At 67.9% G+C, this 113746-nt stretch carries 108 protein-coding genes, 8 tRNA genes and 2 pseudogenes (1 of these 118 cut by a window edge); 28 read left to right on the plus strand and 90 right to left on the minus strand.

Annotated features, from left to right (window positions below):
- The 4 genes from E3T42_RS12915 to E3T42_RS12930 form a co-directional block, all read left to right on the plus strand.
- On the plus strand, positions 1–368 hold a 368-nt coding region (locus E3T42_RS12915; RefSeq protein WP_241976131.1), incomplete at its 5' end, for a transposase.
- A 19-nt stretch (positions 369–387) separates the two neighbouring features.
- Positions 388–666, plus strand: coding sequence for a hypothetical protein (locus E3T42_RS12920; RefSeq protein WP_134366643.1), 279 nt, complete (start codon positions 388–390; stop codon positions 664–666).
- A 197-nt stretch (positions 667–863) separates the two neighbouring features.
- Positions 864–1427 carry a dihydrofolate reductase family protein gene (locus tag E3T42_RS12925; protein ID WP_134366644.1) on the plus strand — a complete coding sequence of 188 codons (564 nt, stop codon included), beginning with the start codon at positions 864–866 and terminating at the stop codon, positions 1425–1427.
- A gap of 133 nt (positions 1428–1560) precedes the next feature.
- Positions 1561–1797, plus strand: a complete 237-nt coding sequence (locus E3T42_RS12930) for a hypothetical protein (protein WP_134366645.1) — start codon at positions 1561–1563, stop codon at positions 1795–1797.
- Here the strand turns inward: E3T42_RS12930 and E3T42_RS12935 are convergent.
- From E3T42_RS12935 to polA, 4 genes are all read right to left on the minus strand, one after another.
- Positions 1783–2574, minus strand: coding sequence for a DUF222 domain-containing protein (locus E3T42_RS12935; RefSeq protein WP_134403118.1), 792 nt, complete (start codon positions 2572–2574; stop codon positions 1783–1785). The two genes, E3T42_RS12930 and E3T42_RS12935, sit on opposite strands and share 15 nt — an antisense overlap.
- Positions 2575–2765: 191 nt before the next feature.
- Positions 2766–4223, minus strand: a complete 1458-nt coding sequence (rpsA, locus tag E3T42_RS12940; RefSeq protein ID WP_134366647.1) for a 30S ribosomal protein S1 — start codon at positions 4221–4223, stop codon at positions 2766–2768.
- 155 nt (positions 4224–4378) lie between these two features.
- Positions 4379–6088, minus strand: coding sequence for a DUF885 domain-containing protein (locus E3T42_RS12945; protein ID WP_134366648.1), 1710 nt, complete (start codon positions 6086–6088; stop codon positions 4379–4381).
- Positions 6089–6138: 50 nt separating this feature from the next.
- Positions 6139–8829, minus strand: coding sequence for a DNA polymerase I (gene polA, locus E3T42_RS12950; protein ID WP_134403119.1), 2691 nt, complete (start codon positions 8827–8829; stop codon positions 6139–6141).
- A 56-nt stretch (positions 8830–8885) separates the two neighbouring features.
- On the opposite strand from polA, the gene E3T42_RS12955 reads away from it, so the two are divergent.
- Positions 8886–9311 (plus strand): hotdog fold thioesterase, encoded by a 426-nt coding sequence (locus E3T42_RS12955; RefSeq protein ID WP_134366650.1) that lies wholly within the window; start codon positions 8886–8888, stop codon positions 9309–9311.
- 76 nt (positions 9312–9387) lie between these two features.
- Here the strand turns inward: E3T42_RS12955 and E3T42_RS12960 are convergent, their stop codons facing one another.
- The gene (locus tag E3T42_RS12960) at positions 9388–9993 is read right to left on the minus strand and encodes an ANTAR domain-containing response regulator (RefSeq protein WP_134366651.1); all 606 of its coding nucleotides are present in this window, start codon (positions 9991–9993) and stop codon (positions 9388–9390) included.
- A gap of 38 nt (positions 9994–10031) precedes the next feature.
- Between E3T42_RS12960 and E3T42_RS12965 the strand changes: the two genes are divergently transcribed.
- Positions 10032–10117 (plus strand) — tRNA-Leu (locus E3T42_RS12965).
- 54 nt (positions 10118–10171) lie between these two features.
- On the opposite strand, the gene E3T42_RS12970 is transcribed toward E3T42_RS12965, so the two are convergent.
- From E3T42_RS12970 to E3T42_RS12980, 3 genes are read right to left on the minus strand one after another with little or no spacing between them, the layout of a single operon-like run.
- Positions 10172–10651: a hypothetical protein gene (locus E3T42_RS12970; RefSeq protein WP_241976133.1), complete on the minus strand. Its 480-nt coding sequence runs from the start codon at positions 10649–10651 to the stop codon at positions 10172–10174.
- The gene (locus E3T42_RS12975) at positions 10648–11679 is read right to left on the minus strand and encodes a DUF6545 domain-containing protein (protein WP_134403120.1); all 1032 of its coding nucleotides are present in this window, start codon (positions 11677–11679) and stop codon (positions 10648–10650) included. The genes E3T42_RS12970 and E3T42_RS12975 overlap by 4 nt, the downstream gene beginning before the upstream one ends.
- Complete coding sequence (locus E3T42_RS12980; RefSeq protein ID WP_134403121.1) at positions 11679–12191, minus strand: hypothetical protein; 513 nt, start codon at positions 12189–12191, stop codon at positions 11679–11681. The genes E3T42_RS12975 and E3T42_RS12980 overlap by 1 nt, the downstream gene beginning before the upstream one ends.
- Before the next feature lie 393 nt (positions 12192–12584).
- Between E3T42_RS12980 and E3T42_RS12985 the strand changes: the two genes are divergently transcribed.
- A complete protein-coding gene (locus tag E3T42_RS12985; protein WP_134403122.1) occupies positions 12585–13055 on the plus strand; it encodes a phosphohydrolase in 471 nt (156 codons plus the stop codon).
- 68 nt (positions 13056–13123) lie between these two features.
- Here E3T42_RS12985 and pyk read toward each other — a convergent pair whose 3' ends face one another.
- The 29 genes from pyk to pyrR form a co-directional block, all read right to left on the minus strand.
- Positions 13124–14569, minus strand: coding sequence for a pyruvate kinase (gene pyk / locus E3T42_RS12990; RefSeq protein ID WP_134366655.1), 1446 nt, complete (start codon positions 14567–14569; stop codon positions 13124–13126).
- A 110-nt stretch (positions 14570–14679) separates the two neighbouring features.
- Positions 14680–16137 (minus strand): glutamate synthase subunit beta, encoded by a 1458-nt coding sequence (locus E3T42_RS12995; protein WP_134403123.1) that lies wholly within the window; start codon positions 16135–16137, stop codon positions 14680–14682.
- A complete protein-coding gene (gltB, locus tag E3T42_RS13000) occupies positions 16130–20707 on the minus strand; it encodes a glutamate synthase large subunit (RefSeq protein WP_134366657.1) in 4578 nt (1525 codons plus the stop codon). Before gltB ends, E3T42_RS12995 begins: the two co-directional genes overlap by 8 nt.
- A gap of 123 nt (positions 20708–20830) precedes the next feature.
- A complete protein-coding gene (gene lgt, locus E3T42_RS13005; protein WP_370262436.1) occupies positions 20831–21808 on the minus strand; it encodes a prolipoprotein diacylglyceryl transferase in 978 nt (325 codons plus the stop codon).
- 70 nt (positions 21809–21878) lie between these two features.
- Entirely contained in the window at positions 21879–22745 is an 867-nt protein-coding gene (trpA, locus tag E3T42_RS13010) for a tryptophan synthase subunit alpha (RefSeq protein WP_134366659.1), read from the minus strand.
- Positions 22742–23974, minus strand: coding sequence for a tryptophan synthase subunit beta (trpB, locus tag E3T42_RS13015; protein ID WP_134366660.1), 1233 nt, complete (start codon positions 23972–23974; stop codon positions 22742–22744). The genes trpA and trpB overlap by 4 nt, the downstream gene beginning before the upstream one ends.
- Positions 23975–24745, minus strand: a complete 771-nt coding sequence (trpC, locus tag E3T42_RS13020; RefSeq protein ID WP_134366661.1) for an indole-3-glycerol phosphate synthase TrpC — start codon at positions 24743–24745, stop codon at positions 23975–23977.
- A 4-nt stretch (positions 24746–24749) separates the two neighbouring features.
- Complete coding sequence (locus E3T42_RS13025; RefSeq protein ID WP_134366662.1) at positions 24750–24980, minus strand: DUF6704 family protein; 231 nt, start codon at positions 24978–24980, stop codon at positions 24750–24752.
- A gap of 111 nt (positions 24981–25091) precedes the next feature.
- The gene (locus E3T42_RS13030; protein WP_134366663.1) at positions 25092–25727 is read right to left on the minus strand and encodes a Trp biosynthesis-associated membrane protein; all 636 of its coding nucleotides are present in this window, start codon (positions 25725–25727) and stop codon (positions 25092–25094) included.
- On the minus strand, positions 25728–27290 hold the full coding sequence (locus tag E3T42_RS13035) for an anthranilate synthase component I (RefSeq protein ID WP_370262440.1): 1563 nt from the start codon (positions 27288–27290) through the stop codon (positions 25728–25730).
- On the minus strand, positions 27287–27715 hold the full coding sequence (gene hisI, locus E3T42_RS16895; RefSeq protein ID WP_134366665.1) for a phosphoribosyl-AMP cyclohydrolase: 429 nt from the start codon (positions 27713–27715) through the stop codon (positions 27287–27289). Before hisI ends, E3T42_RS13035 begins: the two co-directional genes overlap by 4 nt.
- Positions 27716–27751: 36 nt before the next feature.
- The gene (gene hisF / locus E3T42_RS16900) at positions 27752–28513 is read right to left on the minus strand and encodes an imidazole glycerol phosphate synthase subunit HisF (protein WP_134366666.1); all 762 of its coding nucleotides are present in this window, start codon (positions 28511–28513) and stop codon (positions 27752–27754) included.
- 37 nt (positions 28514–28550) lie between these two features.
- A complete protein-coding gene (gene hisG / locus E3T42_RS13050) occupies positions 28551–29390 on the minus strand; it encodes an ATP phosphoribosyltransferase (RefSeq protein ID WP_134366667.1) in 840 nt (279 codons plus the stop codon).
- A 54-nt stretch (positions 29391–29444) separates the two neighbouring features.
- Positions 29445–29708 carry a phosphoribosyl-ATP diphosphatase gene (locus E3T42_RS13055; RefSeq protein WP_134366668.1) on the minus strand — a complete coding sequence of 88 codons (264 nt, stop codon included), beginning with the start codon at positions 29706–29708 and terminating at the stop codon, positions 29445–29447.
- Between the two features lie 12 nt (positions 29709–29720).
- Positions 29721–30389 (minus strand): ribulose-phosphate 3-epimerase, encoded by a 669-nt coding sequence (gene rpe / locus E3T42_RS13060; RefSeq protein ID WP_134366669.1) that lies wholly within the window; start codon positions 30387–30389, stop codon positions 29721–29723.
- 221 nt (positions 30390–30610) lie between these two features.
- Complete coding sequence (locus E3T42_RS13065; RefSeq protein ID WP_134403124.1) at positions 30611–32056, minus strand: RsmB/NOP family class I SAM-dependent RNA methyltransferase; 1446 nt, start codon at positions 32054–32056, stop codon at positions 30611–30613.
- Positions 32053–32970 (minus strand): methionyl-tRNA formyltransferase, encoded by a 918-nt coding sequence (gene fmt, locus E3T42_RS13070; RefSeq protein ID WP_134366671.1) that lies wholly within the window; start codon positions 32968–32970, stop codon positions 32053–32055. Before fmt ends, E3T42_RS13065 begins: the two co-directional genes overlap by 4 nt.
- On the minus strand, positions 32971–35019 hold the full coding sequence (locus E3T42_RS13075) for a primosomal protein N' (RefSeq protein ID WP_134366672.1): 2049 nt from the start codon (positions 35017–35019) through the stop codon (positions 32971–32973).
- Positions 35020–35101: 82 nt separating this feature from the next.
- A complete protein-coding gene (gene metK / locus E3T42_RS13080) occupies positions 35102–36295 on the minus strand; it encodes a methionine adenosyltransferase (RefSeq protein WP_134366673.1) in 1194 nt (397 codons plus the stop codon).
- Between the two features lie 138 nt (positions 36296–36433).
- Positions 36434–37645 (minus strand): bifunctional phosphopantothenoylcysteine decarboxylase/phosphopantothenate--cysteine ligase CoaBC, encoded by a 1212-nt coding sequence (gene coaBC, locus E3T42_RS13085; RefSeq protein WP_134366674.1) that lies wholly within the window; start codon positions 37643–37645, stop codon positions 36434–36436.
- Positions 37646–37671: 26 nt separating this feature from the next.
- Positions 37672–37929 (minus strand): DNA-directed RNA polymerase subunit omega, encoded by a 258-nt coding sequence (gene rpoZ / locus E3T42_RS13090; protein WP_134366675.1) that lies wholly within the window; start codon positions 37927–37929, stop codon positions 37672–37674.
- A 110-nt stretch (positions 37930–38039) separates the two neighbouring features.
- On the minus strand, positions 38040–38960 hold the full coding sequence (gmk, locus tag E3T42_RS13095; RefSeq protein ID WP_134403125.1) for a guanylate kinase: 921 nt from the start codon (positions 38958–38960) through the stop codon (positions 38040–38042).
- Positions 38953–39837, minus strand: coding sequence for an orotidine-5'-phosphate decarboxylase (gene pyrF / locus E3T42_RS13100; RefSeq protein WP_174235667.1), 885 nt, complete (start codon positions 39835–39837; stop codon positions 38953–38955). The genes gmk and pyrF overlap by 8 nt, the downstream gene beginning before the upstream one ends.
- Positions 39834–43121 (minus strand): carbamoyl-phosphate synthase large subunit, encoded by a 3288-nt coding sequence (gene carB, locus E3T42_RS13105; protein WP_134403126.1) that lies wholly within the window; start codon positions 43119–43121, stop codon positions 39834–39836. Before carB ends, pyrF begins: the two co-directional genes overlap by 4 nt.
- Positions 43121–44314 carry a glutamine-hydrolyzing carbamoyl-phosphate synthase small subunit gene (gene carA, locus E3T42_RS13110; protein WP_134366755.1) on the minus strand — a complete coding sequence of 398 codons (1194 nt, stop codon included), beginning with the start codon at positions 44312–44314 and terminating at the stop codon, positions 43121–43123. Before carA ends, carB begins: the two co-directional genes overlap by 1 nt.
- Entirely contained in the window at positions 44298–44855 is a 558-nt protein-coding gene (locus E3T42_RS13115; RefSeq protein ID WP_134366678.1) for a hypothetical protein, read from the minus strand. Before E3T42_RS13115 ends, carA begins: the two co-directional genes overlap by 17 nt.
- Positions 44848–46197, minus strand: coding sequence for a dihydroorotase (locus tag E3T42_RS13120; protein ID WP_134366679.1), 1350 nt, complete (start codon positions 46195–46197; stop codon positions 44848–44850). Before E3T42_RS13120 ends, E3T42_RS13115 begins: the two co-directional genes overlap by 8 nt.
- The gene (locus tag E3T42_RS13125; protein ID WP_134366680.1) at positions 46198–47148 is read right to left on the minus strand and encodes an aspartate carbamoyltransferase catalytic subunit; all 951 of its coding nucleotides are present in this window, start codon (positions 47146–47148) and stop codon (positions 46198–46200) included. It abuts the gene before it with no gap.
- Complete coding sequence (gene pyrR, locus E3T42_RS13130; RefSeq protein ID WP_134366681.1) at positions 47145–47720, minus strand: bifunctional pyr operon transcriptional regulator/uracil phosphoribosyltransferase PyrR; 576 nt, start codon at positions 47718–47720, stop codon at positions 47145–47147. Before pyrR ends, E3T42_RS13125 begins: the two co-directional genes overlap by 4 nt.
- A 180-nt stretch (positions 47721–47900) precedes the next feature.
- Here pyrR and E3T42_RS13135 point away from each other — a divergent pair, with 180 nt between their 5' ends.
- Positions 47901–48638, plus strand: a complete 738-nt coding sequence (locus E3T42_RS13135) for a hypothetical protein (RefSeq protein WP_134403127.1) — start codon at positions 47901–47903, stop codon at positions 48636–48638.
- The gene (locus E3T42_RS16800; RefSeq protein WP_166787095.1) at positions 48635–48811 is read left to right on the plus strand and encodes a hypothetical protein; all 177 of its coding nucleotides are present in this window, start codon (positions 48635–48637) and stop codon (positions 48809–48811) included. The genes E3T42_RS13135 and E3T42_RS16800 overlap by 4 nt, the downstream gene beginning before the upstream one ends.
- A gap of 19 nt (positions 48812–48830) precedes the next feature.
- Here the strand turns inward: E3T42_RS16800 and E3T42_RS13140 are convergent, their stop codons facing one another.
- The 4 genes from E3T42_RS13140 to E3T42_RS13155 form a co-directional block, all read right to left on the minus strand.
- Positions 48831–49790, minus strand: a complete 960-nt coding sequence (locus E3T42_RS13140) for a thioredoxin domain-containing protein (protein WP_134366683.1) — start codon at positions 49788–49790, stop codon at positions 48831–48833.
- A gap of 24 nt (positions 49791–49814) precedes the next feature.
- Entirely contained in the window at positions 49815–50234 is a 420-nt protein-coding gene (gene nusB, locus E3T42_RS13145) for a transcription antitermination factor NusB (RefSeq protein WP_134366684.1), read from the minus strand.
- Positions 50234–50794, minus strand: coding sequence for an elongation factor P (efp, locus tag E3T42_RS13150; RefSeq protein ID WP_134366685.1), 561 nt, complete (start codon positions 50792–50794; stop codon positions 50234–50236). The genes nusB and efp overlap by 1 nt, the downstream gene beginning before the upstream one ends.
- A gap of 101 nt (positions 50795–50895) precedes the next feature.
- On the minus strand, positions 50896–51384 hold the full coding sequence (locus E3T42_RS13155; protein ID WP_134403128.1) for a type II 3-dehydroquinate dehydratase: 489 nt from the start codon (positions 51382–51384) through the stop codon (positions 50896–50898).
- 153 nt (positions 51385–51537) lie between these two features.
- On the opposite strand from E3T42_RS13155, the gene E3T42_RS17435 reads away from it, so the two are divergent.
- Positions 51538–52155, plus strand: a complete 618-nt coding sequence (locus E3T42_RS17435; RefSeq protein ID WP_255578701.1) for a DUF222 domain-containing protein — start codon at positions 51538–51540, stop codon at positions 52153–52155.
- A complete protein-coding gene (locus E3T42_RS17440) occupies positions 52155–52820 on the plus strand; it encodes an HNH endonuclease signature motif containing protein (protein WP_255574059.1) in 666 nt (221 codons plus the stop codon). The genes E3T42_RS17435 and E3T42_RS17440 overlap by 1 nt, the downstream gene beginning before the upstream one ends.
- A gap of 120 nt (positions 52821–52940) precedes the next feature.
- On the opposite strand, the gene E3T42_RS13165 is transcribed toward E3T42_RS17440, so the two are convergent.
- Entirely contained in the window at positions 52941–53999 is a 1059-nt protein-coding gene (locus E3T42_RS13165; RefSeq protein ID WP_134366688.1) for a nitronate monooxygenase family protein, read from the minus strand.
- 135 nt (positions 54000–54134) lie between these two features.
- On the opposite strand from E3T42_RS13165, the gene E3T42_RS13170 reads away from it, so the two are divergent.
- The gene (locus E3T42_RS13170) at positions 54135–54980 is read left to right on the plus strand and encodes an NAD-dependent epimerase/dehydratase family protein (RefSeq protein WP_134403130.1); all 846 of its coding nucleotides are present in this window, start codon (positions 54135–54137) and stop codon (positions 54978–54980) included.
- 6 nt (positions 54981–54986) lie between these two features.
- Here the strand turns inward: E3T42_RS13170 and E3T42_RS13175 are convergent, their stop codons facing one another.
- Positions 54987–55364: a hypothetical protein gene (locus E3T42_RS13175; protein ID WP_134366690.1), complete on the minus strand. Its 378-nt coding sequence runs from the start codon at positions 55362–55364 to the stop codon at positions 54987–54989.
- 208 nt (positions 55365–55572) lie between these two features.
- Here E3T42_RS13175 and E3T42_RS13180 point away from each other — a divergent pair, with 208 nt between their 5' ends.
- Entirely contained in the window at positions 55573–56256 is a 684-nt protein-coding gene (locus tag E3T42_RS13180; RefSeq protein WP_134403131.1) for a hypothetical protein, read from the plus strand.
- Positions 56257–56445: 189 nt separating this feature from the next.
- On the opposite strand, the gene E3T42_RS13185 is transcribed toward E3T42_RS13180, so the two are convergent.
- From E3T42_RS13185 to E3T42_RS13195, 3 genes are all read right to left on the minus strand, one after another.
- Complete coding sequence (locus tag E3T42_RS13185) at positions 56446–56940, minus strand: DUF6325 family protein (protein WP_134366692.1); 495 nt, start codon at positions 56938–56940, stop codon at positions 56446–56448.
- 146 nt (positions 56941–57086) lie between these two features.
- Positions 57087–57584 carry a histidine phosphatase family protein gene (locus E3T42_RS13190; protein ID WP_134403132.1) on the minus strand — a complete coding sequence of 166 codons (498 nt, stop codon included), beginning with the start codon at positions 57582–57584 and terminating at the stop codon, positions 57087–57089.
- The gene (locus E3T42_RS13195; protein WP_134403133.1) at positions 57577–58263 is read right to left on the minus strand and encodes a hypothetical protein; all 687 of its coding nucleotides are present in this window, start codon (positions 58261–58263) and stop codon (positions 57577–57579) included. Before E3T42_RS13195 ends, E3T42_RS13190 begins: the two co-directional genes overlap by 8 nt.
- A gap of 421 nt (positions 58264–58684) precedes the next feature.
- On the opposite strand from E3T42_RS13195, the gene E3T42_RS13200 reads away from it, so the two are divergent.
- The 3 genes from E3T42_RS13200 to E3T42_RS13205 are packed head-to-tail and all read left to right on the plus strand — an operon-like array spanning position 58685 to position 59698.
- The gene (locus tag E3T42_RS13200; RefSeq protein WP_134403134.1) at positions 58685–59071 is read left to right on the plus strand and encodes a hypothetical protein; all 387 of its coding nucleotides are present in this window, start codon (positions 58685–58687) and stop codon (positions 59069–59071) included.
- Positions 59041–59193, plus strand: coding sequence for a hypothetical protein (locus E3T42_RS16805; RefSeq protein WP_160141011.1), 153 nt, complete (start codon positions 59041–59043; stop codon positions 59191–59193). Before E3T42_RS13200 ends, E3T42_RS16805 begins: the two co-directional genes overlap by 31 nt.
- A 55-nt stretch (positions 59194–59248) precedes the next feature.
- Positions 59249–59698 carry a hypothetical protein gene (locus tag E3T42_RS13205; RefSeq protein WP_134403135.1) on the plus strand — a complete coding sequence of 150 codons (450 nt, stop codon included), beginning with the start codon at positions 59249–59251 and terminating at the stop codon, positions 59696–59698.
- Here the strand turns inward: E3T42_RS13205 and E3T42_RS13210 are convergent.
- The 15 genes and pseudogenes from E3T42_RS13210 to E3T42_RS13280 all read right to left on the minus strand — a co-directional run bounded on the left by E3T42_RS13210 (position 59676) and on the right by E3T42_RS13280 (position 75297).
- A complete protein-coding gene (locus tag E3T42_RS13210; RefSeq protein WP_134366697.1) occupies positions 59676–60143 on the minus strand; it encodes a hypothetical protein in 468 nt (155 codons plus the stop codon). The genes E3T42_RS13205 and E3T42_RS13210 overlap by 23 nt on opposite strands.
- Positions 60144–60248: 105 nt before the next feature.
- Positions 60249–60658, minus strand: a pseudogene (locus E3T42_RS13215) (DUF779 domain-containing protein).
- A 22-nt stretch (positions 60659–60680) separates the two neighbouring features.
- Positions 60681–62165 (minus strand): annotated as a pseudogene (locus E3T42_RS13220) (aldehyde dehydrogenase family protein); the annotation flags it as partial.
- 81 nt (positions 62166–62246) lie between these two features.
- Complete coding sequence (locus tag E3T42_RS13225) at positions 62247–63617, minus strand: transcriptional regulator (protein ID WP_134403136.1); 1371 nt, start codon at positions 63615–63617, stop codon at positions 62247–62249.
- Positions 63618–63693: 76 nt separating this feature from the next.
- Positions 63694–64746, minus strand: a complete 1053-nt coding sequence (aroB, locus tag E3T42_RS13230) for a 3-dehydroquinate synthase (RefSeq protein WP_370262457.1) — start codon at positions 64744–64746, stop codon at positions 63694–63696.
- Positions 64747–64826: 80 nt separating this feature from the next.
- Positions 64827–65411, minus strand: a complete 585-nt coding sequence (locus E3T42_RS13235) for a shikimate kinase (RefSeq protein WP_134366701.1) — start codon at positions 65409–65411, stop codon at positions 64827–64829.
- 2 nt (positions 65412–65413) lie between these two features.
- Positions 65414–66622 (minus strand): chorismate synthase, encoded by a 1209-nt coding sequence (gene aroC / locus E3T42_RS13240; RefSeq protein ID WP_134366702.1) that lies wholly within the window; start codon positions 66620–66622, stop codon positions 65414–65416.
- Positions 66623–66627: 5 nt separating this feature from the next.
- A complete protein-coding gene (locus tag E3T42_RS13245; RefSeq protein ID WP_134366703.1) occupies positions 66628–67509 on the minus strand; it encodes a shikimate dehydrogenase in 882 nt (293 codons plus the stop codon).
- Positions 67502–68797 carry an endolytic transglycosylase MltG gene (mltG, locus tag E3T42_RS13250; RefSeq protein ID WP_241976139.1) on the minus strand — a complete coding sequence of 432 codons (1296 nt, stop codon included), beginning with the start codon at positions 68795–68797 and terminating at the stop codon, positions 67502–67504. The genes E3T42_RS13245 and mltG overlap by 8 nt, the downstream gene beginning before the upstream one ends.
- A 26-nt stretch (positions 68798–68823) precedes the next feature.
- The gene (gene ruvX, locus E3T42_RS13255; protein WP_134366705.1) at positions 68824–69300 is read right to left on the minus strand and encodes a Holliday junction resolvase RuvX; all 477 of its coding nucleotides are present in this window, start codon (positions 69298–69300) and stop codon (positions 68824–68826) included.
- A 5-nt stretch (positions 69301–69305) separates the two neighbouring features.
- Positions 69306–71960: an alanine--tRNA ligase gene (alaS, locus tag E3T42_RS13260; RefSeq protein WP_134366706.1), complete on the minus strand. Its 2655-nt coding sequence runs from the start codon at positions 71958–71960 to the stop codon at positions 69306–69308.
- 39 nt (positions 71961–71999) lie between these two features.
- A complete protein-coding gene (locus tag E3T42_RS13265) occupies positions 72000–72233 on the minus strand; it encodes a hypothetical protein (protein WP_134366707.1) in 234 nt (77 codons plus the stop codon).
- Between the two features lie 83 nt (positions 72234–72316).
- A complete protein-coding gene (locus E3T42_RS13270) occupies positions 72317–72688 on the minus strand; it encodes a DUF948 domain-containing protein (protein WP_134366708.1) in 372 nt (123 codons plus the stop codon).
- A 139-nt stretch (positions 72689–72827) separates the two neighbouring features.
- Positions 72828–73457: a 30S ribosomal protein S4 gene (gene rpsD, locus E3T42_RS13275; protein ID WP_134366709.1), complete on the minus strand. Its 630-nt coding sequence runs from the start codon at positions 73455–73457 to the stop codon at positions 72828–72830.
- A gap of 484 nt (positions 73458–73941) precedes the next feature.
- A complete protein-coding gene (locus tag E3T42_RS13280; RefSeq protein ID WP_134366710.1) occupies positions 73942–75297 on the minus strand; it encodes a replication-associated recombination protein A in 1356 nt (451 codons plus the stop codon).
- Between the two features lie 178 nt (positions 75298–75475).
- On the opposite strand from E3T42_RS13280, the gene E3T42_RS13285 reads away from it, so the two are divergent.
- The 3 genes from E3T42_RS13285 to E3T42_RS13295 all read left to right on the plus strand — a co-directional run bounded on the left by E3T42_RS13285 (position 75476) and on the right by E3T42_RS13295 (position 78346).
- Positions 75476–76270, plus strand: coding sequence for a peptidylprolyl isomerase (locus E3T42_RS13285; protein WP_370262463.1), 795 nt, complete (start codon positions 75476–75478; stop codon positions 76268–76270).
- Positions 76271–76378: 108 nt separating this feature from the next.
- Positions 76379–77611, plus strand: coding sequence for a DUF349 domain-containing protein (locus E3T42_RS13290; RefSeq protein WP_134366712.1), 1233 nt, complete (start codon positions 76379–76381; stop codon positions 77609–77611).
- 108 nt (positions 77612–77719) lie between these two features.
- A complete protein-coding gene (locus tag E3T42_RS13295; RefSeq protein ID WP_134366713.1) occupies positions 77720–78346 on the plus strand; it encodes a hypothetical protein in 627 nt (208 codons plus the stop codon).
- Here the strand turns inward: E3T42_RS13295 and E3T42_RS13300 are convergent.
- From E3T42_RS13300 to E3T42_RS13395, 20 genes are all read right to left on the minus strand, one after another.
- Positions 78343–80616 carry a bifunctional (p)ppGpp synthetase/guanosine-3',5'-bis(diphosphate) 3'-pyrophosphohydrolase gene (locus tag E3T42_RS13300; RefSeq protein ID WP_134366714.1) on the minus strand — a complete coding sequence of 758 codons (2274 nt, stop codon included), beginning with the start codon at positions 80614–80616 and terminating at the stop codon, positions 78343–78345. The genes E3T42_RS13295 and E3T42_RS13300 overlap by 4 nt on opposite strands.
- Positions 80617–80702: 86 nt before the next feature.
- On the minus strand, positions 80703–81722 hold the full coding sequence (gene secF, locus E3T42_RS13305; protein ID WP_134366715.1) for a protein translocase subunit SecF: 1020 nt from the start codon (positions 81720–81722) through the stop codon (positions 80703–80705).
- The gene (gene secD / locus E3T42_RS13310) at positions 81722–83437 is read right to left on the minus strand and encodes a protein translocase subunit SecD (RefSeq protein ID WP_134366716.1); all 1716 of its coding nucleotides are present in this window, start codon (positions 83435–83437) and stop codon (positions 81722–81724) included. The genes secF and secD overlap by 1 nt, the downstream gene beginning before the upstream one ends.
- A gap of 65 nt (positions 83438–83502) precedes the next feature.
- Positions 83503–83874 carry a preprotein translocase subunit YajC gene (gene yajC / locus E3T42_RS13315; protein WP_241976141.1) on the minus strand — a complete coding sequence of 124 codons (372 nt, stop codon included), beginning with the start codon at positions 83872–83874 and terminating at the stop codon, positions 83503–83505.
- A 111-nt stretch (positions 83875–83985) separates the two neighbouring features.
- Entirely contained in the window at positions 83986–85035 is a 1050-nt protein-coding gene (gene ruvB / locus E3T42_RS13320; RefSeq protein ID WP_134366718.1) for a Holliday junction branch migration DNA helicase RuvB, read from the minus strand.
- Positions 85032–85658, minus strand: a complete 627-nt coding sequence (ruvA, locus tag E3T42_RS13325; protein WP_134366719.1) for a Holliday junction branch migration protein RuvA — start codon at positions 85656–85658, stop codon at positions 85032–85034. The genes ruvB and ruvA overlap by 4 nt, the downstream gene beginning before the upstream one ends.
- Entirely contained in the window at positions 85655–86257 is a 603-nt protein-coding gene (ruvC, locus tag E3T42_RS13330; protein ID WP_134366720.1) for a crossover junction endodeoxyribonuclease RuvC, read from the minus strand. Before ruvC ends, ruvA begins: the two co-directional genes overlap by 4 nt.
- Before the next feature lie 5 nt (positions 86258–86262).
- Positions 86263–87027: a YebC/PmpR family DNA-binding transcriptional regulator gene (locus E3T42_RS13335; protein ID WP_134366721.1), complete on the minus strand. Its 765-nt coding sequence runs from the start codon at positions 87025–87027 to the stop codon at positions 86263–86265.
- Between the two features lie 87 nt (positions 87028–87114).
- Entirely contained in the window at positions 87115–87657 is a 543-nt protein-coding gene (locus E3T42_RS13340) for a DUF1697 domain-containing protein (protein ID WP_134366722.1), read from the minus strand.
- Between the two features lie 9 nt (positions 87658–87666).
- Positions 87667–88260 carry a pyridoxal 5'-phosphate synthase glutaminase subunit PdxT gene (gene pdxT / locus E3T42_RS13345; RefSeq protein ID WP_241976143.1) on the minus strand — a complete coding sequence of 198 codons (594 nt, stop codon included), beginning with the start codon at positions 88258–88260 and terminating at the stop codon, positions 87667–87669.
- Positions 88261–88270: 10 nt separating this feature from the next.
- On the minus strand, positions 88271–89173 hold the full coding sequence (gene pdxS / locus E3T42_RS13350; protein WP_134366724.1) for a pyridoxal 5'-phosphate synthase lyase subunit PdxS: 903 nt from the start codon (positions 89171–89173) through the stop codon (positions 88271–88273).
- A gap of 99 nt (positions 89174–89272) precedes the next feature.
- Positions 89273–89836 carry an HIT domain-containing protein gene (locus tag E3T42_RS13355; RefSeq protein WP_134366725.1) on the minus strand — a complete coding sequence of 188 codons (564 nt, stop codon included), beginning with the start codon at positions 89834–89836 and terminating at the stop codon, positions 89273–89275.
- A gap of 1 nt (position 89837) precedes the next feature.
- A complete protein-coding gene (gene thrS / locus E3T42_RS13360) occupies positions 89838–91760 on the minus strand; it encodes a threonine--tRNA ligase (RefSeq protein WP_241976173.1) in 1923 nt (640 codons plus the stop codon).
- A 179-nt stretch (positions 91761–91939) separates the two neighbouring features.
- Complete coding sequence (locus tag E3T42_RS13365; protein WP_134366727.1) at positions 91940–92581, minus strand: hypothetical protein; 642 nt, start codon at positions 92579–92581, stop codon at positions 91940–91942.
- Positions 92582–92728: 147 nt separating this feature from the next.
- Positions 92729–92800, minus strand: a tRNA-Val gene (locus E3T42_RS13370).
- Positions 92801–92823: 23 nt separating this feature from the next.
- Positions 92824–92897: transfer RNA gene (locus tag E3T42_RS13375), tRNA-Cys, on the minus strand.
- 49 nt (positions 92898–92946) lie between these two features.
- Positions 92947–93018 (minus strand) — tRNA-Gly (locus tag E3T42_RS13380).
- Between the two features lie 247 nt (positions 93019–93265).
- Positions 93266–93337: transfer RNA gene (locus E3T42_RS13385), tRNA-Val, on the minus strand.
- Between the two features lie 22 nt (positions 93338–93359).
- Positions 93360–93433 (minus strand) — tRNA-Cys (locus tag E3T42_RS13390).
- Between the two features lie 49 nt (positions 93434–93482).
- Positions 93483–93554: transfer RNA gene (locus tag E3T42_RS13395), tRNA-Gly, on the minus strand.
- Between the two features lie 165 nt (positions 93555–93719).
- Here E3T42_RS13395 and E3T42_RS13400 point away from each other — a divergent pair.
- Positions 93720–93792: transfer RNA gene (locus E3T42_RS13400), tRNA-Val, on the plus strand.
- A gap of 52 nt (positions 93793–93844) precedes the next feature.
- On the opposite strand, the gene E3T42_RS13405 is transcribed toward E3T42_RS13400, so the two are convergent.
- A complete protein-coding gene (locus E3T42_RS13405; protein WP_134366728.1) occupies positions 93845–94354 on the minus strand; it encodes a hypothetical protein in 510 nt (169 codons plus the stop codon).
- Positions 94355–94453: 99 nt separating this feature from the next.
- On the opposite strand from E3T42_RS13405, the gene E3T42_RS13410 reads away from it, so the two are divergent.
- Positions 94454–95164, plus strand: coding sequence for a M50 family metallopeptidase (locus E3T42_RS13410; protein WP_134366729.1), 711 nt, complete (start codon positions 94454–94456; stop codon positions 95162–95164).
- Between the two features lie 58 nt (positions 95165–95222).
- On the opposite strand, the gene E3T42_RS13415 is transcribed toward E3T42_RS13410, so the two are convergent.
- The 5 genes from E3T42_RS13415 to zapE form a co-directional block, all read right to left on the minus strand.
- Positions 95223–96503 carry an HNH endonuclease signature motif containing protein gene (locus E3T42_RS13415; RefSeq protein ID WP_134403140.1) on the minus strand — a complete coding sequence of 427 codons (1281 nt, stop codon included), beginning with the start codon at positions 96501–96503 and terminating at the stop codon, positions 95223–95225.
- Between the two features lie 148 nt (positions 96504–96651).
- Complete coding sequence (locus E3T42_RS13420; protein WP_134366731.1) at positions 96652–97416, minus strand: YqjF family protein; 765 nt, start codon at positions 97414–97416, stop codon at positions 96652–96654.
- 26 nt (positions 97417–97442) lie between these two features.
- Positions 97443–98888, minus strand: a complete 1446-nt coding sequence (locus E3T42_RS13425) for a flotillin family protein (RefSeq protein WP_134366732.1) — start codon at positions 98886–98888, stop codon at positions 97443–97445.
- 330 nt (positions 98889–99218) lie between these two features.
- Positions 99219–100490 carry an ammonium transporter gene (locus tag E3T42_RS13430; protein ID WP_241976145.1) on the minus strand — a complete coding sequence of 424 codons (1272 nt, stop codon included), beginning with the start codon at positions 100488–100490 and terminating at the stop codon, positions 99219–99221.
- Positions 100491–100691: 201 nt separating this feature from the next.
- The gene (gene zapE, locus E3T42_RS13435; RefSeq protein WP_134366733.1) at positions 100692–101741 is read right to left on the minus strand and encodes a cell division protein ZapE; all 1050 of its coding nucleotides are present in this window, start codon (positions 101739–101741) and stop codon (positions 100692–100694) included.
- A gap of 176 nt (positions 101742–101917) precedes the next feature.
- On the opposite strand from zapE, the gene E3T42_RS13440 reads away from it, so the two are divergent.
- The 3 genes from E3T42_RS13440 (at position 101918) to E3T42_RS13450 (ending at position 104349) form a co-directional block, all read left to right on the plus strand.
- Complete coding sequence (locus E3T42_RS13440) at positions 101918–102820, plus strand: sulfurtransferase (RefSeq protein WP_134366734.1); 903 nt, start codon at positions 101918–101920, stop codon at positions 102818–102820.
- A 342-nt stretch (positions 102821–103162) separates the two neighbouring features.
- Positions 103163–103597, plus strand: a complete 435-nt coding sequence (locus E3T42_RS13445) for a SufE family protein (RefSeq protein ID WP_134366735.1) — start codon at positions 103163–103165, stop codon at positions 103595–103597.
- Positions 103594–104349 (plus strand): dihydrofolate reductase family protein, encoded by a 756-nt coding sequence (locus tag E3T42_RS13450; RefSeq protein ID WP_241976147.1) that lies wholly within the window; start codon positions 103594–103596, stop codon positions 104347–104349. The genes E3T42_RS13445 and E3T42_RS13450 overlap by 4 nt, the downstream gene beginning before the upstream one ends.
- On the opposite strand, the gene E3T42_RS13455 is transcribed toward E3T42_RS13450, so the two are convergent.
- The gene (locus E3T42_RS13455; RefSeq protein WP_134366736.1) at positions 104270–105502 is read right to left on the minus strand and encodes an alpha/beta hydrolase; all 1233 of its coding nucleotides are present in this window, start codon (positions 105500–105502) and stop codon (positions 104270–104272) included. The genes E3T42_RS13450 and E3T42_RS13455 overlap by 80 nt on opposite strands.
- Before the next feature lie 63 nt (positions 105503–105565).
- On the opposite strand from E3T42_RS13455, the gene E3T42_RS13460 reads away from it, so the two are divergent.
- The 4 genes from E3T42_RS13460 to E3T42_RS13475 all read left to right on the plus strand — a co-directional run bounded on the left by E3T42_RS13460 (position 105566) and on the right by E3T42_RS13475 (position 110786).
- Entirely contained in the window at positions 105566–106156 is a 591-nt protein-coding gene (locus tag E3T42_RS13460; protein ID WP_134403141.1) for a DUF3000 domain-containing protein, read from the plus strand.
- A complete protein-coding gene (locus E3T42_RS13465) occupies positions 106149–107345 on the plus strand; it encodes an HRDC domain-containing protein (RefSeq protein WP_134366738.1) in 1197 nt (398 codons plus the stop codon). The genes E3T42_RS13460 and E3T42_RS13465 overlap by 8 nt, the downstream gene beginning before the upstream one ends.
- A gap of 76 nt (positions 107346–107421) precedes the next feature.
- Positions 107422–108627, plus strand: a complete 1206-nt coding sequence (locus tag E3T42_RS13470) for a thiolase family protein (protein WP_134403142.1) — start codon at positions 107422–107424, stop codon at positions 108625–108627.
- Positions 108624–110786 (plus strand): 3-hydroxyacyl-CoA dehydrogenase NAD-binding domain-containing protein, encoded by a 2163-nt coding sequence (locus tag E3T42_RS13475; RefSeq protein WP_134403143.1) that lies wholly within the window; start codon positions 108624–108626, stop codon positions 110784–110786. Before E3T42_RS13470 ends, E3T42_RS13475 begins: the two co-directional genes overlap by 4 nt.
- Positions 110787–110911: 125 nt before the next feature.
- On the opposite strand, the gene dxs is transcribed toward E3T42_RS13475, so the two are convergent.
- Both dxs and acnA read right to left on the minus strand, forming a co-directional pair.
- Complete coding sequence (gene dxs, locus E3T42_RS13480) at positions 110912–112867, minus strand: 1-deoxy-D-xylulose-5-phosphate synthase (protein ID WP_134366741.1); 1956 nt, start codon at positions 112865–112867, stop codon at positions 110912–110914.
- A 119-nt stretch (positions 112868–112986) separates the two neighbouring features.
- Positions 112987–113746, minus strand: the end of a protein-coding gene (gene acnA / locus E3T42_RS13485) for an aconitate hydratase AcnA (RefSeq protein ID WP_370262476.1). It continues 2066 nt past the right edge of the window; only the last 760 of its 2826 coding nucleotides appear in the window; its start codon lies off the right edge, out of view; its stop codon occupies positions 112987–112989.

The following is a 113746-nucleotide window of genomic DNA, read 5'->3' on the forward strand; positions in this document are numbered from 1 at the left end:
TCCGCGAGGTGACCACGATGCTGGACCGCTCGCACCCGAAGGTCGCGGCGATGCTCGTCGACGCGCAACCCGACCTCCTCGCCTTCGCCGGCTTCCCAAGGCGGCACTGGCGCCAGATCTGGTCCACGAACCCGCTCGAACGGGTGAACAAGGAGATCAAACGCCGCACCGACGTCGTCGGCGTCTTCCCCAACGCCGCGGCCCTGCTGCGCCTGGCCGGGTCGGTGTTGATCGAGCAGCACGACGAGTGGGAAGCTGGCGAAAGACGCTACTTCTCCGAGGCCTCGATGCTCGAGCTGGCCGTCATGAACAACCCCATCGAGGTCCTCGACGAGGCGGCGATCCTCCCCGAACTCGCCACCGCCTAGACTAAAACCACTGACCTGCATGGTGTTGAGAAATTCCACCACTCAGTGGGACGTGACCTTGGAAGCGGCGCTCGATCTTCATCCCGAGGATGCTCCCAAGATCGCCTTCCAGATCAACGCACCGCTCACCGCATTGCATTTGAAGCCGTTCAACTTTGCCTCCCCCAACGACATTGACCGGTATCTCACCGGGACCGGAGCGGACACAGACCGATCAGGCGCATTTCGTTCAATCCCCAAGACCTCCGACAACGCATTCCTGACACTGGACGCCCTGATGCAAACCATCTCCCGCTGAGGGTTCGGCTTGGGCGTCTTCGACGCAGCTTCGATGGCGGACGAGGCTTGGACCGCCCACGACGTTCAGTCGTTCTCTCGCCTTGGCTTGCCACCGGGGGCAGACTGGCGATCAGAAAAAGGGAGCCGGATGTCATTTTCTTTGGTGAACGTCCTCGCGATCATGGTCCGTCGTTCCGGTGCGAGGAGCGTGACCCCGTGCTGATCTACTCGATGGGCGTCTCTGTGGACGGTTTTATCGCCGACCGTGACGGCGCGTTCGGGTGGTCGGTTCCGAGCGAGGAGCAGTTTCGTTTCCACATTGCGCAGACCCGTGAGCTCGGTGGTTTTTTGTGCGGCCGCAAGCTGTACGAGACCATGTTGCCGTGGGAGACGGATGCGTCTATGCGCGACGACGAGCTCGGTGCCGCGTTCGCCGACGTCTGGAATGCTCTCCCGAAGGTCGTCTTCAGCCGCACGCTGGAAAGCGTTTTTGGCAATGCCCGGCTTGCCGAGGCGTCGGTGGGCGAGGAGGTCGCTGTCGCGGTCGGCGCGACCAGGAAGGACGTCGGGATTGGCGGTGCTGGCCTGGCCGCGGCGGCGGTCGAACTCGATCTCGTCGACGAGCTGTCAATGTTCCGTCATCCGGTCGTCGTCGGTGGCGGCACGCCCTTCCTGCCGCCGATGACCAAGAACATTCGGCTGGACCTGGTCGAGACCAGGACGTTCGGCTCGCGTGTGATCTACGAGCGCTACCGGCGCACTCGCGAGGAGTCGCGCTGAACCGCAGCAGAACGACGCGAGTTTGAATGGAGTTCGGCCTGCGGGTACGCGGGCTGGTTCCTGCTCAATCGCGGTCCGATAATTGGTTCTGCTCATTGGCTCGGGATCCAAAGAAGAGTGTCAGAATAACGCCATGCGCATTCAGGACTGGTGGCCACTACTGGACTGGACAACCCAGCAATGGCTGATCAACAATAACGGTGACGTCGTGCCGCCAGACGTTCTGGATCAGATTACGGCTGTGGCAGGGGAACCCACTGCAGACACCCCCTGGGTTGGGGACGCCGTGCCGGAGGGATTCTCCCTGTCAGAAGAGGCAATCGACTGGATAGACATGACGGCCAACGATGAGGTTTCAGACGACGAATAGCTGAGCCGATTGCGGCTTTGGCGACGGTTTGGGTTGGATGACCGTGCCGAGCCCTGAAGGTGTCAGCCCGTTGAGGATGAGGTCCTTGAACACGTCGGCCCTGAGCCGGCCGAGGGTGCGGTCTTCGTCCGGTCCCAGCAGGCTCAGGCCCAGCACGGTGATGCGGTCGTACGCGGCCTGCACCTTCTCCGCGGAGTCGTACCAGTGCAGCGACGCCATCCCGTCGGCCTCGGGCTCGAAGAACACGTTGCGTTCCGACACGGATGCCTGGTGCCGGGCCCGGATCGTCTCCGGGTGCAGCCGCTCCCGTAGCGTCCGTGCTTTGTGCTTGAGTTTCGACGCGGTCAGGTTCGCCGCGGACTTCAGCAGGCCCTCCTCGAACGCGGCCTTGGTCTCATCCGGCAGGGACCAGGCCTGCCCCATCAGCACCTGCGCGTGCTGGTAGCTGATCTGGCCCGCCCGGAGCGCGGCCATCGTTCGCGGCAGCTCACCGGTGAGGCACGCGCTCTCGGCGAGAAGGGTCTCGGCCGACCGTTGCGGGATCCGGATCGTGCAGGCGAGCTCACTCACGAACTCCCGCTCGGCGACCGTGTCGGCGTCCCACCGGGACCCTGGTACCCGAGGCGCGGCATCCGCAGTCGCCGTCGCATAGCGGTGGGCCTCGTCGATGAGGTCTGCCAGTGCGGCAGCGTCCTGGGCGAGATTGCCGTGGGCCTCGCGGATGGCGTCGAAGTACTCACCGCGTGTCTCCTGCTGTTCGATGAACGAGGGCTTCATGCGAGTCACGTTACGGGCACCCACTGACAGTGCCCGTTGAATCCGCCCGCCAGCGCGTGCCCTGTGCACAACAGGATCAGACCCGCATTGTGGAGGAAGGCCGACGTGCGAGGAGATGAATCAGTAGGCAGGCGTTAACAGCCAACAGGCCGGCCCCCAAAGGGGACCGGCCTGTTGGTCGTGCGGTGTGACTAGTTGGAGCTGGAGAGCTTCTCGCGCAGTGCTGCGAGGGCCTCATCGTCCGCGAGCGTGCCGGCGCCGGCCGTCTCGCTCGAGAAGGAGGAGCCTGCGGCGGACGGGACATCGCCGACGGCGGTGATCTCGTCGTTCGCGGAAGCGACCTGCTTCTTGTGTGCTTCCCAGCGAGCCTGGGCTGCAGCGTAGTCCTGCTCCCACTTCTCGCGCTGGGTTTCGAAGCCCTCGCGCCACTCGTTGGTCTCCGGGTCGAAGCCCTCGGGGTACTTGTAGTTGCCCTGGTCGTCGTACTCGGTGAGCATTCCGTAGAGCGCCGGGTCGAACTCGGTGCCCTCGGGGTCGACACCCTCGTTGGCCTGCTTGAGGCTCAGCGAGATGCGGCGACGCTCGAGGTCGATGTCGATAACCTTGACGAAGACCTCGTCGCCGACCGAAACGACCTGCTCGGCGAGCTCGACGTGCTTGCCGGAGAGCTCGGAGATGTGGACGAGTCCCTCGATGCCCTCGGCAACGCGAACGAACGCGCCGAACGGAACGAGCTTGGTGACCTTACCCGGTGCAACCTGACCGATGGCGTGGGTGCGGGCGAAGACCTGCCACGGGTCTTCCTGCGTGGCCTTGAGGGACAGCGACACGCGCTCGCGCTCGAGGTCGACCTCGAGGATCTCGACGGTGACTTCCTGGCCAACCTCGACGACCTCGCTGGCGTGCTCGATGTGCTTCCAGCTGAGTTCGGAGACGTGAACCAGACCGTCAACGCCACCCAGGTCAACGAACGCACCGAAGTTGACGATTGACGAGACGACGCCCTTGCGGACCTGTCCCTTCTGGAGGTTGTTGAGGAACGTGGTGCGGCTCTCGGACTGCGTCTGCTCGAGCAGGGCACGACGAGACAGCACAACGTTGTTGCGGTTCTTGTCGAGTTCGAGGATCTTGGCCTCGATCTCCTGGCCCAGGTACGGGGTCAGGTCGCGAACGCGGCGCAGCTCGATGAGCGAGGCCGGAAGGAAGCCACGGAGACCGATGTCCACGATGAGGCCACCCTTGACAACCTCGATGACCGAACCGGTGACAACGCCATCGGATTCCTTGATCTTCTCGACGTCGCCCCATGCACGCTCGTACTGAGCGCGCTTCTTCGACAGGATGAGACGGCCTTCTTTGTCTTCCTTCTGAAGAACGAGGGCCTCAACCAGGTCGCCGACCTTGACGACCTCGGAGGGGTCAACGTCGTGCTTGATGGAGAGTTCGCGGGAGGGGATGACACCCTCGGTCTTGTAGCCCACGTCGAGGAGAACCTCGTCGCGGTCGATCTTCACAACGGTGCCCTCGATGAGGTCTCCGTCGTTGAAGAATTTCAGAGTCTTTTCGACCGCGGCAAGAAAGTCTTCAGCAGATCCGATGTCGTTGATGGCGACCTGCTTGGGTGCCCGTTCGGTCGTTGCGTTTGTCATGTAGTAGTTGCTCCAGGATGGACATAAGTCGGGCCATACGCAGAAAGAGTTCGTTGCGGTACTCCGCGCATGGCAGCGGATATTTCGTCACAAACGTGACAGTCAAGCTTAGCGGTTTGCGGGAGCGCCCGGCAACCGCCGAGCCTGCCCTGAATCTACCGCGATCCACCCGGAAGAGTGCCGAGCATGGCGGCCCGGAGGGTGTCCAGTCCGACCCCGCCCAGGTCCAGCGCCTTGCGGTGGAACTCCTTGATCGAGAACGCATCGCCCTCCCGCGCAGCGTAGGTGTCCCGCAACTCCTCCCAGATGCGCTGGCCCACCTTGTACGAGGGCGCCTGCCCGGGCCAGCCCAGGTACCGGTTGACCTCGAATTTGACGAAACCCGCGTTCATGTTGACGTTCTGGCCCAGGAAATCGAAGGCGTAGTCCGCGGTCCAGGGGCCGGAGCCGTCCGGCCGTTGCTTCTCGAGGTGCACGCCGATGTCCAGCACGACCCGGGCGGCGCGCATCCGCTGCCCATCCAGCATGCCGAGCCGGTCCCCCGGGTCGTCCAGGTAGCCCAGCTGTTCCATCAGGCGTTCGGCGTAAAGCGCCCAACCTTCCGCGTGGCCCGAGGTGCCGGCCATCTGGCGGCGCCAGGTGTTCAGCTTCGCCCGGTTGTAGACGGCCTGGCCGATTTGCAGGTGGTGTCCCGGAACGCCCTCATGGTAGACGGTGGTGAGTTCGCGCCAGGTGTCGAACTCGGTGACGCCGACCGGAACGGACCACCACATCCGGCCCGGCCGGGAGAAGTCGTCCGTTGGCCCGGTGTAGTAGATGCCGCCTTCCTGGGTGGGAGCGATCATGCATTCGAGGCGCCTGATCTCGTTCGGGATGTCGAACTGGGTCTCCGAGAGTTCGGCGACGGCGCGGTCGCTGGTCTCCTGCATCCACTTCTGCAGGGCGTCGGTGCCGTGCAGCTTGCGGCTGGGATCCGTGTCGAGCAACGCGATGGCTTCCTGGACGCTCGCCCCGGGAAGCATCTGGTCGGCGACGCTCTCCTGCTCGGCGACCATGCGGGCCAGTTCTTCCACCCCCCACTCGTACGTCTCATCGAGGTCGATCGAAGCACCCAGGAAGCGCCGTGACTGCAGGGCATAGAGCTCCCGGCCGATGGCGTCGCGCTCGGGCGCGGCACCCTCGAGTTCGCGGCCGAGGAAGTCGGCCAGGGTTCCGTAGGCTGCGGCGGCGGTTCGCGCCCGCGTCGCGAGGTCCTTGGCGAGCGACGCCGGCAGGTGGCCCTGGTCGAGGGTGGCCTCCGCTACGAACTGGGCGAAGAAGCCGTCGTTCGCGGCGTGGTGCCGGGCCTGCAGGATGACCTCCCGCACCTGCCGCCGGGCGGGCATGCTGCCCCGCTCGATACCGAGGCGCAGGGTCTCGATGTAACCGTCGATCGCCGCGGGCACGGCGCGAAGGCGCGCGGACACGTTGTCCCAGTCGGCGACGGTGCCGGTGGGCATGAGGTCGAAGACCTCACGGATGCCCTGGGCAGGCGAAGCGATCACGTTCAGATCCCGCAGCGGCAGCCCTGCCTCGGCGCTCTCCACGTCGAGGGCCAGGTCACTGCGCAGGTCCGCGCGCGTGACGAGGTCGACGTCGTCGACCGGGATGGCCGCATCGAGGCGGGCGATGACGGCCCGAGCCTCGGCCTCGCGGCGCTCGAGGCCGGCCGGGGAATAATCGCCGAAACGGCCGTTCGCCTCCGCGCGGCCGATGTAGGTGCCGACCGTCGGGTCGAGTTCGACGACGGTGTCCACCCAGTCCTCGGCGATCGTGTCGATCGCCGTCGGAGTGCGCGCGGAAATGCGCTGGTTGTCGGTTGTCATGAACCGAGCCTAGAACACCGTGCGCCGGGGAATCCCCCGGCCCACGGTCATTAGTGCGCGGCCGCGTCCCAGTTGTCGCCGCGTCCTACCTGCACCTCGAGCGGCACGAGCAGGTCGGCCGCCGTCTCCATTTGGTGCGTCACGACCAGGCGAAGCGCGTCCCATTCGCCGGGCGCCACATCGAAGATCAGTTCGTCGTGCACCTGCAGAAGCATGCGGGATTCCAGACCGCCCTCCAGCAGGTCCTCCTTGATGCCGTTCATCGCGATCTTCATGATGTCGGCGGCAGACCCCTGGATCGGGGCATTGAGGGCGGCGCGTTCCGCGTTCTCGCGCAGTGCCCGGTTGGTGCTGTGCAGCTCGGGGAACGGACGGCGCCGCCCGAAGATGGTCGCGGTATACCCGTCGACCTTGGCCTGCTCCACCACGTTGCGCAGGTAGTCGCGCACGGCGCCGAAGCGGGCGAAGTAGTCCGTGATGAGCTGTTTGGCTTCCTTCGTGTCGATGCGCAACTGCCGGGACAGGCCGAACGCGCTCAGCCCGTAGGCGAGTCCGTAGGACATGGCCTTGACCTTGGAGCGCATCTCGTTCGTGACGTCCTCCGGGGCTACCCCGAACACGCTCGCGCCCACGAACCGGTGCAGGTCCTCGCCCGCGTTGAACGCCTCGATCAACCCCGGGTCCCCGGAGAGGTGCGCCATGATCCGCATTTCGATCTGTGAGTAGTCCGCGGTCAGGAGGCACTCCGCCCCCTCGCCGGCTTGGAAGGCCGCGCGGATGCGACGGCCTTCCTCGGTGCGCACCGGGATATTCTGCAGGTTCGGGTCGGTCGAGGAGATCCGGCCGGTGGTGGTGCCGATCTGCACGTAGGTGGTGTGGATCCGACCGGTGGTGTCGATGGCCTTGTCCAGGCTCTCCACGATCTGGCGCAGCTTCGTGGCGTCCCGATGCTTGAGCAGCATGTCCAGGAACGGATGCGGGTTGCTGGCCTGCAGGTCGGCGAGGGCCCCGGCATCCGTGGAGAACCCGGTCTTGTTCGCCCGGGTCTTCGGCATTCCCAGCTGCTCGAAGAGCACCTCCTGCAGCTGCTTGGGCGATCCGAGGTTCACCTCGCGGCCGATCTCGGCGTACGCGCCGGCTGCGAGCCCAGCCGCGCGTTCCCCGAGCTGGGCGGACAGTGCGGAGAGCTGGTCGTGGGACACGGCCACGCCGGCGAGTTCCATGTCGGCCAGGGCCACCAGGGTGGGCATCTCGATGGCGGTGAGCACGCTGCGCGAACCGTCGTCGAGCAGTGCCTCGATGGCTCCGGCGACCCGGAACGTGTACCAGGCCTCCATCGGCACTCCGCCGTTCTCGGTCTCCTCGGGCACCAGCTGGTTCGGGTCGCTGACCGGGAGCGTTTCGTCGAGGTACCGGCTGACGAGGTGGGCGAGGGTCTTGTCCGGTCCCCCGGGCCGCAGCAGCCAGCCCGCGATCAGGGTGTCGAAGACCAGACCGGTGAAGTCGATGCCGCTGCGGCGCAGGGCCTTGATCTGGAGCTTGGCGTCGTGCATGATCTTGGGCGAATCGCTGGCCAGCCAGGTCTCCAGCGCCAGGTAGTCCGCGCGGCCGGGCTGCCACGGCAGGTTGACGGTCTCGGCCCCGCCGGAGAGGCCGAAGCCGATCGCCAGGCCGTCCTGCACTTCGACGCACAGGCCGAGGCCCTGCGGGGAAGCGGCGGAGGCCCGAGCGATCCAGGCGCTCAGTTCCTCGTCCAGCAGGTCCTGGGCGATCGGGGCCCGGGGGGCCGGGACGAGTTCCTGGGCCGGCGCCGCGGCCGCGACGGCCTCGCCGGCAGCACCGGGACCGCCGGCCCCCTCGAGCTTGATCACGCGCTCGAGCAGGGTCCTGAATTCGAGCCGTCCGAACACGTCACGCACGGCGGGCTCGTCGATGGTGGATCGCGCAAGGTCCGGCAGTTCGACCGGCAGGTCCAGGTCGGTGACGAGGTGGTTCAGGCGCCGGTTGCGGATCGCGTTTTCCTTCTGCTCCCGAAGGTTGTTGCCGACGACGCCCTTGATCTCCTCGGCGTGCTCCAGGATGCCGTCGAGGCTCCCGTAGAGGCCCAGCCATTTCACGGCGGTCTTCTCGCCGACCTTCGAGATGCCGATCAGGTTATCGCTGGTTTCGCCGACGAGGGCGGCGACATCCGGGTACTGGGCCGGTTCGATCCCGTACTTCTCCCGCACCCTGGTCGGGTCGTACCGGGTGAGGGCCGATACGCCCTGGCTGGCCGGGTAGAGCAGGGTCACGTTCTCGTTGACGAGCTGGATGGTGTCCCGGTCGCCGGAGACGACGAGGACGTGGAAGCCCTCGCTGGAGCCGCGGACGGACAGCGTCGCGAGGATGTCGTCGGCTTCGTAGTCTTCCTTGGTCAGGGTCTTGATGTTCATCGCGGCCAGGGCCTCCTGCAGCAGCGGCACCTGCCCGATGAACTCGCTCGGCGTGCTCGCCCGCGTGCCCTTGTACTCCGCATACTCGCGGGTGCGGAAGGAGTATCGCGAGATGTCGAAGGCCACGGCGATGTGAGTGGGGTTCTCGGTGCGCAGCAGGCTGAGCAGCATGGACAGGAAGCCGTGGATGGCGTTCGTGTGCTGCCCGTCGCGGGTCTGGAAACTGTCCACCGGGAGGGCGTGGAACGCCCGGTAGGCCAGGGAATGGCCGTCGATGATCATCAGGGTAGGCTTTTCGGAATCTGACACAGAGACAGCCTACAAGCGTCATCCGGCGTGGGCAGGTGCAGCGACCGAAGGTGAATATGATCCAGAAGACCACGGATGCACTCGAGTGGGTCCAGCAGCGCGGAGCCGGCTCACTGGCCGAGAAGATGGGCATCGAGTTCGTCGAGTTCACGATCGACCGGGCCGTCGCACGGATGCCGGTGGAGGGCAACACCCAGCCGGCCATGCTCCTGCACGGGGGCGCCTACGTGGTCCTGGGCGAATCGCTCGGATCGATGGCCGCCAACCTGCACGCAGGGCCGGACCGTCTGGCGGTGGGGATCGAGATCAACGCCACGCACACCCGGTCGGCGACTTCCGGCTACGTCACGGGAGTGTGTACGCCCGTGCACCTGGGCCGCACGCTCACGACGCACGAGATCGCGGTGACCGACGACCAGGGACGCCGCTGCTCGACCATCCGGATCACGAACCTGATCAAGGACCGGTCCGGAATGAAGTAGGAACGCGAAAGGCCGAGCAGCCCACGAGAGGGGGCTGCTCGGCCGGCCGAGATTCCGTTCGCTTCGGGTACTGGTGCTACTTCTTGGCGCTCAGCTGCTCGATGATCGCCTGGGCGACGTCGTGCATGGTGAGCCGGCGGTCCATGGACGCCTTCTGGATCCAACGGAACGATTCCGGCTCGGTGAGCCCCATCTTCTCGTTGAGGAGCCCCTTGGCGCGGTCGACGAGCTTGCGGGTCTCGAACCGCTCGACCAGGTCCGCGACCTCGGCTTCGAGGGTGATGATCTGGCTGTACCGGGACAGGGCGATCTCGATCGCGGGCAGCAGGTCGTTCGGAGTGAACGGCTTGACGACATAGGCGAGCGCACCGGCCTCCGTCGCACGTTCCACGAGTTCCTTCTGGCTGAACGCGGTCAGCAGAACGACGGGCGCGATGTGGGCCTTCGTGATGCGCTCGGCCGCGGAGATGCCGTCGAGGTGAGGCATCTTGACGTCCATGATGACGAGGTCGGGCCGAAGCTCGGTGGCCAGGGCGACGGCGGTTTCTCCGTCGCCGGCTTCACCGACCACCTCGAATCCGGCGTCACGGAGGATCTCGACGATGTCGAGGCGGATGAGGGACTCATCCTCGGCAACGACAACGCGCCGAGGAGGTACTGGGGTGGAATCTTGGTCGGTCACGGGTGAAAGCCTACGGTATTCTGATCCAGGTGTTGTGAGCCGGTGTGGCGGAATGGCAGACGCGGAGCACTCAAAATGCTTTGTTCGAAAGGACGTGTGGGTTCGAGTCCCACCACCGGTACCAACACCACGTAGTGAAACCCCCGGTCAGTGACGCGTGGCGGGCGCTCGTCGCCTGCTAGTCGCGCACGCCGGGCAGCGTGACGTCGTCCCGGGACATGTCCTCCTCGAGCAGCGCCGTGATCGACCGAAGCGTCTCCGGTGACACATCCCCGAGCACCCGGGCCGCGAAGTTGACGACGCGTTTGGCGCGCAGGCTCTTCACAAAGACCAGTTGGGCGTCGACCCGTTCCGGCAGGTCGCCCGACCCGAGCAGGTACTTGGGCGGGATGCGGAAGAACTCGCCGATCCCGGTGAGCAGGTCGGCGTCGGTGACCAGTGGGCCGTCCCCCGTGATCATGTAGGCCCACCGGGCGCGCGACAGCGAGAGGCCCCGCGCTTCCAGGCCCGCGGCGATCTGCTTGTACGTATGGGGAGTGTTTCCCTCGGCGACGACGACATCAAGCAGCAGGTTCAGTTTGCGGGCCAGTTCGAGCTGCGGGCTGACGGGTTCGCCGGCCGGGTTCAGCGAGCCGTGGGATGTTCCGGGGTTGATCACGATCGCCCGCTCCCTTCGAGAACCTCGGGGTGGTTAACCGGGCGGCGGGTCGCCGTCGCCCGGACGTGGCGTTCGATGTCATCGATCAGCGCCCGCTCGGCCGGGGAGACGGCCTGACCGGGGTTGAGGAGCAGGCTGTCGCGGACTTCGACGTAGCGCCGATACAGGTGGGCACGGGGATCCCTGACGATGAGCAGCATCGGCCAGGTGAGCCGGCGCTCGATGCTCAGCTCCGGCGAGTCCGCCAGGAGACGTTCCCAGAGAGGCGTGATTCGCCACAGCAACTCGCGGTGCCGAACGCTTTTGCGCGCGGATTGGATCGCGTCCGCTGTCGCGGTAAGGCCCAGGCCGACGGCCAGGGATATCGGCGCGGTGAGGAGGGCGAGGTGGTACACCGGGCGCGACCAGACCTGGAAAGCGGTCTCCTTGAGGAGGATCAGTTCCGCTGCATCGAACATGCTGAGCAGCGCGTAGACCAGAACCCACCAGCATCCGAAGGCCACAAACGCAAGCGACACGCGGGTCACCGTGCGCCGTTGGCGTCGAAGGTCCGACAGGCAGGCGTACCCCACCGAGATGGAGAAGAGGGCCATCGCGATCCAGGACGTGGCGGAGTATGCGGCGAAGTCCCACCGCGTCGGGAACGACTTGTGGATCTCCCGGACAAGGTGCCAGTCGCTGCCGAAAAACAGAATGGCCTGGACGGCGATGATCGCCGCGGCCGCCGCGGCGCTGACCTGCTTGCGTCGCTCGGTCAGTCGTTCACCGGATACCGCCTCCCCCACGAGCGCAGCGAGGAGTGTTATCGCCACGATCGCCGTGGCGTGGAAGATGAAGTACGGCACGTTGACGCCGCCGAGTAGGGCGTCCACCGCGTTGTAGATGACGTGCGGCTGAAGGGACATGGTCGTGGCGAACGCGGTCAGAAACCAGAACAACGTCCGCCGCCGACCGCGAATGACCGAGGGCAGGCAGAAGCCGGCGGTGACCCACAGAAGCGCGGAAACGGCGAGGAGGGCGGTCTGCATCACAGCACCCTGCCGAATCCGGTTTGGGGGCCCTTGGCGGCATCCGCCTCGTCCTCCAGCATGATCAGCGCCAGCCGATCCCCGATCGCCTCCGCGAGGGCCTCTTGGTCGTCGGTGAAGCTGCTCCGGGACAGCGCATAGGCGATGGCGTCCAGCGGGATGAGGGGCGCCAGCAGGGCGACCCGTTCGATCGGCAGAAGTTCCTTCTCGTGACGGAGGATCATGTGGCCGAATTCGTGGTTGATGAATTGCTGGCGGTGAACCTCCGAATCCGTCGGTGCGTGATGGATACGTTCGAAATTCTCACCGGCGACCTCGATCCAGAGCCCGCAGACGCCGGACTCGACCAGGCGCGTGCTGGCGGGGCGGATGACGATCGTCTTCCCCCGGAGCCCCTCCATGTGCCGGTGGAGCAGCTCCGCCGTCAAAGGATGCGGCAGGTGGAGGGCGGCTACCAGGTCGCGCGCCCGCTCCGTGCGTTTTTCGTACCTCAGGCTGTGTTCCCCACTCACTGCGCCACGGCAACCCCCTTCGGGGGACGCCGGATCGGCGTTGGACATGTCTAACAGGTGATAACGTGAATCTCGGTTGGACATGTCTACGCTACCGGGTCGGAGGGCCCGCAGTCGCCATGGGGAGCCAACCATTCACGCTCCTTTCGGAGTGTTCACGCGCACAGTCTCACCGGGGCGACACCGAAGGGGAACGGGGTGTCCACCCGGTGAGGCGGTGCGTGCAGAACTCCGGCGGGCGACGACTCAAATCGGCGAGTCGAACTGCGGAATGCTCAGTATCAGATTCGGGTGCCCACGTCTGCCCCCAGTCTGGGCTGCGGCATCCGCAATAGGGTGGAGCGACGAAAAGACCTGTTGAACCGCGTACTCGACCCGAACAGAGGATGCCCCGTGACAACACTTTTGGACGACGCCATCCACTTCGCGCGCGTCGCGTACTCCAGCCACCGCGACGATTTCGGTCGGCTGGCCATCGAGCATCCGCTTCGCGTGATGGATGCCCTCGCGAGCGACGACAACAGGCTCGTCGCCGTGCTGCACGACACCCTCGTCAACTCGGTCGCCACCCTCAGCGACCTCCGCGCATTCCTGCCGAACCGCCTTCTGATGGCCGTCAGCGCCCTCGGCAACATCGACGAGGACACGGACGGGATCTCCCTGCAGCAGATCCTGGCCGACCCGATCGCGCTCACGGTGAAGCTCGCGTGCATCGCGGACCTGTCCGATCCGGCCCGCCTGGCCGACCTCGACCCGTTCACCCGGCGGAGCCGGGAATCGCACGCCGTGTCGGCCGCGCTGGCGCTGGGAACGACCCTCCCCGCCGTGCGCGCCCTGATGGTGCCCGCCGGCGTGCAGCACTGACGCCGGATCCTCAAGAAAGGCCCCGCACCCCGTGTGACACGGGGTGCGGGGCCTTTCCAGGAGAGGTGTCAGCTCTTGGCGTACGCCGGGTGAACTTCATTGTGGGCATCGCCGACGCGGTGCACACGGATGTCGTTCGTGGAACCGGCGATTCCGGGAGGGGATCCGCTGATGACGACGACCTTGTCACCGAGCTGAGCCAGGCCCTGCCCGAGCAGGATGTCGTCCACCTGTCCGAACATGGCGTCCGTGTGCGTGACCCGGTCCACCAGGTAGGTCTGGATTCCCCAGGTCAGCGCGAGGCGACGGCGGATGCCGGGCTCGGGCGTGAAGGCCAGCATCGGGATCTTCGACCGCAGACGCGACATCCGCCTTGCCGAGTCGCCGGACTCCGTGAAGATGCACAGGAACTTCGCTTCGACGAACTCGGCGACCTCGATGGCTGCGAGGGTGATCGCGCCACCCTGGGTGCGGGGTTTGTTCGTCAGCGGGGCGATGCGCTCCAGTCCGTGGTCCTCCGTCGACGCAACAATGCGCGCCATCGTCTGGACCGTCACGACGGGGTATTCGCCGACGCTGGTCTCACCACTGAGCATGACCGCGTCAGCGCCGTCGAGCACGGCGTTCGCGACGTCGGACGTTTCGGCCCGCGTCGGGACCGGGCTGTGGATCATCGATTCCAGCATCTGCGTGGCCACGATGACCGGCTTCGCCATGCGGCGGGCCAGTTCGACGGCATGCTTCTGCACGATCGGGACGGCCTCGAGCGGCAGTTCGACGCCCAGGTCGCCACGGGCGACCATGATGGCGTCGAAGGCGTCGACGATGCCTTCGAGGTTTTCCACGGCCTGCGGTTTCTCGATCTTGGCGATGACGGGGACACGACGGCCCTCTTCTTCCATGATCTCGTGCACGCGAGTGATGTCGGCGGCGTCACGGACGAACGACAGCGCGATCAGGTCCGTTCCGAGGCGGAGGCCCCAGCGCAGGTCCGCCTCGTCCTTTTCGGACAGGGCGGGCACGTTGACGGCGACTCCGGGCAGGTTGATGCCCTTGTTGTTGGAGACGGGGCCGGCGACGATGACCGTGGTGGTGACGACGGTGTCGTTCGTGGCCACGACCTCGACCTTGACCTTGCCGTCGTCGATGAGGAGGAAGTCGCCCGGCCTGACGTCCTGGGGCAGACCCTTGTAGGTCGTGCCGGACAGGTCGCGCGTTCCGACGACATCCTCGGTGGTGATCTTAAAAATGTCTCCGACGGCCAGTTCGTAAGGGCCGCCTTCGAACTTGCCGAGACGGATCTTCGGCCCCTGCAGGTCGACCATGACGGCGACTGCGCGGCCGGAGTCGTTCGCTGCCTTGCGCACGTTGGCGTAAACGCCCTCGTGCACCTGGTAGTCCCCGTGGCTCAGGTTCATCCGGCAGACATCTACACCGGCATCAATAAGGGCTCGAATTTGATCGTAGCTGGATGCTGCCGGCCCGAGCGTGGCGACAATTTTGGCGCGTCTCATTCTGAAAAAACTCCGGTTTCCGCGCTGTTTGGGCGCATGATTTCTGTTGTGGAACGGGAGACCACGGGGTGGTGGATCTCTTGGAATTGACTCACTGGATCAGTGACCAATCAGATTGCGAAGGCATGATCCGTCGGTTTGACCGGAGCAGGCAACTGTGTCTCGCCTTCGAGGAATTTGTCGACCGCTGCCGCAGCAGCCCGGCCTTCAGCGATCGCCCAGACGATGAGTGACTGACCGCGGCCGACATCACCGGCAACGAAAACGCCTTCATGGCTCGTCTGGTAATTGTCGTCACGTTCGACATTACTCCGACCATCGACCGGAATGTGCAGCTGATCGGCGAGGTCGCGGGACTCCGGGCCTGTGAAACCCAGCGCCAGCAGCACGAGATCCGCGGGAATCTCACGTTCGGTTCCGGCCTTCGGCACGCGGCGCCCGTCCAGGAATTCGGTTTCGGCCACGCGGATGGCGCGCACCTCGCCGGCCTCATTGGCCAGGAACTCGACCGTCGACACCAGGAATTCGCGGCTGCCGCCCTCCTCGTGGGCGCTGGACACCTCGAACAGCGTCGGCGACAGGGGCCACGGCTGGTGCTCGGGGCGGTCCGTGCCGGGCTGACGTCCGATGGCGAGATTGGTGACGGATGCCGCGAGCTGGCGGTGTGCCGTGCCGATGCAGTCCGCTCCGGTGTCACCGCCCCCGAGCACAACCACGTGTTTGCCCTCAGCCGTGATCTGCTGGTCGACGGTGTCGCCGGCGCCCACCTTGTTCTGCTGGACCAGGTACTCCATGGCGAAGTGCACCCCGGGGAGGTCACGGCCGGCGACGGGCAGGTCGCGTGGCACCATGGCCCCGGTGGCGATCACGACGGCGTCGTAGCGGGCGCGCAGGTCGGCCCAGGTGAGGTCGACGCCGATGTTCACGCCCGCACGGAAGCGGGTGCCCTCGGCGGTCATCTGAGCCAGGCGGGCCTCGAGGTGCTTCTTCTCCATCTTGAAATCGGGAATGCCGTAGCGCAGCAGCCCGCCGATGCGGTCGTCTCGCTCGAAGACCGCCACGGTGTGACCGGCGCGGGTGAGCTGCTGGGCCGCCGCGAGGCCGGCCGGGCCGGAGCCGACGACGGCAACGGTCTTTCCGGTGAGCCGTCCCGGCGGCTGCGGCTGGACCCAGCCGTTGGCGAACGCCTGGTCGATGATGGACACCTCGACCTGCTTGATGGTGACCGGCGGCTGGCTGATGCCCAGCACGCACGACGACTCGCAGGGCGCGGGGCAAAGCCGCCCGGTGAACTCCGGAAAGTTGTTGGTGGTGTGCAGGCGTTCGATGGCCTGCCGGCCCTCGTCCCGCCAGGTGAGGTCGTTCCACTCGGGGATGATGTTGCCCAGCGGGCAGCCCTGCTGGCAGAACGGCACGCCGCAGTCCATGCACCGTCCGGCCTGGCGTTTCAGCTGCGCGGCATCACCCTGCTCGTAGACCTCTTTCCAGTCCATGAGTCGCACGGACACGGGACGACGCGCGGGAAGCTCACGCTCAGTCGTCTTGAGGAATCCCTTCGGATCAGCCATTGGTTACCTCCAGAATGCGGCTCCAGACAACGTCTCCATCGGGGTCGAGCCCCTCGGTGACGGCGTTCTGCCTGGTGGCCAGGACGGCCGCGTAGTCGCGCGGCAGCACCTTGACGAATGTGGACATGGTGGTTTCGAGGTCGGACAGCAGCCGCGACGCCAGAACCGACTCGGTCTGGTCCCGGTGCTGTTCGAGCAGGTCCTGAACGATCTCACGGTCGGCGCCGCCGAGCGGAAGCAGCGTCAGTTCGCCCGAGTCGAGGGCCTGGCGGTTGACGTTCTCGGTGCGGAGGCCGTACACGTAGGCCGTTCCCCCGGACATGCCGGCCCCGAGGTTGCGCCCGGTCTCACCCAGCACGACGGCCAGTCCGCCGGTCATGTATTCGAGGGCGTGGTCCCCGACCCCCTCGACGACGGCGGTGGCACCGGAGTTGCGCACCAGGAACCGCTCCCCCACGATGCCGCGGATGAACATGCTGCCCTGGGTGGCTCCGTAGCCGATGACATTGCCGGCGATCACGTTCTGTTCGGCCGGGAACAGACTGCCCCGGTCGGGTCGCACGGTGATCTGTCCGCCGGAGAGCCCCTTGCCGACGTAGTCGTTCGAGTCGCCCTCCAGGCGCAGGGTGATGCCACCGGGAAGGAAGGCGCCGAACGACTGTCCCGCACTGCCGGTCAGGGTGACGTCGATCGACCCGGCGGGCAGGCCCTGTGCACCGTGGCGCATGGTGACCCGGTGCCCGAGCATGGTGCCGACGGCCCGTTCGGTGTTGCGGATGGGCAGGGTGATCCTGACCTGGCCGCCGTGTTCGAGCACACTGGCGCTCTGCCGGATGAGTTCGTTGTCGAAGTGGAGCTCGAGTTCGTGTTCCTGTTCGCGGCCGGACTGGCGCGGCTCGTCGGCCGAGAAGTCAGGGCCGACCAGGATCGGAGCCAGGTCGAGCCCCGACGCCTTCCAGTGGGCGAGGGCACCGTTCACGTCCAGGACCTCGCGGTGCCCGATGGCCTCGTCCAGGCTGCGGAATCCGAGTTCGGCGAGGTACTCCCGCACCTCCTGGGCGATGAACTCGAAGAAGTTGACCACGTGCTCCGCCTTGCCCGTGAACCGCTTTCGCAGCTCCGGGTTCTGGGTGGCGACGCCGACGGGACAGGTGTCGAGGTGGCAGACGCGCATCATCACGCACCCTTCCACGATCAAGGGAGCAGTGGCGAAACCGAATTCCTCGGCGCCGAGCAGGGCGCCGATGATGACGTCACGGCCCGTCTTCAACTGGCCGTCCACCTGCAGCACGACCCGGTCGCGCATGCCGTTGAGCATGAGGGTCTGCTGGGTCTCGGCGAGGCCGAGTTCCCACGGGGTGCCCGCGTGTTTGAGTGAGTTCAGCGGGCTCGCCCCGGTTCCGCCGTCATGGCCGGAGATCAGGATCACGTCCGAGAGTGCCTTGGCCACCCCGGCGGCCACCGCTCCGATGCCGGACTGGCTGACCAGCTTGGTGTGGATTCGTGCCTCGGGGTTCGCGCGCTTGAGGTCGAAGATCAGCTGTTTGAGATCCTCGATCGAGTAGATGTCGTGGTGGGGAGGCGGCGAGATCAGGCCGACCCCGGCGGTCGCGTGCCGGGTGCGGGCGATCCACGGGTAGACCTTGGTCGGCGGCAGCTGGCCGCCCTCGCCCGGCTTGGCCCCCTGGGCGAGCTTGATCTGGATGTCGTCGGCGTGGGAGAGGTACATGCTCGTGACGCCGAACCGCCCGGAGGCCACCTGCTTGACCGCGCTGCGGCGCTCGGGGTCAAGCAGGCGGTCGAGGTCTTCGCCGCCCTCGCCCGTGTTTGATTTGCCGCCGAGACGGTTCATCGCGATCGCGAGGGTCTCGTGCGCCTCGGCCGAGATCGAGCCGTAGCTCATGGCCCCGGTCGCGAAACGCTTCACGATCGACGCCACGGATTCCACCTCGTCCAGCGGTACGGCGTGCCGTTTGCCGGTGTTGAAGGTGAACATGCCGCGCAGGGTCATCAGGCTCGACGCCTGGTCGTCGACGAGTTTGGTGTACTCGCGGAAGATGTCGTAGCGGCGCGTGCGGGTGGAGTGCTGCAGCCGGAAGATGGTGTCCGGGTTGAACAGGTGCGGGGATCCTTCCCGGCGCCACTGGTACTCGCCGCCGGTCGCGAGGCGTTCGTGGGCGGTGACGGCCGCGTCCTCCGGGTACGCCGCCGCGTGCCGGGCCTCGTTCTCGGCCGCGATGACCTCGATGCCGATGCCGCCGAGCTTGCTGGTGGTGCCGGTGAAGTACTGGTCGATGAAGTCCTGGCTGAGGCCGACAGCCTCGAAGGTCTGGGCGCCGGCGTAGGACGACACGGTGGAGATGCCCATCTTGGACATGATCTTGAGCACGCCCTTGCCGAGGGCCTTGATCACATTGCGCACGGCCTGCTCCGGCGTGCCGGTGGTGATGAATCCGCTGCGCACGAGGTCCTCGCAGGTTTCCATCGCGAGGTACGGGTTGACCGCGGAGGCGCCGTAGCCGATCAGGAGGGCAACGTGGTGCACCTCGCGCACGTCACCGGCCTCGACCACGATGCCGACCTTCATCCGGTTCTCGGTGCGGATCAGGTGGTGGTGCACGGCGGCGATCATCAGCAGCGACGGAATCGGCGCGAAATCCTTGTTGGAATCTCGGTCCGAGAGCACGAGGAACATCGCGCCCTCGTCGATGGCAGCGTCGGCCTCGGCGCACATCTCCTCGATGCGTGCGGCGAGGGCGTCAGGGCCGTCCTCGAACCGGTAGAGGCCGCGGATGGTCGTGGTGGTGCGGCTGCCGGGGACGGGGTCCATGTGCTGGATCTTGGCCAGCTCGTCGTTGTCGATGACGGGGAAGTCGAGCACGACCTGCCGGGCGTGCTCGGGGCCGACCGACAGCAGGTTGCGCTCCGGGCCGAGACCGAGCCGGAGCGAGGTGACGACCTCCTCGCGGATCGAGTCCAGCGGCGGGTTGGTCACCTGCGCGAACTGCTGCGTGAAGTAGTCGAAGATCAGCCGCGGCCGGTCGCTGAGCACGGCGATGGGAGTGTCGGAGCCCATCGCGCCGAGCGGTTCCCCGCCGGTGCGGGCCATCGGTGCGAGCAGGATCCGCACCTCTTCCTCGGTGTAGCCGAACGTGCGCTGGCGACGCACGACGGATGCCGGCGGGTGCACGATGTGCTCCCGGTCGGGCAGGTCCTTCAGGTTAATCCGTCCGGCATCCAGCCAGGTGCCCCAGGGTTCGCTGGCGGCGAGTTCAGCCTTGATCTCGTCGTCTTCGATCAGCCTTCCGGCGACTGTGTCCACGAGGAACATCTTTCCAGGACGGAGCCGGCCCTTGCGCACCACGCGCGCGGGGTCGATGTCGAGCACCCCGATCTCGCTCGCGAGTACGACCAGGCCGTCATCGGTGATCAGGTACCGGCCGGGGCGCAGCCCGTTGCGGTCCAGGGTCGCGCCGACGAGCGAACCGTCGGTGAAGACGATGGCCGCCGGACCGTCCCACGGCTCCATCAGCATGGAGTGGTACTCGTAGAACGCGCGGCGATCCTCGTCGAGGTCGGTCTGGTTCTCCCAGGCCTCCGGCACCATCATCATCACGGCGTGCGGGAGCGAACGCCCGGAGAGGCTGAGCAGCTCCACGACCTCGTCGAACGAGGCGGAGTCGCTGCCACCGGGGGTGACGATCGGCAGCAGCGGGGCGAGGTCGCCGAGCAGCTCGGATTCGAGCTGGGACTGGCGCGCCTGCATCCAGTTGCGGTTGCCCTGCACCGTGTTGATCTCACCGTTGTGGGCGATCATGCGGAATGGCTGGGCCAGCGGCCAGGACGGGAACGTGTTCGTCGAGTACCGGGAGTGCACGAGCGCGAGCTTCGAGACGAAACGCGGGTCGGACAGGTCAGGGTAGAACGGCTCCAGCTGCAGCGTGGTGACCATGCCCTTGTAGACCATGGTCCGGCACGACAGGGAGGCGAAGTAGATCTCCAATTCGCGTTCGGCACGCTTCCGGAGCCGCACGGCCTGGCGGTCCAGGGCGATGTCGCCCAGCGTCTCTCCGGCCTCCGTCGTCCGGCTGCTCTGCACGAACAGCTGCTGGATCGCGGGCATCGCCGCGCGGGCCAGGTTGCCGACCTCGTCGGGGCGGACCGGCACCTCGCGCCAGCCCAGGATGACCAGGCCCTCTTCCAGGGCGATCCGGGAAATCTGACGCTTGATGCCACTCCTGGCGGTTGGGTTGGTCGGCAGGAACACGTTGCCGACCGCGTAGCGGCCCGCGACCGGCAGGGCGAAGTCGGTGACGGCGCGCAGGAATTCATCGGGGACCTGCGTGATGATGCCCGCCCCGTCACCGGTGCCGGCGTCGGACCCGACGGCGCCGCGGTGCTCGAGGTTGCGGAGCGCATCGAGGGCGAGGGTGATGATGTCATGCCCGGCGGACCCGCGCAGGGTGGCCACCATGGCGAGGCCACAGGCATCGCGTTCGTCGGCAGGGTTGTACAGTCCTTGCGACTCCGGCACACTGCTGAAGCGCGAGAAGAGGGGTGTTTGCGGCATGGGACCGTCCTCAGGAAGATGACTGGCAAGTGGGGACGACGCTGGCCCGCTCAGGTATACATGTGCGCGGCGGCCCGTCATACCGGGACACAAGCCGTGGTCCAGGCTGAAGGCTACCTGGGCCTAGAGGCGCGAGTTGCTGGTGCTTGTGGCTGCAACGTCGTCAGATTCGGCGGGGGTTGCGGCTTCATCACCGTGATCCTCTGAGTCCGAGTCAAACTCATCAGATTCTACCTCAGCGTCGGAGCCCTTCCACTCGCGGCCCGGAACATAGGGGCTGACCTCGACGCCGGTGTGGCGTCGGGTCTGCACCGCGATGAGGATGATTCCGAGCAGGATGGCGGCAAAGGCAGCCCAGATGTTGGTACGGATGCCGAGGAAGATCTCACTCGGATCGACCCGGATCGACTCGAAGAAGCTACGCCCGACGCCGTACCAGATCAGGTAGACGCCGAAGGCCTTGCCCCAGCGCAGGGTGAGCTTGCGTTCGAGCAGCAGGATCACGGCGACGCCGAGGAAGTTCCAGATCATCTCGTAGAGGAACATGGGGTGGAACAGGGTGTCGGCGGGCAGCCCGAGGGGGAAGGCCTGGTTGGTAGATTCGATCTGCAGTCCCCAGGGCAGGGTGGTCGGCAGTCCGAAGAGCTCGTGGTTGAACCAGTTGCCGAGGCGTCCCAGGGCCTGCGCGACGAGCATGCCGGGAGCGAGGGCGTCGGCGAAAGACCAGAAGCGCACCCCGGCCATGCGGCAGCCGATGAACGCGCCGACGGCCCCACCGAGGAGCGCTCCGAAGATGGCGTTGCCGCCGTTCCAGATGGCGAAGACCTCCAGCGGGTCGGCGCCCTCGTAGAAGTAGTCGCCGGGGTGGGTGAGCACGTGGTAGAACCGGGCGCCCACGATTCCGAGCGGTACCGCCCAGAGAATGATGTCCAGGACCACTCCCGGCTCGCCGCCGCGCTGGGTCAGGCGGCGGGAGGTCATCACGGTCGCCGCGATGATCCCGGCGAGGATGCATAGGGCGTAGGCGTGGATGGTGAACGGTCCGAGCGTGAAGGAACTCCACTCGGGGCTCGGGCTCGGAATGCTCAGAGGTATAAACACCTGGGGACTACCTTTCATCGTGGCGTCGGCCACCCGGGGGCGAACGATCGACCGCCGGGGTCAATTTACCCTAGCTGGCGGGCCGGATCTCCCGCGCGCCGGCCGCGAGCTCACGGGCGAGGGCGGCGACTGCCGGCACTCCCCCGTCGGAGAGCGCCTTGACGAGGGCGGATCCGACGATGGCGCCGTCCGCGTAGCCGAGGATCTCGCGAACCTGTTCCGGCGTGGAGATGCCGAGGCCGACGCACGCGCTGGTCGAGCCGGCGGCCCGCAGCCGGTCGATCAGGATGCGGGCGGCGGAGTCGACGTCGCCGCGGGCACCGGTGATCCCCATGGTGGACACGGCGTAGACGAAGCCGCGGCTCGCCTCGACGGCCTGCTTCAGGCGGGCGTCCGAGGAGGACGGAGCGGCCAGGAACACCCGGTCGAGACCGGTGCGTTCGCTCGCGGCGACCCAGTCCGCCGAGTCGTCGGGAATCAGGTCGGGCGTGATCAGGCCGGCGCCGCCCGCGGCGAGCAGGTCATCGGCGAAACGATCGACCCCGTACTGCACGATGGGGTTCCAGTAGGTCATCACCAACACGGGCACGTCGACCTGCGCGGTGATCGCGGCCACGGCTTCGATGCCATGGCGCAGTCGGAAACCGTTCGCCAGGGCCCTCTGGGTGGCGGCCTGGATGACCGGGCCGTCCATCACCGGGTCGGTATACGGCAGGCCGAGCTCGAGGATGTCGACGCCGTTGTCGGCCAGGGCCACGGCCGCGTCGATGCTCTCGGAGAGCGTGGGGAATCCGACCGGCAGATACCCGATCAGGGCGCCGCCGCCCTCGGAGCGGCGCCGCGCGATGGTGGCCTCGACCGTGCTGCCGCCCGCTGCCGGGTGGCGCGCTGCCGGGTTGCCTGTTGCCGGGTTGCCTGTCACTGCCGAGTTGCTCATAGCTGTTCCGCGCCCTTGTCGAGCAGGTCGAAGTACCGACCCGCGGTTTCCATGTCCTTGTCGCCGCGGCCGGACAGGTTGACCAGGATGGTGGCGTCGGGGCCGAGCTTTTTGCCGAGGTCGAGGGTTCCGGCGAGGGCGTGTGCCGACTCGATGGCCGGGATGATGCCCTCGGTTCGACTGAGAAGGCGCAGGGCGCTCATCGCCTCGGCGTCCGTGACCGGCAGGTAGGTGGCACGGCCGATGCTCGCCAGCCACGAATGCTCCGGGCCGACGCCCGGGTAGTCCAGGCCGGCGGAGATCGAGTGCGACTCCACGGTCTGGCCGTCTTCGTCCTGCAGAAGGAAGCTGCGCGCGCCGTGCAGGATGCCGGGACGTCCCTTCGTGATCGTCGCGGCGTGGCGGAGGGTTTCCGCGCCCTCCCCGCCGGCCTCGTAGCCGTACAGGGCGACGTCGGGGTCGTCCAGGAACGCGTGGAAGATGCCCATGGCGTTGGAGCCGCCGCCGACGCAGGCGGTGACAGCATCGGGCAGGCGGCCGGTGAGGTCGAGGACCTGCTGGCGGGCCTCCTCGCCGATGATCTTCTGGAAGTCGCGCACCATGGCCGGGAACGGGTGCGGGCCGGCCACGGTCCCGAAGATGTAGTTGGTGGTCTCGACGTTGGTCACCCAGTCGCGCATGGCCTCGTTGATGGCGTCCTTGAGGGTGCGGGAGCCGGTCGTGACCGACACGACCTCGGCACCGAGCAGGCGCATCCGTGCCACGTTCAGGGCCTGCCGCTCCGTGTCCACCTCGCCCATGTAGACCACGCAGTCGAGGCCGAACAGGGCGGCCGCGGTGGCGGTGGCCACCCCGTGCTGGCCGGCGCCGGTCTCGGCGATCACGCGGGTCTTGCCGATCCGCTTGGTCAGCAGGGCCTGCCCGAGCACGTTGTTGATCTTGTGCGAGCCGGTGTGGTTGAGGTCTTCCCGCTTGAGGATGATGCGGGCGCCGCCGGCGTGCGCGGCGAACCGCGGCACCTCGGTGATGATGGAGGGCCGACCGGTGTAGCTGCGGTGCAGTTCGGTCAGCTCGGCCGCGAATGCGGGGTCCTGACGGGCCAGCGCGTACTCGCTGGTGAGTTCGTCGAGGGCCGCGACGAGGGATTCCGGCACGAACCTCCCGCCGAATTCACCGAAGTAGGGGCCCGCCTGCGCCCGGAGGGATTCTGAGTCGAGTGGGGAGGACATTCAAACCGCCAGGAATTCGGTGAGGGTGCGGATGGGATCGTTGGTGACGAGGGCTTCGCCGACGAGCACGACGTCGGCGCCGGCCGCGCGATAGTGTGCCACGTCCGCGGCCGTCTTGACAGCGGATTCGGCGACCCGGACAACGCCGGAGGGGATCCGGCCGGCCAGCCGGCCGAACAGGTCCTGGTCCAGCTCGAAGGTCGTCAGGTCGCGGGCGTTCACGCCGACCAGGCTCGCGCCGATATCGAGGGCTCGGTCGACCTCGTCGGCGCTGTGGGTTTCGACCAGGGCGGTCATGCCCAGTTCGCGCACGAGGTCGTGCAGGGAGACCAGTGTGGCCTGGTCCAGGGCCGCCACGATCAGCAGCACCATGTCGGCGCCCGCGGCCCGGGCTTCGAAGACCTGGTACGGAAGCCCGATGAAGTCCTTGCGGAGCACCGGAATCTGCACGGCCGAACGCACCTGCTCCAGGTCGGAGAGCGACCCGAGGAACTTGCGGCCCTCGGTGAGGACGCTGATCGCGCTGGCGCCGCCGAACTCGTAGGAGACGGCGAGTGCCGCGGGATCGGAGATCTCGGCCAGGGTTCCCCGGGAGGGGCTGGCCCGCTTGACCTCGGCGATGATCTTGACGCGTGGCGCCGGGGCGAGCACCGACAGGGCATCGATGGCCGGCGCCCGGATGAGGGCCGCCGCCTGGACGACGTCGAAGGAACGGGTGACGCGACGCGCTTCCGCGTCGGCGACCGCCCCGGCTAGAAGATCAGACAGCACTCGACTAGTGACCCTGGTGCGAGGACTCGTGCTCGGCCACGCCGTAGCCGACCTTGGCGAGCACCCAGCCGGTGAGCAGACCGACGACCAGAAGACCGGCGGATGCCCAGACGAGCCATTCCACCGCGAGGAAGAACGCGACGGTCCCGATCGCGATGGCCAGCAGCATGATGGTCACGGCGGTCCAGGCGGCGATCGAATGGCCTTCGCCAGGGTCTACCGATTCGAAGCTCATGGTTCTCCTTTTGTGCGTTGACGGGCAAAACAAGTCTAGCGGCCTCAGGGTTCCCCGGCCTTCTCGTGCAGCTTCGCGCTGCGGCGATTCAGGTCTCGATTGGCACCGGAGTCAGCGCTGTGCCGTGGGGTCTTCTCCGCGGCTCAAGCCGTCCCAGTCGTCGACGGCGTCGTGCCCGGTGTCGACGCCGGCGGCCGCGGCGTCCGTCCCGCCGGTGGAATCGGCCGGGGCGAAGCGCACGGCCTGGTAGCGGGTCGTCGGTCCGGGCCAGCGGCGGGCGGTGACCAGGACGCTGACGCCCACGGCGGCCATCACGACGCCGGCGAGCAGCGCCAGGTACGGCCACGGCGTCGCTACTGCGGAGACCACCCCGTCCAGGACGGACTCCCTGCCCGAGACCCCGGTGGCCTTGGTGATGGCACCCGCGCTGGCCGCGGCCGGACCGGTGACTGCGGTGAGCGCCGCCAGAAAAACGGAGAGCCCGAGCAGCACCTCCAGGAGGCCCAGAACGAACCGGATCACCGGGCCGGCGATCGTGAGGGCGCCGGCGAGGGCGAGCCCGGCCATGGCCAGGGCGGTGAGTGCCGGCGACGCGGTCGCGCCCGTCACCTCGAGGCTCTGCCGGGCGGTGCCGGACTGTGCCACGACGGCGTTCACCCAGGTCTGCGTCCAGGCGAGCAGGGCCAGTCCGCTGGCCAGCAGCACGACCAGGACGTGGGCGAGCTTGAGCCGCCGGGAAGAGGGCATCTAGCGCACCCTCTTCATCGCGTTGGCCACGGCGACGGCCCGGAGCGGGGCGGCGGCCTTGTTCTGCGATTCCTGGTACTCCGAGGCGGGGTCGGAATCGGCGACCAGGCCACCGCCGGCCTGCACCCGGGCGACGCCGTTCATGATCGTGGCGGTGCGGATGGCGATGGCCAGGTCCGCGTCGCCGGCGAAGCCGAAGTAGCCGACCACTCCCCCGTACACGCCGCGCTGGGCCGGTTCGAGGTCGTCGATGATCTCCAGCGCCCTCGGTTTCGGCGCCCCCGAGAGGGTGCCGGCCGGGAAGGTGGCCCGGAACACGTCGATGGCCGACCGGTTCGGCAGCAGGTTGCCTTCCACCGAGGACACCAGGTGCATGATGTGGCTGAACCGTTCGATCCGCATGAACTCGGTGACCTCCACCGAGCCGGCGGCGCACACCTTGAGCAGGTCGTTGCGGGCGAGGTCGACGAGCATCAGGTGCTCGGCGCGTTCCTTCGGGTCGCCGGCCAGCTCTGTCTCGAATGCGGCATCGGCTTCCGGGGTCGCCCCGCGGGGCTTCGAGCCGGCGATGGGGTGAGTGAAGACCCGGTCGTTCTGCACCTTGACGAGTGCCTCCGGGGAGGAACCGACGATCCAGTAGCCGTCCCCGGCCGGTGACTCGAGGCTGAGCAGGTACATGTACGGGGACGGGTTGAGGCTGCGCAGCACCCGGTACACGTCGATCGGGTCGGCCGTGCATTCCTGGTCGAACCTCTGGGAGATGACGACCTGGAACACGTCGCCGGCGACGATGTGGTCCTTGGCGACGTCGACCGAGGCGAGGAAATCCTCCCGCTTCGTGCGGTTGGCGGGGCTGGCGGGCGTGGACAGGTCGACCTCGGCCAGCCAGGCCTCCGAGGGCTCGGCCAGCCGTGTCTGCAGCGCATCCAGACGGTGCTGCGCCGACGCCCACAGGACGTCCGGGGTGTCGAACCCGTCGTTGAGCACGTTGGCGATCAACTGCACGGTGCCGTACTTGTGGTCGATCACGACGAGGTCGGCCACGAAGCTGAAGGCCTGGCCCGGCACCTCGTAGTCGGCGGGCGGGCGATTCGGCAGGTGCTCGATCTGCCGGATCGCCTCCCAGCCGATGAAACCGACCAGACCGCCGGTGAGGGGCGGGTGCCCCGGCATTTTCGGCGTCTCCCACCGGGCGTGGAGCGCGGCCAGCGCCGCCAAGGGTCCGAGGTCGACGACGTCGCCGAGCGCGCGGGCGGCCGACATGCCGTAGTCGAGCCAACGGGCCTCGTCGCCCTGCTGGGTGAGTACACCGAAGGAGGACACTCCCACGAAGGAGAACCGCGACCAGATGCCGCCCTGCTCCGCGGACTCGAGCAGGAAGCTGCCCGGCCGGCCGGCCGCCAGCTTGCGGTAGATGCCGACCGGGGTCTCCCCGTCGGCGAACAGTTCGCGTACCACGGGGATCACGCGGTGCTCGGTCAGGAGGGCGGAGAACCGCTCCGGCGTGGTGGATGCGGCCGCCGTGGAACCGGCGGGGCTGGTGTCATCCGTTGCCATGGTCATTCCTTCGGCTGGTCGGCGTTTTCGATGGACCCGGCGGGCCGGCTCGGGCGAGCGCCGGCCACGACCTCGATGCCCCGGCCCACGAAGCAGGTGCGGGTGCCGGTGTGGCAGGCCGCTCCGACCTGGTCTACCTGCACGAGGAGGGTGTCGGCGTCGCAGTCAAGCGCGGCGGACTTCACGTACTGGCCGTGCCCGGACGTGTCGCCCTTACGCCAGTATTCCTGGCGGCTGCGGGACCAGAAGGTCACGCGCCCTTCGGTCAGGGTGCGGCGCATGGCCTCCCGGTTCATCCAGCCCAGCATCAGCACCTCGCCGGTGTCCCACTGCTGCACCACCGCCGGCAGCAGTCCGTCGGAGTTGAAGACGGCGCGTTGGAGGGCCTCGTCCGGGGCGGAGAGCTGGGGGGTCGACGACTGGTCGGTCATTGCGGGGCCGTTTCGGATCGGGTGGGGCGCGGCATGTCAGCGCACCGGCATTCCGGCGCGCCGCAGTTCCTGCTTGACGTCGCCGATGGTCAACTGGCCGCTGTGGAACACGGACGCCGCGAGCACGGCGTCCGCTCCCGCCGCGATGGCCGGGGGGAAGTCCTCGACCTTCCCCGCCCCGCCCGACGCGATCACCGGCACGGCGCTCAGCTCCCGCATCAGCGTGATCAGTTCGAGGTCGAACCCGGCCTTGGTGCCGTCGGCGTCGATGGAGTTCACGAGCAGTTCGCCCACCCCCAGCTCGATGGCCGTGCGCGCCCAGGCGAGCGCGTCCAGGTCGGTTTCGGTGCGACCGCCGTGAGTGGTGACGAGGAAACCGGATTCCGTTCGCCCGCTGCGTTTGACGTCGAGCGAGAGTACGAGCACCTGGGAGCCGAACCGGTCGGCGATCTCGCCGATCAGGGCCGGGCGCCTGATGGCGGCGCTGTTCACGCCGACCTTGTCGGCCCCGCTGGCCTGCAGACGCGACACGTCCTCGACACTGCGGATGCCGCCGCCGACCGTGAGCGGGATGAAGACCTGTTCCGCGGTGGCCCGAACCACGTCGTAGGTGGTGGCGCGGTTGTCGACGGTCGCGGTCACGTCGAGGAAGGTGAGTTCGTCGGCGCCCTGCTCGTAGTAGCGGCGGGCGAGTTCGACCGGGTCGCCGGCGTCACGGAGGTTCTGGAAGTTCACGCCCTTGACCACGCGGCCGTCGGCCACGTCGAGGCAGGGAATCACCCGCACCGAGAGAGTCACGTTTTTGTTCTCCGTTACCGTTTGCCGACCGACCGCGTCAGAGGCGGGCGTTGTGGATGGCGCTGATCAGGATGGCGCGCGCGCCGAGCTCGTAGAGGGCGTCCATGACGTGGTTCGTGTTCAGGCGCGGGATCATCACCCGAACGGCCACCCAGTCCGGGTCGTGCAGGGACGACACCGTGGGCGACTCGATGCCGGGCGCCAGCAGGCAGGCGTCGTCGAGGAGCGTCAGGGGGATGTCGTAGTCCATCAGCACGTACTGGCGGGCGACGAGCACGCCCTGCAGCCGGCGCAGCAGGGTCGCGATGCCGGGCTTGTCGTTTTCGGAGCTGATCAGCACGGCGGTGGACTGCAGGATGACCGGGCCGAAGATCTCCAGGCCGGCCTTGCGCAGGGTGGTGCCGGTGGAGACCACGTCGGCGACGGCATCCGCCACGCCCAGCTGCACGGCGGACTCGACGGCGCCGTCGAGGGGAACCAGGTGCACCTCGACGTCGTGCCCGGCGAGGAAGGTCTCGACCAGTCCGGGGTAGCTCGTCGCGACGCGCAGTCCGGACAGGTCGGCCAGGGTGGAGAAGCGGCCGGCCGGTCCGGCGAAGCGGAACGTGGAGTCGCCGAAGTCGAGGCTGGCGATCTCCTGGGCGGTGGAGCGCGAGTCGAGCAGCAGGTCGCGGCCGGTGATACCCACGTCGAGGGCGCCGGAGCCGACGTAGGTCGCGATGTCCCGCGGGCGCAGGTAGAAGAACTCGACGTCGTTCAGCGGGTCGGAGACCACGAGGTCGCGCGGGTCACGGCGACCGGTGTAGCCGGCCTCGTGCAGCATCTGGGCGGCGGTTTCGGACAGCGAGCCCTTGTTGGGCACGGCAATTCTCAGCATGGGATCACTCTCTGCGTTTGGAAGAATCTTTGCGGGCTCGGAAACGATCGGCTGCTACAGATGCCGGTAGACGTCGGCGGGGGTGAGCCCCTTCGCCAGCATCATCACCTGCACGTGGTACAGCAGCTGGCTCATTTCGGCCGCCGCCTCGTCGTCGCTCTGGAACTCGGCAGCCATCCAGACTTCGGCGGCTTCCTCCACGATCTTCTTGCCGATGGCATGCACGCCGGCATCGAGCTCGCGCACGGTCCCCGAGCCCTCCGGCCGAGTCCGGGCTTTGTCGCTCAGTTCAGCAAACAGGTCGTCGAAAGTCTTCACCTGTCTAGGGTACTAGTGCGCGTGCGGGTGTTCGTTCGCGGCGGCGCGCAGCAGGGCGATCTGCTTCGCCGGGTCGGGCGAGTTGAACACGCTGGAGCCCGCCACGAAGGTGTTGGCCCCGGCCTCGGCGGCGATCACGATCGTCTCCTCGGTGATTCCGCCGTCGACCTGCAGCCAGATGTCCAGGCCGGTCTTATTCACGGCCTCGGACAGGGTGCGGAGTTTGCGCATGGTGGAGGGCATGAAGCTCTGGCCGCCGAAGCCGGGTTCGACGGTCATGATCAGCACCTGGTCGAACTCGGGCAGCAGCTCGAGGTAGGGCTCGATGGCCGTGCCGGGCTTGAGGGCGATGCCGGCCCGGGCGCCGATCTGGCGGAGCCTCCGGGCCAGGGCGACCGGGTTGGTGGTGGCCTCGGCGTGGAAGGTGACCGAGAACGCCCCGGCCTCCGCGTAACCCGGTGCCCAGAGTTCCGGGTTTTCGATCATCAGGTGCAGGTCGAACGGAAGCGGGGACACCTGCGCCAGCCGGTCGACCACGGGCGGCCCGAACGTCAGGTTGGGCACGAAGTGGTTGTCCATGATGTCGACGTGCACCAGGTCAGCCGAGCGGATGCGGCCGAGGTCACGTTCGAGATTGGCGAAATCGGCGGCGAGAATGCTGGGGTTAATCCTGGTGACCATGTTTTCACCCTACTGCGGTGAGCCACTCTGGAGTGGCGGAGGGTCCCGGCCCTCGCAGCGGCGCAAATCCAGGCGGGCCCGACCCGCCCGACCCGCCCGAACGAATTCGACGGAGATTTTGCCGGAATCGGCCCCAAACACACCTGAAAACACGGTTTTAGACCAGAATCTCCGTCGAATTGGTTCGACACCGGTGCACCGGATCGAGCCGGAGGCACCGGCTATGCGGTGCGCTCGAGCAGCGTGATGAACATGGCGTCGGTGCCGTGGCGGTGCGGCCAGAGTTGCACGCTGTGGCCGTCGTCGGGGAGGTCAAGCTCGGAGCTGCTCAGCCCCTGCAGCACGGCGGCAGTGTCGAGGGTGTGTACCCGGTCGCCCCACTTCTTGAGGGCGGACGCGACGATCCCGCGGGTTTCCGCGATGTGCGGCGAGCAGGTGACGTAGGCGAGGATGCCGCCGGGCTTGAGGGCGCCGAGGGCCGCGTCGATCAGGCCGGACTGCAGGTCGGAGAGCTCGGCGACGTCCTTGGGCTGCTTGCGCCAGCGCGCTTCCGGGCGGCGGCGCAGCGCGCCGAGCCCGGTGCACGGAGCGTCGAGGAGGATCCGGTCGAATTCCTCGGGGTGCGCGTCGGCGAAGGTGGTGCCGTCCTGCTCCCAGACCGCCACATCGGTCGGGACGGCGGCCAGAGCCTTGCGCACGAGTGTGGCCCGGGCCGGGACGAGTTCGTTGGCGACGAGGTGGGCTCCCCCGCCCAGCGCTTCGGCGGCCAGCAGCGCGGCCTTGCCGCCGGGGCCCGCGCAGAGGTCGAGCCAACGCTCTCCCGGTGCGATCGGCCGGGCCCGGCTGAGGCTGAGGGCGGCCAATTGGGAACCCTCGTCCTGCACCCGGACGCGGCCGTCGCTGTCCTGCATTATGTGCAGGGGGTCGCCGCCGGCGAGCACGAAGCCGGCCGGCGAGAACGCGTTGGCGACGCCGAGACCCTCGGTGTCCTCCGTGTTGCTCAGGCCGGGCAGGGCCACCATGTTCACCCGGGGTGCGGCGTTGTCGGCGATCAGGAGGTCTTCCAGCTCGACCTCGCGCCCTTCGAGGCGCAGGGACTGGCGGAACGCCCGCACCACCCAGACCGGGTGCGAGTGCTCCGCGGCGAGCCGGTCGTCCTCGCCGGTGGCCCCGGCGAGGACGCGGTCGCGCCACTCCTCGGGGGTGGAACGGGAGATGGTGCGCAGCACCCCGTTCGTGAACCCGGTGGCCGCGCGGGACCCGACCTGGCGGGCCAGTTCGACGGACTCATTGACGGCCGCGTGGGTCGCCACCCGGGTGGCGAGCAGCTGGTGCGTGCCCAGGCGCAGCACGTCGAGGATGGCCGGGTCGATCGCGGTGACCGGGCGACCGGCCGCCTCGGCGATCACCCGGTCGTAGAACCCCTGCATCCGCAGGGTTCCGTAGGTCAGCTCGGTGGCCAGCGCGGCATCCGCGGTGTTCAGGGCCGCCCGTTTGATGCGGGTGGGCAGCAGCAGGTTGGCGTAGGCGTCGGATTCCCGCACTGCGGCGATCACCTCGTAGGCGACCCGGCGGGCCGGCTGCACGAAGTCGGTGGGGGCCCGCTCCCGCCGACGCTCCTGGCGGCGCGGTTCCTGCCTCCGGTCACGGTTAAGCTCGTCGCTCATGAGGCGACCACCTCCGTCGCCGCTACTCCACGCCACCAGTCGACTGCCTTCATTGGTTTCTTTCCGGCCGGTTGCACGGTGACGAGCTCGAGGGGCTCCGTTCCCGTTCCAATCAGCACTTTCTTGTCGATCTCTCGGATCAGGCCTGCGGGGTGCGGCTCGGCCCCCGTGGCCGGGGCCACGTCGAGAAGTTTGAGGCGGGCGCCGGCGAGCTCCGTGAAGGCGCCGGGCTCCGGGGTGACGCCGCGCACGCGGCTGTACACGGCCTGCGCCGATGCGGACCAGTCGATGCGGGCATCCGCGAGGGTGAGTTTGGGGGCGAGGGTGACCTCGCCGACCTGGGCCACCGGTGAGACGACGCCGGCCTCGAGGTCATCGATCACCTGCAGCAGCAGCCGGGCGCCGCTCTCACTGAGGCCCGCGAGCAGGCTGCCGGAGGTGGCATCCGCGCCGATCGTCTCGGACGACTGGGCGAACACCGGGCCGGCGTCGAGCTCGGGCACCAGCTGGAACACGGCGGCACCGGTGAGTTCGTCCCCGGCGATGACGGCGCACTGCACGGGCGCCGCGCCGCGCCAGCGCGGTAGGAGGGAGAAGTGCAGGTTGATCCAGCCCAGTCTGGGCACCGACAGGAGCGGCTCGCGGACGAGTCCGCCGTAGGCCACGATCACCCCGAGATCGGGTTGCAGGGCGGCGATCTCCTCGGTCGCGGACGCGTCGAGGCGGTTTGCCTTCAGCAGGCGCAGCCCGCGCTCCTCGGCGGCCTGCGCCACTGGCGAGGGGGTGAGCAGGCGTTTACGGCCGAGCGGGGCATCCGCCCGGCTGATGACGGCCGCGATCTCGTGGCGGGAATCGTTCAGCAGCACCAGGCTGGGCACGGCCGCCTGGGGCGTGCCGGCGAAGACGAGTTTCATTTAGAGCAGCTCCGGGTCATCGAATCGTACTTTGAGTGTAGGCGCGGGGCGGAACGCTGCCCCCTTGGGGCGCCGACGCCGGGCCGCATTGCGCACGATGGCGGCTTTGAGGAGCCGGGCCACGTCGTCGCCGGTGCTGCCGTACGCGAAGCGCACGATGGCGCGCACGAGCGGCGCCCCCGTGCTACCCGGCCCCGCACTGCCAGGCTCCGTGCTGACCGGGCCGAGCACGTCCACGCCGTCCATCCCGGCCAGGTCGACCACGGCCACGGCGACGTCCGCGGCGGTGCCGGTGACGGATGCGACGCGCACCGCGGGCGGGAATCGCAGCTGGCGCCGGTCGTACAATTCCGCCGCGGCGAGAGCCTCGGGCTGCCAGTTGTTCAGCGACCGCGCCAGGACCCCGCCGACCCCGACCAGGATCACCGGGGCGCCCGGTCCCGCGAGGGCGGCGGCATTGGACCACCAGCGGAGGCAGTCCTCCCCGACCCGCAGGGACTCGCGGGCGAGCATCCGTTCGCCGTCCAGCAGCAGGATGGCTCGGTAGCCGCCGGTCGGGATGGGCTCCGCCCCGCGGGTGGCGATCACCAGGGCCGGTTCGGCCCCCAGCTGCTGCAGCTGATGGTCGCCGTCGGCCACGATCACCCGTGCGCCGGGGAACGCCCGGCCGAGTTCCTCGGCGGTGCGCCCGGTGCCCAGGGTGACCACCCGCAGGCTCCGGCCGTCGCAGTGCACGCAGGCCCAGTCCGCCGCGAGGGCGCCACACCAGCGGCACGACGGGGTGGCCGAAGCCGAGGCCAGGCCCAGCGGGCCTTGGCACGTGGTGCAGCGGGCGGACTTCTTGCAGCTCTGGCAGGCGAGCATGGGTGCGTAGCCCGGGCTGGCCACCTGCACCAGGACGGGGCCGTGTTTGACGGCCTCCTTGGCGGCCAGCCACGCGGCCGTGGGGATGCGCGCGGCCCGCGCCTGCGGGTCGGGCTCCGACTGGAAGTCGGTGGGGATCACCCGGGGATGCCGGTTCCGGGCCGGGTGCACCTCGGTCAGCCAGCCGATTTCGACCAGGCGCTGCACCTCCACTGTGCGGGAGTGGCCGAGGAACACCAGCGCGCAGTCGGCCTGCCCCTGGCGCACGAGGGAGGCGTCGCGGGCGTGCACATAGGGGCTGAGCGGTTCGCTGTGCAGCGGGTCCCCGTCGTCCCAGAGCGCGATCAGGCCGAGGTCATGGGCGGGCGCGTAGACCGCGGACCGGTTGCCGAGCACGATCCGCGGCGCCGGCTCGAGGCAGGCCAGGAACGCCCGATACCGGTCCGGGTTCGGCTGACGGGCGTCGACCCGGCTGACGGAGCCGGTCGGGGCAAGCTGGTCGAGGGCCGCCTGCACCTGGTCCTGGTCGCGGTAGTCCGGAACGACGAGCACCGCGCTGCGGCCGGCGGCCAGGGTCGCCACGGCCAGCTCAGCCATGGTCCGCGCCCAGAGCCCGATGGTGCGTCCGTCCGGAAGCGGCACGAGGTCGGGCACTGCGGCGACGCAGAGCCGCTGCCGGGCCAGCACGGGCGGGCCGAGTGAGTCCTGGGGGTAGTCGGTGAAGAACGCAACGGTATCCGTTGCGCTCGAAGCGTCGCCCGGCACGGCGTCGGCCCCGGCCGCCGCTCGCGCGGCCAGCCACGCCTTCTCCACCCGCACCTGCCGCGGCGGCACGGCGAGACGGATGATGTCGCTCGCGTTCCCGGCGGCCCGGTCGGCCAGTCGCCGGGCCAGCTGCCAGACCGCCGGGGTCAGCACCTGGGCCGCGGAGACCACGCCGTCGATGGGGCTGAGCGCGCCCTGGAACTCGGCACCGGCCTCGGCCTGCGCCTGTTCCGGCGCGCCCAGGACCTCGATCAGGTAGCCCTCGGCGACCCGGCTGGCCGAGCGCAGCGGCACCTTGACCCGCACGCCGGGAAGGGCGAGGTCCGCGAGCTCCGGAGGAATGCTGTAGTCGAACAGGTGGTCGAGCTGGGGAAGGGGCGAATCGATCAGCACGCGTGCCACGAGGCCGGCGCGGGTCACCGTCAGCGTCCCTGTCGTCGGCGCCGCTCCGGCCTGGTCACAACACGGCTGGTCACAACACGGCTGGTCACAACATGGCAGGTCACAGCCGGGCTGCGCTTCGCAGGTCGTCGACCCGGTCGAGTCGCTCCCAGGTGAAGTCGGGCAGTTCCCGGCCGAAGTGGCCGTAGGCGGCCGTCTGCAGGTAGATCGGGCGGAGCAGGTCGAGGGACGCGATGATCGCGGCCGGGCGGAGGTCGAAGACCTCGCGGATCGCGGCGGTGATGTCACGGTCCGGGAGGGTGCCGGTGCCGAAGGTCTCCACGTACAGCCCGACCGGGGAGGCCTTGCCGATCGCGTACGCGACCTGGATTTCGAGTCGCTCGGCGAGTCCGGCGGCCACCGCGTTCTTGGCGACCCAGCGCATCGCGTAGGCGGCGGACCGGTCGACCTTCGAGGGGTCCTTGCCGCTGAACGCTCCCCCCCCGTGCCGGCTCGAGCCACCGTAGGTGTCGATGATGATCTTGCGGCCGGTGAGGCCGGCATCACCCTGGGGGCCGCCGATCTCGAAGCGGCCGGTTGGGTTGATCAGCATGTTCAGGTCGCTGGAATCAAGCTCGACCCGGGCGAGCACGGGCCGGATGACCAGTTCTTCGACCTCGGCGCGCAGCCGTTCGTTGGAGACCGACGGCGAGTGCTGGGTGGAGAGCACGACGGTCTGCACGGTCCGCGGCGTGATGCCGTCGTAACCGATGGTGACCTGGGTCTTGCCGTCGGGACGCAGGTAGTCCAGTTCGCCGGATTTGCGCACCTCGGCCAGGCGTTCCGCGAGGCGGTGCGCGATCCAGATCGGGATCGGCATCAGCTCGGGCGTCTCGCGGGTGGCGTAGCCGAACATGATGCCCTGGTCGCCGGCTCCCTGACGGTCGAAGTCGTCGACGCTCGACTCTTCCCGGCGCTCGAAGGCGTTGTCGACGCCCTGCGCGATGTCGGGAGACTGCCCGCCGATGGAGATCTCCACACCGCAGGACCGGCCGTCGAACCACACGTCCGACGAGTCGTAGCCGATGTCGGTGATGCACTTGCGCACGATCGACGGGATCTCGACGTAGGCCTCGGTGGTGACCTCGCCCGCCACGTGCACGAGGCCGGTCGTGACGAGGGTCTCGACCGCGACGCGGCTGTTCGGGTCTTCGGCGAGGAGGGCGTCGAGGATGCTGTCGGAGATCTGGTCGCAGATCTTGTCGGGGTGACCCTCGGTGACTGATTCCGAGGTGAAGAGGCGAAGATCGCTCATCTGGCCCGTCTCTGTTGATGAACACGCCGGTGAACAACGTGTTGAAGTGAACATGGTGAAAAAACCCGACCCGACCGGCCCCGGAGGACTCCGGCGCCGCGAACAGCCCGGCAACCCGTGAACGGATGCCCGGCAGGCTCAGGCGATCAGGTCAAGGATGCGCTGGGCCACCGACATCTTGGTTCCGGAGGCCTCACACACTATATCTCCAGCGCTGTCGAGCACCCTGACTTCGTTACGGTCCGAGGCAAATCCCTCCGACCATCCCACCCGGTTGACCACCAGGAAATCGCAGCCCTTGCGGGCGAGCTTGGCCCGGCCCAGGGCGAGAAGCAGGTCAGGGTCGGTCTCGGTTTCGGCGGCGAAGCCGATCAGGACCTGCCCGGGCTTCTTCCCGGCCGCGAGCCCGGCCAGGATGTCGGGGTTGCGGGTGAGTTCCAGCACAAGCGAGTCCCCGGTGTCGTCCTTTTTGATCTTGTCTGCCCGTACGGTCGCCGGCCGGTAGTCCGCCACCGCGGCGGCCATGATCACGGCGTCGGCGTCGGCGGCTGTCTCGGTGACGGCCCGTTCCAGGTCGAGCGCCGAGCTCACCAGCAGGAGTTGAACCGTGGTGGGGGCCGGGACCTCCAGGTTGGCGGCGATCAGGATCACGGTGGCTCCCCGTGCCGCGGCGGCCTCCGCCAGGGCTACGCCCTGCTTGCCGCTGGAGCGGTTCCCGAGGAAGCGCACCGGGTCGAGCGGTTCCCGGGTGCCGCCGGCGGTGATCACGATGCGCTTCCCCGCGAGGTCCGACTGCGGGCGGCCGTTCTCAGTCGCGGCCAGGGCGGCGAGTGCCGCGGCGACGATCGTGTCCGGTTCGGCCATCCGGCCGGCCCCGGTGTCTGACCCGGTCAGCGGGCCGGTGCCGGGCCCGACGATGGTGACGCCGCGCGCGCGCAGGGTCGCGACGTTGGCGACGGTGGCCGGGTTGTTCCACATTTCCGTGTGCATGGCCGGCGCGATCACGAGCGGGGCGGTGCTGGCCAGGATGGTGTTTCCGAGCAGGTCGTCGGCGAGACCGGCGGCCAGCTTCGCGATGCTGTTCGCCGTGGCCGGTGCCACGACGATCAGGTCGGCGGACTGCCCGATCGCCACGTGCCGCACCTCGGCCACGCCCTCATACAGGTCCGTGTGCACGGGGTTCCGGGAGATGGCCTCCAGGGTGGGCTTGCCCACGAACCGCAGGGCCGCCGGCGTGGCCACGACGTGCACGGTGTCTCCCCGCAACACAAAAGCGCGCACGACGTTGACGGCCTTGTAAGCGGCGATGCCGCCGGTTATCCCGACGACGACCGTACGACCTGACGACATCCTGCGCGCTCTGGCTGCGAGCTGTGTTACTCGACGATGGGGCGGGAGACGAGCTTGTCCTCGTTGATCTCGCGCAGGGCGACCGAGAGCGGCTTGTCCTCCACGGTCGAGTCGACGAGGGGACCGACGTTGTCGAAGAGGCTGCCTTCGTGCAGGTCCGCGTAGTAGTCGTTGATCTGGCGTGCGCGCTTGGAGGCGAAGACGACGAGGGCGTACTTGGAGTCGACCTTGGTCAGCAGGTCGTCGATGGGCGGGTCAATGATGCCAGTGAGCTTGGTGGCCATTGGTGTCACTCCTTCAGAGCGGTTCGTGCTGCGAAACGTGGCAGCAGCGGGCAGATGATGCAGGTGGTCGCGTGAGTCACGCGGCGCGGAAATTCACGACAAAACGGGCGCTATGGCAGCGGCGGTGCCTTGCGCAGATTCAACAAGTCTACGACCTCGCGGGCGGCCTCGGCCACGTCGTGGTTCACGACCCGGAAATCGAACTCCCCCTGGGCTGCCAATTCGAGCTTGGCGGTCTCCAGTCGGCGGGTCTGTTCGGCGCCACTTTCGGTGTCCCGGCCGATCAGCCGACGCACGAGTTCCTCCCAGGTGGGCGGCAGCAGGAAGACAAGCCGGGCTTCCGGCATGGCCCGGCGAACGGCACGGGCGCCCTGGATGTCGATTTCGAGGAGCACACTGTCGCCGTGGCTGAGGGCTTCGTCGACCGGGCCGCGGGGGGTGCCGTACCGGTAGGCGTTGTGCACGGTCGCCCATTCCAGGAGTTCCCCGGCATCGACCATGCGGTCGAACTCGGCGTCGTCGACGAAGAAGTAGCTCACGCCTTCGGTCTCGCCCGGCCGGGGCGCCCGCGTCGTCGCCGACACCGACAGGTGCACGTCGGGGTAGCGCTGACGGATGTAGGCGGCAACGGTTCCCTTGCCGACCGCGGTCGGTCCGGCGAGAACAACCAGGCGGGCGGCGGATTCTCCGCGCCGGGAGGTGGTGCGGGTGGTGAGGAAGTCCTGCAACCGGGCGAGTTGGTGCTTGCCGAGGCCGCCTAAACGCTTCGATGGCGAGATCTCGAGCTTCTCCATGATGCGGTGCATCTTGGTGACGCCGATGGCCGGGATGCTCACCAGGAATTCCGTCACCCGCAGCCGGCCCTCGATGCCCTCCGGGCTTTCCGTGGCCGCAGCCAGCACTTCGAGTGCCGAACGTTTTCCTTGTGCGATCTGCGTTTTAACGGCGGCGCGCGCTCGGCGGGCCGCCACGGCTGCGCGCGAGGCTGCAACCCGGTCGACGTCAGGTGGGGTAGGGCGTTTCTCAGCCACGGGCCGCTCCAGCTTCAACTACTCGGCGCGCAATCATCTTTTTGATTCGGTCGGGGCCGACCGCTAGAACGCTGCGCGATTCACTCACGATAACGCCTCGAGCGTACCCCCCGTACAAGATCCTCAGTTTAGACACCTCCGCGCCCTGGTGACCGAAGCCCGGGGCGAGTATGGGCGTGAGCCCGGTCGCGGGTGCCGACGACAGATCGAGGCCGAACGTGGCCAGGTCCAGGGTCGCCCCGAGCACAACCCCAAACGAGCCCAGTTCGGTGACACTGCCCGCATTCCGGCCGGAAACGTCATCGAAGACCGCGCGCGCGACGGTGACGCCGGCCTGCGGCCCGTCGGCGACGACGGCGCGCTGGATGGCCGCCGCCTCCGGGTTCGAGGTCGCTGCGAGCAGGAAGAGGCCCTTCCCGGTTTCACCGGCGAGGGTGAAGACCTCCGCGAGCGAGCCGACGCCCATGTAGGCGTTCACGGTGATGGCGTCGACCTCGAGGGCCGAACCGGGGCTGAGCCACGCCTGCCCGTAGGCCTCGACGCTGGTGCCCAGGTCGCCGCGCTTGACGTCGGCGATCACGAGCAGGCCGGCCTCACGGGCGTCCGCCAGGACGCGTTCCAGCGCCACGTAGCCGGCCGAGCCGAACCGCTCGTAGAACGCCACCTGCGGCTTCACCAGGCCCACCTGCCCGGCGGAGGCCGCCACGACCTGCCGTCCGAACGACTCGGCGCCCGCAGCCGTGTCCGGCAGCCCCCAGTCCGTCAGGAGCCAGGCGTGCGGGTCGATCCCGACGCACAGCTGCCCCCAGCGCGAGAAGGCCTGCCCCAGCCGCCCGCCGAAGGTCGACGGGCCGGCCGCGCCGTCTCCCCCGTTCACAGCGCGTTGGTCCGGGTGGTGGTGTACTCCTGCAGCGAGGTCACCTCGAAGCCGCCGCGGATGGCGTCGAGCGAGGCAACGGCTGCGCTCAACTCGGCGATGGTGGTGAACAGCGGGAGGTCCGCGGCGACCGCGGCCGCGCGGATCTCGTAGCCGTCGGCGCGGGCGGTGCGGCCGCCGGGCGTGTTGATGACGATCTGCACCTCTTCGCGGCGGATCAGTTCCACGATCGACACGTCCGCCTCGTCGGCCTTCTCACTGAACTTGGTCACGATGCCGGCACGGATGCCGTTCCGCTGCAGGACCTCCGCGGTCCCTTCCGTCGCCGTGATGGTGTAGCCCAGCTGCTGCAGCCGCAGCATGGGCAGGATGATGGCGCGCTTGTCCCGGTCGGAGACCGAGACGAAGACGGTGCCGGTGAGCGGAATTCCGCCGTAGGCCGCGAGCTGGCTCTTGGCGAAGGCCCGCGGGAAGTCGCGGTCGATGCCCATGACCTCACCGGTCGAGCGCATCTCCGGCCCGAGCACGGAATCCACGACCAGGCCCTCCGGCGTGCGGAACCGGTTGAACGGGAGCACAGCTTCCTTCACGGCGACCGGGGCATCCATCGGCACCCTGGAGCCGTCGATCAGGGGCAGCTTGCCCTCGGCCTTCAGTTCGGCGATGGTCTTGCCGACCATGATCAGCGCGGCGGCCTTGGCCAGGGTGATGCCGAGGGCCTTGGCCACGAACGGCACGGTGCGCGAGGCGCGAGGGTTCGCTTCGAGCACGTAGAGCACGCCGGCGCCGATGGCGAACTGCACGTTCAGCAGGCCGCGCACGCCGATGCCGTGGGCGATGCCGAGCGTCGCCTCGCGCACCCGGTCGATCTCCGCGCGGCCGAGGGTGACCGGCGGCAGGGTGCAGCTCGAGTCGCCGGAGTGGATCCCGGCCTCCTCGATGTGCTCCATCACGCCGCCGATGTAAAGCTCGGTGCCGTCGTAGATGGCGTCAACGTCGATCTCGATCGCGTCGTCGAGGAACCGGTCCACGAGTAACGGATGCGACGGGCCGATGATGCCCTGACCGGCCATCCGGGTGAAGTAGTCGGCCAGTGACGCGGAGTCGTAGACGATCTCCATGCCCCGGCCGCCGAGCACGTAGCTCGGGCGCACGAGCACGGGGTAGCCGATCTCCTCGGCCACCACGACGGCGCCGGCGTAGTCGGTGGCCACGCCGTTGCGGGGCGCGAGCAGGCCCGCCTGGTCGAGGATGCCGGAGAACAGTCCGCGCTCCTCCGCCAGGTCGATCGCCGCCGGGGTGGTGCCGAGGATCGGGATCCCCTCGGCTTCTAGCCCCTTGGCGAGGCCGAGCGCGGTCTGGCCGCCGAGCTGCACGACCACGCCGACGAGTTCGCCGCTCCGGCTTTCGGCGTGGATGACCTCGAGCACGTCTTCCAGGGTGAGCGGCTCGAAGTAGAGCCGGTCGGAGGTGTCGTAGTCGGTCGAGACCGTCTCCGGGTTACAGTTGATCATGATCGTCTCGTAGCCGGCCTCGGAGAGGGCGAAGGAGGCGTGCACGCAGGAGTAGTCGAACTCGACGCCCTGGCCGATCCGGTTCGGGCCGGAGCCGAGGATGACGACCTTCTTGCGGTCGCTGGGCACGACCTCGGTATCCTGGTCGTAACTGGAGTAGTGGTACGGCGTCAGCGCGGGGAACTCGCCTGCGCAGGTGTCGACGGTCTTGAAGACCGGGCGCACCCCGAGGATGTGGCGCACCGTGCGGACATCCGCTTCGCCGAATCCGCGCAGCTCGCCGATCTGGGCGTCGGAGAAGCCGTGGTCCTTGGCCCGGAGGAGGATGTCGGTGTCGAGCCGCTCGGCGGCCGCGATCTCGTCGGCGATCTCGTTGATCAGCACGATCTGGTCGATGAACCAGGGGTCGATCTTGGTGGCCTCGAAGACCTGCTCGATCGTGGCGCCCCGGCGGAGCGCCTGCTGCACGGTCACGATGCGCCCGTCCGTCGGAACCTCCGCGACGGTGAGGAGTTCCTCGACCGTGCGGGTCTCGGCACCCCAGTGGAAGGAGGAGCCGCGCTTCTCCAGCGAGCGGAGCGCCTTCTGCAGCGCGGAGGTGTAGCTGCGGCCGATGGCCATCGCCTCGCCCACGGACTTCATGGTAGTGGTCAGGCGCTGGTCGGCGGCCGGGAACTTCTCGAACGCGAACCGGGGCACCTTGACCACGACGTAGTCCAGGGTGGGCTCGAAGCTGGCCGGGGTGACGCCGGTGATGTCGTTCGGGATCTCGTCCAGCCGGTAGCCGAGGGCGAGCTTGGCCGCGATCTTCGCGATCGGGAAGCCGGTCGCCTTGCTGGCCAGGGCGGACGAGCGGGAGACGCGCGGGTTCATCTCGATCACGATGATGCGGCCGTCGGCCGGGTTGATCGCGAACTGGATGTTGCAGCCGCCGGTGTCCACGCCGACGGCGCGGATGATGTCGATGCTGATGTCGCGCAGCTTCTGGTACTCGCGGTCGGTCAGGGTCAGGGCCGGGGCGACCGTGATCGAGTCGCCGGTGTGCACGCCGACGGGGTCCACGTTCTCGATCGAGCAGACGACGACCGTGTTGTCGGCGGTGTCGCGCATCATTTCCAGCTCGTACTCCTTCCAGCCGAGGATGGACTCCTCGAGCAGGACCTCGCTGGTGGGGCTCTGGTGCAGCCCGTCGCCGACGATGCGGCGCAGTTCGGGCTCGGTGTAGGCGAAGCCGGAACCGAGGCCGCCCATCGTGAAGGAGGGGCGAACGACCAGGGGGTAGCCGAGGTCGCCTGCGAACCCGACGGCCTCGTCGACCGTGTGGGCGATGTAGGAGCGGGCGACGCCGGCGCCCGCGTCAAGCACCAGCTGCTTGAAGATCTGGCGGTCCTCCCCCTTCTGGATGGCCTCGAAGGAGGCGCCGATCAGTTCCACGTCGTACTTGGCCAGGATGCCGCGCTCGTGCAGCTGGATGGCCGCGTTGAGCGCCGTCTGCCCGCCGAGAGTGGGCAGGATCGCATCCGGACGCTCCTTGGCGATGATCGTTTCGAGGATCTCCGGGGTGATCGGCTCGATGTAGGTGGCGTCGGCGAAGTCGGGGTCGGTCATGATCGTGGCCGGGTTCGAGTTGACCAGGATGACCCTGACTCCCTCTGCCCGCAGCACGCGGCACGCCTGGGTGCCCGAGTAGTCGAACTCGCAGGCCTGGCCGATCACGATCGGTCCCGACCCGATGACGAGAACGCTGTTGATGTCGTCGCGCTTGGGCATTACTTGGCGTCTCCTGCTCCGGCGGCCGCACGATGAGCGACCACCACTTCCCTGAACCGATCAAAAAGGTACTCGGCGTCGTGCGGGCCGGCCGCGGACTCCGGGTGGTACTGCACCGAGAAGGCGGGAATATCGAGGCAGCGGATGCCCTCGACCACCTGGTCGTTGAGGCTGTAGTGGCTCACTTCGACCTTGCCGAATCCGGTGCGGGAGTCGTGCACGCCCTCGATCGGCATGTCCACGGCGAAACCGTGGTTCTGGGACGTGATCTCCACCCGGCCGGTGCTCTTGTCGAGGACCGGCTGGTTGATGCCGCGGTGGCCGAAAGGCAGCTTGTAGGTACGGAACCCCAGCGCGCGGCCGAGCAGCTGGTTGCCGAAGCAGATCCCGAAGTAGGGCACGCCGGCGCGCAGGATTTCCTGCAGGAGCGTCACGTGGGCGTCGGAGGCGGCCGGGTCGCCGGGGCCGTTCGAGAAGAAGACGGCCGAGGGGTTCAGCGAGAGCACGTGCTCCGCGGTGACCGACTGGGGCAGCACCAGAACCTCGAAGCCGCGTGCGGCCAGGTGGTTGAGAGTGGACGTCTTGACGCCGAGGTCGAGCACGACGACCGAACCGATGCGTTCCCCCTGCGCGGGGACCGAGAACGGCTCAACGGTGGAGACCTCGTCGGACAGGTTGCGGCCGCGCATGGCGGCGCCGGAGCGCACCAGCTCGAGCTGTTCGCCGTCGGAAATGGCGAAGCGGTCACCGGAGAAGATGCCGCTTCTCATGGCGCCGGCGGACCGGATGTGGCGGGTGATGGCGCGCGTGTCGATGCCGCTGATCCCGACGACTCCCCCGCTCTCGAGGTCATCGTCCAGGCTGCGGGTCGACCGGAAGTTGGAGGCGATCCGGGCCGGCTCGCGCACCACGAAACCGGAGACCCAGATGCGGCGGGATTCCATGTCTTCGTCGTTGGCGCCGGTGTTGCCGATGTGCGGAGCCGTCATCAGCACGATCTGGCCGGCGTAGGACGGGTCGGTGAGGGTCTCCTGGTAGCCGGTCATGCCGGTGGCGAAGACGATCTCGCCGAGGGTCTGGCCCTGGCTGCCGTAGGCCCGGCCTTCGTAGCGGCGGCCGTCTTCGAGCACGAGTACGGCGGCAGTCGGTCGGTCGGGGGTCGCTGCGTTGCTCACGCTACGCCTCGCTTTCATCATGCGTGGCCGGGCGCAGGGCGTCGGCCGCAATGGTTCGGATGGCGTCGTTCAGTTTGACGCGGTCGGATGGGTCAAGGACTCGGAAATAGCTGTCGACGGTCTGGGGCTCGTCCACCCGGGACGCGCCGGTGGTCGGCCCGGCCAGGCGCCAGCCCAGCAGAAGCAGCCCGTCCGGCTCGACCACGCGGTCGATGGCGTAGGTCGCGTCCTCGAGCACCTGGATCGCGGCGCCGGGGATGAAGACGGTCTCCTCGCCGGCGAGGACCAGCATGACGCCGGCCTCGGTCACGGCGAGGCGTGCCCTGGCCCGGAAGCCGAGCCCGCTGATGTTGAGGCGCTCCAGCGGTCGGCCGCGCAGGGTGGTGGCCACGTAGAACACGGCGACGGACGCCAGTTCGGCGCCGGCGTCGACCGGCAGGGGGTAACCGGCCGGCAGTGCCGCGTCGCGCCGGCCGCGGCCGCGCCAGCTGCGGTACATCAGCGCGAGCACGCCGAGCAGCACCGCGACGGTGATGACGGTGGCGATGGTCCTAGCCACGGTCGTTCTCCCCGTGGGCGGCGATCTCCGCGATCGGCCGCAGCATTCCGTCCAGCACTGTGGCGTAGCCCCGGTGGAAGGTGGCGTGCACCCGGCCGGGCAGGGTCATGGTCAGGTAGGGCGAGTTGACGCCCTTGCCGGCCAGGTCCTCGCGGTCGAAGACCCGGCTGGCCGACGGATCGTAGAGGGTGAGCTCGGCGGGAGCGCCCACGACGAGCCCCTGGCCCTGGCCGTTCACGCGGCCGATCCGGGCGGGGGTGGCCGAGAGCACCCGGGCGATGTCGGACCAGTCCAGCTGTCCGCCGGCGACCACGGCCGCGTGCACGACGGACAGGGCGGACTCGAGGCCGACCATGCCGTTCGCCGCGGCATCCCATTCGCAGTCCTTTGACTCCACTGGGTGCGGGGCATGATCGGTGGCCACGATGTCGATCGTGCCGTCGGCGAGGCCGGCGCGCAGTGCCTCCACGTCTTCCCGGCGGCGCAGCGGGGGGTTCACCTTGAACCGGGCGTCGTAACCGACGACCAGGTCTTCGGTCAGCAGCAGGTGGTGGGGCGTGGCCTCGGCCGTCACGTTAATTCCACGGGCCTTGGCCCAGCGGATGACGTCGACCGAGCCGGCCGTCGACACGTGGCACACGTGCAGGCGGGACCCCACGTGCTCGGCCAGCAGCACGTCGCGGGCGATGATCGATTCCTCGGCGACCGCCGGCCAGCCCGTCAGCCCGAGTTCGCCGGAGAGGGCGCCCTCGTTCATCTGAGCTTTCTCGGTCAGTCTCGGTTCCTGGGCGTGCTGGGCGACGACCCCGTCGAACGCCTTGACGTATTCCAGGGCCCTGCGCATCAGCAGCGGGTCCGACACGCAGAAGCCGTCGTCGGAGAAGACCCGTACCCGGGCGCGGCTGGCCGCCATTGCGCCGAGTTCGGCGAGGCGCTCCCCCGCGAGTCCGACGGTGACCGCGCCGATGGGTTGCACGGTGACGTAGCCGGCCCGTTCGCCGAGGGCGAGGACCTGCTCGACGACCCCGGCCGTGTCCTGAACGGGCGAGGTGTTGGCCATGGCGAAGACGCTGGTGAAGCCTCCGATCGCGGCGGCCCGGCTGCCGGTGAGGATGGTCTCGCTCTGCTCGAATCCCGGCTCGCGCAGGTGCGTGTGCAGGTCGACGAGTCCCGGCAGGGCGATCAGGCCGGCGGCGTCGATGACGCTCGCTCCGGCGCTGGAGAGACCGGAGCCGAGTTCGGTGATGCGTCCGTCGGCGAGCACCAGGTCAGTGCCGGTTCCGTCCGGAAGTGTGGCGCCCCTGATCAGGTAGCGCGTGCTGGCAGCGCGTTCGCTGGACATTTATGAATCCTCCCGATCGCCGGACAGCAGCAGGTACAGTGCCGCCATCCGCACTGAAACACCGTTCGCGACCTGTTCGCGCACGGTTGAGCCGGCCGAGTCGGCCGCCGCTGAAGATATTTCCAGGCCGCGATTCATGGGGCCGGGGTGCATCACAATGCTAGTCGGAGCCAGCCGGGCGAAACGCTCATCGTCCAGGCCCCAGCGGCGCGAGTACTCCCGGCTGTTCGGGAAAAACGCGGCGTTCATCCGTTCCAGCTGGATGCGCAGCATCATGACCACGTCCGGGCCGGAGTCGATCGCGGCGTCCAGGTCGAAACCCACCTCGGCCGGCCACCCCGTCAGGTCCATCGGCAGCAGCGTGGGCGGGGCGACGAACGTGACGTGTGCCCCCAACGTGGTGAGCAGCCACACGTTGGAGCGGGCGACCCGGGAGTGCAGAATGTCGCCGACGATGGTGACCGTGACGCCGTCCAGGCCTTTCCCGCGGGCACCGCCCTGGTGCAGGCGACGACGGATGGTGAACGCGTCCAGCAGCGCCTGGGTCGGGTGCTCGTGCATCCCGTCGCCCGCGTTGATGATGCCGGCGTCGATCCAGCCGCTTTCGGCGAGCACGTGCGGGGCGCCGGAGGCCGGGTGGCGGATCACGACGGCATCCGCCCCCATGGCGGCGAGGGTCTGGGCCGTGTCCTTGAGGCTCTCGCCCTTCGACACGCTCGATCCTTTCGCGCTGAAGTTGATCACGTCGGCGCTGAGCCGCTTGGCGGCCGCCTCGAACGAGATCCGGGTACGGGTCGAGTCCTCGAAGAAGAGGTTGACCACGGTTTTGCCGCGCAGGGTCGGAAGCTTCTTGACCTCGCGGTCGGCGACATCCGCCATGTCCTCGGCGATGTCGAGGAGCGTGATCGCGTCGTCCCGGCTCATGTCCTTGGTCGACAGGAGGTGCCTCATGACGCGTCCTCGTTCTCTGCGCCCACGTGCGCTGGGCCGTCTCCGCCGTCGATGCTGACGAATTCGTCGCCGTCGACCTCCAGCAGGTGCAGGTTGATGCGTTCGTCGGTCGAGCTGGGCAGGTTCTTGCCCACGAAGTCCGCACGGATCGGCAGCTCCCGGTGCCCGCGGTCGACCAGAACGGCCAGGCGCACGACGGTGGGGCGGCCGTGGTCGCCGAGGGCGTCGAGGGCGGCACGAATGGTGCGGCCCGAGTACAGCACGTCGTCGACAAGCACGACGGTGGCCCCCTCGATGCTCCCAGGGACGTGGGTGCGTGAGGGGGTTCGGGTGCGGGTGTGAGCGAGGTCGTCGCGGTACATCGTGACGTCGAGGGAGCCGACCCGCACCCCGGTCGCCGCCGGTTCGATCCGCCGGATCGTCTCCGCGATCCGCTGGGCGAGTACCACACCGCGGGTGGGGATCCCCAGGATCACGAGATTGTCAGCGCCGCGATTGGACTCCAGGATCTCGTGGGAGATCCGAGTCAACGCTCGCGTGATGTCAGCCTGGTTCAGCACTGTTCGTGCCATAAACCTGACCTCCTTCCCCGCCTCACCGGACGGCTGTTAAAGGAAATCTTTTCCGATTTCACCCTAACACCTCACGCCGCCTCCCCTGGCCGCGGTCCCCCTAGCAACGGGCGCCGGCCGCGGTTAGGCTACCGGCAACGATGGGCCAGACCCGGGAAAGGCTGCGGAGGGAGACCGACAATGTCGCCGACGGACGAGGCGTCACGACGAGGGGAAGCTCGGGGCCCGTCCCCGTTCGCCTCGGAGGTGGGCGCACCAGCCGGACCGATCAGCCTGTTGCGGCGTCAGGAGATCGAGTCCGTGCAGCGCGAACTCGAGCTCCTGGCTCCCACCGAGGAGGCCCGGCTCGAGAGCGTGCACAAGTACCGGGACGCGGTATTCTCGCAGTATTTCCGGGACCGTCCGGTCTTCACCCTGACCTGGCCGGACAGCCTCTACATTCCGGCGGAGGCTGATTTCAAGAGGTACTGGTTCGTCGCGCCGCCGGGCGACCACCGGTACCGGTACCGGTGGTCGAACACGGAGAAGGGCCAGCCCGCCGGCAGTTCCGCCTCGGAGAAGGACGGCCGCCTGTTCAGCTGGGTCAACGTCTCCGCGCTGAACCCGAGCTACATCGGTTTCGCCGGTACCGGCGTCAGCATCACTCCCCGGGCCAGCCTCTCCACCGTCACCGTGAGCGCCGACATCGATCTCGTCACCGAAACCCGCTGGTGGCACATGCCCGGCACACCGGCCGGGTTCGCTCACTTCGCGTACCGCGGCACGGCCTATCTGGCCGGCTGGGAGATCGACCCGGTCACGGGCCAGTGGGAGCTCCTGGGCCATTCGGTTCACGCAGTCTGTTCAGGTTCAGCGAGAGCGGGCAGGGCGGGTCAATCATCAATTCACAGCGGCAGGCGTTCACCGACCTGTCGGTGACGCTGCAGTTGCAGGGCTCGCACACCTACGCCATCGGCGTCGCGTTCGAGGCCGAGATCGCCTTCGACTGCCGCGATCACACGGGCCACCCCTACAAGAAGCAGCCGGGTGACGACATCCGCCCGTGGGCATCCATCGTCGGAAACGTCGCCAGCATCAGCGTCTCCACCTGACCCGGGTCAGGGCGCCGGGCTAGGAGACGGCGTTGGCGCCGAGGAAGGCGAGGAACTCGGCCGGGTCGGTGACGCTGCCGGAGTAGACGCTGCCGTTGACCAGTGCGGTGGGCGTGCCCTGAATCTGCGTGATGTCGGCATCCGGGATGGTGCCGGTGAGGGCCTGCTCCGTGTTGGCCTGGGACCAGGCCTGGTAGTCACCGGATGCGACGCACTCCGCGATGCTCGAACCGTCGCCGGCGAGGGCCACCAGCTCGTCGTCGCTGAGACCTTCGGTGTTCTCCGCGGGCTGGTTCGCGAACAGGGCGGCGAGGTAGTCGAGAGTGGCGTCGGGGTTCAGCGTGGCCTGGCAGGTCAGCGCGGCGGAGGCGCGGGACGAATACTCCGTGCCGAGGGAGGCGCGGTCGAGGAAGGTCAGCGAGTGCAGGCGCAGCGTGATGCTCCCATCGGCCACCAGGGCGGCGAGCTGGTCGCCGTTGGCCGTCTCGAACTGCTGACAGTACGGGCACATCGGGTCGAAGTAGACGTCGACCACGTCGGGGCCCGTGCCCACGACGAGGTACCCCGCGTCGAAGTTCGCCGCTCCGACCGTGCCGGTGGGGAGGCCGGCCCGGGGCGGGCTCGTTGCCTGCGACGTCGACCCGCCGGTGGATCCGTCGTGGGTTGCGGTTTTGAAGAATGCTCCCAGCGCCGCCGCGAACACGATCAACAGCACGACGCCGATGATCGTGGCGACGATGCCGGCGTAGCCGAGGATCAGGCCGGCGATGGCCAGGCCTCGCCCGCCTTCGCCGCGGCGCTTGATCTGGCCCAGCGCGATGTGCCCGGTGATCACGGCGGCGAGGGAGACGAAGAACGCCGACACCAGGGAGACGATCGCGAGCGTGTTCGTCTTGGGCCGCTGCGGGTACGGCTGTGAGCCGGGGACCGGAATGTAGGGAGCAGGCTCGTTCGACGGTTCGGGCGTGGTGCTGGTCATGCGGTCCCCCTGGCTGGCCGCGGGTTACGCGGTTGGTGCGGTTTGGGCGATGCGCCCGAGTAGTCCGTTGACGAAGCCGGCCGAGTCATCCGTCGACAGGATCTTGGCGGCCTCGACGGCCTCGTCGATGGCGACGGCGTGCGGAACGGCGTCGTTGAAGAGCACCTCCCAGATGCCGATGCGCAGGATCGCGCGGTCGATCACGGGCATGCGCTTGAGCGTCCAGCCCTGCGAGTACGTCTCGATCAGTTCGTCGATCTCGTCGCGGTGGTCCACCACGCCGTCGACGATCTCCCGCGCGTACAGCCAGGACGCCATCCGGGCCGGCTCGTTGGCCGCCCGCTGGGCTTCCAGGGCGAGGGACTCCGGGATGGTGATCTGCCGAACGTCGGCGATGTAGAGAATGTCGATCGCGCGCTTGCGCGCTTTAGTGCGCGCGCTCACTAGTTGACGCGGCCCAGGTAATCGCCGGTGCGGGTGTCTACCTTGACCCGGGTGCCCTGCTCGAGGAACAGCGGAACCTGGATCTGGAAGCCGGTTTCGACCGTGGCGGGCTTGGTGCCGCCGGTGGAGCGGTCACCCTGGAGGCCAGGCTCGGTGTAGGTGATTTCGAGCACGACGGATGCCGGCAGCTCGACGTAGAGCGGGTTGCCGTTGTGCAGGGCAATCGTCACGTTCTGGTTCTCGAGCATGAAGTTGGTGGCGTCGCCCACGACCAGGGCGGGGACGTGCAGCTGGTCGAAGTCGGAGACGTCCATGAAGACGTAGGAGTCGCCGTCCGCGTACAGGTACTGGAAGTCCTGGCGGTCGACGTTCTCGGTTTCGATCTTGGCGCCGGCGTTGAAGGTGCGGTCGACGGTCTTGCCCGTGACGACGTTCTTCAGCTTGGTGCGCACGAAGGCGCCACCCTTGCCGGGCTTGACGTGCTGGAAGTCGGTTACAGCCCAGAGCTGGCCGTCGATGTTGAGTACGACGCCATTTCGGATATCGGCGGTAGATGCCATGAAAAGGTGTTCCATTCAATTAGGAAGGTGCGCGGCCGAATCGGCCTCAAACAAGTGTAGTTGCCCCGGCCCTGTGAGCCAAAGGCTGCCGCGGCGGCAGGTCAGCGGGCTGTACCGGTGCTGTCGGTGCTGTCGGTGCTGTCGGTGCTGTCGACCAGGGAACGGGTGATGAAGTCCAGGGCCAGGCGGTAGGAATTGAACCCGAAGCCGGCGATCACTCCCGTCGCGACGGCGCTGACCACGCTGGTGTGGCGAAAGGTCTCCCGGGCGTGCGGGTTGGACAGGTGCACCTCCACCAGGGTGAGGCCGGCCTTGGTGACGAGGGCGGCGGCATCCCGCAGCGCGTAGCTGTAGTGCGTGAACGCGGCCGGATTCAGGATCACCGGGATCCGCTCGTCGACGGCTTCGTAGAGCCAGTGGATCAGCTCGGCCTCATCGTCGGTCTGGCGCACATCGACGGTGACCCCGGCGGGTGCCGCCTGCACGAGGGTTGCCCGCAGTTGGTCGAGGTCAGCCGAACCGTAGACGTCGGGTTCGCGACTGCCGAGTCGTCCAAGGTTGGGGCCGTTCAGAACGAGGACTGTGGTCATCACCACAGCCTAGAGGCTCCCCTCGGTTCTCCACTGCACTCCGTGTTGCTTGTCGGGGTGCGACTTGTCCTCCACAATGTGGGTTTGATCAGGTTATCCACGGTGTCCACGGATGCCGGGGCCGTGTCGGTGGGTGCCCGTAGCGTGTTCCTCATGAAGCCAGCAGTGATCGAAGAGCGAGAGGCCATGGGCCGGCATTTCGACGCGATCAAAGACGCCCACAGTGAGGTTGCCCGGGCCCAGGCCAAGGTCGCTCGCCTGATCGAAGACGCCCGCAGATTCGGTCAGGCCATCGCCCACAACGCCGCCCGGATTCCGGGTGCCCGCTGGGACGCCCGGGAGGTGGCCGAGCGGGAGTTCTCCAGCGAACTTGCCTGCACGATCCGGGTGCCGCAGCGCACGGCGGAGAACCTGGTCGCGGAGAGCCGGGCCCTGGCCTGTGACCTCCCGGCGACCCGGGCCGCGCTCGCATCGGGCGAGATCAGCTACCAGCACGCCAAGGCGGTGATCAATCAGGCCTGGTCGGTTCCCGCAGAAGGGCGCGCGAAGTTCGAAGCGGCGGTACTCAAATCCGCGTCGACTCTCACCGCCTCGAAGCTGAAGTACAACGCGCGGATTCTGCGGGAGCGGTGGCACCCGGAGACGATCAAGGCGCGGCACCAGAAATCCGTGCAGGACCGGGCCGTGTTCTTCGAGCCCGAGCCGGACGGCATGGCGTCGCTCACCTTCTACGCCAGCGCGGAGAAGGCGCAGGCCGCTTACGAACTCTGATGGCGCTGAGTCTGCAGTGCGCCGAGGAGGACCGCACGCTCACCCAGTTGAAGGCGGACGTGTTCGAGGATCTCATCCTCAACGGGGTCACGCCGTCGGGACTGGGCAAGGGCATCCGGGGTTCGGTGAACATCACGGTCCCGGTGTTCAGCCTGATGGGTCTCAATGACGAACCCGCCCACCTGGAGGGGTACGGCCCGATTGACGCCGACACCGCGCGGCGGATCGCGGCTGGGGCGCCGAGCTTCACCCGGCTTCTGGTGCATCCGGCGACGGGGGTGGTGCTCTCGGTCGGCCGGGATCGGTACAAGGTGCCCAACGACCTCAAGCGCTACCTCCGGCTGAGGGACGAAACCTGCCGGTTCCCGGGCTGCAACCGGTCGGCGGCGCATTCGGACATCGACCATTCGCTGGACTGGCAGTTCAACGGTTTGACAGCCGAGGACAATCTCGCGCACCTGTGTCCGTCATGCCATGCGCTGAAAAGCGAGACCGGGTGGAGCGTCAAGCACCTCGAATTGGGTGTTCTGGAGTGGATGTCACCGAGTGGGCGCTCGTTCATGACCGAGCCGGCCACGGTCATCCGTGCCGTGGCACCGGAACCGCCGCCGCAGCCTGCACCGGAATCTGTGCTCGATCCCGGCCCTGATCCCGCACCGTTCTGAGGGTTGCCCGACGCTGGCCTCGCCGTCAACGATTCCCACAGCGCGGCCCCCCTGCAACCTGAGCAGGATCCCGCGAACCCGGCAGCAGCGGATCCACCTCTGTTCGAGCAACCGGGTCAGTCACACGTCCCTTTCCGTTTCCGCGCCTGGCGCGAGGCGCGTCTCCTCCCACAGCCCCATCAGCACGTCCGAAGCAGGCCCGGTTTTCGCAGACCGGTATCCGGTGCCTGCCCAGAGCGCGAGTCCGTCCGGGTCGCCGCGCCGGCCGGCTGCCGCCCTAAGCCCCTTCGTGAGGTGGTGCACCTGGGGATAGGCCCGGGGTGCGGCGGCGTCGTGCTCGGTGATGAACGCGTTCAGCAGGCCGCGGGCGGGGCGGCCGGAGAACGCCCGCGTGATCACGGTCCGAGAGAATCGCGGGTCGGCGAACGCAGCCTGGTGCGACGGGTGGGCCCCTGACTCATCGGTGCGGAGGAACCCGGTTCCGAGTTGCACGGCGACCGCTCCCGACTCCCGGAGGGCGGCGATCTGCGCCCCGGAATGGATGCCGCCGGCTGCGACGATCGGCAGCCGGGAGACCTCACGGACGGCGGAGACCAGCTCGGCCAGCGGTACTGTCCCCGGCTCTTCAACCGGGGTGAACGTCCCTCGGTGGCCTCCCGCCTCCGTGCCCTGAACGCAGAGCGCGTCGATTCCTCGTTCCCCGGCGAGCGCTGCCTCCTGAACGGATGTGACCGTCGCAATCAGGTATGAGCCGGCAGCGCCCAGCTCCCGCACCCACTCGATCGGCGGCAGCCCGAAGGTGAAAGACACCACGGGGACCCGCAGCTCGGCGAGCAGGGCCAGCTTCTCGGGGAACCAGTCGTCATCCGCAACCCGGATCGGTGGCAGCTCCACACCGTATGCCCGCGCGGTCCCGGCCAGTTCATCACGGAAGGACTCAACTCCAGTCTGGTCAGTCAGCGGCGGCCCAGGAACGAACACGTTGACACCGAAGGGGCGATGCGTGCGTTGCCGCACCTCGATGATCTGCTGGGCCGTCGCATCCGGCGTCTTATATCCGGCGGCCAGGAACCCCAGCCCTCCCGCCTCGCCGACGCTGACGACGAGCTCAGGTGTGGACGCACCTCCCGCCATGGGCGCTGCGATGATCGGTATTCTCAGATCACTCCATGCAAACATGTTCCCCCGGGCCAGGCGGTTGCGGTGCACGGCCGGGCGAATGCGGCAGCCTGGGGGCAACCCCCGCTTCGATCATGGCATCCGCCGTCCCTTCAGTCCTGGAGAAGCTACCGTTAGACGGAACATTGGAGATCGATGACGGTACTCATCGCAGGATGCGGCGACCTCGGCACGGAGGTCGGCCTGCGTTTCGCGGAGCTCGGCCACCACGTCGTGGGACTGCGCCGTCGAACAGAGCTGCTCCCCGCGGCCATCTCAGGCCAGTCGGTCGACCTCAGCAGGGAGAAGCCGGTCGTGCCGCCCGACACCGAGATCGTCATCGTCGCCCTCACCCCGGGCAGCCCCACCCCGGAGGCCTACCGCGCGGCCTACGTCGACGGCCTCCGCAACCTCCTCGACGGCCTGGACGACGCGCGGGTCACGCCGCACCGGTTCCTGCTGGTTTCCTCCACTGCCGTCTACGACGTGTCCGATGGCAGCTGGGTCGACGAGCAGACGCCGGCGAACCCCCGGCCCGGAACCGCCGCCATCCTGCTCGAAGCCGAACACTTGCTGCACTCGCGCATTCCCTCGGCGGTCGTGTTCCGGCTGGCCGGCGTCTACGGCCCCGGCCGGGAGCGTCTCATCACCCAGGTCAGGGAAGGCGGCGCCACCGTGTCCGCAAAGTCGCGGCACACGAACCGCATTCACCGAGACGACGCAGCGGCCGCGATCGTGCACCTGATGAGTCGCAACCAGTCGCCCGAACCCCTCTACCTCGGTGTGGACAACGCCCCGGTGGTAAGCCGGGAGGTGCTGAACTTCCTCGCCACCGAGCTCGGCCTGCCGCTGCCGGAAACCGTCGCGACCGAGAGCCACCGCGGCGGTGACAAGCGCCTCCGCAACCGGCTCCTGCTCGAGTCGGGTTTCGTCTTCACCTACCCGACCTATCAGCAAGGCTACCGGGCCGTCCTCGACGGCCGGGGGACGCGCCACCCCTGAGCGCCGCTACGGGTGAGGCGCGCGCCTGCGGTCCCTCAGATATCGGACCAACAGGTACATCGCACCGACAAGCGCCATCAGCCAGCCGATCGGATACGGCAGGATCAGCACTCCCCACCACATCGAACGCCCGCTCCCGCCGCCGATGCCGCCGACCGCGCTCAGTGCGAACAACGCCCCGACGCCGAACGCGATCAGGACCAGGACCCACAGAGAATAGAGCAGCACGGGTCGCTCTCGCTTGCCGAGAAACAGGCCGAACGCGACCAGGGCACTGCCGAGAAGGATGAGCAGGGAACCTTCCACCGGATCGACGGCTCCCAGCGCCATCCCGATCCCGCCGAGGGCGACGAGAATGCGCGACCAGAGCACACGTGCGGCCATGAAATCCTCCTCGATGCGAACGAGCCTGGGGTGTCGTCGTTCAATCTAGACCCGGCCGAGGGCCGCCGCTTCGGTGTGCGGCCCTGAGGACTTGACGCCAGATTTCGCCGCGGGTACCGTCTGCCTTCGAAAGGCCGGGACAACTGGTCGACGACTGGTCGGCGGCAACGACCAGAAAGACCTGGCCGTGCGGAACAGGAGGGCCGAAATGCGCTCACTTCGCCTGATCTCACTGCCCCTGATCGTGCTGGGCAGCGCACTCGTGCTCGTCACCGGCTGCACCGCGCAGTCGTCCGCACCGTCGACCACTGGCAGCGGGTCCGCCCCCACCGACCAGGTCGTGGTTCGCCCCGTCTCCCAGGCCGGTCTGCCCGCGGCCGGGTTCACCGTCACGGACGACTCCGCTGTCACGGTCGATTGCGGAACCACCCCGACGAATGCGCGGCCCTCCCTGGTCGCCGTCGACGACAACATCCTCAGCTGCTCCCCCTCCAGCGTCTACGCCGTCGCCTGCTGGAAGGACGCCTCCCCCGGCTCCGTGCTCTGCTTCCGGGACCCGTGGAAGGTCGACCTGGCCAGGATGACGAGCAAGGGCGATCTCCCCACGGTCCCCGCACCACCGGCCGCGCAACCCCTCGGCCTGCTGCTCGCCGACGGTGAACGGTGTCTGATGCGCAGCGGCGGCGTCTGGAACAACCTGGCCCAGTACCCCGGCTGGTACGGGACCTACTCGTGCACGGGTGGAGATGCCGTCTGGGCCGGCAGCGCAGACGGCATTGACCGGTCCTCGCCACGCTGGTCCGTCCAGGTGGCCCCCCTCTCCGGCACCGGGCCGCTGCACACTCGTGACGTCATCAAGGCCTACGTCGTCGGCACGGCTCCGAGCACCTGAACCCCGGATCAGCAGGCTTCGGATCAGCGCCGATCGCGCCTGTCGTCACGACGGTCGCTGCGGCGGTCGACACCGTGGGCGACACCGTGGGCGACCACAGCAGCGGTACCGACAACGGCCGCGGTTCGTGCGATCGGTGCGTGACCGACCACTCCCGGACGGCCGACTCTTCTGCGTGCAATGGGCATGTCAGATCCCTTCCAGGTCGTCTGTTTCATCTGCCCGGTCTGCCTCAAGCGCCGCCAGGAGCGTCTGGGTCGGGATGCGCCCGCTCGCGATGAGCTGGCCGCCGGCCCGCCGGACCGCGGAACCGAACGGAGCAGCCCAGAGGTTCTCCCAGACCAGGAGGGCAGCGCTGCTGCCCGGTTCGACGGCTTCGGCGACGGCCGTCACATCGTCTTCGCTGAGGAGCGTCGCGAGAGCGGTCTCAAAGGAACGCAATTCGCCCAACTCCGCCTCCTCGAGGTCCTCGATTTCAAACACTTCGAGGGCGCCATCGGCATCTTTTCTGATGATCAACAGGTCGAGCACCCGCACCACGCCCTGTTCGACCAACGACGCGATTTCGGGTCCGATGGAGCCGTTGAACCGGCTGCCCGGGAACTCCACGACGATCCAGTCGACCGGGCCGAGGGTGTCCTCCGGCTCCGCTCCGGCCGCTTCAATATCGACGATTTCGGTCATGGGCATTCCTTTCGCATCGAGGGCGAAGGCGGCGGTCACAACCCGTTCACATCCCGTTGTCCGCCCTTTTCGTCGTAGTGGCATGTACGCCGACGACAGTACACTTCCTCGCGGATCTCAGCTGAACCGCGGGGTTGAGCGGGCCATCAGCGACCGGACAGGCCCCGAGGCGGCCGTCCCAATGCGCGCAGGCTCGCGGAGACGCTCCCGGCGGCCGACCAGGGGCCCATGCAGCCGATCACCGCGAGGGCTGACGTCTTCATCGGGACGAACTCTCCGGTGAGAAGTGACACGAGGCCCTCGAAGCCGGGGTTGTGCTCGACCAGAACGACGCTTTCGACGTCGTCGGGCAGGTCTCGAACGACGGCGAGGAGCTCACCCGCGGAGGCGGCGTACACCCGATCGTCGATCCGCGTCTCCGGTGTGGTGTCCAACTCAGCCGAGGCCAGCTCCCACGTGCTGCGAGCCCGGGTCGCCGGTGACACGACGGCGAGATCGAGGTCGCCCACGTTATCGGCCAGCCAGCGCCCAGCTGAAGGCGCCTGATGCAGCCCGCGACCGGCCAGCGGCCGGTCGACGTCAGATCCGGGGCCGGACCAGTCCGACTTGGCGTGTCGCAGCAGGATCAGGGTGCGTTCAGTCATCCGCGGGCACGGATGTCTGCACCGGGGCCGCCTGAACCAGCACGAGCGCTCGGGGCTCGGCCTGGCCCGACCAGGTGCCGCTGAGCACCTCCTGTGAGCTGAATGCGCGCATCGTTGCTCCCGGGGCGCCGAGCACGCGGAGGACGACGAGGCGAAGATCACTCGCTTCCACCACGGTCCTTCCCTGCTCAGACCGGGTGGACACCCGTGTGCCCGCGGGCACCACGGGCACGGATGCGGCCGGCGTCCCGCTTCCGACGACAAACGCCGTCGGCTCCCGCACGACCCGCTCGCCGTCGATGTCGATGTGAAGCTGGGCCTGGCCGCCGCTCGTGAGCGCCGCCGTCGCCACCGCGGTCAGGTAGGCCGGGTCGCCGGCCCCGTCGTACACCCACCGCCGGCCGAGCACCGAGTGAGCCATGGTGCCGATGAGCCACTCGTCTGCGCCCTCGAGCTCCGCCCCGCGGTAGGTCAGGGGAACCTGTAGCAGTGGGCCGTCCCCTGCGCGGACAAGTATTGTCTCGATTCCCACCTCGCCGGCGGGATCGTCGAAGCGGAATGACCCGACGTTCGAGAAGGTCGCACCGGCGCTCCCCGCAAACCACGGCTGGGTGGGAGCCCACGCCTCGATGAGTTCGATCTTGGACGGCCTCAACTCGGCCTGATACAGGAGTGCCATACGGTCGATATTAGAACACTGAGGTCTGCGAGGACACTGAGGTCTGCGAGGACGGCCGCCGGACCCAGCTAGACCGTCACCCGCGCGCAATCCTCTTGGCCCGTTCCGGGAGTCGGCGGCACACTCAGGGTATGGATTCCTCCCCCGATTATCTGAGCGCCCCCTACTGTCCCGATTGTCTGGGGCCGACGGAAGCCATCCTCGGCGCGTGGTGGTGCATCGACTGCCGCGTCATGCTCCACCCGGGCGAGAAGGGCGCCTGAGACCGACGCCCTGAACGCTCACAGCGGCGACATCTGATGGTTGACAGGCCATGACCGCGTCGGTACCGTCACCAACGGGTTTTGCGGGGCGATGACCTCGGACTCACCGAGGGCGTCCAGCACTCACCCAAAACACTCAACCACGGAGGTACCCGAAAATGTCTAAAGAAAAAGAGCCGGTATTCCTCTTCCTCGGCGTATGTGACGATCCGGAGATCGCCAAGGACGACCTTGAGGTCGTGCGTGACATGCACGATGCCAAGGTCATCGGCACCTACGACGCCGCAATCGCCACCAAGGAGGCTGAAGGCAGCGTGACGATCAAGAGGTCGGAGACGAGGCACGCGGGCTGGACGGGAGTCGCCGCGGGGGCCGTGGTCGGCCTGCTGTTTCCGCCCTCGATCATCGGGATGACGGCGGCCGGCGGTGCGGCCGGCGGCCTGATCGGTTCACTCGCGCGCTGTCCCGCAACGACGTCAAGGAACTCGGGGAAGCCCTCGATTCCGGTCAGGCGGTGCTCATCATCATCGGCAAGGAGGAGGTGACCGCGGAACTCCAGAAGGCCGGAATCCGTGCCGACAAGCGAACCGAGAAGCAACTCGACGTTGATGCCGAAGAACTCCAGACCCAACTGGCCCAGGCGGCCACGGAGATGGACACGCACTGAGGTTGCCGGGCCGGCGACGCTGAGGCGGACGTGGGAGACCCGGGATGGAGACACCGTGACCGATACCGTTCCACGACGCACGACGAGTCCCGCCGCGCGCAAAGCGGGGTTCGCAATTGCGATCGCGGTCAACGCCGTGATTCTGTATCTGGTCAACGCCTGGCCGGGGTGGCAGTCCGTCCCTTTCCTCACCCCGGAAACCAGCCAGGTGCTGGGCATCTTCAATCTTTCCCTGATCGTCGGCATCATCGTGAACGCCGTGTATCTGGTGCTCGACCTCCCCCCGATCAGGGCGTTGGGCGATCTGATCACCCTGGGAATCGGTCTCGCCGTGCTGGTCGGCCTGTGGGAGGTCTTCCCGTTCGACTTCCAGGACTATTCCTTCGACTGGACCGTGCTCATCCGGGCGGTCCTGATCGCGGCCATGGTCGGCACCGGAATCGGCCTGATCGTTCAGCTCGTGCTGCTGATCCGCAGCATCTTCACACCCGGTTTCGCGCCCTGACCGAGGGCTCACCTGGCGGGGCTGCCGCTCCAGCCGAAGGGCCGGTGACGAGTTCGCAGACCCCCTCGTCGTGGGCGACGAACATGCCCGTGATTCGGACCACCTTGCCGAACGAAACGCTGAGCTCTCGTGCCCAGGCCTGGTCGGGGGCGGTGAGGGCGGCCGCGCCGGGACGCTCCAGGGTCAGGATGACGCTGCCTCCGGGCCCGTGGCAGCGCAGTACCTCGGTGATCGCCGCAGCCATCCCGGTGACGCTACCCGGATCCGGCCGGAGGGGGATCCCGTCCACGGGGATCAGGAGGGGGATCTGCCATCCCTGGGCATCGAGCATCATGAACCAGAGCTGCCGGCGGATGGCGTGGCCGATCAGGTCGGCGACTCGCTCCCTGGCCTCGGTCATCGTGGTCACGGGAGCGGCGTCTTCGATTCGGAGTGGGCTGGTCATGTGCACCAGAGTGCCCGAGCGTGGAGGCCTGGGGCGGGTCTGCACAGGCTCAGGTCGGCCGTCGGGCCTGGGGAGGAATCCCCGCCAGGGCCGCCGGGCAACCGGTTACCCGAACGACTCCATCAGCCGGGATCGCAGCAGAAACCTCACGCCCCGCGGGGCCTCGACGGAGAAGCCGCCGCCACGGCCGGGCACCACGTCGACGCTGAGGAAGGTGTGGCTCCAGTACTCGAACTGCTCGGCAGACATCCAGAAATCGATCACGCGTGGTTCCGTTGCGGACGGCGCGATGTCCAGCCGGCCGAGGAGCACATCCCGGTCGGAGGTGATGAACTCCCCCGCCGGGTAGCTCAGGGCGAGGAACCGTCGCAGCAGCCCCCCGACTGGTGGAACATGAGCGGCCCGTGTTCGTCCCAGAGGCTCCGCACTAGTTCGACCGCGACCGGGGTCAACTCCACCCGAGCACTGGTTTCCCCCGGGATGGTGATCGATGCGATGACGCTTTCCTGCGGCATGGCCGTTCCCTTCTGATCGGTCGAGTCCTGGGGCCTGCTGGTACGCGCCGAGCGCGAGCTTGTTGTTCTCCCGGCCGATCCCCGAGCTCTTGTAACCGCCGAATGACGCTCCGGCGGGGTAGGCGTGATAGTTGTTCACCCAGACCCGGCCGGCCTGGATGTCCCGGCCGGCCTTGTAGGCGATGTTGCCGTTGCGGGACCAGACACCGGCGCCGAGCCCGTAGAGGGTGTCGTTGGCGATCGAGATGGCGTCGTCGTAGTCGGTGAAGCTCGTCACTGCGAGCACCGGGCCGAAGATCTCCTCCTGGAAGAGGCGCATCTTGTTGTGTCCCTCGAAGATGGTCGGTTCCACGTAGTAGCCTCCGCTGATCTCGCCGCCGAGGTCGACCCGTTCGCCGCCGAGGGCCAGCTTCGCGCCCTCCTTCTTGCCGATGTCGATGTAGGACAGGATTTTCTCGAGCTGGTCGTTGCTGGACTGCGCGCCGACCTGCGTGTTCGTGTCGAGCGGGTTGCCCTGGATCGCCTTGCGGGTGCGTTCGACGGCGTCGCCGAGGAAGTCGTCGTAGATCGGCTTCTGCAGCAGCGCCCGGCTGGGGGCCGTGCAGACCTCGCCCTGGTTGAACGCGAACAGCACGAAGCCTTCCTGGGCCTTGTCGTAGAAGGCGTCCTTTTCCTGGGCGACGTCGCTGAAGAAGATGTTGGGGTTCTTTCCGCCGAGTTCCATGGTCGACGGGATGATGTTGGCGCTCGCGTACTGCATGATCAGGCGCCCGGTCGAGGTCTCCCCCGTGAACGCGATCTTCCGGATCCGCGACGACGAGGCGAGCGGTTTGCCGGCCTCGATGCCGAACCCGTTGACGACGTCGAGCACTCCCGGAGGCAGGATGTCGCCGTCCAGTTCGATCAGCACCAGGATCGACACCGGGGTCTGCTCGGCCGGCTTGAGCACGATCGCGTTGCCGGCTGCCAGGGCCGGGGCCAGCTTCCAGACGGCCATCAGGAGCGGGAAGTTCCACGGGATGATCTGCCCGACGACGCCGAGCGGCTCGTGGAACTGGTACGAGACCATGTCGCCGTTCAGCTCAGCGTGCTCGCCGTCCTGGGCCCGGATCGCCGAGGCGAAGTACCGGAAGTGGTCCGAGGAGAGCGGGAGGTCGGCGTTCAAGGTCTCCCGGACCGGCTTCCCGTTCTCCCAGGTCTCGGCGACGGACAGCAGTTCGAGGTTGGCGTCGATGATGTCGGCGATCTTGTTCAGGATGGCCGCGCGCTCGGTCGACGAGGTTTTCCCCCAGGCCGGCGCGGCCCTGTGGGCGGCATCCAGTGCCAGCTCGATGTCTTCGGCGGTTCCGCGGGCGACCTCGGCGAATGGTTTTCCGTTGACGGGCGAGATGTCCTCGAAGTACTGGCCCTGGACGGGCTTCACCCACTCGCCGCCGATCCAGTTCTCATAGCGGGGTTTGAAGGTGACTAGGGCGCCCGGGGTTCCGGGGTTGGAATAGACGGTCATGATCTCTCCTCGTCGACGACGTTGTCGGTGGGGTCCGCCTGCTGCGGACCTGGCCTTGAGCCTAGGAAGGAGAACGTTGCTTCAGCGTTGCGGGATCTTGCGAGGCTCGGCCTCGGTGCCCCTCTGCTGCATTTCGGCGTCGATCCGCTTGAGCCGGGCCACGACGGATGCCCGTTTCGGCGACCGGGCCGGCAACAGTTCGAGGCAGGCCCGCCAGACCTCGCTGTCATAGGTGGCCTCGTCGGTGCGCGCGTACTCGAGCAGCAACTCGGCGGAGGCGTCGCTGAGCATGGCTTCGCGCAGTCTGGCCGAGACCTCGGTGCGGATCTCGATGATGCCGGGCGCGCTGGAACCGGGCAGCACCGGTCCGCGGTAGGCGCCCAGGGCGACCCGGTGCGCGCCCCGCTCGAGGAAGGCGAGCACCCGCTGGGCGTCGAGCTCGAGAGGGGTCTCGAGGCGGTAGGGGCGGGAGGCGATGCCGATCCGGGGGCTGGTCTGTTCCAGCACCTTCCGCAGCCGCACCATTTCGGCCCTGAGGTTGTCGACCCCGTTCGCCTGGTCGGTGAGCAGCAGCGACAACCGGTCGGCCGAGAGCCCGTCCCGGTTCCACGCCAGCAGGGTCAGAATTTCGGCGTGGCGCGGGCTGACCTCCCCGGCGCCGCCGTCGTTCTCCAGTTGACCGTGGTCCCGGCCGAGCACCTCCAACCGGGCCGGAGAGGTGCGCACCGGGGGTGCCGGCAGCGCCCGGCCGAAGAACCGCGCCACCGTGGGCGCCGCCGCGGAGGCGCTCAGGCGCTGGATGCGCAGTTCCGCCTCCATCGCGGCGACGGCCGCCTCCACCAGCGGGAGGGTCTGGGGGGCCACCGCCTCGGCTCCGCCGGTGATGTCGATGACGCCGAGGATGTCACCGGAGTCCGGGTCGTGGATGGGCACGGCGGTGCAGCTCCACGGATGCGCGAGGTGGTTGAAGTGCTCGGCGCGCTGGATCTGGATGCCGTGGTCGAGGGCCAGGGCCGTTCCCGGAACGCTCGTGCCGACCCGTCGCTCCGACCCGTCGGAGCCCTCGACGAACAGCATCCCCTCGGCACGCCGGCGCACCTCCCGGTCGCCGTCGATCCAGAGCAGCCGGCCGAATTCGTCCCCGATCGCCACGATCAGCCCGGAATCGAAGGAGTGACGGATCAGCAGGTTGTGAACCACGGCCAGAACGGACGCCAGGGCGTGCTGGTCTCGTTTGTCCCGCAGTTCGTCGAACGTGAGCTCCCGCTCCGGGGCGAGCCTCGACGGGTCGAGTCGCAGTGACAGGGACCGGTCCCAGGATTCCTGCACCAGCTTGCGCACACCCGGCCGCGCCACCTTGTCCAGGACCGCGGCCTCGTGCGCCCGCGCCAGCTTGACGAAGCTGCCCTCGCTCAGATCCGACGCAGAACCAACGGTCCACGGACTCGTCATGCAACCTTTGAACAACTGTGGTCAGGGGCGATCGGGATGTACCCGGATCAGACGTCAGTATAGGCGCAGCACCCGGTCAGGAGCCGATCTCCTGGTAGGCGGCGAACAACAGCGAGGCGTCGGGGCCTTCGAGCACGGTGGGCTTGCCGATGTCGTCCAGGACGATGAAACGCAGCATGCCGCTGCGCGTCTTCTTGTCGCGCTGCATGGTCGCGAGCAGGGTGCTCCACCGCCCGACCGGGTAGGTGGTCGGCAGGGTGAGCGATTCCAGGATGCTGCGGTGCCGGTCCACGGCCGCGTCCGACAGGCGCCCGCTCAGCCGGGCGACCTCGGCGGCGAACATCATGCCCACCGCGACGGCGGCACCGTGACGCCATCCGTAGCGTTCCGCGTGCTCGATCGCGTGACCGAGGGTGTGCCCGTAGTTCAGGATCTCCCGCAGTCCGGACTCCTTGAAGTCCTGCCCGACGACCTCGGCCTTCATCCCGATCGCAAGCTCGAGCACACGCCGGAACTGCGGCGTGGCCGGGTCGGTGACGGCCGCGACATCCGCTTCGACGATGTCGAGGATCTCGGGCAGCTGGATGAAGCCGGCCTTCACGATCTCGGCGAAGCCGGCCAGGATCTCGTTGCGCGGGAGGTCGGCCAGGGTGTCCAGGTCGCAGATCACGGCGGCCGGGGCGTAGAACGTGCCGACGAAGTTCTTGCCCTCGGCGGTGTTGATGCCGTTCTTGCCGCCGACGGCCGCGTCGACCATGGCGAGTACGCTTGTCGGGATCTGCACCAGGCGAACCCCGCGCAGCCAGGTGGCGGCCACGAAACCGGCCAGGTCGGTGACGGCGCCGCCGCCGAAGCCGATCACGGCGTCGGTCCGGCTGAAGTCGGCCTGGCCCATCACCTGCCAGCAGAATGCCGCCACCTCGACCCGCTTGGCGCCCTCCGCGTCGGGCACCTCCGCGATCAGCACCTCGTACCGGCCGAGCAGGCTCTCGCGCAGGGCGGCCGCGCGGGCACCGAGGTGGGAGGTGTGCACGATCAGCACCTTGGCCACCTTCGGGCCGAGCTGTTCCACGACCTCGTCCAGGAGGTTCCGGCCCACGAACACGGGGTAGCTGTCGACTCCGTTCACCGTGATCACAGTGGTGGCGGGCTCGACGCTTTCAGGGGAGGTGTTTTTTGATTCTGTATTTTCAGACACGATGGCTCCGGTCACGTTCTCGTTGTGGTCCAGGTCACGACGGCATCGGCAATGGCGTCCAACGGACGGTGCGATGTGTCGAAGCGGATGCTGGCCAGCGCCTCGTAGGTGGGGCGCCGCTGGTTGTAGATGCGTTTCCAATCGGCGATGCCGCCCCGCAGCAGGGGGCGTTTGCCGCCGCCGAGCCGTCTGCGCACGGCCTGGGCCGACACGCTCAGGTAGACGACGCTGCAGCGGGCCAGGTCCGCCTGCGTGTCGGGGTCGAGCACGGCTCCCCCGCCGAGGGACACGACGGCTTTCTCGGTCAGCGCCTGCGCCACCACCTCGCGTTCGAGGGCACGAAAGTGCTCCTCACCGTGCTGCTCGAAGATCTCCTTGATCGCACCGTGGTCCGCGACGATACGCGCGTCGGTGTCGACGAACGGCACGTCGAGGGTGCGGGCCACGAGACGGCCGATCCGGGTCTTCCCGGCGGCCATCGGACCGATGAACACGAGCGGGAACAGCGGTTTGGCTGGATGCTGCTGCTCCTGGTGCTGCTGCTCCTGGTGCTGCTGCTTCTGGTGCTGCTGCGTCGGCTTCGCTGCATCCCGCATTACTACAGGGAGGCGTCGCTGGACGCGCTCGTCTTGAGGTTCGCCGGGATGTGGGCCAGGTACGACTCCAGGTTGCGACGGGTTTCCTCGATCGAGTCCCCGCCGAATTTCTCCAGGACCGAGTTCGCGAGCACGAGAGCCACCATCGCCTCCGCCACCACGCCGGCCGCCGGGACAGCACAGACGTCGGAGCGCTGGTGGTGAGCGGGCGCCGCCTCACTCGTCGTCACATCCACCGTGCGGAGGGCCCGCGGGATGGTCGCGATGGGTTTCATGCCGGCCCGCACGCGCAGCACGGTCCCGGTGCTCATGCCGCCCTCGGTGCCGCCGGCCTTGTCGCTGACCCGCTGGATGCGGCCGTCGGACTGGACAAGCTCGTCGTGGGCGTCCGAGCCGCGCCTGGTCGTGGTGAGGAAGCCGTCGCCGACCTCGACACCCTTGATCGCCTGGATGCCCATCAGCGCGGCAGCCAGTTGCGAGTCGAGCCGGCGGTCCCAGTGCACGAAGGAGCCGAGCCCGGGAGGAAGGTTGTAGGCGAGCACCTCGACGACGCCGCCGAGGGTGTCGCCCTCCTTGTGCGCCAGGTCGACTTCGGCCACCATCCGGGCGGAGGTGGCCTCGTCGAAGCAGCGCAGCGGGTCATCATCGAGGGCGTCCACGTCTCCCGGAACGGGGAGCGGGGCGTCGTCCGGCACCCGCACCGGTCCGATGGACAGCGTGTGACTGACCAGGCCGATGCCCAGTTCCGACAGGAAAGAACGCGCGATCGCGCCGAGGGCGACGCGGGCGGCGGTCTCTCGGGCGCTGGCGCGCTCGAGCACAGGGCGGGCCTCGTCGAAACCGTACTTCTGCATGCCGGCGAGGTCGGCGTGACCGGGCCGGGGCCGGGTCAGGGGCGCGCCGCGGCCTCGACCGCTGGGCGTCTCCTTCGGAACGTCGGGGCTCATCACGTCGACCCACTTGGGCCATTCGGTGTTGCCGATGCGCAGGGCGACCGGTCCGCCCAGGGTGAGCCCGTAGCGCACACCACCGGAGATGTTGAGTTCGTCCTGCTCGAACTTCATCCGCGCGCCTCGGCCGTAGCCGAGTTTGCGGCGCGCGAGATCGAGGCGGATCGCATCAAGAGTGACCGGGATTCCAGCGGGCAAACCCTCGACAATGGCGATGAGTTCGGGGCCGTGGGACTCTCCGGCAGTGAGCCAACGAAGCATGCCCACTATCCTGTCACAGCCTGTCCGGTCAGGGCGCCGCGCATGGCCTGCAGCACGGCGTCCTCGCCGGGAAGCGGTTCGAACGGATCGCCCGAACGGAATATGCGCACCTGGATCAGGGCCTGGTGCAGCAGCATCCCCTGCCCGGATGACACGCTGCCTCCCGCAAAGGCCCACGACCGGGCAAGTTCGCTCGGCCACGGCGAGTAGCTCACATCGAAGAGCGGCGCCCGGCGGCGCAGGTCGGCGGGGAATTCGCCGCCGAGGGCGGTCCCGCCCGGAAGGGTGCTGATCACGAGTTCGCTGTGCCGGCTCGGATCGGCGAGATCCGCGAGCTCCCCGACGGTCACGACCACGCCGAGGCTGCGGCCCAGCTCGATCAGGTCGGCCGCCTTCGCCGGGGTTCGCACCAGGACGTCGACCGATTCGGCGCCCAGGTCCGCCGCCGCGACGAGAGCGGACGCCCCCGTGGCGCCGGCGCCGAGCACGGTCACGTGGTCGGCCCGACGCACCCCGGCTTCGGCCAGAGCGCGTACCAGGCCGGGGACATCCGTGTTGAAACCCTGCAGGGTCCGACGGCCGTCGGCCTGGCCGAACAGCACGGTGTTCACCGAACCGGTCTGGGCTGCCACCCGGTCGACGCCGTCCAGGAGCGGGAGGATCTCGTGCTTGAGGGGCATGGTGAGGGAGAGGCCCAGCCAGTCGGCGTCCAGCGAGCCGACGAAGGAGGCCAGCCCGTCGGCGGTGACCTCGACCGTGTTGTATCTCCAGTCCAGCATGAGCGCCCGGTAGGCGGCCCGGTGCAGCGCCGGTGACAACGAGTGCGCGATCGGCGACCCCAGCACCGCGAGGCGCCGGGGGGCAACGGATGCCGCGTGCCTAGCCATATTCGGGGTGCTCGTCCATCCAGGCCAGCCACTTGGCGACCGCCGCGTCATGCTCCGCCGCCGTGGCGGAGAAGATCGTTTCGCCGGTGTCGAGGTTCCAGGTCACGAAGTAGAGCCAGGGGCCGTCGGCCGGGTGCACGGCGGCGTCGATCGCGGCGTCGCCCGGGTTGGAGATCGGCCCGATCGGCAGGCCGGGGTGCTGGTAGGTGTTGTAGGGGTTGGCGGGGTCGCCCCGCTCGGCGTCCGTCGTGGTCACGCGGTGGGTCTCCCCGGTGCCGTAGGCGACGGTGGCGTCGGACTGGAGCAGCCCGGTTTCCCACTGCGCCGGGTCGAGCCGGTTCAGGAACACCCGGGAGACCTTGTAGTAGTCCTCGGTCAGGCCGGCTTCGCGCTGGATCAGGGAGGCCAACACGATGGTCTTCCAGCGGTTCTCCGGAGCCACCCCGGCGTCGTCGAGGGCCTGGAACTGACGATCGACGAGGGTCTTGATCGCGTCCGCGGCCGACAGTTCGGGCGCGAAGGTGTAGGTGGCCGGGAACAGGAAGCCCTCGAGGGAGGTCGCCTCGGCCGGAAGCCCGTAGGCGACGACGTCCTTGGCGGCGGCCTTCAGGTCGGCCAGCGGGATGCTGGTGCCTTCGGAGACCAGCTGGAGCACGTCCACCGCGGCGGTGCCCTCGGGAATCACGACGGTTTGCTCGAGCTTGCTGGCGGGGTCGAGCAGCGCGTCGAGGGCCGCGCGGCCGCTCATCTTGCTGGCCAGCCGGTAGGCGCCGGGCTGGAACACCGGCGCGGGCGACTCCTTCAGGAGCAGGGAGTAGAAGGCCTCATAGCTCTTCACCACGTCCTGGTCGACGAGGGAGTCTGCCACGTCCTGCCCGGTTTCGCCGTCATGGATCATCACCACGACCTTCGAGGTGCCCTTCCCGGCGTAGTCTGCGGGCCCCTGCACGGCCGCGACGATCTTCGAGAGGGGTTCCTGCAGCAGCAGGACGCCGCCAGCCAGCAACGCGACCACGACCAGGGTGATGATCAGCCCGACCCAGGCGCCCCGCCGCCTCTTCTTCCGCGGCGGTTCGGTGCCGAGCTGGGTGCGCCGGCTGGAACGCGTGCCCGGCTGCTGCGATTCCCGCAGGGCCCGGCGCGACGGTACCGTCGGCGACGCGGATGCGTTCGCTCCCGGAACGGCGGGGTCGCGGGGCGCGCTGGCGCTGGTGTTCACGCCGCCGCTGCTGTTCACGCCGCCACTGAGCAGGGCGTCCCAGCCCGACGGCGTGACTTCGACCGGCACTCTGTCGGGATCAGCGGGGGGATTCGTCACTGTGGCGGCCCTTCGGTCGGAGCCACCGCCGAGCCGGGTGGCGTTCCCAGAGCACGTTCGGTGTCGAGGGCATGTTGAAGAATTATAGTGGCGGCGACCTGATCGACCACTGGGCGCTGGGTCCTGGCCTTGCGCCCGGCGGCGCGCAGCACCGACTGGGCGGCGACCGTGGACAGGCGCTCGTCGACCAGTCGCACCGGGATCGACAGGGTCCGGGCGAGCAACTCTGCGAAACCCACCGCGTCGTTGGTCGATGCTGTCCGGTTTCCGGACAGCGCCAGGGGCAGGCCGACCACGACCTCGATGGCGTCGAGCTCTGCCACCACGGCCGCGATCCGCACCACGTCCAGGCTGCCGGACTGGTCGCGACTCACGGTCTCGACCGGCGTCGCCAGCATGCCGTGCGGGTCGCTTCGGGCGAGCCCGATCCGCGCTGTCCCGACGTCGACTCCCACTCTCACGCCGTGACGCATGCTGCTCAGCCCGCTACGGCTGAGGTGACGGCTGCGAGGGCGTTCGGAATGGCCGCGACATCGGTGCCGCCGCCCTGGGCGAGGTCGTCCTTGCCGCCGCCGCCGCCGCCGAGGATCCCGGCGACCTGCTTGGCCAGCGCGCCGGCCCGGTGGCCGGACTCGCGCGCCGCGGCGTTGGTGGCCACGATAACGACCGGCTTCTCGCCGACCACCGCGGCGAGGGCGACGACGGCCGGGCCGCTTCCCAGCTGGGTGCGCGTGGCGGTCACCAGCATCCGCAGTTCGTCGGCGGAATTCAGCGTGCCGACGTTCTCGGCGACGACCTTGACCGAACCTGCCGTGGAGGCGGACGCGACGAGGGCCGGCACCTTGTCCGTGAGTGCACGGGCTTCGAAGGCCGCGATCTTCTTCTCGGCGGCCTTGAGGTTCTGCACGAGCTCGTTGATGCGTTCGGGCAGCTGATCCCGGGGGGTCTTCAGGTTCGCGGTCAGCTGGGAGACGAGGGCGCGTTCGGCGGCCAGGTCGCGGAAGGCCTCGAGGCCGACCAGCGATTCCACCCGGCGGTTCGTGGATCCGACGGAGCCCTCGCTGACGAGGCTGATCATTCCGATCTCCGCGCTGGAAGAGACGTGGGTTCCCGCGCACAGTTCACGTGACCAGGGGCCGCCGATGTCGACCACCCGCACGCGGTCGCCGTACTTTTCGCTGAACAGGGCCATGGCTCCGAGGGCCTTCGCCTCGGCCAGGGGAAGCTCGCGGGTCTGAACGGGCAGGTTGTCCCGGATGGCGTTGTTCGAGATCTCTTCGATCTCGCTGCGGGTCGCCGGGGACAGAGCCTGGTTCCAGGAGAAGTCGAGGCGGAAGAAACCGGCCTTGTTGTAGGAGCCGGACTGGTGCGCGTTCGGGCCGAGCACCTGGCGCAAGGCTGCGTGCAGCACGTGCGTGCCGGAGTGGGCCTGGCGCGCGCCGCGGCGCCAATCGGGGTCGACGACGCTGGTGGCCGCGTCTCCGACACCGACCTCGCCGGACCGGACCTGGACCTTGTGGCTGATGAGCCCCTTGACGGGCTTCTGCACGTCGAGGACCTCGAGCTCGTAGCCGGTTCCCACGATCAGGCCGGCGTCGGCCTCCTGGCCGCCGGACTCCGCGTAGAGCGCCGTCTCGGCCAGGATGACCTCGGCGATCTCACCGGAAACGGCGCGGTCGACGGACTGTCCGCTCACGATGATGCCGAGCACGCTGGATTCGGTCTGCAGGGCGTCGTAGCCGGTGAAGAGCGTCTCCCCCGCCGCGCGGAAGGCGCTGTAGACCGACAGGTCGGCGAGGTGCGTCTTCTTGGCCTTAGCGTCGGCTTTGGCCATTGCGCGCTGCTTGGCCATGAGGGCGTCGAAGGCGTCGCGGTTGACGCTGAGGCCGGCCTCCTCGGCCATCTCGAGGGTGATCTCGATCGGGAAGCCGTAGGTGTCGTGCAGGAGGAACGCGGTGTCGCCCGGGAGAACGACCTTCTCGGCCTTCTTGGTCTTCGCCACGGCGAGGTCCAGGACCGCACTGCCGCTGGCGAGGGTGCGGAGGAAGGTCTCCTCCTCCGCGTACGCCGCCTGGCTGATCCGGGAGTAGTCGGCCTTGACCTCGGGGTAGGCCCCGGCCATGGCGTCGCGTGAGGCCGGGAAGAGCTCGGGGAAGGTGGAGCCCTCCACGCCGAGGAGGCGCATGGCGCGGACGCTCCGGCGCATGAGGCGGCGCAGGATGTACCCGCGGCCCTCGTTGGACGGCATGACGCCGTCGCTCATCAGCATCAGGGACGACCGCACGTGGTCGGCGACGATGCGCATCCGCACGTCGTCATCGTGCACGGCGCCGTAACGGCGACCGGACAGCTCCGCGGCACGGTCGAGGACCGGACGCACCTGGTCGATCTCGTACATGTTCTCGACGCCCTGCTTGAGGAAGGCGACGCGTTCGAGGCCCATTCCGGTGTCGATGTTCTTCTTCGGCAGGTCGCCGAGGATGATGAAGTCGTTCTTGCCGGTGCCCTCGCCGCGCAGGTACTGCATGAAGACGAGATTCCAGATTTCGACGTAACGGTCGTCGTCGGTGGCCGGACCGCCGTCGATGCCGTAGGCGGGACCGCGGTCGAAGAAGATCTCGGAGCAGGGTCCGGCGGGGCCCGGCTGGCCGGTCGACCAGTAGTTGGTGTCCATGCCGAGGCGCTGGATCCGGTTCTCGGGCAGGCCGAGGGCGCGCCAGTAGCGGAAGGCCTCGTCGTCGTCTTCGTAGACCGTGACCCAGAGGTCTTTCTCCGCGAAGCCGTAGCCGCCGTCGGCCTCTGAGGTGGTGAGCAGCTCCCAGGCGTACCCGATGGCTTCTTCTTTGAAGTAGTCGCCGAATGAGAAGTTGCCGTTCATCTGGAAGAAGGTGCCGTGACGCGGCGTCTTGCCGACCTCTTCGATGTCATTGGTGCGAATGCACTTCTGCACGCTCGTCGCGCGCGGGTACGGGGCCGGTACGAGACCGGTCAGGTAGGGCACGAACGGAACCATGCCGGCCACCGTGAAGAGGAGTGTGGGGTCGTCGCTGACGAGCGAAGCGGAGGGGACAACGGTGTGTCCGCGATCGGCAAAGAAGTCGAGCCAGCGCCCGCGAATTTCAGCAGTCTGCATTAGTTCCGTAGTTCGTTGTAGCGGGAAAAAGATGGAAATTTACGGCTGGGTGAGCTTTTCGATCGAGTCGTCGGCTTCCGCAGCGATATCGCCGATGGCGTCCCGCAGTTCGGCCTCGCGTTTGCGGTAACCGTCCGAGATGGCCTCGCCGAATTCGCGGGCCTTGGTGTCGAGATCGGCAAAGAATTGCTTGCCCTGACGCGTCTTACCGCCCTCACGGGCGAGGAGCAGCCCCGTGGCCAGACCGACGACGAACCAGATGAAGTTCTTCATGACAATGCTCCCTGACGTGTGTGGAGACCCGGATCCGAGACTCGAACGGCTTCTTTCCAGAATAGCCGACTCCCTGCGCCGGACTACCGGCGCCGACGGGTGAGGGCCGGTCGGGCGGCCCCGAGGGCGGCGCGCACGCCGGCGGAGAAGCCCGCGAGCTTGACCAGCGGACCGCCGACGGTCGCGGCGACCAGGGCCACCATCGCGGAGACATTGCCCGTGACATCCGCCACATTCGACGTGATGGTGTCGACCCGGGCGAGCTGGGCGTTGGTCTCCTGCAGGGTCTTCGTCGATTCCTCGAGCAGCGGTGTCACGTTGTGGCTCAGGTCTCGGATGGCCAGGGTCGTCTCATCGAAGACGCGCCCGAGCTTGAACAGCGGGACGGACAGGAAGAGCACCAGGACGGCGAAGCCGCCCGCAAAAACCAGACCGACGATATCTGCACCAGACATTGACCAACCATCCATTCCTCGATCGGCATGCACCGACATTCGGCGTGCAGAAACGCAAAGAGCGGACCACCCCAAGGGTGATCCGCTCTCCAGCGTAGTTCAGAAGCGCTGCCTGACGGCGGCGCAGGTAAAAAAGAACCTAGCGGGCCGCGTAGTACTCGACGACGAGCTGGACTTCACAGGTCACCGGGATTTCGATGCGCTTGGGGCGGCGCACGAGGCGGGCCTGCAGCTTGTCGATCTCGACCTCGAGGTACGGCGGGAGCTTCGGGAGAACGTCGACGTGACCGCCGGCGGCTGCAACCTGGAACGGCTCCATGCCCTCGCTCTTGGGCTTGACGTGGATGAGCTGACCCGGCTTCACGCGGAAGGAGGGCCGGTCAACCAGCTGGCCGTCGATGAGGATGTGACGGTGCACGATCATCTGACGGGCCTGGGCGGTGGTGCGGGCGATGGCCGAACGCACGAGAAGAGCGTCGAGACGGGTCTCGAGAATCTCGACGAGGTTCTCACCGGTCAGTCCCTGGGCGCGGCGAGCTTCCTCGAAGGCGATCTTGAGCTGAGCCTCGCGGATGCCGTACTGGGCGCGTAAGCGCTGCTTTTCGCGAAGACGAACGGCGTAGTCGGAGTCGGTCTTGCGCTTGGTGCGACCGTGCTCCCCCGGTGCGTACGGACGCTTCTCGAGGTAGCGGGCGGCCTTCGGGGTCAGGGCGATGCCCAGGGCCCGCGACAGGCGGGTCTTACTGCGGGTGCGTGACTTGGTAGACACGGTGTCCTTTCGATGGAACTGCAAACAGGGGAAACCAGGGCGCGAGCCTGGTGTGCAAAAGCACAGACCGGCGTCATGGGAGTTCAGAGGGGTGGTTGCCACGGGACGCCCGGCTACAGAGCGAAACCCATCCAAATCTGGAGACGGACGCAGCCGCATGCCGTTCCAGTTGTAGGCCCGTTCAGGCTACCACATCGGCCCCGCTGCCCACTCCGTTGCCCGCCCCCTCCGCCCGACCCCGCCCGAACCAATTCGACGGAGATTCTGCTCTAAAACGGCTCATACCGACTGTTTCGGGCCGGTTTGGCCAAAATCTCCGTCGAATTCGTTCATCGGGCGGGGCACAGCGGAGCGGGGCGAGGGCGAGGGCGAGGGGCTGGGGGCTGGAGGCTGGAGGAGGCACGAGGGAGGAGGCACGAGGGAGGAGGCACGAGGCACGAGGAACGAGGGAGGAGGCACGAGGGAGGAGGAGGGCTGCGGGCTGCTAGCGGGCGCGGATGATCTTGCGGAGCTTGGCGAGCCGGGCCGAGACCTCGCGCTCGTTGCCGTGCTCGGTGGGTTCGTAGTAGCGAGCGTCGGCGATCTCGTCCGGCGGGTACTGCTGGGCCAGCACGCCGAGGACGTCGTCGTGGGGGTACCGGTAGCCCCGGCCGTGACCGAGCCGTTTGGCGCCGGAATAGTGGGCGTCGCGCAAATGTTTGGGGACGCGGCCCGTCTTGCCGGCGCGAACATCCGCGATGGCCTTGTCCAACGCCATATAAGAGGCGTTGGATTTCGGCGCCGTGGCCAGGTGCACGACCGCCTGGGCCAGTGGGATGCGACCCTCCGGCATGCCGATGTACTGCACGGCGTCCGCGGCGGCGATGGCGATCAGGAGGGACTGCGGATCGGCCATGCCGATGTCTTCCGAGGCCAGGACGATGATGCGGCGGCAGATGAATCGCGGGTCTTCGCCGGACTCGATCATGCGCGCGAGGTAGTGCAGGGACGCGTCGACGTCGGATCCTCGAACAGACTTGATGAACGCGCTGATCACGTCGTAGTGCTCGTCGCCGTTGCGGTCGTAGCGAAGCAACGCCCGGTCCACGGCGAGGGCGACGATCTCGGTGGTGATGACCGGCCGCTCGTCCGCTCCCGGTTCGGATTCCGCCGGCCTGACCGCCGACGCCGCCGACACGGATGCGGCCTCCAGCGCCGTGAGCGCCCGGCGGGCGTCCCCCGACGCGAGCCGGATGATCGCCGCCCGGGCCTCGGGGTCGAGAACGAACCGGTCCGCCAGACCGCGCGGCTCGACCACGGCACGGTCGACGACGATGCCAAGGTCGTCGTCGCTGAGGGTCTCGAGGGTCAGGAGCAGGGACCGTGACAGCAGCGGAGAGATGACCGAGAACGACGGGTTCTCGGTGGTCGCGGCCACCAGGATGATGATCCCGTTCTCCACACCCGGGAGCAGGGCATCCTGCTGGGCCTTGCTGAAACGGTGGATCTCGTCCAGGAAAAGTACCGTGGAGAGCCCGTAGAGGTCACGACTCGTGCGCGCCTCCTCCATCACCTGGCGCACGTCACGCACGCCGGCCGAGACAGCGGACAACTCCACGAACCGACGACCGGAGCTGTGTGCGATGGCCTGGGCGAGCGTGGTCTTGCCTGTGCCGGGCGGGCCCCAGAGGATGACGGAGACGGCGCCCTGCTCCCCCGTCTTGTCGCTCGCCAGGCTCACCAGCGGCGAGCCGGGAGTCAGCAGGTGCTTCTGGCCGGCGACCTCGTCGAGACTCTTCGGGCGCATCCGCACGGCGAGCGGTGTGGCACCGCTGCGTAGTCCCGGTTGAACATCAGCCATAGGTCCAGCGTAGTTTGTGCCGGTGACCGGGCGAACAGTGCCGGGCGACGGGCCCGCGACCCTGTTTGTCTGGATTCACTCGGTTGCGTAGAGTTCAACGTGGTTCGGGCGTCAATCGCGCCGGGCCGTCCCTGCGTGATCTGGCCGTGCGCGGCCCCCTGGAGGATACGACGTGGTAGTGAACAAGAAACAAGACCGCGAAGCCCGCGAGGCGCGTGTGCGGGTTCGTGCCTTCCAGGCCCGGCGGGCGGTGCACGAGCACCAGCAGAAGCGTCGGTTGCGGGACAACATCTTTGCCGGTATAGCGGTGACGGCCGTGCTCGCCCTCGCCGTGGGCGCGCAGTTGGCCTTCTTCAGCGGCGGCTCCGGGAAGGTCGCGCCCTCCACGTCGGCCACCCCGACCCCGTCGGCGAGTGAGACGGCGCCGGCCGGCGCGAACTCGGGCGATGTCCCGCCCACGACCCTGGCCGAGGGCCGCACCTGGACCGGCACGATGGCCCTGAACGGCATTCCACTGGAGATCGAACTGGACGGCGCCGCCGCACCGCAGGCCGTGTCGTCCACGATCAGTCTGATCAATTCGGGGTTCTACCAGGACCTGACCTGTCACCGTCTGACCACCGGCGGATTCTTCGTGCTGCAGTGCGGCGACCCCGAAGGCACCGGTGCCGGCGGGCCCGGTTACAGCTATGGCCCGGTCGAGAACGCCCCCGCGGACAACGTGTACCCGGCCGGCACCCTCGCCATGGCCCGACAGGGCGGCAACGCCTACAGCATGGGCAGCCAGTTCTTCATCGTCTACGACGACACCACCATCCCCGCCGACGCGGTCGGCGGCTACACGGTGCTGGGCAAGGTCACCGGCGGACTTGACCAGATCAAGGCGCAGATCACGGATGCCGGCGTCACCGGCGGCTCCGCGGACGGCGCTCCCGCGGTGCCGACGACGATCACACAGGTATCAGTTCAGTAGAATCACCTAAACCATGCGCGGGCTTGCAATAGGCTTGACGCAGTATTGGCTCTAGACGCAGTATCGGCTCCCTCGTGAGCGCCCGACGACATCATTAAGGTGAGGCTCTTGACTACGACAGATCAGCAACCATGGGGTCGCGTAGACGAATCCGGCACGGTTTACGTGCGCGAAGCGACAGGTGAACGCGCCGTGGGACAGTATCCCGACGCGACGCCGGAAGAGGCGCTGGCCTACTTCGAACGCAAATACGTTGAACTCAACGGACAGGTCACGCTCCTGGAACAGCGTGCAAAGGGTGGCGCGCCCGCGGCCGACATCGCGAAGTCCGTCGCTCACCTGACCGAGACGGTAGCCAACGCCAACGCGGTCGGCAACCTGGCCGCACTGGCAGCCCGCCTGGGCGCCCTGGGCGGCGCCGTGAGCGAGCTCACGGAGCAGCAGAGCGCCGAGTCGAAGGCCGCTGCTGTCGCCGCCATCGCCGAGCGCGCCGCCATCGTCGCCGAAGCAGAGGCCCTCGCGGCCGAAGACCCGGCCAAGACGCAGTGGAAGCAGACCAGTGCTGCCCTCGAGGCGCTCTTCGCCAAGTGGCAGGCTCACCAGCACGACGCCCCCCGCATCCCCAAGGGTGAGGCCAACGACCTGTGGAAGCGATTCCGGGCCGCCCGCACCACGATCGAACAGAACCGCAAGGCGTTCTTCGCCGAGTTGGACAGCGCCCACAAGGACGTCCGCAACCGCAAGCAGCACCTGATCGAGCAGGCCGAAGCCCTCGCGCCGAAGGGCGCGGACGGCATCCCGGCCTACCGCAACCTTCTCGACGAGTGGAAGCTGGCCGGCCGCAGCGGCAAAAAGCAGGATGACGCCATGTGGGCGAAGTTCAAGGCCGCCGGTGACGTGTTGTACTCCGTGAAGTCGGAAATCGACGCGCAGGACAACGAGGAGTTCGCCGGAAACCTGGAGCAGAAGCTCGAATTGCTCACCGAAGCCGAACTGCTCCTGACCGAAACGGACCGCACGAAGGCCCGCACGACCCTCAGCGCGATCCAGCGCCGGTGGGATGCGATCGGCAAGGTTCCGCGCGACTCCGTCAAGCTGGTCGAAGACCGCATGCGCAAGGTCGAGGCCGCCGTTCGCAAGCTCGACGACGACCACTGGAAGCGCAACAACCCGGAGACCAAGGCACGTGCCGAGGGCATGGCCGGTCAGTTGCACGACGCCATCGCCAAGCTCGAGGCCGAGCTCGCGACGGCCCAGGACAGCAAGGACGCTCGCGCGATCGCCGAGGCGACCGAGGCCCTGGAGACCCGCAAGGCGTGGTTGAAGGCCATCGGCCAGTAACGCGCCCCGGCTCGAACCGGGTTCGTCAACAGAAGTGAGAACGGGGATCTGTCCACAGATCCCCGTTCTTCTTGTATCCGGCCCGCGACCGGACCGCACGCTGGTCCGATGAGCTTCAGATTGCAGCCGGTGCTTTCCGCCCGGGACCTTCCACTCGCTGAACTGTGCTGCGCGCGCCTCGACGGGGAGGTGTTCAAGCTGGGCGATTTCTGGTGCCCGGTCGACGAGCCGGGCGACGCCCCGAGCCGGGCTCGCGCGGCGGGCCTCCTCGTGTCTCCACGGGCGATCGCGGAGCGGCTGACCGCCGCGTGGATCTACGGCCTCACCCCGGAGCCGCGACAGCACCAGTTCTGCGTCCACACGGCCGCCCGGATGCATCTGGCTCCCTCACCGAGGCTGCGGATCCGCGAGGTCAGCTGCAGCCCGGACCAGGTGCAGACGATTTCCGGCCTGCGGGTCACTCGCCCCCTCCGGACCGTCGTGGACCTGGCGCGGTGGAACCTGGACCCGGATGCCGATGGGGATTCGCTGCGGGCGTGCGCCCTGCCGCCACTGATCGCCGCGCTCCTGCGATTCGCCGGCCACAGCAGCGCCGATCCGGCCCGCCGGCTCTGCGCCGGCCCCAACGTGCCGTACAAGGCCCAGGCCCTGGCCCGCCTCGACGAGGCGCAGGTCCTACTGGACACCCTGCCGGCTGAGCCTACGTTGTCGGTTCAGCCGACGCTGCCGGTTTAGCCGTCGTTGACGCGGTAGACGTCGTACACGGCGTCGATGCGCCGCACGGCGTTGAGCACCCGGTCGAGGTGGGTGGTATCCCCCATCTCGAAAACGAACCGGCTGATCGCCAAGCGGTCGGTCGAGGTGTGAACCGTGGCGGAGAGGATGTTGACGTGGTGCTCGGACAGCACCCGGGTCACGTCCGACAGGAGTCCGGAGCGGTCCAGGGCCTCGATCTGGATCTGAACCAGGAAGAGGCTCTTGGAGGTCGGCGCCCAGTCCACGTCGATCATGCGCTCAGGTTCCTTGAGCAGGGACTGAACGTTGCGGCAGGTTGCCTGGTGCACCGAGACGCCGGCGCCGCGGGTGATGAATCCGACGACCTTGTCGCCCGGGACCGGGGTGCAACAGCGGGCGAGTTTGACCAGGATGTCCGGGGCTCCACGCACCAGGATGCCGGAATCGCTGTTCCGGAGCGTCTGCGTGCGCCCGTTCGGTGCGAACGGGAGATCGGTGGCATCGCTCTCCTCGACGCTTTGCAGCGTGGCGACGACCTTCTCCAACACGGACTGGGTGGACACGTGACCCTCGCCGACGGCGGCGTAGAGGGCGGAGACGTCCTCGTACTTCATCACCGCGGCCACCTCGGCGAAGGAGTCCTGGTTCATCAGCTTCTGCAGCGGCAGGTTCTGCTTGCGCATGGCGCGGGCGATGGCGTCGCGGCCCTGTTCGATCGCCTCGTCCCGGCGCTCCTTGGTGAACCACTGGCGGATCTTGTTGCGCGCCCGTGGGCTCTTGACGAAGTTGAGCCAGTCTTTGCTGGGCCCGGAGTCCGGATTCTTGGAGGTGAAGACCTCCACGACGTCGCCGGTGATCAGCGGGCTCTCGAGAGGCACGAGACGCCCGTTGACCTTGGCACCCATCGTGCGGTGGCCGACCTCGGTGTGCACGGCGTAGGCAAAGTCGACCGGGGTCGCATCGGCCGGCAGGCCGATGACGCGGCCCTTGGGTGTGAAGACGTAGACCTCTTTGGCACCGATTTCGTACCGGAGCGAATCGAGGAACTCCCCCGGGTCTGCCGTCTCGGCCTGCCAGTCAGAGATGTGCGCCAGCCAGGCCATGTCGGTGTCGCTCTGCGGGCCCGGCCCGGAGGTCTTGCCGGTGGTCTGCTCCTTGTACTTCCAGTGCGAGGCCACGCCGAATTCCGCGCGCTGGTGCATCTCCTGGGTGCGGATCTGGATTTCCACCGCGCGCCCGCTCGGCCCGAGGACGGTGGTGTGCAGCGACTGGTAGAGATTGAATTTGGGGGTGGCGATGTAATCCTTGAACCGGCCGGGCAGCGGGGTCCAGCGCGCGTGGATCGCCCCGAGCACCGCGTAGCAGTCGCGCACGGAATTGACCAGCACGCGGATGCCGACCAGGTCGTAGATCTCGTCGAACTCGCGCCCGCGCACGACCATCTTCTGGTAGATCGAGTAGTACTGCTTGGGCCGGCCGGCCACCTTGCCGCGAATCCGGGCCGCCTTGAGGTCGTCGACGATGGAGTCGATGACGTGCTGAACGAATTCCTCGCGCTGAGGGGTGCGCTGCTTGACCAGGCTGTCGATCTCTGCGTAGAGCTTGGGGTAGAGCACCGCGAACGAGAGGTCTTCCAGTTCCCACTTGATGGTCTGGATGCCCAGCCGGTGCGCGAGCGGGGCATAGATCTCAAGGGTCTCGGTGGCTTTACGCACGGCTGACTCCGCCGGCACGAAGCCCCAGGTGCGGGCGTTGTGCAGCCGGTCCGCGAGCTTGATGATCAGCACCCGGATGTCTTTCGACATCGCCACGATCATTTTGCGCACGGTCTCGGCCTGCGTGCTGTCGCCGTACTTGACCTTGTCGAGCTTCGTCACCCCGTCGACGAGCATGGTGATCTCGTCGCCGAAATCGCTCCGCAGCTGATCGAGGGTGTACTCGGTGTCCTCCACGGTGTCGTGCAGGAGCGCGGCGGCCACCGTCTTGGGGCCGATGCCGAGGTCGGCGAGGATCTGCGACACCGCGACCGGGTGGGTGATGTACGGCTCACCGCTGCGCCGGAATTGCCCTTCGTGAGCCCGTTCCGCCGTGGTGTACGCGCGTTCGATGATCGACAGGTCGACCTTCGGGTGGTGCATCCGCACGGTCTTCAAGAGGGTGTCGACAGCTCCGACCGGCTGAGCCCGCGAAAAGATGCGCGGCACGAGGCGCCGGAGCGAGGCGGGCGGAACCGGAGCCGGGGAGGCAGGAGGAGACGTCAGATCGGTCATCCGTCACCTCCATCCCTCACAACAATTATGGCTGTTCGCCACCCGGGCCTGATACCACCGGCGCCAGGTGGGGACCGACTCCCGGCCTAGGCGGTGATCTTCTCCGCGGATTTTGTCGTCGTCGCGTCGGCCTTGGCCCGAAGGGAGAGAACCTTCAGGTCCCGTTTGCGGATATCCGGCTCGCTGGACCGCAGCTGGGCGTACAGCGGCGACGCGATGAAGATCGTCGAGTATGCCCCGGCGATGATTCCGATCAGGAGCGCCAGCGAGATGTCCCGCAGGGTGCCGGCGCCGAGCACGAGGGCACCGATGAACAGGATCGATCCGACCGGGAGCACCGCCACGACGGAGGTGTTGATCGAACGCACCAGGGTCTGGTTGACGGCGAGGTTGACCGATTCTCCGAATGTGCGGCGCGAATCCGTGACGTCCTCAGCGGTGTTCTCGCGGATCTTGTCGAACACCACGACGGTGTCGTACAGCGAGTAGCCGAGGATGGTCAGGAAGCCGATCACGGCGGCGGGGGTGATCTCGAACCCGGTGATGCCGTAGAACCCGGCGGTGATGACGAGGTCGTGCAGGAGCGCGACCATGGCAGCCAGGGCCATCTTCCAGGTGCGGAAGTACAGGGCCATGCCGATCCCGGCGAGGACGAGGAAGATCGCCAACCCGCGCAGAGCCTGGCCGGTGATGTCGGCACCCCAGGACGGGCCGATGAAGGACGCGGTGACCTGGTCTTTCGGAACCGAGTAGGCGTCGGCCAGGGCGGTGCGCACATCGCGGCTGTCCTGGGCGCTGAGCTGGTCGGTCTGCACCCGGATGCCGCTGTTGCCCACGTTGGACACCTTGGGGACCGCGGAGGGCACCACGGCGTTGACGGCGTCAGACGCCGTGGCCTGGTCCTGCTTCGGCAGGTCTGACACCACGAACTCGGATCCGCCGGTGAACTCGATGCCGAAGACGAACCCGCCGCGGAGCTGCGGGACGACCAGGGCGATCAGGAGCATGACGGATGCGACGAGATACCACGTGTTGCGCCGGCCGATGATGTTGAACGATCGCTTGCCGGTGTGCAGGTCATTGCCGAACTGGGAGAAGCTGGCCATTAGGATTCCTTCCCGTTCGAGAAGCGATCGGTGCTGGAACCGACGAGGTCCTGCGCCTTGCGTTCGGCGATGGTTTGACGTTTGGCGGCTTCTTTACTGGCCGACGACAGTTTGCCTGTTGCGACCTGCGTGGACGGCTGGAACTTGGCACGGCCGCGGTAGGTGGCACCGAGCGCCCGGGGGTCGAGTCCGCTGAAGCGGTGACCCTCGTTGAAAAACCGGGTCTGCGCCAGCAGTTGGAGCATCGGGTGGGTGAACAGGATGACGACGACGACGTCGACGATCGTGGTGAGGCCGAGGGTCAGGGCGAAGCCCTTGACGTTGCCGACCGCCACGATGAAGAGCACGCCGGCGGCGAGGAAGTTCACGCCGTCCGAGGCGAGGATGGTGCGCAGAGCGCGCTTCCAGCCGGCCTCGACGGCCGACTCGAGTCCGCGACCGTCCCGCAGCTCGTCGCGCACGCGCTCGAAGTAGACGATGAAGGAGTCGGCGGTGATTCCGATGGCAACGATCAACCCGGCCACCCCGGCGAGGGACAGTCGGTAACCCTCCCGCCAGGACAGGGTCGTGATGATCAGGTACGTGATCAGGGCCGCGACGGTCAGGGAAGCGATCGTCACCACCCCGAGCAACCGGTACTGGATCAGCGAGTAGATCACGACCAGGATCAGTCCGATCAGACCGGCGATGAGACCGCCGAGGAGCTGGGAGGAGCCGAGCGTCGCGGAAATGGTGTCCTGGCTCTGCACCGTGAAGCTGATCGGCAGGGCGCCGAACTTGAGCTGGTCGGCGAGCGTCTTGGACGATTCCTTGGTGAAGTTTCCGCTGATCTGCGCGTTTCCGTCAGTGATCGCCGCGTTCGTGCGGGGCGCGGAGATGACCTGGCCGTCGAGAACGATGGCGAACTGGTTGCGCACGCCCTCGAGGCCGTTCAACCGGGTGCTGACGTCGGCGAACGCCTTGGTCCCGGTCTTGTCGAACTTCATGTTGACGACCCACTGGCCGGTGGTCGCGCCGCTCTGGTTCGTCTCCTGGCCGCTGGTGGCGTCCGAGACGTTCTCGCCGCTGACCTCGACCGGGCCGAGGATGTATTTGACCGAGCCGTCGGTCTCACAGGTGACGAGTGGCTTGTCCGCCGGGGCGACGTTGCTGGTGTCGAGCTTCGTGCAGTCGAAGGCGTCGTACTGGGCCTGGAGCGCCGGGGTGATCCAGCTCGGGTCGCTGGCGTCGGTGGGTACCGCGGTCGGCGTGCTCGACAGGTCGGGGTCGACGCTCGGGGCCGGGGTCGCCGCGCCGTCCGCGCCCACGCTGGCCGCCGACGGGGCGTCGGCCAGAAGGACGGGGCGGAATTCGAGTTTCGCTGAGGACTCGATCCGGTTGATGGTGGCGTCGTCGGGGATGCCCGGGATCGAGACGACGATGTTCTGGCCGCCCTGCGTGTTGATCTCCGCTTCGGAGACGCCGGACGCGTCAACGCGCTGCCGGATGATCGACACGGCATTGTTCAGCTGTTCCTGCGAAACTGATTGACCGGATTCGAGTTTCGGCGCGAGGATGATCTGCGTGCCACCCTCGAGGTCGAGGGCCAGCTTGGGCGTCCAGGAACCGCCGCCGGTGAGGACGCCGGCGGTGTTGAGAGCGATCAGACCGACGATGATCACCCCCAGCCACGTGAGGGAACGCCAGGCCTTTTTGGCCGGAGACGACTTTGCCACCTGTGAACTCAGCTTTCTGTGCTCATGCCCGCGCCGTCACGGCGCGGGCATGTGAGAGGGATTGGTTACGCATCGCCCTTTTTGGGCTCTTCGTCGGTGTCTGCATCAGCGACTCGCTGACCGAACTCGGGTTCGTTCATGACGCCGGCGGTGTCCTGGCCGATTTCGGCAACGGGTGCGTCCTCGGACTCGGCCACGGTCGGCTCGATCACACGGGCGATGGTCTGGCGGTGCAGCTGCACGACCGTTCCCGGTGCGATTTCAAGGGCGACCTTGTTCGCTTCCTCGTCGATCGAGAGAATGGTTCCGTACATCCCGAAGTTGGTCATGACCTCCGCGCCGGCAACCATCTGGGCCTGCAGCGCGGCCTGGTCCTTCTGGCGCTTGCGGCTGTTGCGGAACATGAAGAAAACGAGCGCCGCGAGAACGACGAGCATGACAAGAGTCAACGGATCCATAAAACTGTGAAACCTTCCGATTGCGGCGCGATGGCCGAAGCTTGTGCGTCTGATTCCTTACGAACCAACTCGAATTATAGGTCATCGAGGTTATGGGACCTTCGGAGCGCCGTCCTGCGGGTTGACGAGACCGAAGTGCCGCCACGCTGCGGGGGTCGCCACGCGCCCGCGCGGGGTGCGCGTGAGGAAGCCTATCCGCACCAGGAACGGCTCCACGACAGCCTCGATGGTTTCCGACTCTTCCCCCACGGACACCGCCAGTGTGTTCAGGCCAACCGGCCCACCCCCAAAACGGGTCAGGATGATGCGCATCACTTCCCGGTCGAGCCGATCGAGCCCGATCGCGTCCACGTCGTAGAGTTCCAGGGCCGCGTGGACGGCGGCCAGGTCGGCGTCCCCCCCGTGCACCAGGGCGTAGTCGCGCACCCGCCGGAGCAGCCGGTTGGCGATTCTCGGCGTGCCGCGGCACCGACCGGCGATTTCGGCGAGGGCCTCCCGGTCGATCCTGAAGTCGAGCAGTGCGGCGGCACGCGCCAGCACCTCCTCGAGCTCGTGGTCCGCGTAGAACTCGAGGTGGGCGGTGAACCCGAACCGGTCGCGCAGTGGGTTGGGCAGCAGCCCGGACCGGGTCGTGGCGCCCACCAGCGTGAACGGGGCGAGCTCGAGCGGCACCGAGGTGGCGCCGGCACCCTTGCCCACCATGATGTCGATCCGGAAGTCCTCCATCGCGAGGTAGAGCATTTCCTCGGCCGAGCGGGCCATCCGGTGGATCTCGTCGATGAAGAGCACCTCGCCGGGGATCAGTGAGGAGAGCACGGCGGCCAGATCACCCGCGTGCTGGATGGCCGGGCCGCTGGACATCCTCAGCGGCCGGTTGCCCTCGTACGCGATGATCATGGCCAGGGTGGTCTTGCCCAGCCCGGGCGGGCCGGCCAGCAGGATGTGGTCCGGCGTGCGGGCCTGCATGGTCGCCGCCGTCAACAGCAGCTGCAGCTGGCTGCGCACCTTCTGCTGGCCGACGAACTCCGCCAGGCTCCGGGGCCGGAGGGCGCCTTCGAACGCGAGTTCCGCGTCGCCTTCCAGAACGGGATTGGTCAGCTCGACCCCGGGGTCGCCGGCCAGGCGCGGTTCGGGTGTCATGAGCGGCGCTCCGAAGCCTGCTGGGCCGGGCCGAGCCGGGCCAGGACCAGCCGGAGGAGACTGGCCACCCCGACCTGCTCGGGATCGGCCGTGTCGGCGAGGGTCTCCTCGACCGCCTGAGCGGCCACCCGCTCAGACCAGCCCAGGCCGATCAGGGCGGCCTGCACGTTCGCGGACGCGCTCGTGGGGGCCGGGCGAGCCGCGGCGGTGGCGGCGGCGGCCGAGACGAAGACCTTGCCGGCCAGGGAGAGCACGATCAACTTGGCGGTCTTGGGGCCGATGCCGCTGACCTTGCGGAAAGCGGCGTCATCCTCGGAGGCGACCGCCTGTGCGATCCGGTTCGGGCTGAGCACGGCGAGCACACCGAGGGCCGATTTCGGTCCGACGCCGGTCACCCCGACCAGCAGCTCGAACACCTCGAGTTCGTCCGTGGCCGGAAACCCGTAGAGCGTGAGTGAGTCTTCGCGCACGATCAGCGTGGTGGAGAGGCGGGCCTCGGTGCCGACCCGCAGCGTCAGCGCGGTCGCGGGGGTGACCTGCAGGGCCAGCCCCACTCCCCCGACCTCGATCACGGCCGTCGAACCCAGGGCAGACAGGACGAGGCCACGTACGGATGCAATCACCGCTTAACACTACGGGTCACCGGCGACACGGAGCCGCGTTCGGCGGCGCGCCATGCCTTCTGGGCCGGGGTCAGCGTTCCGACCGGGACGGCGGCGCCGGTCGGCAGGGTGCCACCGGATGCGCCGGTGCGCCAGGCGTGGCAGATCGCAATGGCCAGCGCGTCCGCGGCATCCGCCGGCCTGGGCACTTCGGCCAGGCCGAGCACCCGGGCGACCATCGTGCCGACCTGCGCCTTGTCGGCGGACCCGTAACCGGTGATCGCGGCCTTGACCTCGCTGGGGGTGTGCAGGGTGACGGTCAGCCCGCGCTGAGCCGCGAGGAGGAGGGCGACCCCGCTGATCTGCGCCGTGCCCATGACGGAGCTCACGTTGTTCTGGGCGAACACCCGCTCGATCGCCACGAATTCGGGCTGGTGCCGGTCGAGCATCTCCTCGAGACCCCGGCTGATCAGCAGGAGCCTCTGCTCGAGCGGCAGGTCCGCCGCGCTGCGGAGCACGGCCACGTCGACGAGGGTCGCGGTGCGGTTGGGGTTCACGTCGACCACGCCCACGCCGCAACGGGTCAGCCCGGGATCGATGCCCAGGACCCGGACTGACACGGCCTCTACTCGGCTTCGGCCTGAAGCTCCGCGATGACCTCGGGCGACACGTCGTAGTTGCTGTAGATGTTCTGCACGTCGTCGAGCTCTTCGAGCGCGTCGATCAGTTTGAAGACCTTGCGGGCGGTTTCGGCGTCGACCTCGATCTTGAGCTGGGGCACGAATGCGATGTCGGCGGAGTCGTAGTCGATTCCGGCGGTCTGCAGCGCCGTGCGGGTGGCGACGAGGTCATGGGCCTCGCTGAAGACCTCGAACTTGTCGCCGTCGTCGACGACCTCTTCGGCACCGGCGTCGAGCACGGCCGCGAGCACGTCGTCTTCGGTGACGTTGTCACCCTTGGGCACCACGACGATGCCCTTGCGGTTGAAGTTGTAGGCCACGCTGCCGGGATCGGCCATGTTGCCGCCGTTGCGGGAGACGGTCGTGCGCACCTCGGCGGCGGCCCGGTTCTTGTTGTCGGTCAGACACTCGATCATGATGGCGACGCCGTGCGCGGCGTAGCCCTCGTACATGATGGTCGTGTAGTCGACGACCTCACCGGACAGGCCTGCACCACGCTTGACGGCGCGGTCGATGTTGTCGTTCGGGACGGAGGTCTTCTTGGCCTTCTGGATCGCGTCCACCAGCGTCGGGTTTCCCGACAAGTCGGCGCCGCCCATGCGGGCAGCCACTTCGATGTTCTTGATCAACTTGGCGAACGCCTTGGCCCGACGAGAGTCGGTGACCGCCTTCTGGTGCTTCGTTGTCGCCCACTTGGAATGTCCGGACATGAATCTCCCGTTGTCTCGCTTGGCTCTCTGGTCGTCGCACCCTGAGGTACCCCACATTCTAACCCGCGGTGTCCGGCGGAGCAGGCTTCACGCGCCCGGGGGCTGGTCCAGGATTTTCTGCAGCGTACGCAGGTTGCGCGTGGTCGTGCTCGCCCGGTACCGGGCCTTGCCGCTCAGCTTGCTGAACGGGCTGCCCACGCCCACCGACCGCAGAACCTGCCAGTACAACACGTCGGCGCCTGACCTGATCTGTTCCGTGTCGGGGTCCGCGTCGCCGGCCGCGCCGAGGAGCTCGTCCAGCACGGACCGGTCTGACCCGAGCACGACGTAGGGATGCCACCCCTCGCGGTCCGCGTCGAACGGGAACGCCCGCACGACCCGGTCGAGCCACTCGACGTCGACGAGGATGATCCAGGCCCGGTAGCCGAAGGTGTCGGAGAGCGCCCGCTCGATCCGCGCCTTCGTGGCCGCCGCATCCGTCTCACTCGTCGTGAACAGAACGTTGCCGCTGGCAAGCACCGTGCTGATCCCGGTGTATCCGAGTTCCCGGAAGACGGACTGCAGGGCCGCCATCCTGATGTTGATGCCGTTGACGTTGATGCCGCGCAGGAAAGCAACCGACCGGGTCATGTACGGACCCTAGCCGCGAAAACCGGCCGCGGCCACCTTGCCCAGGAAGTACTCGTGAAAACGGTTCTCCCCGGTGATCTCGGGGTGGAAAGACGTGCCGAGCAGGTTGTCCTGCTCGACGGCGACACACCGGCCGTCGGCGAGAGTGGCCAGCGCCCGGGCCCTGGGGCCCACGGTCTCCACGACCGGGGCCCGGATGAACACGGCGTGCACGGGAGCGTCGCCGAGGACAGGCACGTCGAGGTCGGTCTCGAACGAGAGAGTCTGGGAACCGAAGGCGTTTCGGCGCACGGCGATGTCGAGACCGCCGATGCTCTCCTGGCCGGCGATCCCGTCGATGACGGTGTCGGCGAGCATGATCAGGCCGGCGCAGGTGCCGTAGACGGGCAGCCCGCTCCGGACGAAGGCGGCCAGCGGTTCGGCCAGGCCGAACGCCCTGGCCAGTTTGTCCATCACGCTGGACTCGCCGCCCGGGATCACCAGCCCGCTGACGCGGGCCAGTTCCTCCGGGCGGCGAACGAGTTCGACGTCGGCGCCGAGGGACCGGAGAACCTCGGCATGCTCCCGAAAATCACCCTGAAGGGCGAGAACTCCAACGCTCACGGACGAGTGACTACCAGCCGCGCTCAGAGAGGCGGTGCGGTGCGGCCAGATCGGACACGTTGATGCCGACCATGGCTTCGCCGAGACCGCGGGAGACGGCGGCGATGACGCTGGCGTCGTCGTAGAACGTGACGGCCTTGACGATGGCGTTCGCGCGGGCCTGCGGGTTGCCCGACTTGAAGATGCCGGAGCCGACGAACACGCCGTCCGCGCCCATCTGCATCATCATGGCCGCGTCAGCCGGGGTGGCCACGCCGCCGGCGACGAACAGCACGACGGGGAGCTTGCCGGTGGCGGCGATCTCGGCGACGAGCTCGTACGGGGCCTGCAGTTCCTTGGCGGCGACGTACAGCTCGTCCTTGCTCAGCGACGACAGGCGGCCGATCTCGCCCTTGATGGTGCGGATGTGCTTCATGGCCTCGGAGACGTCGCCGGTGCCGGCCTCGCCCTTGGACCGGATCATGGCCGCGCCCTCGGTGATGCGGCGCAGCGCCTCACCCAGGTTCGTCGCACCACAGACGAAGGGAACCGTGAAGTTCCACTTGTCGATGTGGTTGACGTAGTCGGCGGGGCTCAGCACCTCGGACTCGTCGATGTAGTCGACGTTCAGGGCCTGCAGAATCTGCGCTTCGACGAAGTGGCCGATGCGCGCCTTGGCCATGACCGGGATGGAGACCTCGGCGATGATGCTGTCGATCAGGTCGGGGTCGCTCATGCGGGCGACGCCGCCCTGGGAACGGATGTCGGCCGGCACACGCTCGAGGGCCATGACGGCGACAGCGCCGGCGTCCTCTGCGATGCGCGCCTGCTCGGCGTTGACGACGTCCATGATGACGCCGCCCTTCATCATGTCGGCGAGTCCGCGCTTGACGCGGCTCGACCCAAACTGCTCGGCGGGTGTGGTTTCAGTCATGGCTGTAATTCTATTCCTTGCACTGGATGGGTTCCGCCCGGCAGGGGCCGGGCGGGAAAGTGTTGCTCGTTCGTGCTCTGCGCTAGTTCGTGCTCTGCGCTAGTTCGTGCTCTGCGGCCAGCCCTCGGCCACTTCGCGGCGAACATCGCCCAGAAGTCGGGGAATGGCCTTAGTTCCGGCGATGATCGGGAAGAAGTTCGAGTCGAGCGCCCACCGCGGGACGATGTGCTGGTGCAGGTGGCCGGCGATGCCCGCCCCCGCGATTCGGCCCTGGTTCATACCGATGTTGAAGCCGTCGCAGTGCGAGACCGCCTTGAGCACGCCCATGGCGATCTGGGTCAGGCTACCAATCTCGGCGACCTCCTCCGGCGACGCCTCGTCATACGTCGCAATATGCCGGTACGGACATACCAGCAGGTGACCGCTGTTGTACGGGAACAGGTTGAGCAGGACGTAGGCATAACGACCGCGGGCAACGATCAGGGCCTTCTCGTCGTCCATCTCCGGCGCCAGGCAGAACGGGCAGTCGTCGGCGTGCGGCTGCTGGCCGTCCTGGATGTAGACGAGGCGGTGCGGAGTCCACAGCCGCTGGAACGCATCCGGCACGGCTGCGAAGTCGGACGACTGTTCGGTTCCCTCGAACCCCCCGGCGTCACGGTTCATCTCAGGCCTGGCCCTGCGTCGTGACCTGGGCGCGCGTCTCGATCGAGGCGACGATGCGGCGGATGGCGTCGTCCACGGGCACCCCGTTCTCCTGTGTGCCGTCGCGGAAGCGGAAGCTGACCGCTTCGTTGTTCCGGTCGTCCTCGCCGACGATCAGCTGGAACGGCACCTTGGCCTTGGTGTGGTTGCGGATCTTCTTCTGCATCCGGTCGTCGGAGTGGTCGACCTGGGCGCGCACCCCGGCGGCTTTCAGCCGGCCCACGATCTCGTCGAGGTAGGGACCGTACTGCTCGGACACCGGGATGCCGACGACCTGCACCGGGGACAGCCAGACCGGGAATGCCCCGGCGTAGTGCTCGGTGAGCACCGCGAAGAAGCGTTCGATCGACCCGAACAGGGCTCGGTGGATCATGACCGGGCGCTGACGCGAGCCGTCGGGCGCGGTGTACTCGAGGTCGAAACGCTCGGGCAGGTTGAAGTCCAGCTGGATGGTGGACATCTGCCAGGTGCGGCCGATCGCGTCGCGCGCCTGCACCGAGATCTTCGGCCCGTAGAACGCCGCCCCGCCCGGGTCGGCGACGAGGTCGAGACCGGATGCTTCGGCGACCTCACGCAGGGTCTCGGTCGCTTCGGCCCACGCCTCGTCGCTGCCCACGAACTTCTTCGGGTCTTTCGTGGAGAGCTCCAGGTAGTAGTCCTCGAGCCCGTAGTCGGCGAGCAGCTTCAGCACGAAGTTGAGCGTGGAGGTGAGCTCCTCCTTCATGCCGTCGCGGGTCGTGTAGATGTGGGCGTCGTCCTGGGTCATGCCGCGCACGCGGGTGAGCCCGTGCACGACGCCGGACTTCTCGTAGCGGTAGACCGAGCCGAATTCGAACAGGCGCATCGGCAGGTCGCGGTAGCTGCGGCCGCTGGAACGGAAGATCAGGTTGTGGAACGGGCAGTTCATCGGCTTGAGGTAGTAGTCGACGCCCTGGCGGGTCATGTGACCGTCGGCGTCGTATTCCGCGTCGAGTTTCATCGGCGGGAACATGCCGTCGGCGTACCAGTCCAGGTGCCCCGAGGTCTCGAACAGGTTCGACTTGGTGATGTGCGGCGTGTACACGAAGTCGTAGCCGGCTTCGGTGTGGCGCTTGCGGGAGTAGTCCTCCATCTCCTGGCGGATGATGCCGCCACGGGGGTGGAACACGGGCAGGCCGGAGCCGATCTCCTCGGGAAAGCTGAACAGGTCGAGTTCGGCGCCGAGCTTGCGGTGGTCGCGCTTGGCGGCCTCTTCCTGGCGGGCCTGGTAGGCGCGCAGTTCGTCCTTGGTGGGCCAGGCGGTGCCGTAGATGCGCTGCAGCTGCGGGTTCTTCTCGGAGCCGCGCCAGTAGGCGGCCGCGAGGCGGGTCAGGGAATACCCGTTGCCGATCATGCGAGTGTTCGGCAGGTGCGGGCCGCGGCAGAGGTCCTTCCAGAGGGTCTCCCCGGTCTTGGGGTCCACGTTGTCGTAGATGGTGAGTTCGGCGCCGCCGACCTCGACCGACTCGTTGTCGGCGCTCTCGGCCGCACCGCCCTTGAGCCCGATCAGTTCGAGCTTGTACGGCTCCGCGGCGAGTTCTTCCCTGGCCTGGTCGTCGGTCACCACCCGGCGCACGAACCGCTGCCCCTGGCGGATGATGCGGTCCATGGCTTTCTCGAGGGCCTTGATGTCGTCCGGGGTGAACGCCTCGGCCACGTCGAAGTCGTAGTAGAAACCGTCGGTCACGGGCGGGCCGATGCCCAGGCGCGCGGCGGGATTCACGGTCTGCACGGCCTGCGCGAGCACGTGGGCGGCCGAATGGCGCAGGATGCTGAGGCCATCGGGCGAGCCGATCGTCACCGGTTCGACGGCATCCGTCGGAGTCACCGTGGTGGCGAGATCCTTGAGCTCGCCATTGACGCGCATTGCGACAACGGACCGGTCGGTGAAAAGCTCAAAGCCGTCAACCACGTGTATAACTCCTCAATATTGTGCGAACCCCTCCAACTTTAGCGGCGCACGTGGCCCGGTCCCTCCTCCCGCGGGTCAGGGCAGCCGGCGGGACAGGTGGGCGAGGGTGTCCGGGGACGCGGCCAGAACCTTGATCAGTCCAGGCCGGCTTTCGGCGGGCCCGCTTGCGGCGGGCTGGGGGTGAACGCGACCGCCACCGCCTGGAGCGTGGTGCCTGCATCGAGTACGCGGGTGAGCCTGGCTGCGATCAGCGGGCTGACGCAGCCCACCCGCCGGCCGGTCGCCGCATGCACCGAGATGCCGTTCGCACCGCAGAGCGGGCCCGGGTCCCGCTGGAGACGCACGGTCGCCCCGGGGTGCAGCAGCCCTTCCCTCGCCACGATCGTGCGGGAGTCGATGTTGCGTAGCCAGATGATCCAGATTCCCAGTCCCGCCAGGCTACGGTCGCCGAGACCGACGAGCCGGCCGGTCGTCGATTCGGTCAGCCAGAGTTCCCCGGCACGGTGCTGCAGATAGAGCGGCGGGAGGCCGCGGATGTCAGCGACGAGGAGGCGGTCGCCGTCCTGGCTGGACAGAAGGTCGCCGGCGACGGAGCTGCGGAGGGGGGCCGGCTGCTGCGGGGGCAGTGCGGGAACCCGTTGCCGCACCGGCGCGTCCGAGATCCGGCGACTGGGAGGCCTCAGGCTCACCGGAGCGTAGTTGGCCACTCGCGTCAGCCACGCCGTGACGACGAGGACGCAAACTGCGAGGAGCACAAACGGCACCAACCACTCCATGAACGATCCTCCCCGTCGAGACTGGTGCACGGCCGGCCGGAGCGGTATCCCCCGTCCGGATGACACCATCGCGCCCTGGGCCAGCGCAGCGCGCGGAAAACAACATCGTGGGATGAAAAAACCCCCGGCGGGCCGGGGGTTTATCTGTGGGCGATACTGGGATCGAACCAGTGACCTCTTCCGTGTCAGGGAAGCGCGCTACCGCTGCGCCAATCGCCCAGATCTTGAATTTTCTCCAAGTCTGGAGGTGGATACGGGATTCGAACCCGTGTACACGGCTTTGCAGGCCGTTGCCTCGCCTCTCGGCCAACCCACCACATAGGGTCCATACCAAAAAGAAACGGCCTTTCGACCGATTCAATTCGAGCGGATGACGAGATTCGAACTCGCGACCCTCACCTTGGCAAGGTGATGCGCTACCACTGCGCCACATCCGCACTGTGTCTGCGTTTCCGCTGACTTGAAAGACTCTAGCCGATTCCGGCCGCGCCCGCCGCACCCTCCCCGGTGATTCTGCCCGGTGAGGCAGAAAAAACAAAGGTTAACCAGGCCTTTTCCTGTTGCCGGTCGGCTTGCGAACTCGTGCCGGTCGCCCGTCGATCAGGATCGACGCGGGCGCGACCGGTGTTCCCCAGGACGTCCAGGGGCAAAGAAAAAACCCCCGGCGAGCCGGGGGTTCATCTGTGGGCGATACTGGGATCGAACCAGTGACCTCTTCCGTGTCAGGGAAGCGCGCTACCGCTGCGCCAATCGCCCAGATCTTGAATTTTCTCAAGTCTGGAGGTGGATACGGGATTCGAACCCGTGTACACGGCTTTGCAGGCCGTTGCCTCGCCTCTCGGCCAACCCACCACATAGGGTACATATCAAAAAGAACCGGACTTGCGACCGATCCAATTCGAGCGGATGACGAGATTCGAACTCGCGACCCTCACCTTGGCAAGGTGATGCGCTACCACTGCGCCACATCCGCAACTGCGCGCATTTCTGCGCGCTTGAAGACTCTAGCCGATACTCCCGTGCATTTTCAAACCGAGCCGCCCCGGCGTGTTGCGGCCCTCTCGATGTGCGCCGCGTCCCCGCTCTGGGCTAGTATCAAGACTCGTGGTTGCAGTTCTTTCACAGTTTTTACCACAATGGGCGATTGGCGCAGTTGGTAGCGCGCTTCCTTCACACGGAAGAGGTCATCGGTTCGAGTCCGGTATCGCCCACAACAAAAAACCCCGGTTCTCCGGGGTTTTTTTGTTTCCACCCTGCCGCGGCCTACTGGACCGGTGCCAGCGTCCGTCTATCGGGCAGGTACACCACCATTTTGTCGCTGCCGTCCACGTCGACTTCAACCAGTGTGTCCACGCCCTCGTGAAGCACCGTGACGCTGTGTCCGGCGATGAGCTCCCCGGCCGCCTTGCCGCCGACGGTGATCCCGTAGTCCTCTGAGAGAAACGTGATCACCGATTCCCTGTAGTCGGCTTCAGCCTGCGCGGTCGCTGCGGCGATCCCGCGGACCTCAGCGTTGTAGGCGACGGAGAGGCCCACGATGTTGGCGGCGATGAGGACGGCGAGCACGCCAATGGCGATGAGTGTGGCCCGTTGGAATTTGACGTAGCTGCTATGCACGAGGTACCAGAGCAGGACCGCGATGACCAGCAGGCCAGTGAGAGGAATCAACGCGATCAGAGCAGCGTGCACCGGGGCGGACTCGCCGGCAGTCTGGTTGGGTTCGACGAAGGGGCCGGGGTTGGCTGCGACGGCGATGATGAGGTTCGCGAGCATGGGCGTCTCCAGAGATATGGGGACTAGCCTCATCAGCCTGCTTGATGACCCCCCACGGAGAAGTTTAGGGGGTTCGCTTCGTGACCTAGGCTGACAACCATGGACGGGCTGGTCGCACTCTGGGGGCAACTCTCCGCACGCAACGAACCGCTGCCGGCGGCCACGGCCTGGCTGACCATCGCGGCCGCCGCCCTGCTCGTGCTGGTGCCGGGTCTGTGGCGCATCGGGCGCCATGTCATCACGATCGCGCACGAGGGCGGGCACGCCGTCGTGGCGACGCTGAGCGGGCGTCGGCTGGGCGGCATCCGTTTGCACTCGGATACCTCGGGGCTGACGGTCAGCAGCGGACGCCCCCGCGGGCCCGGAATGGTGCTGACTCTCCTGGCCGGGTATCCGGCGCCCGCTCTCCTGGGGCTCGGCGCTGCACGGATGCTCAGCCTCGGCTACGACATCGGCCTGCTCTGGCTGCTGCTGGTTGCCCTGGCACTGCTGCTGGTACAGATCCGCAACTGGTTCGGGCTCTGGTCGGTCCTGGTCACGGCGGCCGTCATCTTCGGCATCACCTGGTTCGCCTCTCCCCCGGTGCAGGGCGTCTTCGCCCTGCTGATCACGGCGTTCCTGCTGCTGGGCGCGGTGCGCACCGTGGCGGAGTTGCACCGCTCCCGGTCACGGAGCCGCGGCAGCGCCTCCGACGCCGACCAGCTGGCGCGTCTGACGCACATCCCCGGTGTCATCTGGGTGGCCGTGTTCCTCGTCGCGACGGTCGCGTGCGCTGGGTTCGCCGGACGCTTCCTCGGTCTGCTCGCCTGATCCGGCCGCCACGCCAGCGAACCGGGCACCGGGTCTCGAACGATTCTCAAGGCGACTGTCAGAACGGCGAGGGTTGAGGCACAGATGTCTTCGCGGACTCCCCCGGCGGAGGTTCGGGTTCCACCGCACGGATGACCGTGGCCGGCTCACTCATGAACGCCCGCCCACTCGGTGACCTCCACTGGAGGACACCATCTTCGAGGTGTTTCACGGTCCACCCGGTTTCGCTTTTGAGCGCGTGGCACGGCGGACACAGGTGCGCGAGGTTGTCCTCCGCGGTCAAACCGTTGAACTGCCAATCGAGCGAATGATCGATGTCGGAATGCGCCGCCGACCGGTTGCAGCCGGGAAACCGGCACGTCTCGTCCCGCACCCGCAAGTACTTCTTGAGGTCTTTCGGCACCTTGTACCTGTCCCGGCCCACTGAGAGCACCACCCCGGTCTCCGGATGCACCAGAAGCCGCGTGAAGCTCGGCGCGCCGGCAGCGATCCGGCGGGCCGTGTCCGCGTCGATCGGGCCGTAACCCTCCATGTGGGCGGGTTCGTCGTTGAGGCCCATGAGGCTGAACACCGGGACCGTGATGTTCACCGAACCCCGGATCCCCTTTCCCAGGCCCGACGGCGTGACCCCATCCAGGATCAGATCCTCGAACACATCCGCCTTCAACTGGGTCAGCGTGCGGTCTTCCTCGGCGCATTGCAGGCTCAGGGCCATCAGCGTGATCCGTTCGTGGGCGGCCTGCGCCTTCTCCGCACTCGCGTAGAAGGTGAGCGAGGCCATGCCGTCCGGCTCGGGCTCGAAGAACACCGCCCGGTCCTTCACCGACTTCTGATGCCGGGCCCTGATCGTCTCGGGGTGCCACCGCTCCCGCAGAATCCGCGCGTTGTACTTCAGCTTCGACGCGGTGAGCGTGCCCGCGGACTTCAGCACCGCGGCTTCGAATTTCGCGCGCCCTTCCTCCGGCACCGACCACGCCTGATTGACCACCACCTGCGCATGCCGGTAGCTGATCTCCCCCGAAGCCAGCGCAGCCCGGGTCGCGGGCAGCTCCACGGCCAGGGCCCGGCACTCCGCGACCAGGTTCTCCGCCGTGCGCTGCGGCACCCGGATCGTGCAGGCCAGCTCGCTGGAGAACTCCCGCTCGGCCACCTCGCGGGCATCCCAGCGGGCACCCGGCACCCGGGCCTTGTGGTGGGCGATCGCCTGCCCGAACCGGCGCGCCTCCTCGACCCGTTCGGCCCGCCGGGCGAAGGCCACGGCGATGTCCCGTTCGGCCTCCGCGATCGCGTCGAAATGCCGGCCCATGGCCTCTCGCTCTTCGATGATTGACGGCTTCATGGGGAACACGCTATGTGCACCCACCGACACTCGCCCGGCATCCGTGGACACCGTGGATAAACCGATCAGACCCGTAGTGTGGAGGAGAAGTCGAAATACTGAAACTGCCGACACCGGCGGCGGTCACTGCACTCAGACCCGGCGACTCTCAGCCGGCCGACCCGAACCAGGTCGTGACCCCAGGCGCGTAGAGCACGGAATCCGGCGGGCGCTCGGCCAACCCGGGGAAGCCCGCCACGGCGAGCAGGGTGTCGTCGAGCCGCAGGAGTTCGGCCTCGTAGAGCGCCCAGGGCTCGTGGTGGTTGCGCAGGTGCACCGTGCGACCGCGGGTGCGGGTGAACAATGCCCAGCGCGCGGTCAGGAAATCGGCGAGGAGGTCCCCGACGACCGGACGGTTGGTGGGACGCACCACGATGTCCGTGTGGGCCGACCCGGTCAGATGGCGCCTGGACGTGTAGTGAAACTCCGGCCCGGCACTCCCCTGCCCGGTGCTCCCCGGACCCGACGACACCTCGAGGCGCGTGCGGGACCACATGTAGGGGATCGAGAACAGGGCGCGGGCCGCGAGCACGGCTGCGAGGCGGGACGCTTCGAGGGATACGAAGACGACGCCTCGGTGACCCTGTTCGTCCACGGCGTACAGCCGCACGTTCACCTCGACGAACGTGCCGAAATACGGGATCGGTGGGCTGCCGAAGACGGTGGCGCGGTCGAGCACGAACGGGATCAGACCGACCCAGCTCGTGCCGTCGAACTCGTCCGGGACCAGCCCGGCCGGGAGCAGGGGCGCCACCAGGGCGGCGTCCACGCGCCAGTGCAAGAACATGAGATGCGACCAGCGCTGACTGGCGGCCGCCCGCCCCGCCAGGAGCGGCGCGATCGCCGAGATCGGGTCCATCGCAGCATCCGTCATCGAACAGTCTCCCCTGGGCTCTGCGGCTAGGCCTCGACGGCGGGAGCAGCCAGGGCGTGGTCGACGTCGGCCTGCTGGGCGGTCGTGAGGGCAGGCACCGGCGTGGACACCTTCACCGCGGCTGCTCCGGCCGCGACACCGCCGACCAGGTTGCCGAGAAGCTCCCGGATACCGACGCCCATCGTCGACTTCAGCACCCCGTCGACCTCGGTGAAACCGGAGGCGACGTTCTTGGTCAGCTGGCTGGCGCCATCCGTGGAAATGACGGTGAGGTTGTCGATGTTCGACATCGGGGCGGCCAGCTCACGGGCGATCTCGGGCAGCATCTCCACCATGCGCAACTGGATGAGCGCCTCGCTCTGCTCAGCCACAGCCTCGGCGGACAGGCGGGTGGCGGTCGCCTCCGCCGTACCGCGGGCAAGGATGGCGTCGGCGTTGGCCTGACCCTCGGCGCGGATCGCCTCGGCATTCGCGATGCGGCTGTCCCGATCGGCGTTCGCGGCGGCCACCGCGGCCTCGGCCGCCGCGACGGCGGTCACCCGGATGCGGTAGGCGTCGGCATCGGCGATGGCGTTCACTTCGGATTCCAGCTCGGCTTTGCGCAGGGAGGCCCGGCGCTGAGCGGTGAGCTCCTGCTGCTGCACGATGGACTGCTGGGCCTTGGCCTCGGCCAGCGGCTTGGCCGCGGCGGCTTCGGCGGAGGCCTTGTCTGTGTCCAGCTGCAGGGCGGCCTTGCGCAGCGCGAGCGTGTTCTGCGCCTCGGCGATGGCCTGCTCGGCCAGGATCGCGGCCTCCTGAGCTTCCCGGTTCGCCTGGTGCTCGGCCACTTCGGCCTGGCGCCGCACCTTGGCCTGCTCGGCCCGGCCGAGGTCACGGATGTAGTCGTTCTCGTCGGTGATGCCCTTGATCTCGAAGGAGTCGACGTCGACGCCCTGGTTGGCGAGGGATTCACGGGCGGTCGCCAGCACGGAGGAGCCGAGCTCGTCCCGCTTCTGGATGATCGTCATGACGTTCGTGCCACCGATCGAGGAGCGCAGCGACCCCGACAGCACCTCCTGCGCGAAGCCGTCGATGTTCTTGTCCTGACCGAGGAAGCGCTGCGCGGCGGCCCGGATCGCTGCCGGGTCGTCGCCGACCTTCACGATCGCGACGGCCTCGACGGTGAGGGTGACGCCGTTCTGGTCCTGGGCGACGGCCGTGATCTCGATCGCACGGCTGCGCAGGCTGATCTTGAACGCCTTTTGGAAGAACGGGGTGATGAACACGCCCTGGCCATGGACGACCCGTTGACCGGATTCCTCCAGGGCCTGGCCGTCGACAATGGTCTTCTTGGATTTCTTGCCGGTGATCACGAGGGCCTCGTCCGGCCCGGCGTTCTTGTAGACGGTCTTGGCGTAGATCAGTCCGATCAGGAAAACGACGACCGCCAGGGCGATGAAGCCGGGGATGGGACTGAGCAGGAACTCGAACATGGAATCCTTCCGTTCGTGCCGGCGCCGGTGGGCGCGGGCACGGGAATGAGCTGGGCGGTGCGGCGGTGACGTGCGTGAGTCCACGCTATCGGCACCGGCGGCATCCGGATCAAAAATGGAACTGGGGGCCGGGGAAAAAAGAGGGCCCGCCCCGGTCTCGACTGAACGGGACCGGAGCGGAGCGCTCGCACCGTTCGGGTCAGTGCGAGCATCGTGAGCATGGCTCAGTTCTGCCAGCCAGTCAAGGAGTGTAGAAGGGCGACGGCGCAGCCGAAGGAACCGGATGCGCCGCCGCCCGTGGAACGACAGGTGCGGTGAGTGGAGCTGCCGCTACACGGTGTCGAGCGCGTAGCCCTCTTCGCCGTGCACGATCGTGTCGACTCCGGCAACCTCGTCTTCGTTGTTGATGCGGAAGCCGATCGTCTTCTGGATCACCCAGCCGATGGCGTAGGCCATCACGAAGGAGAAGATCGCGATGCTGAAGGCGGCCAGCGCCTGCACGCCGAGCTGGGCGAAGCTGCCCGTGTCGAGCAGGCCGATGCCCGAGCCGACGATGCCGATGAACAGGGTGCCGATCATGCCGCCGATGAGGTGGATGCCCACCACGTCGAGGGAGTCGTCGAAGCCCCACTTGAACTTGAGGTCGATGGCGACCGCACACACCGCGCCGACGAGAACGCCGAGGACAATCGCCCAGCCTGGGGTGAGGATGTTACAGGCCGGGGTGACGGCGACGAGTCCCGCAACAGCACCGGATGCCGCACCGATCGAGGTGGGCTTGCCGTCCTTGATCTTCTCGACGATCAGCCAGCCGAGGATGCCGGCGGCGGGTGCGACGAGCGTGTTGACCCAGGCGAGGGCGGCAACACCGTCGACGGCAGCTTCCGAGCCGGCGTTGAAGCCGAACCAGCCGAACCACAGCAGCGACGCACCGAGAAGGGTCAGCGGAACGTTGTGGGGCTTGGAGATGCCCTTCTTGAAGCCGACGCGCTTTCCGAGCACCAGGGCCAGAGCGAGGCCGGCTGCACCGGCGTTGATGTGCACGGCGGTTCCACCGGCGAAGTCGTTGACTCCGAGGGCGGCCGGAGCCCAGCCGTCGGCGAGGTTGAAGACCCAGTATGCGACGGGGAAGTAGACCAGCGTCGACCAGACGGCGGCGAAGATGAGCCAGGCGCCGAATTTCGCACGGTCGGCGATCGCTCCGGAGATCAGGGCCACAGTGATGATGGCGAAGGTGGCCTGGAAGCCGGCGAACGCCAGCCCGTTCAGGTCGGGGTTCAGCGTTCCGTCTTCGCCGGCGCCGAGCAGGCCGGTCAGGCCGAGGAAGCTGGTCGGGTCGCCGAGGAAGCCGGGGATGAGCGGAGGCCCGAAGGCGAGCCCGTAACCGAAGACGACCCACAGCACGCCGACGACGCCCATGGCGCCGAAGCTCATCATCATCATGCTGATGACGCTCTTGGCCTTGACCATGCCGCCGTAGAAGAAGGCAACACCGGGAGTCATCAGGAGCACGAGGGCTGACGCGACGAGAAGCCACAGGGAGTTGACGTTCAGGCTTATTTCGTCTGTTGTGGCGTTCATCAGGACTGACAGTTCAACCATGGATATGGTTACCTCTCTCTAACTAACAGTGATTGCCGTCGACGTGCACAGGGTGAGCATTGATCGTGTCTCGGCGGGTACAGAGTCAGTTTGGAGTTGTCAGGTTTCGGGAAGTGCGCCGGTATGTTTCGGCCGCGTTACGCGCCGTGCGACGGTGTTAACATCGCGTTTCCCGCCAGACGGCCACCGGGCCGGCCCGGGTCAGTCGTGCGGCGGAAGCTCTCCCGTGGTCAGCGCCACCAGGCGCGACTGGGACCGCTGGTACTTCTTGCGATAGCCGCCGGAGAGCATTTCCTGGTCGAAGACCTCGTTCAGGGGCTGTCCGTTGGCGATGATCGGAATCTCCGCGTCGTAAACGCGGTCGATGAAGGCCACCAGGCGCAGCGCATCCGTCTGATCGGTCAGCAGGTAGACGTCGGACAGGGCAATGACGTCGATTCCGTGGATCATCTTGATGTACTTCGACGGATGCACCGTGCTGAGATGACGGATCAACGCGCCGAAATCGTCCAGGGTCACCGCGGAGCCGCGTTCGACCAGCGCCGGCACCATCTGGTCCAGCTCGTCCCGGCTCACGGCGATGGCATGGCCCTCGATGTCACGGCGGCGATAGTCCAGCCCGTCGATGCGCACGATTTCGAAATTGGCGGACATCGCCTGGATCTCGCGCAGGAAATCGATCGCCGCGAATCGGCCCTCGCCGAGGGAGTTCGGCGGCGTGTTGGAGGTGGCCGCGACCCGGGTGCCCGAGGCGACGAGCTCGCCCAGCAGCCGGGTCATCAGCATCGTGTCGCCCGGGTCGTCGAGTTCGAACTCGTCGATGCAGATCAGTCTGGCGCCGGACAGCTGCTTGACGGTCGCCGCGTAGCCGAGGGCCCCGACCAGCGCGGTGTACTCGATGAAGGTGCCGAAGTATTTGGGGCCGGGTGCAGCGTGCCAGAGCGCGGCGAGGAGGTGGGTCTTGCCCACACCGAACCCGCCGTCCAGGTAGATCCCCGGGAGTTCGGGCTTGGCCTTGCGGGTGCGGGAGAAGAACCCGCTGGGCCGCTGGGGCAGCCAGGCCCCCGCGAACGTGTTCAGGCGTTCGACCGCCTCGAGCTGCGACGGGAAATTCAGGTCCGGACGGTACGACTCGAAGGAGGCGTGCTCGAACTGGGGCGGCGGCACGAGCTCCGCCACGATCTCCGACCCGGTGATGCTCGGAGAGCGGTCAGCCAAACGGTGCACCTGACGGAGGGCGTGTGGAGCCATGCTGGAATACCCGTTTTCTGGTCGGATTCGTCACGGTCGGAGCGTCGGCGTCGAAGTACTGCGGCGCGAATGCGATCACAACCCATACCGCGTAGATTCGAACGCGGGCCGCTGACCAGCCTAAACCGCGCTCAATCCATTCCGGTGTCTTCGGACGCTCGCCAGGAGGTTTCCCCATGCCCGTTGATCTCGATCCGGCACCGAAGTTCGCTGCCTACGCCCACCCCGAGCGGCTGGTGAGCACGGAGTGGCTGCAGACCCACCTCGGCAGTCCCGGCCTGGTCGTCGTGGAGTCCGACGAAGACGTGCTGCTCTACGAAACCGGACACATCCCGGGCGCCGTCAAGATCGACTGGCACACCGACCTCAACGACTCCGTTGAGCGTGATTTCGTGGGCAGCGAGGCCTTCGCCGCGATTCTCGGCGGCAAGGGAATCTCCCGCGATACGACCGTGGTCATCTACGGCGACAAGAGCAACTGGTGGGCGGCCTACGCCCTGTGGGTGTTCACCCTCTTCGGACACGAGGACGTGCGCCTCCTCGACGGCGGACGTGAGAAATGGATCGCGGAGGAACGCGGACTGACCCGCGACCGTCCGGTCATCACTCCCGCGGAGTACCCGTTGGTGGAGCGCAACGACGCGCCCATCCGCGCCTTCCGTGACGACGTCCTCGCGCACTTCGGCAACCCCCTGATCGACGTGCGCTCCCCCGAGGAGTACACCGGCGAACGCACCCACATGCCCGACTACGCCGAGGAAGGCGCCCTCCGCGGCGGCCACATCCCGTCGGCGGCATCCGTGCCCTGGGCCCGCGCCGCGGCCCCGGACGCCACATTCCGGGCTCGGAGCGAACTGGACGAGATCTACCGCAGCGAGGCCGGCCTCACCGACGGCGACCACATCATCGCGTACTGCCGGATCGGGGAGCGGTCCAGCCACACCTGGTTCGTCCTGACGCACCTGCTCGGATTCGAGGGCGTGCGCAACTACGACGGATCCTGGACCGAGTGGGGCAATGCCGTGCACGTGCCGATCGCCGTGGGCGCCGAGCCGGGCGCGGCCCCCGCCCCGCGCTAGGAGCTGAACCCGCCGGAGCCGACGGGCGATTGCGCGGTCCACGCACAGTCGGACCCGCCGCGCCCAGGTGGGGCCGCCGTTCCACAGCGGAGCGGACTATCCGGCGTAGAACCAATTCGACGGAGATCTTGTCCTAAAACAGTGATTTACGGAGCTTCCGGGCCGATACGGGCAAAATCTCCGTCGAATTCGTTCGGGGAAGCCGGCTCCCAGACTGTGACGGAAGCGACGGGTCCGCCCTGGGAGACCTACCTCGACGGCACGGAAGTCGCCGAACCCCGCACCCTCGTGTACCTCCCCGCCCGGCCCCGCTGAATCGGGCGCATGGCAGACTTGTCTTCGATGACTTCCACCGAACTGCCTGAGAAACTGGCCGAGATCCGCGACGACTTCCTCGCACTCGAGGAGCAGGACCGCCTGCTGCTGCTGCTCGAATTCGCCGATGCGCTGCCGGCGCTGCCCAAACGGTATGAGGAACACCCCGACCTGCTCGAACGCGTCGTGGAGTGCCAGTCCCCCGTGTTCATGTTCGTCGAGGTGGAGGATGACGCGGTGCACCTGTACGCCACGGCACCCCGGGAGTCCCCGACGACCCGAGGCTTCGCGTCGATCCTGGCCCAGGGGCTGTCGGGTCTGAGCCGGGCGGAAGTGCTCTTGGTTCCAGACGACTACCCGAGTTCGATCGGCCTGACGAAGGCCGTATCGCCCCTGCGGATCCGCGGCATGACCGCCATGCTCGCCCGCACCAAGCGGCGACTGCGTGAGGACCCTGCGTGACCCTGACCCGGGTCTTCCCGGAGCCCCGCGCGGCCGAGGACATCGCCCGCGCGGTCGACGGGCTCGACCCCGCGGGCCGCGACTGGCTGCTGGCACGCTACGCGCCTGAAACGGATGCCTACCTCCGAGTCAATATGATCGGCAGTTTGAACGGCAGCGTCGCCGGCGCGGACGGGACCTCGGAGTCCCTCTCGAGCAAGCAGGATCGCCGCATCCTCGGCGTGATCCGGGAATTGTCCGACGTCGTCCTGGTCGGCGCGGGCAGCGTGCGGGCGGAAGGCTACGTCGTGCCGGCCCGGGCTGCCCTCGCCGTCGTCACGTCCACCGGAAACCTCGGCGGGCACCGACTCCACGCCTCAGCCACCACGTCGGACCGGCCGGTGTACATCCTCTGCCCCCGCTCCGCGGTCGGCCGGGTGGAGGCCGTCGACGGGACGAACCGCGCCACCATCGTTGTGGTCGACGACGTGGACGGGCTCCTTCGCCCGGCCGCCATCGTTGACGCCCTGCACTCCCGAGGCCTCACCCGGATCGTGTGCGAGGGAGGGCCCGTCCTGGCTGGGCGTCTGTTCGCCGCAGACCTCGTCGACGAACTCTGCCTGTCCACCAGCCCCCAGATCGTGCTCGGCAGCCGCGCGCTGCTCGAGTCGGATCAGGCCGTTACGAGCCGTTTCAGCCTTCGGCAGCTCCTGCTGGACGATCAGGGTGCGACGTACGCCCGGTGGGAGAGATCTCGCCCAACCAGTTCGTGATCGCCTGATTCCACCCCTCGCGGTCGTAATTCCACAATTTCGTGTGCCGGGCGACGGCGAAGGGCAAGAACGTCACGATGTCGGGGCGCCGCTCCGCCAGGGCCCGGGAACCGGTCGCCGGCACGTATCCGTCGTCATCGCTGTGCATCAGCAGCACCGGCAGGTCCAGCTCGGCTGCGCGGGTCACGAAGTCCAGCCGGGCGAAGTCGATCGGGCCGGCCTGGCCCGTGACCAGGCCGCCCCAACGCCGGCCGAGAACCTCCAGGGCCCCGCTGGCGACAACGGCGGGCAGCCCGAGGGTGCCGCCCTGAAACCGGGCGACGTCGGCCCAGTCGATGACGGGCGAATCGAGCACGATGCCCACCACCAGGTGGCGCAGCATCGATCGAGTCGCGGCCTGCAACACGATGGCGCCTCCCATCGACCAGCCCATCAGCACGATCTCGGTGGCGCCCCGGCCCGCGGCGAACGCGATCGCCGCCTCGATGTCGAGCCATTCCGTGTCGCCCAGGGAGTACCGGCCGTCCGCGCTGCCGGGCGCCTCCCCGTCATTGCGGTACGAGACCAGAAGAGAGGTGTAGCCGAGGGATCGGAACACCGGCACCGCGCGAAGCGTCTCCTGGCGCTGAACGCCACGACCGTGCACCTGGATCACCCAGCGACCGTCCGGCTCGGGCGGAACCACCAGCCAGGCCGGCGCCTCACCCGCGCCGGTGGGAACGCTCACGTCTTCGAACTCGACGCCGAGGTCCCACGGGCCGAGGAAGGAGTACCCGGCCAGCCGGCCTCGCACGGCCGCCGCGAGATCACCGTAGTCGACGCGCAGGATGCGCCGGGTCACCCGATCGGACGTCTGCCGCAGGATCTCCCCCACGTGGGCGTGGCCGCTGCTGGCCGAGAACCAGAAGCTGTAGTCCCCGCGAAGAACGGAGTCCGGAGTCGACTGCAACGCGATGGTCCCGGCCGCGAGGTCGACGGCGTACACGCGCACATCCTCGTCGCTCTTCGTCGACGGCGTGACGATCCGGCGGGCCATCACGGCCATCAGGGCGCTGATTCCAACGCCGGCTGCGACGCCGACGCCCGCGACGATCAACCCGGCGGTCGCGATGACCTTCACCGCACTTTCGGCCCGCCCGTGTGCTGCTCGCATAGCTCTTGCCCCTGCCCGGCGTGCCTCGCAGACACCGCCCGGAAAAAACTCTAGTCTGCACACGTGCCCGAAACACAGGAAACGCTCCCCCCGGAGTTTGCCGCTGCCCTGACGTCGATTCGTCGCGCACGCATCCGGGCGGAACTCGTGGTGAACGAGATCACGGCCCCGGGAAGCCTGGCCCCACACGCGGTGGCATTCTCGGCCGACGTCACGCCGGCCCGCCACGGCGGCAACTCGGACCTGGGCACCGGTCGCTTCATCCTGCTGTACGACCCGGAGGAACCCGAGGCCTGGGGCGGACCCTTCCGTGTGGTCTGTTTTGCGCAGGCTCCCCTGGAGACGGACATCGGCCTGGACCCGTTCCTGGCCGAGGTCGCCTGGGCGTGGCTAGTCGATGCACTGGCCGCCCACGGAGCTCGGTATTCCGCGGCATCAGGCACGGCGACTAAGATTATTTCGTCAGGCTTCGGCGAACTTGCCAGGCAGGGCGATGGTGCGCAGATCGAACTGCGCGCCTCGTGGACGCCGCTGGACCACAATCTCGCCGCCCACGTCGAAGGATGGGGCGAGCTGCTCTGCATGCTCGCAGGCCTTCCCCCCACTGGCGAAGGAGTCAGCATGTTGTCCACACGCCGAACCGGTCGTGGCTGATCACACAGTGATCGACACGCGGGATGCCTACTTGACGGCGACCGCAGCCATTCGCGGCGGCACCGGACCGATCGGCATCGATGCCGAGCGCGCCTCCGGGTTCACGTACTCCCAGCGTGCCTACCTGATCCAGATCTTCCGCAGGGGTGCCGGCACCTTCCTGTTCGACCCGCCCGCGATCGGCGACTTCCGCGAACTCAACGAGGCCCTCGGCGGCGAGGAATGGATTTTCCACGCCGCGAGCCAGGACCTCGCCTGCCTGCGCGAGGTCGGCCTCGACCCGAAGCGCATCTTCGACACCGAGCTGGCCGCGCGCCTATTGGGCATTCCGAGGGTCGGTCTCGGCACAGTCGTTGAAGAGCTGCTCGGCATCCACCTGGCCAAGGAACATTCCGCCGCCAACTGGTCGACCCGGCCGCTGCCGGAAGCCTGGTTGGTGTACGGCGCGCTCGACGTCGAGTTGCTCCCCGATCTGCGTGACCGCATGACCGAGATGCTCGAAACGGACCTGAAAACCGACATCGCCGCCCAGGAATTCGCCGCCGTGCTCGCCCGCGAGGTCAAAGCCGTCAGCCCCGAACCCTGGCGGCGGCTCTCCGGCGTGCACTCGATCCGCGGCCAGCGAGGCCTTGCTGTGGCCCGCGAGCTCTGGCTCGCCCGCGACCGTCTGGCCCAGGAGCTCGACATCTCCCCCGGCCGGCTCGTACCGGACGCATCCCTGACCGCCGCCGCACGCGCGATGCCCGCGTCCAAACAGGCCCTCGCCGACCTCCGGGAGTTCAGCGGTCGTGCCAGCCGAAGCGAACTCGATCGCTGGTGGGGCGCCATCCTCGAGGGGGTGGCCTCGACCGACCTGCCCTCCCTGCGCGGCAACGCGGACCTGCTCCCGCCGCCGCGCGCCTGGGCCGATCGCAATCCGGAGGCCGACCTGCGCTACAAGGCCGCCCGCACTGCCCTGACCGAGGTCTCGGAACAGCTGGCGATCCCCCTCGAAAACCTGATCACGCCCGACTACGTGCGCCGGGTGGCCTGGACGCCGCCCGAGACCATCGACCCCGAATCCATCGGTGAGGCGCTCGGGAGGCTGGGCGCCCGCGCCTGGCAGATTGACGTGACTGCACAACGGATCGCCGATGCCTTTGTCGAAGTCCACCAAACGATCGAGGTCCCCCCGGAAACGGATTCGTAGAAACCGTCCAAGGATTCGACCCCCCTTCTGCTCCCCCTTAGGATCGACCGACACCTGATCGATTGATGGAGGCAAAGTGGCCGATAGAGCAGAAGTCGTGTTTGTGGACGGGGTTCGCACCCCGTTCGGACGCGCCGGCGAAAAGGGCATGTACTGGAACACCCGGGCGGATGATCTCGTGGTCAAGGCCATGATCGGGCTGCTTGAACGCAACCCGTCGGTCCCCGGGGAACGGATCGACGAGGTGGCGATCGCCGCCACCACCCAGACCGGCGACCAGGGACTCACCCTCGGCCGCACGGCGGCACTTCTCTCCGGACTGCCGAAGTCGGTACCCGGGTTCGCCATCGACCGGATGTGCGCGGGCGCCATGACCGCCGTCACCACCCTTGGCGCGGGAATCGGCTTCGGCGCCTACGACCTGGCCATCGCCGGCGGCGTCGAGCACATGGGTCGCCACCCGATGGGTTCCGGAGCAGACCCGAATCCGCGCTTCCTGCTCGAGCGGCTCGTCAGCGAAGACGCCCTCAACATGGGCGCCACGGCCGAGCGGCTCCATGACCGGTTCCCGTCGTACACCAAGGAGCGGTCCGACCGGTTCGCCCTGCGCAGCCAGCAGAAGGTCGCCGCAGCCTACGCCGCCGACAAGATCCAGCCCGACCTGGTGTCGGTGGCGATCCGGAGCGACGCCGGGTGGGGTCTCGCGACCCAGGACGAGGCTCCCCGCCCCGAGACTACGCTGGAGGGCCTCGCGTCCCTCAAGACCCCGTTCCGCCCCCACGGACGGGTCACGGCCGGCAACGCATCCGGGCTCAACGACGGCGCCAGCGCCTGCCTGCTCGCCAGCGGCAAGGCCGCCAAGGACCTCGGCCTGACCGTCAAGATGAAAATGGTCAGCTTCGCCTTCGCCGGCGTCGAACCGGAAGTCATGGGCCTCGGCCCCGTCCCCTCCACCGAGAAGGCGCTGCGCAAGGCAGGCCTGAGCATCACCGACATCGGCCTGTTCGAGCTCAACGAGGCCTTCGCCGTTCAGGTCATCTCGTTCCTCGACCACTTCGGCATCGACGACCAGGACCCGCGGGTGAACGAGTACGGCGGCGCGATCGCCATCGGACACCCGCTCGCCTCCTCCGGCGTGCGCCTGATGAACCAGCTCGCACGCCAGTTCAGCGAGCACCCGGAGGTCCGCTACGGTCTGACGGCCATGTGCATCGGCCTCGGCCAGGGCGGCACCGTGATTTGGGAGAACCCGAACTTCAACCGGAAGGCAAGCAAGCGATGAGCAACTATTCAGAACTCGATTTCACCCCGCTGGTCGCGCTGTCGGCCGATGAGGTCGTCACCCACTCCTACGTGCGGGATGTCCCACTGTCCGGGGGCAGGACCCTGGCGCTCGTCACGCTCGACAACGGCAGGGACCACACCCGTCCGAACACCCTCGGCCCGGTCACCCTGCTCGAGTTCGGCATGACGATGGACCTGCTCCGGGAGCGTGCCGCCCTCGGCGACATCCACGGTGTGGCCGTCACCGGCAAGCCGTTCTACCTCGCCGCCGGCGCCGACCTGAGCAAGGTCAGCGAGATCCCGTCGCTCGCGACGGGCAAGCTGCTGGCCCAGCTGGGCCATTACGCGCTGGGCAAGCAGGCCGAACTGGGCGTTCCCTCCTTCGTGTTCATCAACGGGATGGCCCTGGGAGGCGGGCTCGAAATCGCCCTGAACGCCGACTTCCGCACCGTCGACGCCACCGCTCCGGCGATCGGGCTGCCCGAGGTCTCACTCGGGCTGATCCCGGGTTGGGGCGGCTCGTACCTGCTGCCCAACCTGATCGGCATCGAGAACGCGCTCAAGGTGATCATCGAAAATCCGCTCAAGCACCGCGTGCTCAAGGCCGCGGATGCCCTCGAGCTCGGCATCGCCGACGTGCAGTTCGACTCGGCCATGTTCCTCGAACAGTCCATCAAATGGGCCGACGGGGTCATCTCCGGCACCATCAAGGTCGCCCGGCCCAACCTGCCCGGCAAGGTCGAGCGGCTCGTGAAATGGGACGTCGCCGTCGGCATCGCGCGCAAGATGCTCGAGAGCCGCATCGGCACCGTCGCACGGTCGCCCTACATCGCCCTCGATCTCGTCAAGGCCGCCAAGAGCGGCACCCGCCAGGAGGGATTCGAACGCGAGGACGATTCCCTCGCCGAGCTCATCGCCGGCGACCAGCTGCAGGCCAGCATCTACGCCTTCAACCTGGTGCAGAAGCGGGCCAAGCGGCCGGCCGGAGCTCCGGACAAGGCCCTCGCCCGCCCGATCAAGAAGGTGGGCGTCATCGGCGCCGGGCTGATGGCCAGCCAGTTCGCCTTGCTCTTCGTGCGTCGGCTGCGGGTGCCTGTAGTCATCACCGACCTCGACCAGGCCAGGGTCGACAAGGGTGTGGCCTACATCCACGGCGAGATCCTCGCCCTCGAGACCAAGAAGCGCATCTCCTCCGACGAGGCGAACCGGCTCCGCGCCCTGGTCACCGGCACCACGGACAAGGCTCAGTTCGCCGACGCCGACTGGGTGATCGAGGCCGTGTTCGAGGAGCTCGGCGTGAAGCAGGACGTCTTCGCGGAGATCGAGAAGCACATCTCCCCCGACGCGATCCTGGCCACCAACACCTCGTCGCTCTCGGTCGAACAGATCGGTGCGAAGCTGGCCCACCCGGAACGCCTGGTCGGCTTCCACTTCTTCAACCCGGTGGCCGTCATGCCGCTGATCGAGGTAGTGAACACACCCGAGACCAACGACGTCACCCTGTCGACGGCGATGGTCGTCGCGGCCAAGCTCCGCAAGAACGCGGTCATCACCCGGGACACCCCCGGGTTCGTGGTCAACCGGCTGCTGGCTAAGCTGCTCGGCGAGGCCATGCACGCCGTCGACACCGGCACCTCGTTCGAGGTCGTCGACGGGTCCCTGGCCAAGTTCGGGATGCCGATGACCCCGTTCGAGCTGCTCGAACTCGTTGGCCTCAAGGTCGGCGCCCACGTGCTGGACACCCACCACGCCGCCTTCCCCGACCGGTTCTTCGAGAGCGAGAACCTGCACCGGCTGGCCGAGCACGGCACCGTCATCGAGCGGGACGCCAAGGGCAAGGCCAAGGGCTTCGACAAGGGCGCGATCAAGATCGTCGCGGGCGGAACCGCCCCTATGACCGGCGAGCAGATCCTGCGCCGGGTCGAGGACGGCCTCGCGGACGAGATCAAGCGGATGCTGGACGACGGCGTCGTGCACGCGGCCGAGGACATCGACCTGTGCATGATCCTCGGCGCCAACTGGCCGTTCCAGATGGGCGGGGTGACCCCGTATCTCGACCGTGTCGGTGCGAGCGAGCGGGTCTTCGGCGGCACCTTCCACACGCCGCTGATTCGCGGCGTCGGGGCAGCCCCGGTGCAGTCCGCCGTCCGCGAGTAACCCGGCAGTCGCGGTTCACCGAGCCGTGAGCTTTACCGCTTTTCAGGCCGGAAAACCCCGCCGAACTCACGGTTCGGCGGGGTTTTTCGCGCTCCGGGGTCAGTCAGGACCGGGGGCAGCCGGGGTCAGTCCTGGCCGGCCCGGTTCGCGGGGATGCTGCCGCTGTCGGTACGATCTGACGGCAGAGCCCGGGCATGCGGGATCTTGCTGCCCAGGACCATTGCGACGACGTCGCGGGCGATGTGCTGGGGGGTGAGTCCCACCCGTTCGAGAATCTCGGCGCGCGTGCCGTGGTCGAGGAACTCGTCCGGCAGGCCGAGCTCGGTCACGGCCGTGTCCACGCCCGCCTCGCGCAGGTCCTGACGGATGCGCGTGCCGATGCCGCCGACCCGGATGCCGTCCTCGATGCTGACCACGATCCGGTGCTCCGCGGCCAGGGAGATGATGCTCCGGGGCACCGGCACGACCCAGCGCGGGTCGACAACCGTGGCGCCGATGCCCTGGGCCGCCAGCCGCTCCGCCACATCCAGGCCCATGGCCGCCATCGGGCCCACGGTGACGATCAGGACATCTTTCTGGGCCGTTTCAAGCAGCACGTCGACCCCGTCGTCCAGCCGCCGCACGGCGTCGAGGGGGGCGCTGACGCTCCCCTTCGGGAACCGCAGCACGGTGGGCGCATCGTCGACCGCGACGGCCTCCTCGAGCTCCTCGCACAGGCGAACCGAGTCGCGGGGCGCGGCGAGACGGATGCCCGGCACCACCTGCAGGATGGCCAGGTCCCAGATTCCGTGGTGGCTGGGACCGTCCGGTCCGGTGACCCCGGCCCGGTCGAGAACGAATGTCACGCCCGCCTGGTGCAGGGCGACATCCATCAGGACCTGGTCGAACGCCCGGTTGACGAACGTGGCATACAGGGCGACGACCGGGTGCAGGCCGCCGAACGCGAGCCCGGCGGCACTGGCCACGGCGTGCTGCTCCGCGATGCCCACGTCGTGCACCCGGGCGGGGAAACGCTCCGCCATCTTGTGCAGGCCCGTGGGGCGCAGCATCGCCGCGGTGATGCCGACGATCTTCGGCTGCAGGGTGGCCAGCCGCAGCAGCTCGTCGGCGAAGACGGACGTCCAGGACGGCGCGCTGGAGAATTCGGTGGATTCCCCCGTCTCCGGGTCGATCTGCCCGACCGCGTGGAACTGGTCCGCGACGTCCTGGACGGCCGGGTCGTAGCCCTTGCCCTTCTGGGTGATGGCGTGCACGATCACGGGCGCGCCGTAGCCCTTCGCTTGCCGCAGGGCCTCGATCATGGCCTGCAGGTCGTGGCCGTCGACCGGTCCGATGTACTTGATGTCGAGGTTCGAGTAGAGGGCCTCGTTGTTGGAGAACCGGGCCAGGAAGCCGTGCATGCCGCCGCGAACGCCGCGGAAGAACGCCCGCGCCGGCGCCCCCATCCGCTCGAAGGCCTGGCGGCTGGTCAGGTAGGCGCTGTGGTACGCCTGCCGGGTGCGCACCGTGTTGAGGAACCGCGCCATTCCGCCGATGGTGGGCGCGTACGAGCGCCCGTTGTCGTTGACGATGATGATCAGCCGGCGCGTGTTGTCGTCGCTGATGTTGTTGAGCGCCTCCCAGGTCATGCCGCCGGTGAGGGAACCGTCGCCGACGACGGCGATGACGTTGCGGTCGCTCTGCCCCGTCATCTCGAACGCGCGGGAGATGCCGTCGGCCCAGGAGAGGGAGCTGGACGCGTGCGAGCTCTCCACGATGTCGTGCACGGATTCCCGGCGCTGGGGGTAGCCGGCCAGGCCGCCGGACTGGCGCAGCCCGCTGAAGTCCTGGCGGCCGGTGAGCAGCTTGTGCACATAGGACTGGTGCCCGGTGTCGAAGACGATCGCGTCCCTGGGCGAGTCGAAGACCCGGTGCATGGCGATGGTCAGCTCGACGACGCCGAGGTTGGGCCCCAGATGGCCGCCGGTCTTCGAGATCTCGCGCACGAGGAATTCCCGCACCTCGGCCGCGAGCTGGACCAGTTCATCCTTCGAAAGACCGTCAAGGTCCCTGGGTCCGGAGATCGTGTCCAGCAGTGCCATCGTTAACACCTTTCGCGTTGCGCCATCCGCCGCCAAAAAAAAGAAACCGGCGCATAGATTCGGTCAGACCGAGTCTACGCGCCGGTTTCGAGAGCCAGCCGAAAGCCGACTCAGGGAGGCTACGCGACCAGCGAACGCAGCACGTACTGCAGGATGCCGCCGTTGCGGTAGTAGTCGGCCTCACCCGGGGTGTCGATGCGGACGACCGCGTCGAACTCGACCGTCGCTTTGCCGGCCGGCGACTGCTCGCTCGGCACGGCCGTGACGTGGACCGTCTTCGGGGTGGTGCCGTTGTTCAGCTCGTCGAGCCCGGTGATCGTGACGACCTCCGTGCCGTCCAGGCCGAGCGTCGCCCAGCTCTGCCCCGCGTGGAACTGCAGCGGAACGACGCCCATCCCGATCAGGTTGGAGCGGTGGATGCGCTCGAAGCTCTCCGTGATGACGGCCTTCACCCCGAGGAGGCTCGTGCCCTTGGCAGCCCAGTCACGAGACGAACCCGAGCCGTACTCCTTGCCGCCGAAGATGACCAGCGGCGTGCCCTGGGCCTGGTAGTTCTGGGCGGCGTCGTAGATGAACGCCTGCGGAGCCCCGTCGACGGTGAAGTCGCGGGTGTAGCCGCCCTCGACGCCGTCAAGCAGCTGGTTGCGCAGACGGATGTTCGCGAAGGTTCCGCGAATCATGATCTCGTGGTTGCCGCGGCGCGAGCCGTAGGAGTTGAAGTCCCCACGTTCGACGCCGTGCTCGAGCAGGTAGGCGCCGGCCGGGCTGTCCGCCTTGATCGAACCGGCGGGGCTGATGTGGTCGGTCGTGACCGAGTCACCCAGTTTGGCCAGAACGCGGGCGCCGACGATGTCGACCACCGGGGTGGTCTCCATGGTC

The organism is Cryobacterium sp. TMT4-10 (genome assembly GCF_004403275.1).
GTDB classification, from domain to species: domain Bacteria; phylum Actinomycetota; class Actinomycetes; order Actinomycetales; family Microbacteriaceae; genus Cryobacterium; species Cryobacterium shii.

Bases quoted from the DNA above. Each gene is read 5' to 3' on its own strand.
- E3T42_RS12920 (WP_134366643.1), top strand. From the start codon at position 388: ATGGTGTTGAGAAATTCCACCACTCAGTGGGACGTGACCTTGGAAGCG.
- E3T42_RS12930 (WP_134366645.1), top strand. From the start codon at position 1,561: ATGCGCATTCAGGACTGGTGGCCACTACTGGACTGGACAACCCAGCAA.
- E3T42_RS12935 (WP_134403118.1), bottom strand. From the start codon at position 2,574: ATGAAGCCCTCGTTCATCGAACAGCAGGAGACACGCGGTGAGTACTTC.
- rpsA (WP_134366647.1), bottom strand. From the start codon at position 4,223: ATGACAAACGCAACGACCGAACGGGCACCCAAGCAGGTCGCCATCAAC.
- E3T42_RS12945 (WP_134366648.1), bottom strand. From the start codon at position 6,088: ATGACAACCGACAACCAGCGCATTTCCGCGCGCACTCCGACGGCGATC.
- E3T42_RS12955 (WP_134366650.1), top strand. From the start codon at position 8,886: ATGATCCAGAAGACCACGGATGCACTCGAGTGGGTCCAGCAGCGCGGA.
- E3T42_RS12975 (WP_134403120.1), bottom strand. From the start codon at position 11,679: ATGCAGACCGCCCTCCTCGCCGTTTCCGCGCTTCTGTGGGTCACCGCC.
- pyk (WP_134366655.1), bottom strand. From the start codon at position 14,569: ATGAGACGCGCCAAAATTGTCGCCACGCTCGGGCCGGCAGCATCCAGC.
- E3T42_RS12995 (WP_134403123.1), bottom strand. From the start codon at position 16,137: ATGGCTGATCCGAAGGGATTCCTCAAGACGACTGAGCGTGAGCTTCCC.
- gltB (WP_134366657.1), bottom strand. From the start codon at position 20,707: ATGCCGCAAACACCCCTCTTCTCGCGCTTCAGCAGTGTGCCGGAGTCG.
- trpA (WP_134366659.1), bottom strand. From the start codon at position 22,745: ATGAGCAACTCGGCAGTGACAGGCAACCCGGCAACAGGCAACCCGGCA.
- trpB (WP_134366660.1), bottom strand. From the start codon at position 23,974: ATGTCCTCCCCACTCGACTCAGAATCCCTCCGGGCGCAGGCGGGCCCC.
- E3T42_RS13025 (WP_134366662.1), bottom strand. From the start codon at position 24,980: ATGAGCTTCGAATCGGTAGACCCTGGCGAAGGCCATTCGATCGCCGCC.
- E3T42_RS13030 (WP_134366663.1), bottom strand. From the start codon at position 25,727: ATGCCCTCTTCCCGGCGGCTCAAGCTCGCCCACGTCCTGGTCGTGCTG.
- E3T42_RS13035 (WP_370262440.1), bottom strand. From the start codon at position 27,290: ATGACCATGGCAACGGATGACACCAGCCCCGCCGGTTCCACGGCGGCC.
- hisI (WP_134366665.1), bottom strand. From the start codon at position 27,715: ATGACCGACCAGTCGTCGACCCCCCAGCTCTCCGCCCCGGACGAGGCC.
- hisG (WP_134366667.1), bottom strand. From the start codon at position 29,390: ATGCTGAGAATTGCCGTGCCCAACAAGGGCTCGCTGTCCGAAACCGCC.
- rpe (WP_134366669.1), bottom strand. From the start codon at position 30,389: ATGGTCACCAGGATTAACCCCAGCATTCTCGCCGCCGATTTCGCCAAT.
- E3T42_RS13065 (WP_134403124.1), bottom strand. From the start codon at position 32,056: ATGAGCGACGAGCTTAACCGTGACCGGAGGCAGGAACCGCGCCGCCAG.
- fmt (WP_134366671.1), bottom strand. From the start codon at position 32,970: ATGAAACTCGTCTTCGCCGGCACGCCCCAGGCGGCCGTGCCCAGCCTG.
- metK (WP_134366673.1), bottom strand. From the start codon at position 36,295: ATGAGCGATCTTCGCCTCTTCACCTCGGAATCAGTCACCGAGGGTCAC.
- coaBC (WP_134366674.1), bottom strand. From the start codon at position 37,645: ATGTCGTCAGGTCGTACGGTCGTCGTCGGGATAACCGGCGGCATCGCC.
- rpoZ (WP_134366675.1), bottom strand. From the start codon at position 37,929: ATGGCCACCAAGCTCACTGGCATCATTGACCCGCCCATCGACGACCTG.
- carB (WP_134403126.1), bottom strand. From the start codon at position 43,121: ATGCCCAAGCGCGACGACATCAACAGCGTTCTCGTCATCGGGTCGGGA.
- carA (WP_134366755.1), bottom strand. From the start codon at position 44,314: ATGAAAGCGAGGCGTAGCGTGAGCAACGCAGCGACCCCCGACCGACCG.
- E3T42_RS13120 (WP_134366679.1), bottom strand. From the start codon at position 46,197: ATGTCCAGCGAACGCGCTGCCAGCACGCGCTACCTGATCAGGGGCGCC.
- E3T42_RS13125 (WP_134366680.1), bottom strand. From the start codon at position 47,148: ATGAGGCACCTCCTGTCGACCAAGGACATGAGCCGGGACGACGCGATC.
- pyrR (WP_134366681.1), bottom strand. From the start codon at position 47,720: ATGGCACGAACAGTGCTGAACCAGGCTGACATCACGCGAGCGTTGACT.
- E3T42_RS13135 (WP_134403127.1), top strand. From the start codon at position 47,901: ATGTCGCCGACGGACGAGGCGTCACGACGAGGGGAAGCTCGGGGCCCG.
- E3T42_RS13140 (WP_134366683.1), bottom strand. From the start codon at position 49,790: ATGACCAGCACCACGCCCGAACCGTCGAACGAGCCTGCTCCCTACATT.
- efp (WP_134366685.1), bottom strand. From the start codon at position 50,794: ATGGCATCTACCGCCGATATCCGAAATGGCGTCGTACTCAACATCGAC.
- E3T42_RS13155 (WP_134403128.1), bottom strand. From the start codon at position 51,384: ATGACCACAGTCCTCGTTCTGAACGGCCCCAACCTTGGACGACTCGGC.
- E3T42_RS17435 (WP_255578701.1), top strand. From the start codon at position 51,538: ATGAAGCCAGCAGTGATCGAAGAGCGAGAGGCCATGGGCCGGCATTTC.
- E3T42_RS17440 (WP_255574059.1), top strand. From the start codon at position 52,155: ATGGCGCTGAGTCTGCAGTGCGCCGAGGAGGACCGCACGCTCACCCAG.
- E3T42_RS13165 (WP_134366688.1), bottom strand. From the start codon at position 53,999: ATGTTTGCATGGAGTGATCTGAGAATACCGATCATCGCAGCGCCCATG.
- E3T42_RS13170 (WP_134403130.1), top strand. From the start codon at position 54,135: ATGACGGTACTCATCGCAGGATGCGGCGACCTCGGCACGGAGGTCGGC.
- E3T42_RS13175 (WP_134366690.1), bottom strand. From the start codon at position 55,364: ATGGCCGCACGTGTGCTCTGGTCGCGCATTCTCGTCGCCCTCGGCGGG.
- E3T42_RS13180 (WP_134403131.1), top strand. From the start codon at position 55,573: ATGCGCTCACTTCGCCTGATCTCACTGCCCCTGATCGTGCTGGGCAGC.
- E3T42_RS13185 (WP_134366692.1), bottom strand. From the start codon at position 56,940: ATGACCGAAATCGTCGATATTGAAGCGGCCGGAGCGGAGCCGGAGGAC.
- E3T42_RS13190 (WP_134403132.1), bottom strand. From the start codon at position 57,584: ATGACTGAACGCACCCTGATCCTGCTGCGACACGCCAAGTCGGACTGG.
- E3T42_RS13195 (WP_134403133.1), bottom strand. From the start codon at position 58,263: ATGGCACTCCTGTATCAGGCCGAGTTGAGGCCGTCCAAGATCGAACTC.
- E3T42_RS13200 (WP_134403134.1), top strand. From the start codon at position 58,685: ATGTCTAAAGAAAAAGAGCCGGTATTCCTCTTCCTCGGCGTATGTGAC.
- E3T42_RS13210 (WP_134366697.1), bottom strand. From the start codon at position 60,143: ATGACCAGCCCACTCCGAATCGAAGACGCCGCTCCCGTGACCACGATG.
- E3T42_RS13225 (WP_134403136.1), bottom strand. From the start codon at position 63,617: ATGACGAGTCCGTGGACCGTTGGTTCTGCGTCGGATCTGAGCGAGGGC.
- E3T42_RS13235 (WP_134366701.1), bottom strand. From the start codon at position 65,411: ATGCGGGATGCAGCGAAGCCGACGCAGCAGCACCAGAAGCAGCAGCAC.
- aroC (WP_134366702.1), bottom strand. From the start codon at position 66,622: ATGCTTCGTTGGCTCACTGCCGGAGAGTCCCACGGCCCCGAACTCATC.
- E3T42_RS13245 (WP_134366703.1), bottom strand. From the start codon at position 67,509: ATGGCTAGGCACGCGGCATCCGTTGCCCCCCGGCGCCTCGCGGTGCTG.
- ruvX (WP_134366705.1), bottom strand. From the start codon at position 69,300: ATGCGTCACGGCGTGAGAGTGGGAGTCGACGTCGGGACAGCGCGGATC.
- alaS (WP_134366706.1), bottom strand. From the start codon at position 71,960: ATGCAGACTGCTGAAATTCGCGGGCGCTGGCTCGACTTCTTTGCCGAT.
- E3T42_RS13265 (WP_134366707.1), bottom strand. From the start codon at position 72,233: ATGAAGAACTTCATCTGGTTCGTCGTCGGTCTGGCCACGGGGCTGCTC.
- E3T42_RS13270 (WP_134366708.1), bottom strand. From the start codon at position 72,688: ATGTCTGGTGCAGATATCGTCGGTCTGGTTTTTGCGGGCGGCTTCGCC.
- E3T42_RS13280 (WP_134366710.1), bottom strand. From the start codon at position 75,297: ATGGCTGATGTTCAACCGGGACTACGCAGCGGTGCCACACCGCTCGCC.
- E3T42_RS13295 (WP_134366713.1), top strand. From the start codon at position 77,720: ATGAGCTTCAGATTGCAGCCGGTGCTTTCCGCCCGGGACCTTCCACTC.
- E3T42_RS13300 (WP_134366714.1), bottom strand. From the start codon at position 80,616: ATGACCGATCTGACGTCTCCTCCTGCCTCCCCGGCTCCGGTTCCGCCC.
- secF (WP_134366715.1), bottom strand. From the start codon at position 81,722: ATGGCCAGCTTCTCCCAGTTCGGCAATGACCTGCACACCGGCAAGCGA.
- yajC (WP_241976141.1), bottom strand. From the start codon at position 83,874: ATGCTCGTCGTTCTCGCGGCGCTCGTTTTCTTCATGTTCCGCAACAGC.
- ruvB (WP_134366718.1), bottom strand. From the start codon at position 85,035: ATGACACCCGAACCGCGCCTGGCCGGCGACCCCGGGGTCGAGCTGACC.
- E3T42_RS13335 (WP_134366721.1), bottom strand. From the start codon at position 87,027: ATGTCCGGACATTCCAAGTGGGCGACAACGAAGCACCAGAAGGCGGTC.
- E3T42_RS13340 (WP_134366722.1), bottom strand. From the start codon at position 87,657: ATGACCCGGTCGGTTGCTTTCCTGCGCGGCATCAACGTCAACGGCATC.
- pdxS (WP_134366724.1), bottom strand. From the start codon at position 89,173: ATGACTGAAACCACACCCGCCGAGCAGTTTGGGTCGAGCCGCGTCAAG.
- E3T42_RS13355 (WP_134366725.1), bottom strand. From the start codon at position 89,836: ATGAACCGTGACGCCGGGGGGTTCGAGGGAACCGAACAGTCGTCCGAC.
- thrS (WP_241976173.1), bottom strand. From the start codon at position 91,760: ATGCGCGTCAATGGCGAGCTCAAGGATCTCGCCACCACGGTGACTCCG.
- E3T42_RS13365 (WP_134366727.1), bottom strand. From the start codon at position 92,581: ATGGAGTGGTTGGTGCCGTTTGTGCTCCTCGCAGTTTGCGTCCTCGTC.
- E3T42_RS13405 (WP_134366728.1), bottom strand. From the start codon at position 94,354: ATGCTCGCGAACCTCATCATCGCCGTCGCAGCCAACCCCGGCCCCTTC.
- E3T42_RS13410 (WP_134366729.1), top strand. From the start codon at position 94,454: ATGGACGGGCTGGTCGCACTCTGGGGGCAACTCTCCGCACGCAACGAA.
- E3T42_RS13415 (WP_134403140.1), bottom strand. From the start codon at position 96,503: ATGAAGCCGTCAATCATCGAAGAGCGAGAGGCCATGGGCCGGCATTTC.
- E3T42_RS13420 (WP_134366731.1), bottom strand. From the start codon at position 97,416: ATGACGGATGCTGCGATGGACCCGATCTCGGCGATCGCGCCGCTCCTG.
- E3T42_RS13425 (WP_134366732.1), bottom strand. From the start codon at position 98,888: ATGTTCGAGTTCCTGCTCAGTCCCATCCCCGGCTTCATCGCCCTGGCG.
- E3T42_RS13430 (WP_241976145.1), bottom strand. From the start codon at position 100,490: ATGGTTGAACTGTCAGTCCTGATGAACGCCACAACAGACGAAATAAGC.
- zapE (WP_134366733.1), bottom strand. From the start codon at position 101,741: ATGGCTCCACACGCCCTCCGTCAGGTGCACCGTTTGGCTGACCGCTCT.
- E3T42_RS13440 (WP_134366734.1), top strand. From the start codon at position 101,918: ATGCCCGTTGATCTCGATCCGGCACCGAAGTTCGCTGCCTACGCCCAC.
- E3T42_RS13445 (WP_134366735.1), top strand. From the start codon at position 103,163: ATGACTTCCACCGAACTGCCTGAGAAACTGGCCGAGATCCGCGACGAC.
- E3T42_RS13455 (WP_134366736.1), bottom strand. From the start codon at position 105,502: ATGCGAGCAGCACACGGGCGGGCCGAAAGTGCGGTGAAGGTCATCGCG.
- E3T42_RS13475 (WP_134403143.1), top strand. From the start codon at position 108,624: ATGAGCAACTATTCAGAACTCGATTTCACCCCGCTGGTCGCGCTGTCG.
- dxs (WP_134366741.1), bottom strand. From the start codon at position 112,867: ATGGCACTGCTGGACACGATCTCCGGACCCAGGGACCTTGACGGTCTT.